Source organism: Streptomyces sp. NPDC015125 (assembly GCF_043080045.1).
Lineage (GTDB): Bacteria > Actinomycetota > Actinomycetes > Streptomycetales > Streptomycetaceae > Streptomyces.
Window position 1 is genome coordinate 112,672 of record NZ_JBIBVF010000015.1, and the last position, 98,142, is coordinate 210,813.

The window sequence follows — 98,142 nt, forward strand, 5'->3', positions numbered from 1 at the left end:
CGCCGGCCGCGGCTGCGCCCGTCGGACTCAGCTCGTCATGCGGCATCTGCCGAGGCGGGGGAAGCGGCACCCGCCGTTCGCCGTACGCCGGAAAATTGTTTTTCAAGGAGCCTCCCGGAACGATCCCAGAGGAGGAGCTGGACGCTGGCCCGCACCGGGCCGCAAATCGGAACCCAAAAGCCAAATCCTGCGTCTTAGTTCTTTTACGGGGAGTGTGGCGGCGTCGAACATCTCAGGCACCTTAGCCCCGCGGCGGGAATCACGTAAATCCCCGTCTCCGGCTGCCACACGCGCCGCATCCGCCCTCCACAGCTCCTTCACGCACCGCAGGTGGCAGCGCGACCCGGACCACCGTCCGACGCCCCGCGAGATCTGGACCGAGACCTGGACCGAGATCTGGACCGAGATCTGGACCGAGATCTGGCCAATGTCGCGCCAATCCCCGACCTTTGCCCATTATTCAATAACACCTTCGACCCCCCGGGCTCTCACCGCCCGGGCGCTGGTGTTCTTCGCCACGTCCCACACATAGACCTGCAGCCGGCGACCGTGCGGGCCGCGCAGCCGGTGCACGGCCCGCAGCCAACGTGAACTGAGCGCGGACGCACGGGGGTTGATCTGATCGGCGAACCGCGCATAGCCCGCCAGTTTGTCCATCCCGGGCGCCCCGAGAATCCCGGTACGGAGCTCGGGCGCCACCTCGTGCACGGCCTTGACGCACGGCACGGAGAAGCTCTGGACCACCAGCCGGCTCCGGACATGGGCCCGATCCAGCCACCCCTGCACCCGTAGTTCGCGGATGACCTGCGCCTCGATTCCCGGATACTTCTCCGGGGCCTTGATCTCCAGCAGAAGGCGCTGCCCATTGTGGTCCAGACGGCGTAGATAGTCGGCGAGCGTCGGCACCCGCTCGCCGGTGAACCGCGTGCCGAACCAACTGCCGGCATCCAGCCGCGCGAGCTCGGCGGCCGTGAAGTCCCCCACCCGCCACGGCGCCCGCCCGGGAAACACCTTCGCGGCGTCGGTCGTCCGCCGCAGCGTGGCGTCGTGCATCACCACCAGCCGGCCGTCCTTGCTGCGCTGCACATCGTTCTCGACCCATATGAGCCCGCGGCGGTGTGCGGCATCAACGGAGGCGAGCGTGTTCTCGGGCGCGTAACGGGAGGCGCCGCGGTGGGCGATCACCATCGTGGCCGCGGTGCCGGGGCCGGCCCGCGTCCCGCTGCTCACCGCAACATCCGCGTACTCCTGCGGACCGGAGGCCATCGCGGACGACGACACCGCGGCCGCCACCAGGTAGGCGACCCCGGCGGCGGGGATCCGCAGCGATCTTTGCAGCATGCGGGAGCCTCCTGGTCCGCTCACCCGCGGACGGCCCCGTCCGCGTCAGGTATGCCCCCTGAGGCCCTTCCTTCCGTCCAGGAATGCGGCTGTCTTCTCAACATGCCCGCAACCCTCGTCACCCGCCACGCGAGCATTCCTGCGACCGCCGTGCACCGCCTGTTCCCTCGGTCCCCTTTTCCCAGGTCAGCGAGGGTGGGCAGCCGGATGGAGCGGGCGGGCGGCGGCTCCCCGGACGGCCCTCCATCCGTGCGCACCACCGCCATGGTCTCCGCCGCCCTGGCCCCCACCGCCACGCCTTCCAGCGCCATGGCCTCCACCTCCATGGCCTCCACCGCCAACCCGCGGCTGATGACACTTCCCATGGGCATCCAGATGCTGCAGAGCTGTCTCGATCCCGACCACATGGTCACCGTCGCGACGGCTGGACTCGTCCTCGGCGTCCTGCCGGTCCTGCCGCCGTTTCGGCCGGTCCTGCCGGTCCTGCCGCCGTTTCGGCCGGTCCTCCGGTCCTGCCGCCGTCTCGGCCGGTCCTCCGGTCCTGCCGCCGTCTCGGCCGGTCCTGTTTCTGCTGCTGTTTCTGCCGCTGTAAAGCGCTGCATCCGGGCCGTGATGCCGAGTGGCCTCACGTGAGGTCCGTACCCGCGCACCCGCGCACCCGCCCCTCCGCACCCCGCGCCGCCTGAGCCGCCTGAGCCGCCTGAGCACCTGCTCCCTCTGACCTGCGCTTTCCCCCTGAACGATCGGCCCCGTCGTCTCCGTTACGGCCCTCCCCGCCCATGTATAGGTCACGTAACAGCCGTCGATGTACGGCTGTTACACAGCTGACAGCCCATCGAGAAACGTCACTCATAGCTTCATTCGTGCCGACCGATCCAACGAACTGGAGCGAGAACCATGAATCGCACCACGAACATGACCCGACGCCACAAGACGGCCATAGGCGCCGCGCTGTCCTGTGTCGCCGTCCTCGGCACCTTCGCCACCGCCAACGCGGCGAACGCCGCCACCGCCTCGGCGCCCACCGCTCACACTGCGAGTGCCACCCGCGCCGCCGACACCCCCTACGTGATGAACCACTCCGGCGAGGAGAACGCCGACCACGGCCGCGCCGACCGCAGCCCCAAGGACCTGGTGCTCTCCGAGTTCACCTCGGTCGGGGACCTCAACTGGAAGCAGTGGGACACGAAGAAGGCCGTCGCCACCGGCGAGGTCACCGGCAACTGGTGCCTGGAAACCTGCCTCGAGAAGCCGCTGAAGGGGACCCTCACGCTCTCGGACCCCAAGACCGTGAACGGCAAGAAGGTCTTCTCCTCCTTCACCCTGAAGCTGGCCGGGGGCTCGGGTGCGTACGACTCCGAGGACCTCCAGGGCAAGCACCCCCTCGCCACCACCTGACGGTAAAAGGCTCCCGATGCACAGGCCCACGGCCGCCGGCACCACCGTCTTCGCGCTGGTGCTGGCGGCCGTGGGCCTCACCGGGTGCGGCAACCCCGAAACGCCCCACGTCGAGGGCCCCGCGCCCAGCCCCAGCCAGATCCCCGGACCGGTCTACGTCTCCGACACCCTGGGCCATCCGCTGACCCGCCCCACGGGGTTCGCCCTCACCGAGTTCTCCTCGGTCTCCCGGCTCAGCTGGCGCGCGTGGGGAAAGCCGACGGCCGTCGCCACCGGGCGGCTGACCGGCATGTGGTGCATCCCCCACTGTCCCGCGAAGGGATATCGGGCCACCATCGAACTCGGCCGTCTGCAGCACCGAGAGAACGTCTCGTACTACACCCGCGCCGTCGTACGGACCTCCCACCACCTCCCGCCCGACCAGGCGGCCGAGCTGCGCGAGGTCAAGCTGCCCGTCCCCGAGCCCTAGGAACGCAAGCGATGACCGATGTGCTGCTCGTGGAGGACGACCCCCTGCTGCGGGAGGCCACCCAGCTGTCCCTGGAGCGCTACGGATACCAGGTGCGCACGGCCGCCGACGGCTACGCCGGGCTGGCGCAGTTCCGGGACCGTGTCCCCGATATCGCCCTCCTGGACGTGATGCTGCCCCGCCTCGACGGGGTCAGCGTGGTGCGCCGCATCCGTGAGGTGAGTCGGCTGCCGGTGCTGATGCTCTCCGCCCGCACCGACCCGGTGGATGTCGTCCTCGGCCTCGAAGCCGGCGCCGACGACTACCTCACCAAGCCGTACGACATACCGGTGCTCGTCGCCCGTATACGCGCGGCGCTGCGCCGCACCACGGACGTCACCGAGACCGGCCCGCCCGAGGACGAGACGCTGCTGCGGTTCGGCGATCTCACCGTGGACACCGCTTCCATGGACATCCACCGGGCCGGCCGGCTCCTCGACCTCACCCCCACCGAGCGCAAGTTGGTCCTCGAATTCGCGGCCGAGCCCGGCGTCGTGCTGTCGCGCACCACGCTGCTGGAACGCGTATGGGACTACGCGTGCGGTGGCGACCCCCGTGTCGTCGACGTCCATGTGCTGCGGCTGCGCGCCAAGATCGGCCACCGCCGCATCGTCACCGTCCGCGGCTTCGGCTACAAGCTCGCACCCTGACCATCATGGGACTGCGTACCAAGACCGCCCTGGTCATCGCCGGGACGGCCGGGATCGTCGCCACGCTCATCGGGCTGCTGGTGCACCAGCTCACCGCAGAGGACCAGCGCAAGAGCGCGGCCCATGTGATCGACGCCCGGCTCGTCGAGGCGGTCGGCGCCTATGCAGCGGGGATCGACAGCGGCGCCCTGGTCAATTCGCCGGACCTGCCCGCCGCGCTCCGCAAGACCGTCACCGACCGCCCCGTGCGGGCCACCTGCCTCCAGAGCAGCGGCGGATCCGGGACTCCGGTGCTGTGGGCCGCCACCCGCAGCGGCAGCGACATCCTCGCCGTCCGGCGCTCCTACGCCCCCCAGGCCCGCGCCCTTGCCGAACTCGACCGGGTACTGGTCGGCTCCGGCGCGTCCATCACCACGCTCGGCTGTGTGCTGGGCATCGTCGCGGCGGCCGGCACCGGACGGCGCATCACCGCTTCCGCGGACACCGCGCAGCGGATCGCGGACGGCGATCTGACGGACCGGGTCCGGCCGAAGGGCAAGGACGAGATCGCCCGGCTCGGCGCCGCCGTCAATACGATGGCCGATGCCCTGAGCGCCCGCCTGGAGGCGGAACGGCAGGTCACCGCCGACATCGCCCATGAGCTGCGCACGCCCGTGGCCGGCCTGGTGACCGCCGTCGGGCTCCTGCCGCCCGGCCGCCCGACCGAGCTGGTCAGCGGGGGTGTGGACACCCTGCGCACCCTGGTGGAGAACGTCCTGGAAGTCGCCCGGCTCGATGTCCCGGGCGCCGAGCAGGCCCAACACGAGAAGATCCTCCCGAGCACCCTGGCGCACCGGGCCGCCACCCTGACGGGCGGGGACGTCGGGGTCACGGTGCACCACGAAGCACCCGTGACGACCGACCCCCGCCGCGTCGAACGGATCCTTGCCAACCTGATCACCAACGCCCGAGTCCACGGCGCCCCACCCGTGACGCTGGAAGTCGACGCCACAGCAATCCGCATACGCGACCACGGCTCCGGCTTCCCCGCCGAACTCCTCGCCAACGGCCCCCAGCGCTTCCGCACCGGCGCACGCGAACGAGGCGCCGGCATCGGCCTGGGCCTCACCCTCGTCACCGGTCAGGCCCGCGTCCTGAACGCCCGGGTGACCTACGAAAACCCCCCGGACGGGGGCGCGCTGGCGATCCTGCACCTCGGCCCCGGGAGCTCGTGAAGAATCAGGGCGCCCCCGGGGCCTACGCGTGACGCTCCGCCGCTAAGGGCTGTCCCGTACGGAGACCGGATCGGCCTCGAAAGCCAAGAGAACCAGCCCGGTTACTTGAATGACGGCGTTCCATTCGTCCTGGGTCAGATCCGGGAATGCGTCGCGCACACAGCTGGGAACAGAGCAGCCCTCAGCGCTCAGCAGTACCTGTGTGAACGCGAACCCCGAGCGTCCGAGACACAAACGCGCCCCTTGCCACGGCTGTTCCGTGTGCCGCACGGCAATGTGCTGCACGGCAATGTGCTGCACGGCGTCCTTGTTGTCGGGAGTCTCCGACGCGAAATCCAGGAGCGTGGTCCGCAGCTGTGCAGTGATGTCGTCCGGATGCAGGTCATTGCCTTCCGCGATCGCGGCCAACGCTCGGTAGAAACGCTCCGTCGATATCGACCGGGCCGGGCGAGAGGCGTGCAGCCGGCGCTCTGCGCCATCGTCGGGCACAGGGCCGGGCACAGAGCCCACGGAGCCGGACACAGGGCCGGGCTCCGACGCAAGCACCGTGAGAACGAGCTTGGCGACCAGCAGTCCGGCTTCCCATTCCTCCTGGCTCAGACTCGGACACTTCTCCTGCACCTCGGGCGGGAGATCACTTTCGCCTGCGCACCAGAGCAGCTCCGGCAGCCCTGCGTCATAGTCCGCGAGACGAAGACCGACACTTCGCCCCCAGGGGTGGTCCCCCTCGCCGACGGTGACCAGCTCGACGCGGGAGCGCTCACCCAGCACGTCCACGGCCAGCTCACGCAGCGCGGTTCGGACTGCGGCACTGAGGTCGGCCTCGGGTATGTGTCCCTTCTCCCCGACGTGCATCAGCGCCTCACGCAGGCGTCCGCGGGGCGATGCGTATGCGTCGCCTGAATGGTTCGTATGCATCCCGCCCCACGGTGCCGTCCTGGAGGGCGACCGTGCCGAGGCGGTCGTCCACGTCCCAGGAATAGTGCCAGGTGCGGGCGCCGCCAGAGAGCCGCAGGTCAGAGGGTTGGCCCCGCAGAGTCGATCGATTGCTGCAGATCCGGCACAAGCGCCGGCGAGTACAGACATCCAGGCCAGCGGGCGCCGGTCGGCGGCGCCGGGCCTTGGGACCCGCGGCGCTTGTCGGCCGGACGGCCTGCTTCCGGCGTGCGGTCGCGGTTCCGGTGCGGGCGTGGGGGCGTGGGGGCGTTGGGGCAGCTCTTGCGCCACGCACGGTGTTGCGCGTATGTGCAATTATGGACACGCGTTCGGTCCGGCTGGTACTTCCTGACCACACGCGCCAGCCGGCGTGCGCTTGAGTTTGCGTATGTGCGCGGCATCGCCCGCGCCGGGCTGAGCGGGGGCAGACATGAGAAGTTGCAGTTGGGGGCACGATCGGGCCCCAAATCCGGCTCCATCGCATCCGGATCCGTAGGCTTCCCCGGGCGGTCGTGCCCGGCACCGCCCGGCACGACGGTACCCCCACCTGCGGGGGTACCAGTTCGTCCTGCCGCCCGACGGCGCTTCGACGGGGGCTTGTCCAAGGCCGGCCTCAACGGCTGGGCGGGCGCACCCTCATGGGTTTCTGATCACCGCCCTCAGAACCTGATTCGCTGAGTCGATCCTGTCTCGACACAGCTTGTACGGCCCAGCCGGAGAGAAAGCTGGCGCCGGGCCACTCATGTGCCATTTATCGGGAAACTCCTGGCATTCATCCGGATGTCAGCTCCCGCCGAGGGCTATGGTGCCGATCCTTGATCGCGATGCATGTACGGGGAGGGGCGAGTGGACGAAATAGTCCTTCGGCTGCTGGGGCCGGTTGAACTGGTCCACGAAGGCCGTTCGCTCGACCTCGGTGGGCCACGTCAGCGAGTGGTCCTGGCGATGCTGGGGCTGAACATCAACCGCACCGCATCCACGGAACAACTGATCGATGCAGTGTGGGGCGACTCGCCTCCCACCACCGCACGCGGCCAGATCCAGGTCGCCATCTCGACGCTCCGGAAGCAGTTCGCCCAGGCCGGCCGGCCCCACGCCATCAAAACCCGTGCCCCCGGCTACGTCCTCGAAATGGACACGGGCAGCGTGGACAGCCTGGAGTTCGACAGGCTGGTCGCCGGAGCGCGAGAAGACACCCGGGCGGACCGGATCGCGGAGGCGGCGGCAACCCTGCACAAGGCCCTGGAGCTCTGGCGCGGCCCGGCCCTGGATGGCGTACTGAACGACCCTGTGCAGCATGCGGCCACACATCTCAACGACACGCGCCTGTCCGTTCTTGAGGAGCGTGTCCGCCTCGACCTCATGCTCGCCAGGCACGATGAGGTCTGTGCCGAACTGACGGCTCTGATCGGTCAGCATCCCCTTCGGGAACGCCTTTATGAGCTTCTCGTTCTGGCGCTGTACCGCTCGGGGCGGCAGGCCGAGGCGCTGGAGGCGTTCCAGCGTGCGCGCAAGGCCCTCGCCGAAGAGCTGGGCATCGAGCCGGGGCAGGAGCTCCGCGACCTGGAGCAAGCGGTGCTGAGGCAGTCTCCGGCACTCGATCTTCCAGCCCCTTCCCCGGACAGAGGCGCCCCCGCTCTGTCCTCGGCCCGGTCCGACGCCCCGGAAGCCCACGAGAGCGGGTTTTGCCTCATTCCGCGTCAACTACCGGCGAGCATCGGCGACTTCACCGGGCGGCATGGTGAACTCGACAAGATCAAGGATCTGCTCGAACCCTGCTCCCGGACGGAGACCCCGGGTTACGCCGTTCCGATCGTGGACATCTCCGGCCCCGGGGGCGTGGGAAAGTCGGCCCTGGCCGTACGCGCCGCCTACGAGGTGAGCAAACACTTTCCCGACGGCCACCTCTACGCCGACCTGCACACCGCGTCCGGCGACGGACAGATCACGGCACTGCTGGCCCGGTTCCTCCGCGCTCTGACGATACCGGCCAAGGCAGTTCCGGACGATGCCCAGGAACGGGCCGAGATGTACCGCAGCAGGCTGGCGGACAGCCGCGTGCTCGTGGTCCTGGACGGAGTGACCAGTGCGGAGCAGGTGACACCGCTCCTGCCGGGAAGTGCGACCTGCGCGGTGATCATCACGAGCCGGGCCCGGCTGGCGGGCGTGCCCGGCGTCCGCAGCATCGATCTCACGGTGTTCGACATGGCCAACGCCCTCGAACTGCTGGCCGGCATCATCGGCCGTGAGCGGGTGCAGGCAGAACTCGGCACAGCTGTTGAACTGGTGAACCTGTGCGACGCACTGCCGCTGGCGCTGCGGATCGCCGGCGCCCGGCTGGCCTCCCACCCTCACTGGCGGGTCGAGTGGTTGGTCCAGCGCCTGCGGGACGAGCGTCGGCGCCTGGACGAGCTGAGCTACCGCGGTCTGGAACTGCGCTCCACCATCAGCCTGACGTACCGGGCGCTCTTGCCGTCGGCGCAGCGGCTGTTCCGGTTGTTCTCCCTGGTGCAGGCGCCCGCCTCACCGGCCTGGGTCGCGGCAGCCTTGCTGGACACCGACTTCGCGTCGGCGGAGGACATCCTTGACCTCCTGGTCGAGGCCCAGGTCATGGACACCGTTCAGTACCCCGGTTCGCTTCGGCCGTGCTACCGCTTCCACGATCTGGTGCGTGCCTATGCGCGCGAGGAACTGGTGGCGACCGAACCACCGGAGGAACAGGATGCCGCCCTGGCAAGGGTGCTGGGAGGCTGGCTCTCGCTGGTCGAGGAGGCCCACCGGGAAGAGTACGGCGGGGATTACACCATCATCCACGGCAGCGCGAAGCGCTGGAGGCTGCCCGAGAGCGCGGATGTGGAGCCCGTCCCGCGGCCGATGACATGGTTGAGCGGCGAGCGGCAGGCGCTGGTGACGGCTGTGCGGCAGGCAGCCGCCGCCGGGATGCACGAGTTGTGCTGGGACCTTGCCCTCTCCTCCGTCACGCTGTTCGAGGCGAAGGGGTATTTCGACGACTGGGAGGAGACCACGCGCCTGGCGCACGAGGCATCGGCCCGGGCCGGTAACCGTATCGGCCAGGCCGCGATGCTCTACTCCCTGGGGACCCTGCACATGTTCCAGACCCGTATGGAGCAGGCGGACGAGTGCTTCGGCAAGGCGCGGCAGCTGTTCGAGGCGGAAGGACACGATCACGGGCGCGCCCTGGTGCTGCGCAACGCCGCCCACCTGGACAGCGTGCGCGGCGACGACACCGCCATGCGGGAGAAGTACGACGAGGCACTGGCGATCACCAGGCTGGTCGGCGACCGGATCGGCGAAGCCCACATCATGCGCAGCCTGGCCGGCTGTTGGCTGGCCTCGGGAAACATCGAGCGGGCACGCACCCTCCTGGAACAGGCCCTCACCATCTCCCGGGAGGAAAACTGCCGTCGCGTCCAGGCCCAGGTGTTGCAGCGGTTCGCCGAACTGCACCTCGCGGTCGAACAGCCGCGACAGGCCCAGGAGGCGCTCCAGGAGGTTCTGCGGATCGTACGGGGCAGCGGGGACCGGATCGGCGAGGCGTATGCGCTGTACGGCCTCGGCTCGGTCCGCCGGCAGGAGAAGCGGCTTGACAGCGCCGCCGACACCCTGGCCCGTGCGCTGAACCTGTCACGGCGGGTGGGCGAGCGGGTCGTCGAGGCCAAATCGCGCTACGCGCTGGCCGAAATCGCACTGACGCGGGGCGACTACGAGCTGACCGCCACGCATCTTGAAGCGGCACGGGACCTGTTCGCCGAGCTCGGCTCCACGTCATGGCTGGAACGCACCGAGGACCTGATGGTCGAGGCCGGGGGCCCGAGCGCCGCTTGGAGCGACGGTCCTCAGCCCAATCGCTGCTGACCAGGCGGGTTCGGTCAGTGGTAGTGGCGCATGATGTCGGTGGCCCAGTCGGGCTGGGTGGTGGGGCCCTGGGGGCCGAATTCGGTCAGGTAGGGCTTGATGTCGAGGACGGGGGTGCCGTCGACGGCGTCCAGGCCTTGGACGTGGAGGTCGAGGCCGTCGGTCTTGATGAGGCGGCAGCGGGAGACGCCGAGCCGGTTGGGGCGGTTCTTGCCGCGCTGGGCGAAGATGCCGACCAGGGGCCAGTCGGTGTTGCCGCGTGGGTGCCGGGCCCCGGTCTGGATCTTGTCGGTGGGGACGCGGTCGAAGTGGTAGACGACTTCCAGGTGGGAGAAGGTGTCCAGGCCCGCCACCGCCTCCGGGCCGTACTGGCCGGCGTCCAGGCGGATGATCGCGGTCTCCTTGGCCCAGTCGTCGTCGCGGACCTCCGCCCGGCCGCCGACCACCCGGCCCACCGGCACCGAAACCACCGCGGCCGAGGCCGGCTCGTCCCCGGCCCACACATCGCCCCGGACCAGCAGCTCACCCGGCACCGCCCGGCGCACCACGAGATAGACCTCGTCCCCCGGCACTCCCAACAAGGTCCTCAACTCGTCGCGCAGCAGCCGCAGAAGTCGGCCCACCGTCTCCCGTGAGTAGGTGTCCTTGCAGGTGACGAAGCCGATCGGGGCACGCGGGCGGGCGGAGGTCTCGGGCCGCCCGGGCGCGGTCGCGGGTGTGGTGCGATCCCATTCGGGGCGGTGCGCCGCATCGGCATCGAGCTGCTGCCAGGTCATCCAGCAGTGCTGCGGAGGAATGCCCAGCAGTCCGGTGACTGCTTCGGCGAGGTGTGCCAGGGCGGGACTGCCGGGGCTCGGGTCGGGGGACAGCAGGGTGATGACGGGCATGGAAGGGTGCCTTTCTCGGCTTGGATACGGGGACCGGTGCGGCGGTCGGCCGGTGAGCGCGGCGGTCAGCCGGTGAGCGCGGCGGTCAGCCGGTGAGCGTGGCGAGCAGCTCCGATCGGTCGACCTTGCCGTTGGCCGTCACCGGCAGCCGGTGCACGCGCCGTACGACGTCCGGCACCGCGTGCGCGGGCAGTCGCAGGCCCAGGGAACGGCGCAGCAGCCCCGGGTCGTCGGCGGCCTCGCCGGAGGAGGTGTAGAACAGCGCGAGGCGGTCGTAGTTACCCAGTTGGCCGGGCACGGGGACGGCCACACAGTGCGTGATCCCGGGCAGCCGGGCCGCGTGCGCCTCGATCTCCTCCGGCTCGATGCGATAGCCGCGGATCTTGACCTGACGGTCGGTCCGCCCGGTGAAGTGGAAGACACCGTCGGCGTCCCTCAGGCCGTGGTCGCCGGTCCGGTAGAGACGGGTGCCGCCCGGCCCGCTCTCGTGGAAGCGGGCGGCCGTCAGGGCCGGGTCGCCGAGGTAGCCGTGTGCCAGGCCGGCGCCGCTGAGGCACAGCTCGCCCACGCCCCCGGGCGGGCATTCCCGCCCGCTCTCGTCCAGGACGTGCACTCCGGTACCGGGTACCGGGCGGCCGATGGGGACGCCGCGCTCCGCCCGGCAGTCCTGTGCGGTGACGGGGTGCACGGTGGCGAACACGCAGCTCTCCACCGGGCCGTAGCCGTTGACCAGCCGGACGCCGGGGTGGGCGGCGAGGAACCGGTCCACGTGCGCGGTCGACAGCCGCTCCCCGCCGATGTAGAGGGTCCCGAGGCCCCGGAAGCAGTCCGGGTCGATCTCGGTGAACAGATTGAACAGGGAGGCGGTGAGCCAGGCGTTGTCGACCGCGCAGGTATCGATCAGGTGTCGCAGGGTGTCCGGGAGGAGGTAGTCCTCCGAGGCGGTGACACAGGTACCGCCGGTGGTGAGCATCCCCCACAGTTCCAGGGAGAAGGCGTCCCAGGCCGACGGGGCCGCCTGCAGCATGACGGCGCCGGGGCCGAAGGCGAGGGGCCCGTCTGCGGTGAACAGGCGGGTGGTGGCCGCGTGCGGGGACACCACGCCTTTGGGTGTGCCGCTGGTGCCGGACGTGAAGAAGACCGTGGCAGGAGCGTCGGACGGCCCGTCGTACGCGCGGAACGCACCCGCGCCGCACCGGGCGGCGAAGTCGCCCGGGGGCCGCCACACGGGCCACCCGGACAGGCTGTCGGCGTCGGTCACCAGCACGGGGCCGCCCAGCTGCCGGAGCACGGAGTCGATCCGCTCCTGCGGCCACCTGGGGTCGAGGGCGGCATACCCGGCACCGCACTTGAGGACCGCGAGCAGCGCGACGTACAACCGGGCCGAGCGCGGCAGCAGGACGGGGACCAGCGTGCCCGGCGCCGCGCCGGCCGCTGCCAGCCGGGCCGCCCAGGCGTCCGCCGCTGCGTCGAGGGTGGCGTAGTCGAGCCGTACGGTGCCGTCCACCACCGCCGGTGCTTCCGGCTCCGTCCGGGCCCGGTGCGCGACGGCCTGGTGGATGAGTCCGACTCCCATGGAAATCCCTCCAGTTCTGCCGGCGGAACGACGACCGGGCCGACCGGCATTCCGGCCACCCACCACAGATATTCGATCTCCTTCACTCCTGTTGTCACGTACCAGAATCCGGGGACAGTGACCGGCATTGACCTTTCCCACGACCGAACCGGAATCTGGTGTGGCCGGGCAGCCACCTCGGCTTTCCTCAAGGGGGTTGATGTCCATGAGCTTTGCCGGACCGGAAGACCGCATTCTGCCCGCACCGGCCCTGGCGGGACACGGCAGCGGCGTCGAACTGCTGGACCACGACGCCGTTCCCGGGCTCTCCGGGGCCGGCGGAGCCCCGGGCAGCATGCTCCTGCTGCACGGATTCGGCGGCGACAAAAGCCAGTTGCGGCCGCTCGGTGACGCCCTGTGCCCGGCCGGTTCCGTCGCCGTCCACCCCTCGCTGCGAGCCCACGGCAAAAGCCACCAGCCGGACTGGGGCTACTCGGTACTCGACTTCTCCGCCGACCTCCATCGCATCGCCGACATCTTCCCGGACGAGTTGCACCTGGTCGGATACTCGTACGGCGGGCTGGTGGCGGCCGTCTCCGCGGTCACCTGGGGGGCGTCCCGGGTGCGCAGCCTGGTGGTGATCGACCAATCCTTCGACGCGCACCCCACTCTGCACGTGGCCGACGAATGGGCCGAGGGCAGCCTGCTGCGCTGGACCTACGACTTCGGGCACCTGCCGGACCTGCTGGAACGGCTCGGCATCCCGATGCTGGTGCTGGCCGGCACCGACAGCGGCAACATCCTGGCCGGTGAACGCGAGCGCCTCTCCGGCCGGAGCGGCGGAATGCTCCGGCTGGAAACCGTCCGAGGATCGCATGCCGACTGCTACCGCAATACGGAGGAGATCACGTCGGTGATGCGCGCATTCTATCGGGACCATTTCGCCGGGCTTTCCGGAAACGGAAACGGTGCGAAGGAAAAATCCGCATGACGTCCCGCCTCATCGAAGACGGCCCCGGCCGCACCCTCATTCTCGGAACACTCCTCAATTCCCTGGGAAACGGCGCCTTCCTGACCTGTTCTGCCCTTTACTTCACCCGGATCGTGGGCTTCAGCCCGTCCCAGCTCGGCCTCGGCCTGACCATCGCCGGCATCGCGGGCCTGTTCGCGGGCGTCCCCTTCGGCCACCTCGCCGACCGCAGGGGCCCGCGCGGCACCGCGGCAGCACTCCTCGCCCTCGCGGGCCTCGCCACCAGCGCCTACCTGACGACCGGCTCCTTCCCCGTGTTCGTCGTGATCGCCTTCCTGTACGCCCTGTTCGAACGCGGCGCCCACGCGGCGCGGCAGGCGCTGATCCCGGCCGTTCTGAACGCCGACAACCTCGTCCGCGTCCGCGCCAAGATCCGCGTCGTCACCAATGTGGGCGTCTCGGCCGGCGCCGGACTCGGCGGTCTGGCCCTGCTGTGGGACACCGGAACGGCGTACCGGCTCACCTTTCTTCTCGACGCGTTGAGCTTCCTGGGCTGCGGCCTGCTGTTCCTGCGGCTGCCCGCCGCACCGCCCGCCCCCCGGCGCACACCGGGCGAACCGCGGCTTGCGGTGCTGCGCGACACCCCGTACGCGCTGCTCGCCGCGCTGAACATGGTGATGCTGCTGCACATCCCGATCCTTGAAGTGATCCTCCCGCTGTGGATCGCGCTCCACACCGGCGCACCGCCCGCGCTCACCGCTGTACTGCTGCTCCTCAACACCCTCGCCGTCGTCGGCCTGCAGGTTCCCCTCACCAAGAAGATCGACGGACTGCGCTCCGCCGTCCGCGCCTTCCGCATCGCCGGAGTGGCCCTGCTCGGCTGCTGCGCGGCCTTCGCCCTGTCGGCCGGGCGCGGCCCGGTGGCGGCGACGGCGACGCTGGCGGTGGCCGCGGCACTCCATGTGTACGGCGAGATGGTCCAGTCGGCCGGTTCCTGGGTGATCGGCTACGAACTCGCCCCGGCGGACCAACAGGGCCAGTACCAGGGCCTGTTCAACACCGGGATCGCTGCTGTCCAGATGTTCGGCCCGGTCTCGCTGACCCTGCTCCTCATCGACTGGGGCACGCCCGGCTGGATGGTCCTGGGCGCGGTGTTCCTGGCCGGCGGGCTGGCGATGGCACCCGCGGTGCGCTGGGCCGAGGGCCGCATGGCCGGGGCCCGGGCAGCCGCCGCGACCGCCGCCTGAACGGTCCGTGCCGCACATCCCCTACGACATGTCAGACGAGGGAGACGATGACCCACCCCGACACCACCACCGTCCTCGGCCGGGACGGCGTGGAACTCCAACTGATCGATATGTGGCGCCGGTTGCTGGGCCGCGACGACGTCGGCATCCACGATGACTTCTTTTCGCTCGGTGGCCACTCGCTGCTCGCCATCAAGCTGACCGTGGAAGTGCGCAGGCTCTTCCAGGTCGACCTGACCGCCGCGGACCTGCTCTCCGCGGCCACGGTCGCCGAACTCGCGGAGATCGTCCGAGGTGGCGCGGCCGAACGGCAGGGCCAGCTGGTCCGCGTCCAGCAGGGCTCGGGCGGCAGCCCCGTATACGCCCTGCCGCCCGTGTCCGGAACCGTACTGCTCTACCCGCCCATCGCCCGTGCCATGGGCCTCGACCAGCCCTTCTGGGCCGTACAGTCGCTCGGTCTGCTGCCCGGCGAGGAACCTCTCTCCTCGCTTGAGGAGATCTCCGAGCACTTCATCGAGCAACTGCGGACCGTCCACCCCGACGGCGCCCCATGGAACCTGATCGGCTACTCGATGGGCGGACTGCTCGCCTACGAGATCGCCCGCCGCCTCAGGGAGCGCGGTGAGCGCGTCGGACTCGTCGGCCTGCTGGACACCCGCATCACGGTCGAGCCCAGCGGAGATCCGGACTTCGCGCTGCGCGCCCTGCTGTGGCGCGGGCTCAAACTGGAGCTGGACGTCGACTGGCTGCGCGGGCTGGACCCCGGCACCCGGGCGCAGGTCCTGGTGGAGCGGGCCGTCGCGGCCGGCACCATGCCCGCCGACTTCGACGCCGACCGGCTGCGCCGCATGGTCGACATGTATCAGTTCAACCTGGACGCCCTGACGGCCTACAAGATCAAGCCGTACGACGGCCCCGTCACCGTCTTCCGCGTCACCGACCGCTCCCTGGAGGGCGGCACGCTCCCCGACGACCTGGGCTGGAGCGAGGTCGCGGAGCAGGCCGTCGTCCTCGACGTCCCGGGCAACCACTTCTCGATGGTCGAACCCGGCCAGGTCGAGGTCCTGGGCCGCCGGCTGCGCGAGCAGCTCGACGTGAGGTCTGCGGCCGCCCTGGCCTCCTGACGGCCGCCCCATGGATGACCGCCGCCCCCCGGAACGGAGTACCCATGCAGGAGACCCACGGGACCTCGCCCTCGTACGTCGTCCACCCCATCGGCGTCGTCCGCTCGCCCCGCAGCGTGCCCGAACACGACCACTGGGGCGGTGTCAGCTCGATCATCGAGCTGGACCCCGAGCGGCTGCAGCCCGAGGCCGTGACCGGCCTGGAGGAGTTCTCGCACCTCGAAATCGTCTTTCACTTCCATCTGGTCCCCGAGACCGCGGCCGTCACCGGCGACTGCCACCCCCGGGGCCGCACCGACCTGCCCCGCCTCGGCATCCTCGCCCAACGGCTCAAGGAACGCCCCAACCGGCTCGGCGTCTCGCGCTGCGAGCTGGTCCGCGTCGACGGCCTGACCCTGCACGTACGGGCACTTGACGCGCTGGACGGCACGCCGGTCCTCGACATCAAGCCCTACCAGCGACTCTTCCGGCCGGAGGCCGAGACGGTCCGCGAGCCGACCTGGCTCCACGCGGCGATGTCCCGCTACTACAGCCTCTGACGACGCACCCAGTCCTCGTGCCACTCCTCACGCCCGGTCCGGCCACAAGCCACCCCGGGCCCTCCACCACCAAGGAGTCACATGTCCGTCCGCACCACCACCGGCGGCACCCCGGTCGATCTCGAACTCAACCTCGGCCGTCTCCTCGACCGCAACCCGCAGCTTCAGATCCCCCGCGACGAGTACAACATCAACGTCACCTCGAACGAGGGCGACCGGCTCGGCAGTGACGAACTCGCCGCGGAGTACGGCACGTTCCCCGGCGCGGGCCACCCGGCGCACCTGTACTTCCACCTCCCGCTCTGCAACTACATCTGTCATTTCTGCAACTACGTCAAACGGCTCGTGCCCCGCGGCAAGGAGGACGGCGCCCTGCGCCTGTGGTCCGACCTGCTGATCGAGGAGTCCCGCCGCTACCTGGACCGCTACGACTGGATCCCCCGAGCCCGCATCGAGTCCTTCTACATCGGCGGCGGCACCGCGGCCCTGCTGCTCAACAGCCCCGACTTCATCAGGCCGCTGGTCGAGCACGTCCGGGAGAACTACGAACTGTCGGACGGCATCGAGTTCAACATCGAGGGCAACCCGGAGAACTTCCAGCGCCACCACCTGGAGACCGCACGTGAGCTGGGCTTCAACCGGTTCAGTCTCGGTGTGCAGTCACTGCAGGACGAGGTGAACGACTTCACCAAGCGCCGCCATTCCGCGGCCCAGTCGATCGAGGCCGTCGAGAACCTGCTCGCCACCGGCTGCCCCTTCAATGTCGACATGATGTTCGGCCTGCCGTACCAGACCCCGGAGTCGGTACGCCGCGACATGGAGATCCTCACCGGCCTCGGTGTCCCCACCATCACCATCTACCGGCTGCGCAACGCCGACCGGGAGGAGATGGGCATCGGCAATCGCGCGGTCTGGAACAACCCCGCGGTGCGCGAACGGCTCATCCGCGAGGGCCGCTTCCCGGGCCTGGACTCGACGTACGCGATGCGCCAGGAGGCCGTCGAGGTCCTGCTGGAGCAGGGCTACCACCCCAGCCCCTGCGGCTGGTGGAGCCGCCCCGGCACCTACGAGGGCGGCAACATCCCGCAGACCTCGAAGAACAAGTGGGAGCACTACAACACCATGATCGCCTACGGTCCCGGGGCCTACGGCTGGCTCACCGGGGGCCAGGAGGAGTTCCTCCAGACGCACAACATCACCGACATCAGCAAGTACGTGTCGTTCATGCAGAACAACGAGGGCCTGCCGCTCAACTTCGGCCGCCGGCTCAGTGGCCACAAAGCCATCGGCACCGCGCTCGGCTTCAACTTCAAGGCCAATCAGCCGATCGTCCTGGCCCGCTACCAGGAGCGCTTCGGCGCCGACCTGCTGGAGATGGAGCCGTTCGCCTCCGCGTTCGCCGAACTGCTGGAGCGGGGACTGGTCGAGAAGGTCGATGGCGGCACCGCCCTCAGTCCGACCCTGGACGGCGAGGCCCTGCACGAGGAGATCATCTTCCACTACTTCCACCAGCGCATCGGCCTGTCCGACGCGCCCGTGTGCCGGCGGTGACCGTGCAGCAGACCGCACCCGCGACCGTCCCCGCGTCCCCGGCCCACGGGCCGGTCCGCCGGGTCGAGGACGCCTTCGCCGCCCTGCACCGCGCCGACTCCGCGCTGCTCGTGCCCTCAGTCGTGACCGCCACCACGGGCACGCTGCTCGCACTGACCAACCCGGGCGGTCACCTCATCGCCTCCCACCAGATCTGCGACCCGCTGCGCGGCGTCCTGACCCAGGAACTCACCGGCTCGGGACGCACGGTGACCTTCGTCGACTGCACCGACGTGGACGCCGTCATCGCCGCCGTACGGCCCGAAACCCAGGTGGTGTACACACAGTCCCTGAGCGACCCGCTGATGCGGCCGGCCCCGCTCAACGAGCTCGCCATCCACGCCCAGATGAACGACCTGCTGCTGGCCGTGGACAACACCGCACTGTCACCCGCCGAACTGCGGCCCCTGGAGACCGGCGCCGTGATCGTCATCGAGGACACGGCGCCCTGTCTCGACGGCTGGGGGGACGTCGGCGCCGCCCTGGTCACCGGCCTGGACCGGTATCTGCCACGAATCGCCGAACAGTGCGCGCGGCTCGGCGGCGAGGTGCACGGCTGGGCCGCCCACCTGCTGGAACGCTCCCTGTCCACCCTGCAACTGCGGGTGTCCGCCCAGCGGGAGGGCGCCGAGCGAGTCGCCGGGACGCTGCGTGCGCACCCCGCCGTACGGGTCGTACACCGACCGTCATTCGACGAGGCACCGTGGGCCCTGGAAACCCACCGGGGCTTCGGCGGACTGCTGTCCTTCGAGGTCGTACCGGAGATCCGCGACCTGTCCGGCATCCTGGCCGCCTGCGACGGCGACGGCACACCGCTCGCCGGCACCGCCCGGCTGCCCGCCCACACCAGCCACGCCCACCTGAGCGAGCGGATCCGCCGGGAAGCGGGCATCACGCGGCAACTGGTGCGCCTGGCGGTGGGCATCACCGGCAGCGACGCCCTGGCCGACCGGCTGGGGCGGGCCCTGGACACCGCCCTCAAGCAGAGCAACGGAGGTGACACGTGATGCTGAACGGCGTCGATCTACGCGCCCGGCAGACCCTGGCCGAGCAGATCGGGGAGGACTCCTGGGAGGCACAGCTGAGCGTCGGCGTGGCGGCCCGGCCCGCGGCGGCCGACCACTGCCGGGTACGCACCGAACCGATGCGGCTCGGATCCACCCGAGTGGCCCGGGCCTTCGGTATCGACCAGCGGTGCGGGCCCGGCACCGGCGACCACCTCGATCCGGTCGGGTCGCTGCTGGTGGCGCTGGGGGCGTCCGTGGCGGACAGCCTGGTCACCGAGCTGTCCGGTGAGGGGTGCGGCCCGGAGCTCCTGGAGGTGCTGCCCTGCGCCGAGTTCGCAGCGGACGGCTCCGCCAGGCTCTCGTACGGGATACGTCTCGACGGTGGGGCCTCCACCGGGCAGGCCCGGCGGGCGGTCGCGGCGGCCCGTGCGCGGGACAGCGCGCACCGCACCCTGGAAGAACCCAACGACGTCGAGGCCGTGGTGCAGACCGCCCAGGACGTGCACCTCACCAGCCGTCCCCTCCCGGCCGGCACGGAGCAGTTCACGGCCGTCGGGCGGCGTACCGCCCACGTGAGGTGGGAGGTCGGCACCCACGTCATCGCCGAGGTCGACGGCGTGCACGCCGAGTCCGACCAGCCCAAGCAGCTGTTCGGCGCCGACCTCGCGCCGAGTGCCCAGGAGTACGTCCTGGCCGCGCTGGCGGCGGAGGCTCTCGGCTTCGCCGACCCGCGGGCCGCCACCCCTGACGAGGCGTCCGCGTCCGTTCACGCCTCCGGCCGTATCGACCTGCGCGGCCCTTACTCCTCCTCCCCTGACGCACCCGCAGGACTGCGCAACCTCCTCGTCCAGTTGCTGCCCGCCGACCCGACGGAGGCGGGCGATGCGGCGGCCGGCGCCATACGCCGCTGGCTTGCCGAAGGACATGCCCTGCGGCTGGTCAGGGACGCACACCCGATCGAGGTCCGACTGGTCCTGGACGGCACCCCGGTCCCCGTACCGCACACCGAGAACGACCGCAGGAATGACACCAAGGAGCAGTGCCGTGCCTCGTGAATGGGATGCCAAGACGTACGACTCGCTTCCCCTGCCGCACCAGCAGTGGGGCAAGCGCACCCTCGGCCGGCTGCAGCTGAAGGGCGGCGAAACCGTCCTGGACGCCGGCTGCGGCACGGGACGCGACACCGCCGCGCTGCTCGACCTGGTACCGGACGGCCGGGTGATCGGCGTCGACGGCTCCCGTCGCATGCTCGACCAACTGCGCACCAAGCTGGCCGACCGGCTCGACCGGGTCGAGGTCGTCAACGCCGACCTGACCCGGCCCCTGCCGGTATCCGGCCGGGTCGACGCGATCACCAGCGTGGCCACCTTCCACTGGATCACCGATCACGCGGCGCTCTTCACCAACCTGGCCCGGCACCTGCGACCGGGCGGCCAGTTCGTCGCCGAGTGCGGCGGCAAGGGCAATGTCGCGCGGATCAACGCAGCCGTGGACGAGGTGCTCGGCAAGAAGACCGACGACACCGATGACAAGGACAGGGTCTGGTACTTCGCGGGTGTCGAGGAGACCACCGAGCGCCTGCAGGACGCCGGGTTCACCGGTATCGAGGTCAGCCTGCTGCCCGACCCGGCCCGGCTGGAGCCGGGCGAGCAGCTGTGGAGCTACCTGGCCACCGTGGTCCTCGGCTCCCACCTCGACAAGCTCCCCGCGTCCGACCACGAGCGCTTCGTCCGCGAGGTCGCCGCCCGCCTCCCCGAGCCGGTCGTCGACTATGTACGGCTCAACATCACCGCCCGCCGGGCCTGACGGAGGCTGCCGTGGCACACTCCGCTCTCCCCACCCTCCTGGTCGTCCACGACCGAGGCTCCGCCAGTCCGCTGCGCATCCTCTCGGCGGCGCGCGGACTGTGCCGGGTGGTCTTCCTGTACGAGGCGGAAGACCCGGCGTCCGCAGCCGAGTTGGGTCAGGTTGCGGGGCACGCCGAGGTCGCCGACGTGTCCGGACTCGGCGAGGCGGAGGTGTGCCGGCTGGCCGGGAGCCTGCACCCCGCGGGCGTCCTCACCTTCAGCGAGTACCGGCTGCGCCTGACCGCGGCGGTGGCCGCGCACTGCGGGGTGCGTTTCCACTCCCGGGCCACCGCGGAGGCCCTCACCGACAAGTACCGGCAACGACAGGCGCTGGGGGAGGCGGGCGTCCAGCGCACCGGTTGCGTCCCGCTCCGCCACCCGGACGAGGCCGCCGCCGCGCTCGCCCGAGTCGGGACACCGGCCGTGCTCAAGCCCCGGCACAGCGCGGGCAGCGTGGACACCTGCCTGGTCACCTCGGCCGACGAGTGCCGCTCGCGGCTGGCGGAGTTCGCCGGGGGTGACCACCGTGACTTCGTTCTGGAGGAGTTCCTGCCCGGCGACCCCGCGCAGACCGGCCCCGGCTGGGCCGACTACGTCTCCGTGGAGTCGCTGGTCGTCGACGGCGAGCCGCGGACCGCGGCGGTCAACGGAAAGCCGCCGCTGGTCCCGCCGTTCCGGGAGACCGGCCATGTGCTGCCGGCCCCCGTCCCACCTGCCCTCGCCGCCGAGATCGTACGCCTGGAACAGGCGGCGGTGCGGGCCCTCGGCATCCGGCACGGCATCACCCACACCGAGGTCAAGCTCACACCGGACGGGCCGAGGATCATCGAGGTCAACGGGCGGCTGGGTGGATTCATCGCCGAGATCGTGCAGCGCCGCACCGGCTACGACATGGTGGCGGCCGCTCTCCGAGTGGCTCTGGGCCTGCCCGTCACCTCCCCGGACCCCGCCCGGTTGTACGGGGACCGGGTGACCTTCCAGTACCTGCTTCTCCCGCCCCTCGGCCCGCTCCGGCCCGGCCCGCCCTCGCTCCTCGACCACCTCGGGGAACTGCCCGGCATCGACCTTGTCGACGTCTCCCCTCCCTCCCACTGGCACACCGACTGGCGCCGGGGCACGACCGGCGCGATCGGCACGGTCTACGGATCCGCCGCCGATCACACCGAGTTGAGCGTGCTGCTGGAGCAGCTCCGCGAGCGGCTGGACCGCTTCTGGCGCGGTACGCATGTGCCGTATACCGACGTACCGCAGGCCCTCGGTACGGTGGGCCAACTCGACTGACCGGCCGCCCCTTTGGCCGACCGCCCCTTTGAACGAAAGGCACTGCACATGCCCGAGAACAGCACTCCTGCCGCGGTGGTTTCGGTGCCGGTGGGCCGGGTGGTCGGCGGCCGGGCGGAGGTCCGCGACGACGACTGGGGCAAGGAGACCGCGATCATCCGCCTGGACGCCGGCCAGTACGGCCCGGAGGCGGTGGCGGGCCTGGACACCTTCTCCCACCTGGAAGTCGTCTACCACTTCGACCGCGTCCCCACCGACAAGATCCAGACCGGGGCCCGGCACCCACGCGGCAACACCGACTGGCCCCTGGTCGGCATCTTCGCCCAGCGCGGCAAGAACCGCCCCAACCGGCTCGGCGTCTCCCGCTGCCGCCTCATCAAGACCGACGGCCTCGACCTCCACGTCCAAGGCCTGGACGCCGTCGACGGCACCCCCGTCCTCGACATCAAGCCCTACCTGACCGAATTCGGCCCCCAGGGCCCCACCACCCAGCCCGACTGGGCCACCGACATCATGCGCCACTACCACTGACCGACCCCTTGCGCGGGCAGCCGCGGGCCGCCCCGGAAGATCTCGTGCCGGGGCGGGGGTACGGGCCCGGGTTTCACCGGGGCCGGAGGCCGAGAGCGACGCGGGTGAGTTCCGCCTTGTTGCCGATGCCGAACTTGGATCGCACCCGCTTGACGTACGTGTCGACGGTGTGCGGGCTGATTCCGATGCGCCGGGCCACCTGGCCGTGGGTCATCCCGGACGCGATGAACCGGAGCACCTGCTGCTCGCGCGGCGACAGCCCGGGCGCCGAACGGCCGGCCGCGGGCACCGGCGTACGGCGGTCCACGGCCTCGTACACCTGCCGCAGCACCTGGTCCGGGGTCGCCTCGGCCCGCACCACGACGACATCCGGCGCGCTCCCGCACCACGCCGGCCCCTCCGGCACGGCCGTTGCCAAGGTGTCCGCCACGAGCAGCACGTCGATCCCGGCCCCGGGGCCGGGAAAGGAATCGGCCGAGGTGAAGACGACCTCACAGGGGGACTGGGTGGTCAGCAGGTGCGTCAAACCCATCAATACGAGTGGCCGGCCGTCACAGATCGCCGTTCGCATCCCGCGAGCATCGGCGCGGGAGGCCGGCGGACCGGTTTCCGAGCGTTCGAGGGTGATCGTCTCCGTGCTCATCGATGCCTTCCCCGTAGATCGTGTTGATGCGTTCGATCGCCTCGGCCACCCGCTGCGATGGCGCGGCGGTGAAGCAGAGACGGGCCCAATTGCGGCAGTGCGCCCCGAAACCCCGGCCCGGGGCCAGGCCGACACCTAGCTCGGCGCACCGGTGAACGAACCGCTCGCCGTCCCCCCAGGCGCTCAGATCGAGGAAGGTGTACAGCCCGCCGGACGCCTTCGTGTGCGGAACCTCCAGCGTCGAATCGGCGAGCCACCCGGCCGCGGCAGCGTGGTCCCGGCGCCGGTCGAGCTCCTCGCGCGGCGTGCGCAGAGCCTCGTACACGGCGAACTGCGCCGGGGTGGAGACGGAGCGGGGCCTGTACTGCGACCACTTGGCCGGCGGCTCCGTCAGCCCCGGCGGGGAGATCAGGCAACCCACCCTGGCGCCCGGTATCGCATACGTCGTGCTGAAGCTGTGCACGGAGAAGGTGCGCGCCGCCGTCGCACCGACGGCCCCGATGTCGAGGAAGCCCTCCCTGGTGAAGTCGTAGTTCTCGTAGGTGTTGTCGGCGATCAGCCACAGGCCGTGCCGCTCGGCCAGGTCCGCAAGCGCACCGAGGCGGCAGCCGTCCAGCCGGTAACCCGTCGGGTTGTTGGGACTGTTGAAGTAGATCGCGCGGGTCCTGGGTGCCACTGCCCTCTCGACGACCCCGGCGAAGTCGAATCCGCGGCCCGCGCCGAGCTCCAGGAAGACCGGTACCTCGCGAGGCACGCCACCGGCCGCCCGAATCAGACCGTTGGTGAACAGCCACTGCGGTGAGAGCACCAGGACCTCATCGCCCTCCCGCAGGATCGCGTGCAGCGCGGCGGCGAGGGCCTGCGTGCCACCGCTGGTGACCAGGACCTGTTCGGGGGATACGGCACTCTGCCGCCGGGCGGTGGCGGCCTGGGCGAGTGCCGCACGCAGCGCCGGGACGCCGCCGGGAGGAGCGTGCTCGTCAGGGGCGAACCCGAACTCCCCGCTGCCCCAAGTGCGGGCACGGGCACAGGGTTCGAAGACGGTCTTGCCCTGGTGCAAGCCGATCGAAGCCGCGTGCCCGGAGCCGCGCAGCAGCTCTTCCACACGATCGAGAGGCGAGACAGGGACTTCACCGAGAGCTCGGCCGTGAGACGGCATGGCTGGGTGCTCCTGCTTGAGGAAACCTTCGGGGGCGAACGTGCGTTACGCCTGACTCCGCCATGCGACGGCACAGCGGGAGGGCGGGCGGCGCCGGGCCAGGGTTGCCGCACAGGGCTGCGGCCCCCCGGGAGATCGACGGGCAGAGCCGCTTGACGGGCAGGTCCCTGGCGCCGCGCCTTGGCGTACCCGATCTTCTGCCGGCAGTGCCGACCCGGGCCTCGGACAGGTCGGGCAGTCGTCGTCCGCGGGGAAGCCGGAGGTGTTGCCCGCGAGCAGTCGGGTGAGCAGGCCGGGCCCCACCGCAGCCCGTTGCCGCCCACAACCGGCTCTCTTCCTCACCAGTGCGTGTCGTCCGAGGCGACGGGCGTGCCCCCGTGGATGTCACCGGTGCCCGTGCCAGTGGCGGTGGCGGTGGCGGTGGCGGTCAGGGTCACGTCCCAGTGGGTGTCACCGGGAGCCGAGGTGGCGGCCTGGGCCGGCACGACCGCCGTCAGCACCGCCACCGCCCCGGCGGCCAGGCCGAGCACCGAGCGGGTCACGATCCGGGTCTTCCTCATCGCGCTCTCCTTCATCCACGGCTCTTCGCTTCGCCGGGGTTGCCCCCCGAGACAAGAACAGTTCAGACCCGGCCGCTTTCGAACGTCCTTCCGCCGACTCAGCGCGCACCCGCCGTGAGCCGAAAGCCGATCAGAAGGAGACGAGAAGGATTGCCCGCGAGCTTGCGTATGCATGCTGGTCACAGGCCCGACAGAGAGGTTCGTCCGGTCGCCCCCCTCATCGGGATCCGCGCGAGCACCCGCCCGATCCGGTCCGCCGGAACCGGCTGTTCCGTCGTACCAACCGGCTGTTCCGTCGTACCAACCGGGTGTTCCGTCGTACCAACCGGGTGGCCAGGGTACGAGCCCGACCGGACCGCACCCACTCCCTCACCGTCTCCTCCCAACTCGTGCAGCCCGGCCGGGAGATCGAGGCATCCGCCCCCAAGACCGACAGCGGGTACCGCGTGGTCGCGCTCGACGACGACACCGTCAACGTCCTGAAGCAGCACCGAGAGCGGCAGGGCGCGGACGGCGAGGAGTGGGGCTCGGCCCGGGTGGACACCGGCCATGTCTTCACGCAGGGGGCCGGCTCCTGGCTGCACCCAGCCAAGGTGACCGCCCCCTTCGAGCGGCTCCTCGCCGCCTCCGGCCTCCCGCCGCTCCGCCTGCATGACCTGCGCCACGGCCCGGCAACCCTCATGGCGGCAACTCTCATGGCGGCAACCCTCATGTTGGCAACCCTCATGTTGGCCGCCGACGGCGATCCGCAAGGCCGCGAAGGCCGCCAAGAAGGCCAGGGTCAGAAGGCCGGCAAGGGCAAGCCGGATGACCGGGCGAAAGCCCAGGCCGAGGCCGAGAAGAAGACCAAGCGGAGGAGGCCCGAGAAGTAGGCCGCCGGTCCGCTCCGCTTACGCATCGCTCACGCAGGCACTTCCACGGCATCCCCGTCGTGCGGCTCGACATGCCCCAGACATGAAAAAACCCCAGGTCACGGCGAGTGAGTCCTGGGGTTGATCCGAGCCGCCTTCGGGATTCGAACCCGAGACCTACGCATTACGAGTGCGTTGCTCTGGCCAACTGAGCTAAGGCGGCGTGGTGCGCGGCCCAGTCTACACATGGCAGAGGGGTGCTCTGTAACCGGTTTAGGAGCTGGTCAGGGGTGGGCGGGGAGCGGGATGCGGAGGTGTGAGGCGGGTCACTTGCAGTGCTTGTTCTTCGGGGGGACGGTGCCTTCGAGGAGGTAGGCGTCGATCGTGGAGTCGATGCACTTGCTGCCGCGGCCGTAGGCGGTGTGGCCGTCGCCCTCGTAGGTGAGGAGGGTGGCGCTGGAGAGCTGGGAGGCGAGGGCCTGGGCCCAGGCGTAGGGGGTGGCCGGGTCGCGGGTGGTGCCGACGACGAGGATCGGGGCGGCGCCCTTGGCCTCGATGCGATGGGCTGTGCCGGTGGGCTTGACCGGCCAGTATGCGCAGTTCAGGGCGGCCCAGGCGAAGGCGTCGCCGAAGACCGGGGAGGCCTTGCGGAAGCTGGGCAGGGCGGCGCGGACCTGGTCGGGGCCGGTGAAGGCGGGCGCGAGGTCGAGGCAGTTGACAGCAGGGTTGGCGTACATCTGGTTGCTGTAGGAGCCGTTCGAGTCGCGCTCGTAGTAGCTGTCGGAGAAGGCGAGCAGCCCTCGGCCGTTGCCGGCCTTGGCCTGGGCGAGATATTCGCGCAGGAGGGGCCAGGCACGCTGGTCGTACATGGCGGCGATGACGCCGGTGGTCGCGAGGGATTCGGTGAGCTTCCGGTCCTCGCCCGTGGCCACCGGGTGGGCGTCCAGCTTCTTGAAGAGGGCGGAGAGCTGCTTGGCTGCGTCCTCGGTGCTCTTGGTACCGAGGGGGCAGTTCTTGTGCTTGATGCACTCCACGGCGAACGCCGTGAAGGCGGTGTCGAAGCCGGCGGTCTGCTGGACGTTGGTGGCGCGGGCGTCGAGCTCGGGGTTCATCGCGCCGTCGAGGACCATACGGCCGACGCGGGAGGGGTAGAGGCCGGCGTACGTAGCGCCGAGGAAGGTGCCGTAGGAAGCACCGACGTAGTTGAGTTTCTTGTCACCCAGGACAGCGCGCAGCACGTCCATGTCGCGGGCGGCCTCGACGGTGGAGATATGCGAGAGCAGCTTGCCGGAGCGGGAGGCGCAGCCCTTGGCGAAGTCGCGGAAGGCGGTGGCGAGCTTGTTGACCTCGGCCGGTGAGTCCGGGGTCTGGTCAACCTGGGTGTAGCGGTCCATCTGCTTGTTGCCGAGGCACTCGACCGGCTGGCTACGGGCCACGCCGCGCGGGTCCATCGCCACCATGTCGTAGCGCGCACGGACCGCGGCGGGCTGTGGCGCGTACCGCTCGAGGTAGTCGATCGCCGCACCGCCGGGGCCGCCCGGATTGACCAGGAGAGAGCCGAGCCTGTTGCCGGAGCCGGAGGCCTTCTTGCGGGCGACCGCGAGCTTGATGTCACCCCCGCCGGGGTGGGAGTACTCCAGGGGCGCCTTCATCGTTGCGCATTCGAACCCGCTGCTCGCACAGGAATGCCAGCTCAGCTTCTGGTCGTAGTACGACCGGAGGCTTGCCGGGGTCGAGGCTGGGAGGGGCGCGAGGGTCGGCTCATCGGCGGGGCGCTGGGCGCCGGCCTCCGTGGTGCGGCCCGGGGACGCCTCGTCGTCGGGGGAAGAAGAACTCCCCGAGGAGCAGCCGGAGATCAGCAGAGCGGTGGCCGCGAGGAGAGCGGCGGAGGTGCGGAGCAGGCGGCTGGTGGCCATGGACGGTCCCTTGGTCTCGGTCCCTGAAATGTGGAGTGCGGTGGGTGCGGTGTCGGTCCTTGGAGGGTGGAGTGCGGGGGGGCGGTGCTAGGAGGGCGGTACGGGGGCGGTGCTGTGGGGGGCGCTAGTAGTGGTGGTGGGGATGGTGATGGCGCTGGTGGTGTGACGGATGTCGGGGGCGGGAAGCAGTGGCCGGACCGGACGGAGAGTATCCGGATGGGGACGTTGTGTGTGCGTCTCCTTGAAGGGGCGGGCCGGGTGAGCGGCAGGGGCGGGTGGGCTGCGGTGGGTGGTGGGTGGTGGTCAGCCGGCGCGGAGGGCGGCCGTCATGGCCTCGACCGCGAGGAGGGGGGCCACATTGCGGTCCAGGGCCTCGCGGCAGGCGATCACTGCTTCTATACGGCGGAGGGTTCGTTCGGGGGACGAGGCGGTGGCGATGCGGTGGATGCTGTCGCGTACCTCGTCGTTGGCGAGGGGTACCGAGGCGCCCATCTGGAGGGCGAGGACATCACGGTAGAAGCCGGTGAGATCGACCAGGGCCAGGTCGAGGCTGTCGCGCTGGGTACGCGTCGAGCGGCGCTTCTGCTTGTCCTGGAGCTCCTTCATGGCGCCGGCCGTGCCGCGCGGCAGGCGTCCGCCGGTGCCGGCGGCGGCGCCGAGCGCGGCGCGCAGCTCCTCGGTCTCCTTGGTGTCGACGTCCTCGGCGACCTGCTTGGCGTCCTCCCCCGCGGCATCGATCAGCTCCTGGGCGGCCTTGAGGCAGCCGCCGATGTCGTCGACACGGAGAGGGAGTGTGAGTACGGCTGCCCGGCGGGCCCGGGCGCGCTCGTCGGTGGCGAGGCGGCGGGCCCGGCCGATGTGGCCCTGGGTGGCGCGGGCGGCCCGGTCGGCGGCCGCCGGCTCGATGCCGTCCCGCCGGACGAGGACGTCGGCGACCGCGCTGACCGGCGGGGTCCGCAGCGAGAGATGGCGGCAGCGCGAACGGATGGTGGGGAGGACGTCCTCCACGGAGGGGGCGCACAGCAGCCAGACCGTACGGGGCGCGGGCTCCTCGACGGCCTTGAGCAGGACGTTTCCGGCACCTTCGGTGAGGCGGTCGGCGTCCTCCAGGACGATCACCTGCCAGCGGCCGCCGGCCGGGGAGAGGGAGGACCGGCGGACCAGGTCGCGGGTTTCCTTGACGCCGATGGAGAGCAGGTCCGTACGGACGATCTCGACGTCGGCGTGCGTGCCGACCAGGGACGTATGACAGCCGTCGCAGAAGCCGCAGCCGGGGGCGCCTCCGAGGGCGCGGTCCGGGCTGACGCACTGCAGGGCGGCGGCGAAGGCACGGGCCGCGGTGGAGCGGCCGGAACCGGGCGGGCCCGTGAACAGCCAGGCATGGGTCATCTGGGAGGCACCGCTGCGGTCGGCGGACGGCTCCGGCTGCTCACCGGGCCTGGCCCCTGCGCCTGCTCCCGCATGCTCCGCGGTGACGAGGGCGTCCGCATCGCGCGCGGCCGCGGCCAGCTGCGCCGTCACCCGGTCCTGGCCGACCACGTCGTCCCATACCGCCATCGTTGTCCGCCGTTCCTGTCCGTGCCGTCCTGCTCGTGCCGTGCGAGGTGCCCGTGCCGTGCGAGGTGGGTGCGTGCCCGGCCGCACACCGCGCATTGCTCCACGCCTGACCCATTGTGGTGCAACCCACTGACAAACGAATCCGGAAGCCGGGGCCGGTCGGCCGGACGGGGGCCGTCCGGCGGAACGGAACCGGCCGTGGCCGCAGCTGTTGCGCTGCGGCCACGGCCGGTTCGTCCGGGCTGCGGGAGGGGGCTAGCTGCGCCGCCCACGGCCGCCGCGACGGCTGTTGCCGTCCGCACCGCCGTCCGCACCGTCGTCCGCTTCTTCGTCGCCGCGCGTGCCGAGCAGTTCGTCGGCGAGCGTCGGCAGATCATCCAGCGGGGTCTCCTCCGCCCATTCGGGGCGGGGGCGGCTGCGTTGCGGGGTCTCCACGGGGCGGCCCGTCGCCGGATCGATCTGCGGGAGTTCGCGGGTGCGCTCGACGCGCGACTCGGCAGGGGCGGCGGGCCGGCCCGAGGCCGCACCGCTCTCGCCGTGCGCAGCGGGCGGCGTCTCCTTGCGGAACATCCACGGCGGCACCCGGTCGGCGGGGGCGTCGCCCCGGCCGTCCGCGCCGCGCGCGCCGTCGCCCTCGCCTCGTACGGACGGCAGCACGGCGGTCTCCTCCACGTCCGAGCCGGCGCCACGGCCGCCCCAGGCGTCGTGCCCGCCCGGCACCGAAGGCAGCACCGCCGTCTCGTCCGCCGCGCTGTCCTGCTGCATCCCGGGCTGCGGCGTGCCGCCCTGCTGCGTCCCGGGCTGCGGCAGCGACTCCTCGGTCCGCTCACCGTCCGAGCCGGAACCGGACGATCCGGAACCGGACGAGGCGCCACCTGACGAGGCGGAGTCGTCGGACGCGTCCTGCCCCAGCCGCTTCCGCAGATCCGCGACGTACGTCTCCGCGGTGGCCGCCTCGGCTGCCTCGGCCTTCTCGGCTGCCGCCCTGGCCTCCGCCGCGGCCGCCGCCTCGGCTGCCGCGACCCGGGCCTCTTCGGCCCGCAGCAGAGCGTCTTCGGCCTTGCGCTGCTTCTCCAGGCGGCGCTCCTCGGCCTCCTTGCGCAGCCGCGCCTCCTCCTCGTGCTGCTTGCGCAGCCGCTCCTGTTCGGCCTCGCGGGCCCGCTCCTCCGCCTCGCGCCGCTGCCGCTCCGCCTCCGCGGCCTGGCGGGCCTCCTCGGCACGCTTGCGGGCCTCCTCGGCCTGACGGGCCTCCTCGCGCGCCCTGGCCTCCTCGGCCTCGCGGCGCTTGCGCTCCTCTTCCTCGGCGCGCAGCTTGGCGAGCTGCTCCTGGCGCTCGCGCTCCAGGCGCTCCTCCTCCGCCTTGCGCGCGGCCTCTTCCTCGGCCTTGCGGCGGGCCTCTTCCTCGGCTGCCTTACGGGCCTCGGCCTGCGCCGTGATCTCGGCCTCGGACAGCGGGAGCACCTGGTCGAGGCGGTGCCGTACGACGGTGGTGACGGCCGCGGGCTCCTGCCCGGCGTCGACGACGAGATAGCGCGCGGGGTCGGCGGCGGCCAGCGTCAGGAAGCCGGCCCGTACCCGCTGGTGGAACTCGGCGGGCTCGGACTCCAGCCGGTCCGGTGCCTCGGTGAAGCGTTCCCGTGCGGTCTCCGGGGAGATGTCGAGCAGCACCGTCAGGTGAGGGACGAGGCCGTCCGTGGCCCAGCGCGAGATCCGGGCGATCTCCGTGGGCGCGAGGTTGCGCCCGGCGCCCTGGTAGGCGACCGAGGAGTCGATGTACCGGTCGGTGATGACGATCGCGCCGCGCTCCAGAGCGGGGCGGACGATGCTGTCGACGTGCTCGGCCCGGTCGGCGGCGAACATCAGCGCCTCCGCACGGTCCGAGAGCCCGGACGTGGAGACGTCGAGGATGATCGAGCGCAGTCGCTTGCCGATGGCGGTGGCGCCCGGCTCACGGGTCACCACGACCTCGTGGCCCTTGTTGCGGATCCACTCCGCGAGCGCCTCGACCTGGGTGGACTTGCCGGCGCCGTCACCGCCTTCCAGGGCGAGGAAGAAACCGGTGGCGGCGGGTGCCTGGGCCGGGGCGCCGCCGCGCAGCGCCTCGCGCAGATCATGCCGCAGCGGTACGCCCTGCCGGTCGTCGACCTTGCCGAGCACCAGGGCGGCGACCGGCAGCAGCAGGGCGCCGGCCAGCATCAGGGTGTAGGCGGCGCCGCCGTAGGCGAAGTTGAAGGTGCCGCTGCCGAGGTGGTGCGGGCCGATGATCGCCGCGAGCAGCGGCGCGAGGATGGCGGCCAGCGCGACGGTCAGTCGTACGACCGCGTGCAGATGCTCGGTCGTGCGGGCGCTGCGGGACTCCTCGGTCTCCTGCTCCAGCAGCACATGCCCGGTATTGGCGGCGATACCGGCGCTGACCCCGGACAGCAGCGCGAGCACCAGTACCGTCGTCGGGTCCGGGACCAGCCCCATGGCCAGCAGGCCCAGGCCGGTGGCGGCCACCGCAAGGGCGAGCAGCCGGCGCCGGGAGAGGGCGGGCAGCACCCGGTGGGCGCCACGGATGCCGACGGCCGTACCGCCGGTCAGCGCGAGCACCAGCAGCGCGAAGGCGGCCGGACCGCCGGCCAGGTCGTAGCCGTGCAGGACGGCGAGCGAGACCGCCGCGGCGATCGCTCCGGCCACCGCGGCGCAGGACGCCACCAGCAGCGGGAGTGCGCCCGTACGGCCCTTGTCGGCGCTCGCCCGGGCCGCGCCGTTCTCCGGCTTGTCGTCCGCTCCCGGCGCTCCGGTCTTCGCTCCCGTCGTCGCGGTCTTCGCTCCCGCGGCCTTCGGGCGGCGCAGCCCCTCCAGGGGGGAGCGCGGCCGCGGCGTCGGCACTCCGGGGAGCTCGATGAAGTAGAGGATCGACACGGAGGCGGCGAACAGACCGGCGGCGACATACGAGCCGAGCGCGGCCTGGTGAAGGTGGAACCAGTCGATGCCGGTGCCCAGCAGCTTGCTGATGAGCGTGACGACCACCAGGGCGGCGGCCGCGATCGGCAGCGAGACGAAGCTGGTGCGCAGCGAGAGGCGGCGCAGGGCGTCCATGTTGTCCGGGAGGGGCCTCACGGCGGCGCCCTCAGGCGGCGGGGTGGGCAGCAGCCCCGGTGCGGCGCTCTCCCGGGCGACGGTCCAGAAGCGTTCGGCGACACCGGTGACGAAGACCGTGACCAGCAGCCAGGCCAGTGCGTTGTCCGGCGCCCAGTCGATCCAGAGGGGGGCGATGACCAGCAGCGCCAGCCGCAGCACATCCGCACCGATCATCGTCCAGCGCCGGTCCAGCGGCCCGCCGGACGGGGGTCCCCCCGCGCGTGGCGCAGCGGGGGAGGTCATCGCCGACAGCGGGCCCAGCAGCACGGCCCCGAAGAGCAGCATCGCCACCATCCGGGCCGCGAAGACCACGGTGACCGCAAGGGCTGCCCCCCGATAGCCGCCGCCGAAGACGGGCTCGCCGCCCAGCGGGACGTACAACGCCGCCTGCAGGGCGAGGAGTACGAGGACAAGCATGGACAGGGCATCGCCGATGCCCCCGACAAACTGGGCGCTCCACAGTCGCTTCAGTGGGGGGAAGCGGAGCAGGGCTCGCACGGCGCGCTCGCGGGAATCCGCCGCTAGGGCGCCTGATGTGGGGGTCACGACCGTTGGCTGCTCGGCACGCGTCATCCCGCCAGCCTAGCGGGATGGTGCACGCCGTCGAGCGCCCACCCGAACAAATGGGCGGGCACAACGGAACGCATCCGCTGTACCCGCCCGTGTCCTGCGCTTTTACCGGCGCGGCCGTGCCGGAATCGGCGCGGTCCTCGGCCCTCCGCTCAACCGGCGCGGCCGGGTCGGCGCAGACCTCAGTCCTCCGCCGGCGCCGCCGTCTTCTTCGCTGCCGCCGTCTTGGCGGTCGTCTTCTTGGCGGTCGTCTTCTTCGCCGTGGTGGTCTTCGCCGCGGTGGTCTTCTTCGCCGCGGTCTTCTTGGCGGTCGTCTTCGTGGCGGTCGTCTTCTTCGCGGCCGTCTTCTTGGCCGGCGCCTTCTTGACCGCCTTCTTCGCGGTCTTCTTCGCCGGTCCCTTGGCGCGCTTCTCCGCCAGCAGTTCGTAGCCCCGCTCGGCGGTGACCGTCTCGACGTCGTCGTCCCGGCGCAGCGTCGCGTTGGTCTCGCCATCGGTGACATACGCACCGAACCGGCCGTCCTTGACCACCACCGGCTTGCCGCTCACCGGGTCCGTGCCCAGCTCCTTCAGCGGCGGCTTGGCGGCGGCCCGCCCGCGCTGCTTGGGCTGTGCGTAGATCGCCAGCGCCTCGTCGGTCGTGATCGTGAAGAGCTGCTCCTCGCCCTCCAGGGAGCGCGAGTCGGTGCCCTTCTTCAGATACGGGCCGTAGCGGCCGTTCTGCGCGGTGATCTCCACGCCCTCGGGGTCCTTGCCGACGACGCGCGGCAGCGACATCAGCTTGAGCGCGTCCGCCAGGGTCACGGTGTCCAGGGACATCGACTTGAAGAGCGAGGCGGTGCGCGGCTTGACCGCGTTCTTGCCGGTCTTCGGGGTGCCCTCGGGCAGGATCTCGGTGACGTACGGGCCGTAGCGGCCGTCCTTGGCGACGATCTGGTGGCCCGACTCCGGGTCCATACCCAGCTCGAAGTCGCCGCTCGGCTTGGCGAGCAGCTCCTCCGCGTACTCCACGGTCAGCTCGTCGGGCGCCAGGTCGTCGGGGACATCGGCGCGCTGATGGCCCTCGGCATCCTTCTCCCCGCGCTCGACGTACGGGCCGTAGCGGCCGACCCGCAGCTTGATGTCGTCGCTGACGGGGAAGGACGAGATCTCCCGGGCGTCGATGGCGCCCAGGTCCTCGACGAGCTCCTTCAGGCCGCCGAGGTGGTCGCCGTCGCCGTTTCCGGCGTCCGAAGCGGCTCCCGCGGCATCGCCCACGCCGAAGTAGAAGCGCCGCAGCCACGGCACGGACTGCGCCTCACCGCGTGCGATGCGGTCGAGGTCGTCCTCCATCTTGGCCGTGAAGCTGTAGTCGACCAGCCGGCCGAAGTGCTTCTCCAGGAGGTTGACCACCGCGAAGGAGAGGAAGGACGGGACGAGCGCGGTGCCCTTCTTGAAGACGTAGCCGCGGTCGAGGATGGTGCCGATGATCGACGCGTAGGTCGACGGGCGGCCGATCTCGCGCTCTTCCAGCTCCTTGACCAGCGTGGCCTCGGTGTAGCGGGCGGGCGGCTTGGTGGCGTGCCCGTCGGCGGTGATCTCCTGCGCGGCCAGCGCATCGCCCTCGGCGACCTGCGGCAGCCGGCGCTCGCGGTCGTCGAGCTCGGCGTTGGGGTCGTCGGCGCCTTCCACGTAGGCCTTGAGGAAGCCGTGGAAGGTGATGGTCTTGCCGGACGCGCTGAACTCGGCGTCGCGGCCGTCGGCGGCCCGGCCGCCGATCTTGACGGTGACGGAGTTACCGGTCGCGTCCTTCATCTGGGAGGCGACGGTCCGCTTCCAGATCAGCTCGTAGAGCCTGAACTGGTCGCCGGTCAGACCGGTCTCGGCCGGGGTGCGGAAGCGGTCCCCGGAGGGGCGGATCGCCTCGTGCGCCTCCTGGGCGTTCTTGACCTTGCCCGCGTAGGTGCGCGGCTTGTCCGGCAGGTAGTTCGCGCCGTACAGATGCGTCACCTGCGCCCGGGCCGCGGCGACCGCGGTGTCCGAGAGCGTGGTGGAGTCCGTACGCATATAGGTGATGAAGCCGTTCTCGTACAGCTTCTGCGCCACCTGCATCGTCGCCTTGGCGCCGAAGCCGAGCTTGCGGCTGGCCTCCTGCTGGAGGGTGGTCGTCCGGAACGGGGCGTACGGCGAGCGGCGGTAGGGCTTGGACTCGACCGAGCGCACCGCGAAGTCGGTGTTCTCCAGGGCGGTGGCGAGCGCGCGGGCGTTCGCCTCGTCCAGGTGGAGGACGTCGCTCTTGAGCTGCCCGTTGGGACCGAAGTCACGGCCCTGGGCAATACGGCGGCCGTCGACGGTGTTCAGGCGGGCGGTCAGCACCGACGGGTCACTGGCGTCGCCCGCCCGGCCGGTGGCAAACGTGCCGGTCAGGTCCCAGTACTCGGCGGAGCGGAACGCGATGCGCTCGCGCTCCCGCTCGACGACGAGACGGGTCGCGACGGACTGCACCCGGCCGGCCGACAGCCGGGGCATGACCTTCTTCCACAGGACCGGCGAGACCTCGTAGCCGTAGAGGCGGTCGAGGATCCGGCGGGTCTCCTGGGCGTCGACCAGCTTCTGGTTCAGATCGCGCGGATTGGCGACGGCCTCACGGATCGCGTCCTTGGTGATCTCGTGGAAGACCATCCGGTGGACGGGCACCTTGGGCTTGAGGATCTCCTGGAGGTGCCAGGCGATGGCCTCGCCCTCGCGGTCCTCATCTGTGGCGAGGTAGAGCTCGTCGGACTCGGCCAGCAGCTCCTTGAGCTTCTTGACCTGGTCCTTCTTGTCACTGTTGACGACATAGATCGGCTGGAAGTCGGCGTCGACATTCACGCCGAGGCGGGCCCAGGGCTCGCCCTTGTACTTCGCCGGGACCTCTGCGGCGCCGTTGGGCAGGTCGCGGATGTGTCCGACGCTCGCCTCGACCACGTAGCCAGGGCCGAGGTAGCCCTTGATCGTCTTCGCCTTGGCAGGCGACTCGACGATGACGAGTCGGCGGCCGCCGCCGTCTGTGGTCTCGCTGGTCGGGGACAACTTCGCTCTTCTCTCCGGTCGACGCTGGAAACGCTCCCCGGCCGGACGCCGAGGGGGGCAATGCGGTGACGCTTGACGCTGCGGAGTGTGACGGTACCTCCCGGCCCCGTGTCAAACGGAAAAACCCCGCAACGCCACTCGAACGGTAACCCGACTACATGCCTTCATGCCGCCCGGACCGCATCAGGCGCTCGCTACGGGCCCGGGGCGCGCCTTGTGGATCACGGCGGCGCCGTCCTGTTCCCCGGCGCCCACCTCGGACGTTCCCCGTGCGGCGCAGCTGCGGCACCTTCGGTGATGTCACACAGTGACGGATCCCGGCGGTTCGCCGCCCGCCCGCAGTCGCACACCGCACCGTCCGCGGACCGACGACTGTCACAGGGCGGCGCCGGTTGCCGTCATTGCCTTGATACAGCACGTAAGCGGGCTGGCAGGATGGAAACGGCACGGCTCGCCGTTCGAGTCGAGCACTGCCGTCATCACGCACTCTCGGGGGGACCTCACTTATGGCGAACCAGTACCCCGGACCGCCGCCGGATCAGCCGCCCGGCCGGCCCGGTCAGCCGGGTCAGCCCGCCCAGAACCCTTACGCCAAGCCGGACGGCCCTCGGCCCGCCGACACCGGCTACGGCGACCCGCAGGCCGGCCGCCCCGGGGAGCCCGGATACGGCTATCCGCAGGCCGGCTCGCCGCCGCCACAGCCGCAGCCGCAGCCGCAGCCGCAGCCCGGATACGGCTATCCGAACGACGCCCCGCAGCCGGCCGCGCCGGGATTCCCGCCGAGCGCTCCGCTGCAGCCGGCGCCCGGCGGGTTCCAGGCCGGGCCCGGTGGGTTCCAGGCCGGGCCCCAGCCCGGCGGGATGGTGCTGTCGCTCGGCGATATCGCGGTGACCGGCGACACGATCATGACGCCGGCCGGGCCGATGCCGCTCAGGGGCGCGGTGTGGACGGCGACCGATATGTCGCGCACGGAGGAGAAGATGCCGGCGCACGCGGTCGTGCTCGCCATCGTTTTCTTCTTCTTCTGCCTGCTCGGCCTGCTCTTCCTGCTGATGAAGGAGCGGGTGACCACCGGGTTCGTGCAGGTCACGGTGAACAGCGGAGGCCGGCACCACGCCACGATGATCCCGGTGCAGTCCCGCGAGCAGGTGATGTTCGTCCTCAACCAGGTCAACTACGCCAGGTCGCTGAGCGTGTGAGCCCCGGCACGTCGTGGGGTCCTGCCGAGCCTGCGGGACCCACCCGGAAGTCGGTCCGGGCGCGTACCGTCCGCCAGGCGTCGATCACCCTCGGCGCCGGGGCGGCGGCCGCCGTCTATCTCTGGCACACCGATCCGCACCAACCGGGGCAGCTGCTGCTCCCCTGCCCGTTCAAATGGGCCACCGGGCTGCTGTGCCCGGTGTGCGGCGGGACGCGGATGGCGTACGACCTGATGCACGGCGATGTCGTGAGGGCCTTCCATGACAACGCCGTGCTGCTCACGCTGGCCGGTCCGGCCGTGGCGTACGCCGTCGGACGCTGGCTGGTCGCGGGGATCGGCGGACGGGTGTACCGGCCACGCCTCCAGGCCCGCGGCAACGCCGTGGTGCTCGGCATCGCCGCGGTGTGGATGGTCGCCCGCAACCTTGTCGGTTAGGGGTTTCATCCCGGGACGTTTAGGGGTTTCGTCCCGGCACGTTACGGATGGCCCGGGAATGATCCGGACCATCCGGTGTCAGCGAACGGTGACCTTGACCACCGGGGAGACGGTGCTGCCGGCTCCCATACGGAGCTGGTTGACGCCCTTGATGCCGAGCTTGACCCGTACCGAGTACGTGCCGCTGGCGTTCACCGGCGTCTGTGCGGGCAGCGAGACCCACTTCGTGCCCTGCTTCTGCTGGACGGTGACCTTGGTGCCGGCCTTGATGCCCTTGGCGGTGCCGGAGATCCGGAACTCCTGCCAGGCCTTGACGGTGGACGCGCTGGCCTTGGCCGTCAGGGTGGCCGCGGCCGGGGCGGTGGCCACGACCGGCGTGGGCGAGTGGAGGTCCTGCGGCGCGGCGAAGGCCGCGGCCGAGCCGCCGGCGAGCAGGGAGACGGCGATGGTGCCGACGGCGACGTAGCGGAGTGCACGGTTCATTTGGGTTCCTCACTGAAGGGTCGTGAGCCTGCCGGTCGTTGATGACCTTCACTGAGGAACATGCCCGGCGGCCCGGAAAAGTTCCCGTGTACCACCACGCATCGGCCATCTGTCACAAAACTGGCGTGAAGTGAACGTAGCGCTACGCAATGGCAGTTGGAGCGGAGCCGCGTCCTGGCCGCAGAGAGCTGCCGTCAGGTGGCATTCCACGCGGCGCCCCGTGGGACGACGGCTCACAGGACGACTCTCGGAGCAACCGCTCCCGGCACACCGGCTCACGGCTCACGGCTCACGGCTCACGGCTCACGGCTCACGGCTCACGGCTCACGGCTCACGGCTCACGGCTACAACGCAACCAGCAACCAGCAGCCCGTGGCCAGGAACACCACCCCGGACAGCAGCGCCATCACGGCGGCGAACGGCCGGCTGACGCCATCGGCGACCGGCGCACCGGTCCGTACGCAGACACCCGTCCACACCAGCAGTCCGGCGCCGAACAGCGCGAACGCCGCACCGGCGAATGCCTCGGGTCCAGTCTCCATGCGGGCAGCGTGACACTCCGGGGCGGCATCCCGGCGAACGCCGGATGAACTACTGCCGCTCGCCTCTTACCTCTCCCGTCCCACTTCCCCCAGACCCCTTCCTGCTTTCCTGCTCCTCCTGTTTCCTGCTCCCCCGTTCCCCGTCCCCCGTTCCCCCGTTTCCCGTCACCTTTCCCTGTCAGCCGCCCGCGGCCACCGGCTCCAGGAACCCCTGCTCGACCAGCATCCGGATCGAGGCCGGCGTACGGTCCCGCAGCAGAACCGGATCCTCGCCGACGAGTTGGGCAATGGCGTCCAGAATCCGCCCGGCCGGGAGGGAGCCGTCACACACCCCGGCGAAGCCCGCGCCGACCGTGTCCACCTTCGTCGCCCGCCGCATACCGCGGTTCTGACGCAGCACCACATGCTCGGGATCCTCCGCCCCGGGCAGCCCGACCTGCTCCTGCACCACCTCGTCGGCGAGCCGGAAGCGGCCGGCGAGCAGCGCCGCATCGTCCGTTGCCCGCAGATAGTCCTGGCGGTCGAAGTGCCGTACGACCGACTCCCCCAGCGGCTGTTCCACCGGATGCGGCCATTCCTCGACCGTGACGGACGGGGAGTCCGACCCGGACTTGCGCAGCGTGATCCAGCCGAAGCCGATGGCCTTGGTCTTGCGTGCCTCGAACTCGTCGAGCCAGGCGTCGTACCGCGCGGCATACGCCTCGTCCCCGGCGCGGTGGTCGCCCGCGTCACGCAGCCACAGTTCGGCGTACTGGGTGATGTCCTGCACCTCGCGCTGCACGATCCAGGCGTCGCAGCCGGGCGGCACCCAGGAGCGCAGCCGGTCGTGCCACTCCTCGCCCGCCACATGCTGCCAATTGGCCAGCAGCTGGCAGTACCCGCCGTCGTTGAGATACCCGGCGGACTGCTGGACGAGTGTCCGGCACAGGTCGTCGCCGCCCATGCCGCCGTCGCGGTAGGTGAGCCGGGCGCCCGGCGAGATCACGAACGGCGGGTTGGACACGATCAGGTCGTACGTCTCGTCGCGCACGGGCTCGAACAGCGAGCCTTCCCGCAGATCTGCCGGCCCCGCCCCGGAGAGCGCCAGGGTCAGCGCGGCGATCCGCAGCGCCCGGGGGTTGAGGTCGGTGCCCGTGACGCGGGTGGCGTGCTGAGCGGCGTGCAGCGCCTGGATGCCGGAGCCCGTACCGAGATCGAGCGCCTTGGCGACCGGCCTGCGCACCGTGATCCCCGCGAGGGTCGTGGAGGCACCACCGACACCGAGCACCAGCTGTGAGCGGTCCACTTCCCCGGCGCCCCGGATGCCGCCGGCGCCACCGACCGCACAGCCCAGGTCGGAGACGATCCACCAGTCCTGCCCCTCGGGGCCGCCGTACGGGCGCACGTCCACACTGGCGCGCAGCTCGTCGCCGTCCTGCACCAGCCAGCCGTCGGCGAGGCAGTCCGCGACCGGCAGCGCGGCCTGCGCCCGCCGCAGCTCCACCGGACGCTGCAGCAGGAACACCCGCACCAGGGTCTCCAACGGGCTGTCGCCGCGCGTCGCCCGCAGGGCAGGGACGGTCTCGCTGCGTGCCAGCGCGGCATAGGCCGGCGCGCCGAGCAGATCCAGCAGCCCGTCGGCGGTGAAGGCGGCGGCCAGCAACGCCTCGCGCAGCCGGGCGGTGCGGGCGTTGCTCTCGGGGTCCTGGACATCGGCGGTGGGGAGGTGCGTACTCACATCCACCATTGTCGGCCCTGCCACTGACAATCGGCGACGGCCCGGCGCCACACCCTTCTCGGGCGCGTCGCCGGGCCGTAGGGACCGTTGCGGTGTGCATTCGCCGCAGGCTTCCCGCTACTCCCAGGACTCCTAGGTGTTCCGGGGTGGTCTTCCAGGACTCCTGCTCCTGGCCTTCTAAGCCTTCTGGTCCTTCTAGGACTTCTAGGACTTCTAGGACTTCTTGGACTGCGTGGGCGCCGGGGAGCCGGACGCGGCCGGGTTCTGGCAGCCCTTCTGGGCGGCCATCGCCGTGCCGACCTCGCCGGACTCCAGGTTCTTGAAGGCCGCCTCGCTCTGCTTGTTCAGCTTGTTGATGCCGCTGGAGAGGTCGCGCAGACCGTCCGCGAACTTCAGCTTGTCGGAGGTGTCGAGTTTGTTGACCTGCTTCTGAAGGTCCGCATAGCCCTTGGAGAGCGAGTTGAGCTCCTTGACGGCGTTCTGCTGTGCCTGCTTGCCCTGGTCGGTGGGCGGCGGCCCGGCCTTCTCCAGGGATGTGGCCAGCGAGGAGTAGGCCCGGGAAATCTTCTGGAAAGCCGCCGAGTCGGTCTGCTGGACCTTCTTGGAGTCGGTGCTGCCGTTGTCGGCCGTCTGCATGGCACCGTTGGCGTCCTGGATCTGCTTGAACTGAGCCTGCGCGGGGTCGCAGAAACTCTTCGCCCAGTCATTGAGCTTCTTGTTGCTGTCGTCGCTGCAGCCGGTCAGCGCGAGCACCAGTGCCGCACCGCCGGACAGTGCAGCCACAAGCTTCTTGTTCACCGGATTGGTCCCTTCCATGGCTCTCGGCCCCGGAACATACACGTCCAAACGGCCTGGGCCACCGGTCGGGCATCCCGCCCTGCCCTCATTGCAGCCATTTGCACCAAGGACCGCAGGGCCACCCGAGCACGCGGAAGGCGGGTGGCCGGCGTCTGCAAAATACGCCGTCCACCCGCCCAGTTGAGCGGTCCGCGGGCCCTTCCGGGGGTGCTTTCCGGCTAGGACGCCACTGCCGTCTCGGCCGACTTGGCGATGCCTTGCGGGTCTTCGGAGTTGTCTTCGTCACCTACGGCGATTCCGCGCCGCTTGGAGACGTACACCGCACCGACGATGACGGCGATCGCCAGTGCGGAGACGACGATGCGTACGCCGATGCTCTTGTCCTGGCCGTATGAGAACTTCACCACAGCGGGCGCGATCAGCAGCGCCACCAGGTTCATGACCTTCAGCAGCGGGTTGATCGCCGGGCCCGCGGTGTCCTTGAACGGGTCACCCACGGTGTCGCCGATGACCGTCGCGGCATGCGCCTCACTGCCCTTGCCGCCGTGGTGGCCGTCCTCGACGAGCTTCTTGGCGTTGTCCCACGCGCCACCGGAGTTGGCGAGGAAGACCGCCATCAGCGTGCCGGTGCCGATCGCACCCGCCAGGAACGAGCCGAGCGCGCCGACGCCGAGCGAGAAGCCGACGGCGATCGGGGTGAGCACGGCCAGCAGCCCGGGGGTGGCCAGCTCGCGCAGCGCGTCCTTGGTGCAGATGTCGACGACCCGCCCGTATTCGGGCTGCTCGGTGTAGTCCATGATCCCGGGGTGCTCGCGGAACTGCCGTCGCACCTCGAAGACCACCGCTCCCGCAGACCGCGACACCGCGTTGATCGCCAGCCCGGAGAACAGGAAGACGACCGAGGCGCCGAGGATCAGCCCGACCAGGTTGTTGGGCTGCGAGATGTCCAGGCTGAGCCCCATCCCGCTCGCGGCGTTGCCGATGTCCCGTACGGCGGTGGCGATCGCGTCCCGGTAGGAGCCGAAGAGCGCGGCCGCGGCCAGTACGGCGGTCGCGATGGCGATGCCCTTGGTGATGGCCTTGGTGGTGTTGCCGACCGCGTCCAGGTCGGTCAGCACCTGCGCGCCGTCACCGGTGACATCGCCGGACATCTCGGCGATGCCCTGCGCGTTGTCGGAGACCGGTCCGAAGGTGTCCATCGCCACGATCACGCCGACGGTGGTCAGCAGACCGGTGCCGGCCAGCGCCACCGCGAACAGCGCCAGGATGATGGAGGCGCCGCCCAGCAGGTACGCCCCGTAGACGGCCAGGCCGATCAGCACCGCCGAGTAGACCGCCGACTCCAGGCCGAGCGAGATGCCGGCGAGCACGACCGTGGCCGGTCCGGTCAGCGAGGTCTTGCCGATGTCCCGGACGGGCCGCCGGGTGGTCTCGGTGAAGTAGCCGGTCAGTTGCTGGATCAGCGCGGCCAGCACGATGCCGATGGCGACCGCCACCAGCGCGAGCATCCGCGGATCGCCGCTGCGGCCCAGCACCTCGGTGTCGGTGACACCCGTCAGGTCCTGATAGCTGGCCGGCAGGTAGGTGAACACCGCGACGGCCACCAGTACCAGCGAGATGCCCGCGGAGATGAAGAAGCCGCGGTTGATCGCCGTCATTCCGCTGCGGTCGCTGCGCCGGGGCGCGACGACGAAGATGCCGATCATCGCGGTGAGCACCCCGATGGCCGGGACCAGCAGCGGGAAGGCCAGTCCTGCGTCACCGAAGGCGGCCATCCCCAGGATGAGGGCGGCGACCAGGGTCACCGCGTACGACTCGAAGAGGTCGGCGGCCATACCGGCGCAGTCACCGACGTTGTCGCCCACGTTGTCCGCGATGGTCGCGGCGTTGCGCGGGTCGTCCTCGGGGATGCCCTGCTCGACCTTGCCGACGAGGTCGGCGCCGACGTCCGCGGCCTTGGTGAAGATGCCGCCGCCGACCCTCATGAACATCGCGATCAGCGCGGCGCCGAGACCGAAGCCCTCCAGCACCTTGGGCGCGTCGACCGCGTACACGAGCACCACGCAGGACGCGCCGAGCAGGCCCAGCCCCACGGTGAACATGCCGACGACGCCACCGGTACGGAAGGCAATCTTCATCGCCTTGTGCGAGACGGCCGTAAGATCCTTTTTCCCGGTACCCCCTTCGGCCGGAGTGGCTTCCCGGGCGGCCGCTGCGACGCGCACATTGCTGCGTACGGCGAGCCACATCCCGATATAGCCGGTGGCCGCCGAGAATCCGGCGCCGATCAAGAAGAAGGCGCTGCGTCCGGCGCGCTGCGTCCAATTGTCCGCGGGCAGCAGCATGAGCAGGAAGAACACCACGACGGCGAATACGCCGAGAGTCCGCAACTGCCGTGCCAGGTAGGCATTTGCGCCCTCCTGCACGGCCGCCGCGATCTTCTTCATACTGTCGGTTCCCTCACCGGCCGCGAGCACTTGGCGGACCAGCACCGCCGCGACAGCCAGCGCCGCCAGGGCGACCACAGCGATCACCAGCACGATGGCGCGGTTGCCCGCCGTGAGTGAAGGCCCGGCCAGAAAAGTGGGGGTGTCAAGCAACTGAGGGGTGTAAGGCCCCGCCATTCGTCCTCCTTGACGTTTGGCACATGGGCGCGCGGAAGCACGCTCAGGCGTCCTGAGCAAGATGTGGACGGATTGTAGGGAGCCACGGTTGATCAAAACAGTACGCGTCAAAGGGAATTCGCCGATAGCAGCGAAGATCAAAAGGCTGACGCCGCACAGAATTCGCCCGGACGAAGGAAAGTCGCAAATTCACTGACCACTGCCCGATGATCTCTCTGTCGTATTGATCGCCCATGGACGGCAAACTGATCGTCGCTGCTCACGGACGCCGCCCCGGAACCTGAGGCGACGGAGACCCGCGTGACCCCGGTGAGAATTGATCCGCCCGGCTGCGCCCGAACGGGTGACCCACGGCGCGCGGGACGCGTCCCGACGCCCGGTGAAGCCGCGTCAGATCGAGTCCGGATCGCAACGCACGAGGCCTGATCGAGGGACCACGGCGAGTGGCCGGAGCGACGGACTGGAGTGGCGAGCCGAGTGGCGGAACCGGACTGAGGGGCCGGAGGGGCAGCACCGGGCTGAGGGGCCGGGGCGACGGCACCGGGCTGAGGGCCCCGGGGCGAGTGGCTGCCGCGGGTCCACCCCGTCGGGCCCACTCGGGAAGGCCGACGAACAAGATCAAAAAATCTGGCAGGGCCGGATGCCGGACGAGGGACACGAAGCCCGCTCAGGCACGACCGATCAGCGCACGACCGCCCCGGAGGGCCGACAGGGGATGCGCAGGCGGCAGAGGGTGCACAAGCGGCAAGGGGTGCACAGACGGCAGGAGAGTGCGCAGGCAGCAGGCTGCGTGCCCCAGCGGCTACGGACGAAATCCGAGGTCAGGGCATTCCTCAGGCACTGGGCCCGGGCGCTACGGCACCACTACGGCCGTCGTGGTGGGCCAGGTCATCCGGATCAGGCCGCCGTCCTTGCCGGCGGTCACCTCGACGTCGTCGACCAGCCCGCTGATCACCGCGAGGCCCATTTCGTCCTCGCCCTCGGCGTCGCTCTCCGCGGCGCCCTCGGTCTCGTCGCCGCCTCGTGCACCGGCCGTACCGGAGTCGCCGGAGACGCCGTCGCCCACCTCGATCGAGAATTTCTTCTCGTCCTCGATCAGCAGGACGCGGACCGGCTCCTCGATGTCATGGCTCTCGTGCAGCCCCACAGCCCGGCTGCAGGCCTCACCGACGGCGAGCCGCACCTCGTCCAGCACGGCCTCGTCCACCCCCGCGCGCCGTGCCACGGCAGCCGCGACCAGACGCGCGGTGCGGACGTGCTCGGGAAGGGCGCTGAAGCGAAGTTCGACGGTGGCCATGCCATCCCCCTCGTTTTGCGGGCGTGCGACGTAGGGGGCCGGACACCGTGTCCGGAACCCCCCACTGCTTCCTCCCCCCGCACCTGATGGCGCGGGGGACCGGCAAAACCGTCAGTCAGTGGCTGCGACGGCTTCGTCGACCGAGGTGTGAATGGGAAACACCTTGGTCAGTCCGGTGATTCGGAAGATCTTCAGAATGCGCTCCTGGTTGCAGACCAGGCGCAGCGAGCCCTCATGGGCACGCACCCGCTTGAGTCCGCCGACCAGCACGCCGAGCCCAGTGGAGTCGAGGAAGTCGACACGTTCCATGTCCACCACGAGGTGGTAGCTTCCGTCGTTCACAAGCTCGACCAGCTGCTCCCGCAGCTTGGGCGCGGTGTATACATCAATCTCGCCACCGACCTCGACGACCGTACGGTCGCCAACGGTCCGGGTCGACAGGGACAGGTCCACGGATCCTCCAGCACCTTGCTATCGAGCGGTCGCCCCCCTGGGGCCTCCCCACCGAAGGTAGGGGCGGATCTGGCAGCCGCGATGGCATTCAATCACTTACCGGCAGGCGTGCACGACGCCCTTTGAGCATTGTCCGTCACTCCGGTGACACACTCGATGCCGATGGCCTCCAATCCAGTCCCGCCGGATGCGGGCGCGCGCCCTTCCCCAGGCATGATTCTGGAACGTCTCGCCCGGGGCGCGACCCGCGCTGCGCGCATCACTCATACGGAGCACTTGCCCCCGCGCATTGGCAGCCATGCCGACTGGCCGGAACAGATCCGGCCGGAAGTGATCGATGCCATCCGTTCGGCCGGAATCGATCGTCCCTGGGCCCACCAGGCACGGACATCCGAACACGCACTGCGCGGCGAGTCGGTCGTCGTCGCCACCGGCACCGCCTCGGGGAAGTCCCTGGCGTATCTCGCGCCGGTCCTCTCCACGCTCCTGGACGGCTCCGAGGCGCCGAACGGAAGGGGCGCCACGGCCCTGTATCTGGCCCCCACGAAGGCGCTGGCTGCCGATCAGCGGCGGGCCGTACGCGAGCTGGCCGCTCCACTGGGCACAGCCGTGCGACCCGCGGTCTACGACGGTGACACCCCCGTCGAGGAGCGCGAATGGGTCCGCCAGTACGGCAACTACGTCCTGACCAACCCCGACATGCTGCACCGCGGCATCCTGCCGGCCCACCCCCGCTGGTCCTCCTTTCTGCGCGCGCTGCGCTATGTCGTCATCGATGAATGCCACAGCTACCGCGGTGTCTTCGGCTCCCATGTCGCGCAGGTCATCCGGCGGCTGCGCCGTATCTGCGCCCGGTACGGCTCGGAGCCGGTCTTCCTGCTCGCCTCCGCCACGGCCGCGAAGCCGGCCCAGGCCGCGACCCGACTCACCGGTCTGCCCGTGGTGGAAATCACCGAGGACACCTCGCCGCGCGGCGAGTTGGTCTTCGCGCTGTGGGAGCCGCCGCTCACCGAACTCCATGGCGAGCAGGGTGCCCCGGTCCGCCGGACCGCGACCGCCGAGACAGCGGACCTGCTCACCGACCTAGCCGTCCAGGGCGTACGCACCGTCGCCTTCGTCCGCTCCCGGCGCGGCGCCGAGCTGATCGCCCTGATCGCCCAGGAGCGGCTCGCGGAGGTGGACCGCTCGCTGCCCGGGCGGGTCGCCGCGTACCGGGGTGGATATCTGCCCGAGGAGCGCCGCGCCCTGGAACGCGCGCTGCACAGCGGTGACCTCCTCGGTCTGGCCGCCACCACCGCGCTCGAACTGGGCGTGGACGTCTCCGGGCTGGATGCCGTGGTCATCGCCGGCTATCCGGGGACCCGGGCGTCGCTGTGGCAGCAGGCCGGCCGGGCGGGCCGCTCCGGGCAGGGCGCACTCGCCGTGCTCGTGGCCCGTGACGACCCGCTGGACACCTATCTCGTCCACCACCCCGAGGCGCTCTTCGACCAGCCCGTCGAGTCGACGGTCCTCGACCCCGACAACCCGTACGTGCTCGCCCCGCATCTGTGCGCGGCCGCCTCCGAACTTCCGCTCACCGAAGCCGATTTCGCGCTCTTCGGACCCGCGGCCGGCGGCCTGATGCCGCAGTTGGAGGCCGCGAACCTGCTGCGGCGGCGTGCCAGGGCGTGGCACTGGACGCGCCGCGAGCGGGCCGCCGACCTTACCGACATCCGCGGCCAGGGCGGCTCGCCGGTGCAGGTCGTGGAAGACGGCACCGGACGGCTGCTGGGCACCGTGGACGCCGCCGCCGCGCACACCGCCGTCCACGACGGCGCGGTCCACCTTCACCAGGGCCGTACCTATGTCGTCCGGCAGCTCGACCTTGCCGACAATGTGGCGCTCGTCGAAGAGGCCCACCCGCCCTATTCCACGACCGCCCGCGACACCACCGCCATCGCCGTCCTCGAGACCGACACCGAGATCCCGTGGGGGGACGGCCGGCTGTGCTTCGGATCCGTGGAGGTCACCAATCAGGTCGTCTCCTTCCTGCGCCGCAAACTGATCACCGGCGAGGTCCTGGGCGAGACCAAGCTCGATCTGCCGCCGCGTACGCTGCGCACCCGTGCGGTGTGGTGGACGGTCACCGAGGACCAGCTCGACGCTGCCCGCGTCAATCCCGAGCAGCTGGGCGGCGCGCTGCACGCCGCGGAACACGCCTCCATCGGCATGCTGCCGCTCTTCGCCACCTGTGACCGCTGGGACATCGGCGGCGTCTCCGTGCCGCTTCACCCGGACACCCTGCTGCCGACCGTTTTCGTGTACGACGGCCATCCCGGCGGCGCCGGATTCGCCGAGCGCGCCTTCCGCACGGCCGCCGAATGGCTCACCGCCACCCGTGATGCCATCGCCTCCTGCGAATGCGAGGCCGGCTGCCCTTCCTGCATCCAGTCCCCCAAGTGCGGCAACGGCAACGACCCGCTCCACAAGCGGGGAGCCATCCGGTTGCTGGGCGAGCTGTTGCGGGGCGTGCCGGAGCAGACCTAGCGGGCGGGCGCGGGCAGTGCCCCCGGCTCGGTCGCGCGCCGGGTCACTGCGCTCCGGCGGCCCGGCTCGGGCCCGTACCCGGGAGGTGAACGGGCTGCGGCCCGCCTCGGCAAAGACATCGGCGACCGGCCCGGCCAGCGCACAGCGCACCAGGCGGGTGTGCTGCGCGGCCGCCACCCGGCGGGCCGCCGCACAGGCGTCGGCCGGGCCCCGCCGGGCGTGATCCGCGGCGGCCAACGCCGCCAGGTCCGCGGCGCCGCCCGCTCGGTGCCGCGCCGTGACCGCTTGGCCCACGCCGATCAGGGCCACGAAGACCGCGCACAGCGCCGCCGCCGCGAACACCGTCCAGACCGTCGCCGAGCCCTCATCGCCGCACCGTCTCCTCCGCAAGAGCCACCGCCTCCCCTCGGACCTGCACCGTCAGTTGCCCCACGCCGGGCAGCTCGGCCTCGACCCGTACGCGCACCAGGTCGCCCTCCCGTGCCAGCGCGATCCGTGCGCCCCTCGGCGCCGCGCCCCGCGCCGCCGAGATCACCGCCGCCCGCGGTTCCGACCGCGCAGCGGCCCGCGCCCCGGCACGCGCGGCATCCACACACTCGATACGGGCGCAGACCGCCATCAGCCCCCAGATGAGCGCGGCCACCACCGCCACCAGCACGGGCATGACCACGGCGGTCTCCGCCGTCACAAATCCGCCGTCACGGACGCCGCCCGGGGCGCCCCGGGCCCGGGGCCCCGGGGACCGGCTGTCAGAACTGGACATTGATCGCCCGCTCCAGCACCGCCTGGAGCAGCGCCTTCACCGGCCCGCTCGTCACGACCTTGTAGAGCACCGCCGCCAAGGCGCACGCCGCGAGCGTCCCCACCGCGTACTCCGCCGTGGTCATCCCCCGGTCGTCGGCCCCGAGCGCACGCAGCTCCGCCCTCCACCGCTTGAACCGTCGAAACACTCCATCTCGAAACACTTCGCCTCGAAACGCTCCGCCTCGAAACATTCCGTCCCCCTTTCACAGCACCTGATGAATGGCCTCTGTTGAGTGGCTCTTGATGCACGGCCGCTGATGCATGGCCGCTGATGTATGGCCTCTGATGTATGGATTTCGCTGTACGGCTTCCGACCTGGCCGGTGAGCCGAGCCCGGCCGCCATGGACACCGTCGGCAGCGGCATGCGTCCACCGGTGGCTGTAGTGGTGGCGAAGGCGCCGTGGACGAGCCGGACTCTCCTCCGCCGGTGATCCGGTCCCGGCCGCCGCCTTCCTTCCGCCGACCTCGTCCCGCTCATCCCACTGCCGCCCCAACTCGCGTCTTCTACTGCTCAGTTATGTCCCAGCAGGCCGCCGGCCAGGCCGATCAGCACCGGCGCGACTCCGAGCGCCAGAAACGCGGGCAGGAAGCACGCCGACAGCGGCAGCGTGACCAGCACCCCCGCCCGCCGGGCCCCTGCGGTCGCCGCTCGGGCCTGCTCCGCCCGGAGTTCGGCGGCCACCCGGGATGCCGATTCGACGGCCGGCACCCCGGATATCCCGGCGCGCTCCATACAGCGCGCCAGACCTTCAGCACCGGGGAGGGCGGCCAGCCGTGCCCATACGACGGCGGGTTCACCGCCCAGGCGCAGTTCCGCCGCCACCTGGCGCAGCCGCTCGGCGACCGGCCCGTCGAGCGACCGGCCCACCGCCTCGGCCGACTCCCGCGGCCCGGCCCCCGCCGCGAGGCAGGCCGCCAGCAGGTCGCCCGCCGGTGCCAGCTGCGCTCGTACCACCGCGTCCGCCGACCGGGCCGCCTCCGCGCCCCGTTGGTGCACCAGCCGGCGATGCGCCCCATATCCCACGGCGAGTCCCGTCAGGACACCTGTGACGCCGCCGATGAGAATGACCATGAATGCGGCCGCTCCGAGAGGCCCGGCCCACTCCTTCAGCAGGCCGTTCCGTGGGGTGCCGTCCTCCGTGCTCGATGTTCGACTGCGGCGCCGGAGCCGGAGCCGGGCGAACCGCCCGTGCGGGGCGCCGGACCCGCCGTACCGGCCGGACCCGGCGGCCCACATCCCCGACACCCGCCTCCGTACGGCACGCCCACGGCGCGCCTCCCCCACCAGAGCCACCGCGCACAGCACCGCCGCCATGGCGGCAACCACCATCCCCACCCTGTGGATAACTTCCGCGCTCACTCCGATCCCCTCCCTACGCGTCTTCCGCGGCAGCGACGATCCGGGCTGTCCAAGCCACCCCGCACCACTCCAAGAGGCCACCGACCGCCAGGCAGCCCCACCCGGCCGGGGTGTGCAGCAGCACCCGCAGCGGGTCGGCGCCGAGTGCGCTGCCCATCAGGAGTCCACCTGCCGGCAGCAGGGCGAGCATCAGCGCGGTGGCCCGCGGGCCCGCCAACTGCGCCCGCAGTTCGTCGCGTTGGTCCCTCTGGGCTCTGAGTCCTGCCGCGATCCGCTCCAGACCCGAGGCCAGTCCTGCACCGCCCTCCACCGCCACCTGCCAGCACGCGGCCATCCCGGTCAGTCCCCCGGCCCCCGGCAGCCGGCCCGCCGCCCGCAGCGCCCGGGGCACGTCCCCGCCGTATCGCGCGGCTGCCATCACCGCCGAGCCGGCCACGCCGAGTCCCGGGGCCCCCGCGGCGAGCAGAGCTTGGGCGGGCTGCCGTCCGGCCCGCAGCTCACCCGCCACCGTGGCGCACAGCCCGATCACCGCGGCAGCGCGCCCCTCGCGTGCATGCACCGCTCCGCGGGCGGCCAGCCACCGTCGGACCAGGAAGAAAGCCACCACAGAGGCGAGTACCGGGAGCACGGACCCTCCCAGCACCGCCGGCACCAACCCCGTCGGCAGACACCAGATCTCCCGCCCGCAGTTCCCCCAGCGTCCGAAGCTCCAGCGCCGCCCCGCTTCGCCCTCGACCACCCGCCCCGCGTACCACTTCCGCACCCCCTGGCCCCGCAGCCAGGCCCGCCGCCCCACGTCCGGGGCCGCCTCTCCGACGCCCCCGAACAGCGCCTGGGCCCGCCGCTGCACGACGTCCCGGCTACCGCTGGCCAGCCGGCCCGCCCCCACCGCGCAGAGCACCGCGGCCACCAGCGTCATACCGACCGCGCTCATCGGGCTCCGCCCTCGCTTCGCTCGCACAGCCGCATCAACCGCCCCCAGCCCCGCGCCTCCTGAAAGCCGTCCGGGCTCCAGACGGCCGCCGGCACGGTCACCACGAACCCGTCACGGTCCCGCTCCAGGACATGGAGCTCGGCGATCCGGCGGCGGCCGGTCCGGTCGCGCACCAGATGCAGGACGACCGAGAGCGCGGCCGCCAGTTGGCTGTGCAGCGCGGCGCGATCCAGGCCCGCCGTCGAACCGAGGGCCTCCAGGCGCGCGGGTACATCGCATGCCGCATTGGCATGGACCGTGCCACAGCCCCCCTCATGGCCCGTATTGAGCGCCGCCAGCAGGTCCGTGACCTCGGCGCCGCGCACCTCTCCGACCACCAGCCGGTCCGGACGCATCCGCAGCGCCTGTCGCACGAGGTCGCGCAGCGTCACCCGGCCGACGCCTTCCTGGTTGGCCGGCCGGGTCTCCAGCCGCACCACATGGGGGTGGTCCGGCCGCAGCTCGGCCGAATCCTCGGCCAGGACGATCCGCTCGGCCGGGCCGACCAGTCCGAGCAGAGTGCTGAGCAAGGTGGTCTTTCCGGAGCCCGTACCGCCGCTGATCAGAAAAGACAGCCGCGCCGCCAGCACCGCCGCGAGCAGCCGGTCGCCGCCCGGCGGGACGGTGCCCGCCGACACCAGCTCCGTGAGGGAGAAGGCCCGCGGCCGCAGCACCCGTAACGACAGGCAGGTCCCGGCGACCGCCACCGGGGGCAGCACCGCATGCAGCCGGGTGCCGTCCGGCAGCCGGGCGTCCACCCATGGCCGGGCATCGTCCAGCCGCCGCCCGGCCACCGCCGCCAGCCGCTGGGCGAGCCTGCGCACCTCTGCCGCGTCCCGGAAGCGGACGCCGGTACGTTCCAGCCCGCCGCCGCGGTCCACCCACACCTCGTCCGGTGCGGTGACCAGGACGTCCGTGACATCGGGTGCGGCCAGCAGAGGTTCCAGCGGCCCACTGCCGACCATCTCGGACCGCAACGCGGCCACCACACCCAGCACTTCGGCATCGCCCAGGAGCCGCCCCTGCTCGCGAAGGGCCACCGCCACCCGGGCGGGCGTGGGCTCCGCACCGGCTTCGGCGAGGCGTCTACGCACCGCCTCCAGCAAGACCTGGCTCTGGCTCATGACCATCCGCCGTCCCGGCCGGCTGCACGGGAACCCATGGGGTGAGCCACCGGCCACGACACCGCACCGGGCGTCCATGCCGCCCCCGGTCCCGGACCGCCACCGGTCTCCGGTCCGGGCCCGCCGCCCGCCTCTGCTGCCGGACGCTGTTCCGGCCCGGCTCCCGGCCGCTCGGCGACTTCCCGCCCGCCGCCCTCGCTACCGCTCTCCGCCACGCGCCCCCAGAACCCCGCGCAGAACCTCGCCAGCGGTCCGCGCACCTGTGCCCCCGGTGGCACGCCACGCGACAGGTCCGCCCACAGACCTGCCTCCCAGGGAACTTCACCGGCGAGTGGCAGCTCCATGAGGCGGGCGATCTCGTCCGGCGGCAGTCCGTGCCCATGGCGTCCGGGAGTCCCGCGCGCCACCACCCGCAGATCGCCGAGAACCTTCTGCACCCCCGACACCACCCGTTGGGCCGCCGCTACCGCGCGCAGTTCCGTAGGGACGAGCAGCAGACCCATGTCCACTTGCGCGAGGGCTTCCGCCGCTGCCTCGTCGACCCTGCGGGGCAGGTCCACCACCACGACGCCGCCACGCCGCCGGGCCGCGGCCATGACCGCGCGCATGGCCGCGGGCGGGATGGTGACATCGGCCCCCCGGTCCCAGCTGAGGACCCGCAAGGCGTGCAGCCGCGGCAGCGACTCCGCCAGCGCGCCGCAGGCCACCCGGCCGCGCGATTCGGCGAAGGCGGGCCAGCGCAGGCCCTTTTCCTTCTCCCCGCCCAGCAGGACGTCCAGCCCGCCGCCCAGTGGATCTCCGTCGACGAGCAGGGTGCGCCGCCCCGTGCGGGCCGCGGTGACGGCCAGCGCGCCGGCCAAGGTGCTGGCTCCGGCGCCCCCGCAGCCGCCGATGACTCCGACCGTCAGGGCCGGGGGCCCGACGCCTTCGACAGCGTCGGCGATCCGGTCGGCCAGCCAGCGCTCGCCGTCGGGGAGAGCCAGGACGCGCTCGGCCCCGAGGGCGACGGCCTGGCGCCAGAGATCCGGGTCGTCCGCGTCCCCGCCCGTGAGGATGACCCCCGCGCGCCGTGCGCAGCCGAGCAACCGGGGCGCGCAGTCACCGCCGACGATCACCAGGGGCGGCGCTGCCCAGTCCGCTCTGCGGGCCGGCAGGCCATGCGCCACTTCGGGCAGCGCACCGGCCGCGGCGCACAGCCGCAGAAGATCGTCGAGGAGTCGTTCGTCCTCGGTGATGATCAGCGGTCCGCCCCCCTCTTCGCCGGCCCGGACCGATCCCTTCGATGGCGTGGTTTCAGCCACGTTCCGTCCCCCTGTCGCTACGCAACTCGCACATCCGCGAACTCGCGGCTTTTTACGATGCAGCGATCGGGAAAATCTTGTGGATCTTGAGCCGAAATTGTGGACAACTCCGGGGCTGTGAATATCCCCGTCACCTATTCCAGCGACGAACGGCTACTTCCGGGACTCACGGGACTCTCCCTCAGAGCAGCACGACGACTACGGTGCGTAATGGGGAGGTGGCATCGAGGGTGCCGGGGGCCCGCAGGCAAGGGCTGGAGCGGATCGGCGTCCGGCGGCGGAAAACGCATCCGGACATGCGACGACCCCCGCCGGGGGGGAGAGCGGGGGTCGTCCCCACGGCCGACTCGGGGGGGGGAGGAGCCGGACCGGGTTAGCACGGTCGCGAACGATCCGTGACTTCCATGGTGTACCCGAGAGCCTTCTCAGGCAAACCCACGCGCCACACCTTACGCCGAATGGTGGGCGCCTATGCTCGCCCCGTGGAAAACCACTCCGTGCCTCACTCGACTCCCCGTACTGCCGCGTTCTTCGACTTGGACAAGACCGTCATTGCAAAGTCGAGCACGCTGACCTTCAGCAAGTCGTTCTACCAAGGCGGCCTGATCAATCGGCGGGCCGTACTGCGCACTGCGTACGCCCAGTTCGTGTTCCTGGCAGGCGGCGCCGACCACGATCAGATGGAGCGTATGCGGGAATACCTCTCCTCACTGTGCCGCGGCTGGGACGTCGCCCAGGTGCGGGAGATCGTCGCCGAGACGCTGCACGATCTGATCGACCCCATCATTTACGACGAGGCGGCCTCGCTCATCGAGGAGCATCACGCCGCCGGACGGGACGTCGTGATCGTCTCCACCTCGGGCGCCGAAGTCGTCGAACCGATCGGTGAACTCCTGGGCGCGGACCGGGTGGTGGCCACCCGTATGGTCGTCGGTGAGGACGGCCGCTTCACCGGTGAGGTGGAGTATTACGCGTACGGCCCGACCAAGGAGGAGGCCGTCCGGGAACTCGCCGCATCCGAGGGCTACGACCTAGAGCGCTGCTATGCGTACAGCGATTCGGCGACCGATGTGCCGATGCTCTCGGCGGTCGGTCATCCGTACGCGGTCAATCCGGACCGGGCGCTGCGCCGTGAGGCGATCGCGCGCGGTTGGCCGGTTCTCTCCTTCAATCGTCCGGTCCCGCTCAAGCAGCGGCTCCCGGCGCTGTCGATGCCCTCCCGGCCGGTGCTCGCCGCCATGGCGGCGGTGGCTGCGGCCATGGCCACCGCGACGCTGGTCTGGTACACGAGCCGGCGGAAATCCACAAAGAAACGGCTCGGCCTTATCGGCCGGACCGGTCGCACCGCCCGCAATGCCCGCGTTTGACGTCAAACGTAAAGATCTGCAGGTGGGGGTTCCGCTTGTCCTGCCCGAGTAGTACAAAGGACTTAACGGCCCGCGAGACCAAGGACATCCGAGAGGAACACCTTTAACGCAGGAAGTGGCCCACGGACCGATGCATGAATGCCGAGCACCCACGCGACGCCGACCCGTCGATTACGGGCCAGCCGCACCAGGTAACCGGACGAAGATTCCGACCTGATGGGCATATATGTGAGCACGCATGGTAACCCGGCGGACATGCCAGCGGCGGTACCACCCATTGGTACCGCCGCAACCCTGTTCAGGGGTGAATGAAGCAATGCTTCCGGAATTCTTGAGCACCGCACGGAGCTTTCGCCCCGGCTCCTCTTATGCCGCGCCGCGCTGCAGCGCCTCACAGACTGCGGTGCTCTCCCGTACGCCCAGTTCCACCGCGCGTCCGCAGTGCGCGATCCATGCCGCGACGCCTTCCGGAGTGCCGGACACATAGCCGTCCAGAGCCGCGACATAGGCCGCGCGGCCCAGTTCGGCGTGCCCGACCTCGGCAGGACAGATCGACTTCGGGTCCAGCCCGCTGCCGATCAGCACGATCCGCTCCGCGGCCCGCGCGACCAGCCCGTTACACGTGGCGAACGGCCGCAGGGCGAGCAGCTCGCCGTGCACCACCGCCGCGGTCACCAGGGCCGGGGCCTCGGTGCCGGCGAGCAGCAGCCGCGACAGCCCGTCCAGCCGCCCGGCGACCTCGTCGGCATCCGGCAGCGGCAGCTCGATGAGCGGTTCGTCCACCGGCTCGGCGGCCAGCCGGGGCCGCCCCACCGTCTCGTCCGCCGCCTCGAAAGGCTCTCGCCCTCCGTCCGCCCCGTCGGAGCCCCGTCCGCCTCCTGATGCCGCCACCAGGTGGAGCCGCGCCAGCACCCGCAGCGGCGACTGCCGCCACACACTGAGCAGCTGTCCGGCCTCGGCCGTCAGCCGCAGGGCCGCGCCGACCGTCCGCGGTTCGCCCTCGACACCGAAGTCGGTGCGGCGCCGCACCTCTTCGAGCGCCCAGTCGGCCCCGGAAAGGGCCGCGGAACCGCGCGCTCCGCGCAGCGCCGCCTCGGATGTCACCTCATTGCTGCGGCGGCGCATGATCCGGTGCCCGTATACCCGGTCGACGCCCTTGCGTACGGAGTCCACGGAGTCGGCGACCCCCGGGAGCGAGGCCAGGGTCGCGAGCGGGTCGTCGCTCGCTTTCGGGGGTGCGGGGGACGTCCCCCGGGTGTTTCCAGCCATGGGTACGACCCTACGCACCACGGGGCCCGACCCCTCGAAGGAGTGGTCTTCCTCACGCAGAGCTCTCACTCAGAGCGATACTCCACTTACCCTTGGTGAACATGAAGATCGCTTTCGTAGGCAAGGGTGGCAGCGGCAAAACCACCCTGTCCTCCCTGTTCATCCGGCATCTCGCCGCGGCCCGGCTCCCCGTGATCGCCGTGGATGCCGACATCAACCAACATCTGGGCGCCGCCCTCGGCCTCGACGAGACGGAGGGCGCGGCGCTTCCCGCGATGGGCGCCCATCTCCCGCTGATCAAGGACTACTTGCGCGGCAGCAACCCACGGATCCCGTCCGCCGAATCAATGATCAAGACCACCCCGCCCGGCGAGGGTTCACGGCTGCTGCGGGTCGGCGAGGACAACCCCGTTTACCAGGCCTGCGCCACGGCGGTAACGCTCGATGACTGCGCCGTGCGGCTGATGGCGACCGGGCCGTTCACCGAGTCCGACCTGGGCGTGGCCTGCTACCACTCCAAGGTCGGCGCGGTGGAACTGTGCCTGAACCACCTCGTGGACGGCCGCGAGGAGTATGTCGTCGTCGACATGACGGCCGGCTCCGACTCCTTCGCGTCCGGGATGTTCACCCGCTTCGACATGACCTTCCTGGTCGCCGAGCCGACCCGTAAGGGCATCGCCGTCTACCGCCAGTACAAGGAGTACGCGCGGGACTTCGGCGTCCCCCTGAAGGTCGTCGGCAACAAGGTGCAGGGCCCCGAGGACCTGGCGTTCCTGCGCGACGAGGTGGGCGACGACCTGCTGGTGACCGTTGGCCACTCCGATTGGGTGCGTGCCATGGAGAAGGGCCGCCCGGCCCCCTTCAGCCGCCTGGAGGAGGGCAACCGCCACGCCTTGCAGACCCTGCACCACACGGCCGACGCCGCCTACGGGCGCCGCGACTGGGAGCGCTATACGCGCCAGATGGTCCACTTCCATCTGAAGAACGCGGAGAGCTGGGGCAATGCGAAGACCGGCGTCGACCTCGCGGCCCAGGTCGACCCGTCCTTCGTGCTCTTCGAGGGAAGGACTGCCCCCCAGCCCGCCTGACCTGCAGGCGGGCGCCGGCGGGCGCGGCCGGCCAGGCCGCTCGCCCGCCGGCACGGCGGGTGCCGGTTCGCACGGGCCGAGTGATTCATCGAAATAACCGCGCACCAGCTTCGTGCGCGAAGAACGCGAAGAACGCGAAGAGGGAGGGAAAGGGCAAGCCAAGAACCATCAGATTCATCCGATAGGGGAAGGATGATGGCATATGCCGGTAAAAGCTTCTCCTTTCCTTTACCTGTCATTACGGTTCATTTACCGATGCTTGAGAGTCGCCGGACCGTCGCCCCACCATGACGACCGCCGGTCGGCTCACGTCCCGCCGCAGTACACCGCCGCCCCACGATCGCGCCCCGCGCGACCGCGTCGCCCCGGAGGAGACGGGAATGCCGCAGATCGAGAAGTCACCGCCGCAGCCGCCGCGCACCTCGCACCCCACCGAGATCCCTCCCGAGCCCCCTCCCGAGCTCCCTACGTCCCGCGGGCCCGGCCCTCGCGCGCAGAAGCCCGGCCGGGCCGCTTTCCGAGGGGACCTCTCCGCCTCGGTCGTCGTCTTCCTGCTCGCCGTCCCGCTGTCGCTGGGCATCGCCCTGGCCACCGGCGCCCCGCTCCAGGCCGGACTGGTCGCCGCGGTCGTCGGCGGCATCGTCGCCGGTCTGCTGGGCGGCGCCCCGCTCCAGGTGAGCGGCGCGGCAACCGGCCTCCTGGTGGTCACCGCCGACCTGGTCCAGCGCTACGGCTGGCGCGCCACCTGCGCCATCACGGTCCTGGCCGGCCTCACCCAACTCGTCCTGGGCGCACTGCGCGTGGCGCGTGCGACGCTGGCCGTCAGCCCGGCGATCGTGCACGGCATGCTGGCCGGCATCGGGGTCACCATCGCCCTCGGGCAGCTCCATGTGGTGCTCGGCGGCAGCCCCGACGGCTCGGCGCTCGACAACGCGACCGCGCTGCCGGGCCAGTTGGCGCATCCGCACCCCACCGCGCTGCTGATCGGCGCCGTCACGGTCGCCGTCCTCATCGGCTGGGGACGACTGCCGGGCCGCGCCGGACGGTGGGCGCGAGCACTCCCGGCCCCACTGGCCGCCGTGCTCGCCGCGACGGCCGTCAGCACGGGGACGGCGGTATCGCGCGTGGAACTGCCGTCCTGGCGGCTGCCCGAGGCGCCCGCGCTGCCGGACGCATCCCTTCCGGCCCTCGCCGCCGCAGTGCTGACCGTCACCCTCGTCGCCAGTATGGAGTCGCTGCTGTCGGCGGTGGCCGTGGACCGGCTGGCGGCCGAGCGGCCGTGTCCTCCCACCGGGCGCGCGCGGCTCAACCGCGAGCTGGCCGGCCAGGGCGTGGCCAATGCCGTCTCCGGGCTGCTGGGCGGGCTGCCGGTCTCCGGAGGCGCGATGCGCGGCTCGGCCAATGTGCGGGCCGGTGCGGCCACCCGTCGCGCCACCGTGCTGCACGGCGTATGGGTGCTGGTGTGCGCGGGCCTGCTGGCCGGGGCACTGGAGCTGATCCCGTTGGCCGCGCTCGCCGCGCTGGTGATGGTCGTCGGCGTGCGGATGGTGAGCTTTGCGCACATCCGGCACGTACAGCGGCACCGCGAATTCCCGGTGTACGCCGCCACCCTGGGCGGCGTCGTGCTCCTCGGCGTACTCCAGGGCGTAGCAACGGGCATCGCGGTCGCGCTCTTCCTGGCACTGCGCCGGCTGACGCACACCCGTATCACCGTGACGGCGGAGGCCGACGGCTGCCGGGTACGCGTCAGCGGGCAGTTGACGTTTCTGGCGGTGCCACGGCTGACCCGGACACTGGCGCAGGTGCCTGCGCACACCGATGTCACCATCGAGCTGGCCGGCTCGTTCATGGATCATGCCGCCTACGAGGCGCTGCAGTCCTGGTCCAGCGCCCATCGGGCGCACGGCGGCTGGGTGACCCTCGGCGGCCGCTCGGGCCGGCCGCTCGCCGAGCCGGCCAGTGCGCACGCCTGCCGTCCGTGGACACCGTGGCGCAACCATCACTGCACCCGGCCCGCCGCGGACCCGGCAGCGGCCCCCGAGAGCAGCGGCAGCCAACTGCTGGGCGGCATCAGCGCGTTCCAGCGCCATACGGCTCCGCTCGTGCGCGAGGAGCTGGCCCGGCTGGCGCGCGAGGGCCAGCGGCCCCGTCAGCTGTTTCTGACCTGTGCGGACTCCCGGCTGGTCACCAGCATGATCACATCGAGCGGACCAGGTGATCTGTTCACCGTGCGCAACGTGGGCAACCTGATGCCGCCGCCCGGCTCGGATGCTTCCTGCGACTCCGTGGGGGCGGCGATCGAATACGCCGTGGAGGTGCTGCGGGTCGGCTCGATCACGGTGTGCGGCCATTCGGGGTGCGGTGCCATGGGGGCGCTGCTGGGCGCCGCCGCACCGGAGGAGGCCGAGCCGACCTCGCTCACCCGCTGGCTGCGGCACGGCCGGCCGAGCCTGGCCCGTATGAAGCGCATCGGACGGCTGGGTCGGGGCGAAGTCTCGCTGAGCGGACGGCCGGTGAGCGACGACCACGAGCGACTGGCGCTCGTCAACGTCATGCAGCAGCTCGACCACCTCAGGGAGCACGCCTGTGTGGCCCGCCGGGTGGCCGAGGGCACGCTCACCTTGCACGGCATGTATTTCCATGTCGGCGAGGCCCAGACCTACCTGCTCGACGAGGCGACCGGGCGGTTCTGCCCGGTCCGCGGCGAACCGGCACCGATGACGGCCTGACCTGCGCGGCGGCCCCACAACACCCTTGGCACAGCACCGAACCAACAGGTCTACACCAATATTTTTCCACAGGCCTTGTCAGGGCCAGGCGTGGGCTGATGAGCTATGACCTGGGGACACATCGAATGCCCTGGGAATGGGAGAAGTCGTGAGCAACGAAAGCCTGGCCAACCTGCTCAAGGAGGAGCGGCGGTTCGCGCCGCCCGCCGATCTGGCCGCGAACGCCAACGTCACGGCCGCCGCGTACGAACAGGCTGCGGCGGACCGGCTGGGCTTCTGGGCCGAGCAGGCCGAACGCCTGTCCTGGGAGACCGCTCCCACCCAGACCCTCGACTGGTCCAACGCACCCTTCGCGAAGTGGTTCGCCGACGGCAAGCTCAACGTCGCCTACAACTGCGTGGACCGTCATGTGGAGAACGGCCTGGGCGACCGGGTCGCCCTCCACTTCGAGGGCGAGCCGGGTGACACCCGCGCGATCACCTACGCCGAGTTGCAGCGCGAGGTCTCCAAGGCGGCCAACGCACTGAGCGAGCTGGGTGTGCGCAGCGGCGACCGGGTGGCCATCTACCTGCCGATGATCCCGGAAGCGGTCATCGCGATGCTGGCCTGCGCGCGCCTGGGCGCCCCGCACTCCGTCGTCTTCGGCGGCTTCTCCGCGGACGCGCTGGCCACCCGCATCAACGACGCCGACGCCCGGGTGGTGATCACCGCCGACGGCGGCTACCGCCGCGGCAAGCCGTCCGCCCTCAAGCCGGCCGTGGACGAGGCCCTGACCAGGCCCGGCACGGAGAACGTCCGCAGCGTCCTGGTCGTCCGCCGCACCGGCCAGGAGGACGTCGCCTGGCACGAGGGCCGGGACGTGTGGTGGCACGAGATCGTCGAGCGGCAGAGCGACCAGCACACCCCCGAGGCCTTCGACGCCGAGCACCCGCTGTTCATCCTCTACACCTCCGGCACGACGGGTAAGCCCAAGGGCATCCTGCACACCACCGGCGGCTACCTCACCCAGGTCTCGTACACCCACCACGCGGTCTTCGACCTCAAGCCGGAGACCGACGTCTTCTGGTGCACCGCCGACGTCGGCTGGGTGACCGGCCACTCCTACATCACCTACGGCCCGCTCTCCAACGGCGCGACCCAGGTGCTCTACGAAGGCACGCCGGACACCCCGCACCAGGGCCGCTGGTGGGAGATCGTGCAGAAGTACGGCGTGACGATCCTCTACACCGCGCCGACCGCGATCCGCGCCTGCATGAAGTGGGGCGACGACATCCCGGCGAAGTTCGATCTGTCGTCGCTGCGTGTCCTCGGGTCGGTGGGCGAACCGATCAACCCCGAGGCATGGATGTGGTACCGCAAGCACATCGGGGCCGATGCGACGCCGATCGTCGACACCTGGTGGCAGACCGAGACCGGCGCGATGATGCTCAGCCCGCTGCCGGGCGTCACGGCCACCAAGCCCGGCTCGGCCCAGGTGGCACTGCCCGGTATCGCCGCGACCGTGGTGGACGACGAGGCCCGCGAGGTCCCCGACGGCGCGGGCGGCTACCTCGTGCTGACCGAGCCCTGGCCGTCCATGCTCCGCACGATCTGGGGCGACGACCAGCGCTACCTCGACACGTACTGGTCGCGCTTCGAGGGCAAGTACTTCGCCGGCGACGGCGCCAAGAAGGACGACGACGGCGACATCTGGCTGCTCGGCCGGGTGGACGACGTGATGCTGGTGTCCGGCCACAACATCTCCACGACCGAGGTCGAGTCGGCGCTGGTCTCGCACCCCAAGGTGGCCGAGGCCGCGGTCGTCGGCGCCGCCGACCCGCAGACCACCCAGGCCATCTGCGCCTTTGTCATCCTGCGCGGCGGCGCCACCGCCGAGGACGAGGGCCTGGTCGAGGAGCTGCGCGCCCATGTCGCCCAGCAGCTCGGCCCGATCGCCAAGCCCAGGCGGATCCTGCCGGTCGCGGAGCTGCCCAAGACCCGCTCCGGCAAGATCATGCGGAGGCTGCTGCGCGATGTGGCCGAGAACCGTGACCTCGGGGATGTCACGACCCTCACCGATTCCTCGGTCATGGACCTGATCCAGGCGAAGCTGCCGAGCGCGGCCTCCGAGGACTGAACGGACGGATGACAGACGGGGCACCCGGCCGACGCACGGCCGTGTGCCCCGTCGTCATCTCCTGCGCTCCGGCCTCTCCTGCGCTCCGACCCCTCCGGCCCCTCCGGCCCCTCCGGCCCCTCCGGCTCCCCCGGCGCTCCGGCTCCCACGGCTCCTCCGACCCCTCCGGCCCCTCCGGCTCCCCCGGCGCTCCGGCTCCTCCGGCTCCTCCGACCCCTCCGGCTCCCCCGGCGCTCCGGCTCCTCCGGCAGCCCGGCGTCTCCGGTCGGCCCGGCCCAGCCGAGGGAGCAACCCGGCCCGCTCCGGCCCCCCGGCGACAACCAGCCAGCCCCCCAGGGTCCCGGCGGCGACCCGCCCCTCCAGCGGCCCGAGGTGCGAATTGCCCGTAAAGTGAGGCCACCGGATAGCCGCTTGCCCCTCCCCGGTAAAGTGGGAGCCGCGTCAATGACACGCTAAGAAACTCAGGGTGCGCCGGGAAGTCTGGTCGGCAACTGCAACAGCCGTACGCAGCTACCGAGAGGCCCGGAGGTCACCGCGTGAGCACCCCCACATACCGCCGCTCCCCCTTCCTGGGGCGGATGCCCCTGCCCGAGCGGAATTTCGTCGCGGACGCGCTGCGCGCCGAAACCGTTGGTGGCATCCTTCTGCTCGCCGCCGCCGTAGCGGCCCTGATCTGGGCAAACACCCTTGGCGGGAGCTACGAAGCGGTCCGCGGCTTCCATCTGGGACCGGCCACACTGGGCCTGGACCTGTCCCTTCAGCACTGGGCCGCCAACGGGCTGCTCGCGGTCTTCTTCTTCGTCGCCGGCATCGAGCTCAAGCGCGAACTGGTGGCCGGCGAGCTGCGCGAGCCGAAGGCCGCCGCGCTGCCCGTGATCGCCGCACTCTGCGGCATGGCGGTGCCGGCGGTGGTCTACTTCGCCGTCAACAGCATCGGCGGCGGCTCACTGCAGGGCTGGGCGGTCCCCACCGCCACCGATATCGCCTTCGCGCTCGCCGTACTCGCCGTCATCGGCACCTCCCTGCCCGCCGCGCTGCGCGCCTTCCTGCTCACCCTCGCCGTCGTCGACGACCTCTTCGCGATCCTGATCATCGCGGTCTTCTTCACGTCGACGATCGATTTCCTGGCGCTCGGCCTGGCCGTCGCCGGCCTGGTGCTCTTCTACCTGCTGCTGCGCAAGGGCGTCCGGGGCTGGTACGTCTACGTCCCGCTCGCCCTGGTCATCTGGGCCTTGATGGAGAACAGCGGGGTGCACGCCACCATCGCCGGCGTCGCCATGGGGCTGATGCTGCGCTGCACCCGGCGCGACGGCGAGAAACAGTCCCCGGGCGAGCACATCGAGCACCTGGTCCGCCCGCTCTCGGCCGGCCTCGCCGTGCCGCTGTTCGCCCTCTTCTCCGCGGGCGTCTCCCTGTCCGGCGGCGCGGTCCACGACGTCTTCACCCGGCCGGAGACGCTGGGCGTCGTGCTCGGCCTGGTGGTGGGCAAGACGCTCGGCATATTCGGCGGCACCTGGCTCGCCGCCCGCTTCACCAAGGCCGAACTCAACCCCGACCTCAAGTGGCCGGATGTCTTCGCCCTCGCGTCGCTGGCCGGCATCGGCTTCACCGTCTCGCTGCTCATCGGCGAACTCGCCTTCTCCGCGAACCCGGTACTGACCGACGAGATCAAGGCATCGGTGCTGATCGGCTCACTGCTGGCGGCCCTCTTCGCCGGCATCCTCCTCAAGCTCCGTAACACCAAGTACAAGAAACTGTGCGAGGAAGAGGAGCGGGACGAGGACCAGGACGGCATCCCCGACATCTACGAACTCGACAAGCCGGAATACCACCTGCGGATGGCGGCAATTCACGAAGCCAAGGCCGCGGAACACCGGCGGCTTGCCGAAGTGGCCTCCAGCAGGCATGCCGGAGACGATGGTCCGGCATGATCTGAGAGGCTTTGCATCCGGGTGAAGAAAAGAAGGAGACGGCGATGAGCGCAGCCGACGACGGCACGGACCGCAGCCTCGGACACCTGGTGGCCACGGCCACCGCAGAGATGTCCGCGCTGGTGCACGACGAGATCGCGCTGGCCAAGGCGGAGTTCCGCCAGGACGCCAAGCGGGCGGGCATCGGCAGTGCCGCGTTCATGGTCGCGGGCGCGCTGGCGCTGTTCGCGCTGCCGGTGCTGAGCTTCGCTGCGGCCTACGGCATCCACAACCTCGGACTCGGGCTCGCCTGGTCCTTCCTGATTGTCGGCGGCGCCTTCCTGGTCCTCGCCGGGCTGCTGGCCCTCATCGCGATGGCCAAGATCAAGAAGATCAAGAAGCCGGAGAAGTCCATCAGCTCGGCCAAGGAGACCGCGGCCGTGCTCCAGAAGGCCAAGCCGCACCCGCGCCTGGCCCCGGTGGAACACCCGGTGCTGGAGTCTGTGACACGCTCATCGGTATGACAGCCCCTGACAGCACCGCCTCGGTCGTACGGCTCGGCATCCCCGGCGGGAAAGAGGTGTCGCACCGCGACGTCGCGGCCAACGGCGCCCGCTTCCACATCGCGGAGATGGGCGACGGCCCGCTGGTGCTGCTGCTGCACGGCTTTCCGCAGTTCTGGTGGACCTGGCGGCAGCAGCTCCCGGCGCTGGCCGACGCGGGCTTCCGCGCGGTGGCGATGGACCTGCGGGGCGTCGGCGGCAGCGACCGCACCCCCCGCGGCTACGACCCGGCGAATCTCGCGCTGGACGTCACGGGCGTCATACGGTCCCTGGGCGAGCCGGACGCCGCGCTCGTCGGCCACGACCTGGGCGGCTACCTCGCCTGGACGGCCGCGGTGATGCGGCCCAAACTGGTGCGCCGGCTGGCCGTGTCCTCGATGCCGCACCCGCGGCGCTGGCGCTCGGCGATGCTCGCCGACGTCCGGCAGAGTGCCCAGAGTTCGCACATCTGGAACTTCCAGCGGCCCTGGCTGCCCGAGCGCCGGCTGACGGCGGACGGCGCGGCGCTGGTGGGCCGGATGATCCGCGACTGGTCCGGGCCCCGGCAGCCGGAGGACGAGGCGATCGCGGTCTACCAGCGGGCGATGAGCATCCCTTCGACGGCGCACTGCTCGATCGAGCCGTACCGCTGGATGGTGCGGTCGATGGCGCGCCCCGACGGAATCCAGTTCAACCGCCGGATGAAGATGCCCGTACGGGTCCCCACGCTGCATCTGCACGGCTCGCTCGACCCCGTGATGCGCACCCGCAGCGCGGCCGGCTCCGGCGAGTACGTCGAGGCGCCGTACCGCTGGCGGCTGTTCGACGGCCTGGGCCACTTCCCGCACGAGGAGGACCCGGTGGCGTTCTCCACGGAGCTGATCAACTGGCTCAAGGACCCGGAACCGGATCGCTGAGCTGCCGCGCGCGCCGACGGGCCCGCGGTCCCGCGGGCCCGCGGCAACAGGGGCCCCGGGCCCGACCGTTGAGGGGGCCGTGCCACCTGCCGTACCCACCTGCCGTGCGCACGGTTCCGTCATGGGTCCGCACCCCGCTGAGCGGGCGGCTGGAACCGCCCGGCGGGGTTCGCCTGCCCGATCCTCGAACGCTCGTCTGACGAACAGCCACTTGCCTGGCGCATAGGCCAATTGGCGGCCCCCGAGGCGGTTACGGACCTTGGGCCACGGGCAGAGTCGAGGGTATGGGCTGGACGCACGACTACCGTGACGTGGCACGCAACCGCCGCAGCAGTGCCGCTGTAGTGGGTACTCAGGACAGGGGAGCCCCGGACCTCGGGTCCGGTCAATCCCCCGACCCGGCGCACCCCATGGGCATCCCGCGCATCCTGCGCCGCAGAGCGCGCTGGATGAGCGCGCGACTACGCCATCCCCGTACCTGAAACCACGGCGTACCTGAAACCACGGCGTACCTGAATCCGCGGCCGCGCCGTCGGCAGGGCGCGGGGAAGCACTTCCCCCCGTGCTGACGCGCCCCATGGGCGGGTGTCCGGCCGTGGCCGACCGCCGGACACGCCCGTGAGGGGCTTGCGGGACACCGTCCAGATGCGTCCAGCTGCGTCCAGTGCTGTGACCGAATGGGTTCGCCGGGTTGCTCTTGATATGAAGTGCTCGATGCAGCGGATGTGCTGGTGTGCTGGTGTGCTGGTGTGCCTCAGCGGTAGTCGGCCAGACCGTCTGCGAGTTCTTCTTCGTCGCCGTCGCGGATTGCGTAGAGGGCTTGCTGCAGGGCGAATGTGCCGTGGATCGCGGCGATCCGGGTAAGGAGTCCGTGATGGTTCGACCAGCTGCCCAGGGCGAGCACCCGGTCCAGGAGCTCACGGCCGTTGCCGGCACCGATGGCTGCGAGGTCCTCGGCCGGGTCGCTGAGTGCGACATCGTCCCAATCGAGCACTCCGGAGAGATGCGGCAGGCCGTGCCTCCACTCCCACAGGACATTTTCGGCACCGAGGTCGCCATGCACCACTGCTCGGGTGACGTGGGGAAGGGTGTCGAGGGCTGCGAGTTCCCGCTCGGCCCGGAGGCGCCCGTTGTCGGACATGAGCTGGAACAGCTCCACGCGCACGTTCTCCGCGAACCGCCGCCACCGGCCTTCTGCTGCCTGAGGGAGTACTGCTCGTACCGTCTCGTCGGTGCCGGCACGGGCCAGACCGGACAGCAGCGTGGCATACAGCGCCGCCGCGGTGTCGGCCACTTGGGAATCGTTGAGTGCGTCGGTCTCCAGCGGTTCCCCGGGAATGCGGCTGAGTACCAGGAACGGCGCCTCGTCGGTGCCGGGGGCGCCGCCCTGGCGTAGTGGCTCAGGTGTGCGGAAGCCGAGGTCGAGGCCGGCGAGTGCGTGTAGTGCGGCCACGCGCTCAGGCAACCGGGCAGCCGCTGCCCGGGTGCGAGGCAGGCACACGACGCGGTCTGAGCCAATGACCACTGTGTGGAATTGCCCCTGCCGTACTGCAAGGTCGCCCAGTTTGTCGTCGGGCAGCAGACGGCTCAGCAGAGCGCGATGCGTCGTATGGATACTCACGAGTGTGACCTTCGGATCCTTCGCCGGGTCGGAGGCGGTGTGCACGAAGTGCTGTCAGGCCGCGCCAGCGAGCGGGCGTTCGCCCCAGCGCAGTCTGCGCACCCGCACTGGCTCGGCCACCACACCTCCAGCGATCGGAACGGACCTCACTGCCCATCCAACCGCTCCATCGACCAACCCGGCGAACCTATTTGGTCACAGCTCTAGATGGCGCAGCCCTGGCTGTCGGCCTGCTGCCGGGCCGTCCGCCCGTTGAGGACGTCCTGGCGGACCTCGTCGGCGGTCAGCGCATAGCCGGTGTGCGAGTCGTCCAGCGACTTCGCGAAGACGACGCCGTAGACCTTGCCCTGCGGGGTGAGCAGCGGGCCGCCGGAGTTGCCCTGCCGGACCGTGGCAAAGAGGGAGTAGACATCGCGGCCGACCGTGCCGCGGTGGTAGATGTCCGGGCCGTTGGCCTGGATGCGACCGCGGATGCGGGCGGAGCGGACGTCATAGCCGCCGTTCTCCGGGAAGCCGGCGACGATGGCGCTGTTGCCGCTGCCGGCGTCCCCGTCGGCGAACTGCAGCGCCGGCGCCTCCAGGGAGGGCACTTCCAGGACCGCGATATCGCGCCGCCAGTCGTAGATCACGACCTTGGCGTCGTAGGTACGGCCCTCGCCGCCCACCTGGACGGTCGGCTCGCGCACGCCGCCGACCACATGGGCGTTGGTCATCACACGGTGCCGGCCGAAGACGAAGCCGCTGCCTTCGAGGACCTTGCCGCAGCCGGGGGCGGTGCCGACGACCTTGACGATGCTGCGCCTGGCCTGCGCCGCCACCGGGCTGGAGGCCAGCCGGGGGTCGGGCGCCGGCACGTCGTGGATCGGCTCGTTGGAGAACGGCGTGAAGACCTGCGGGAAGCCGTTCTGCGCGAGGACCGAGGAGAAGTCCGCGAACCAGGTGCCGGCCTGCTGGGGCATCACCCGGGACACACCGAGCAGCACCTTGGAGTTACGGACCTCCTTGCCGAGCGTCGGCAGGGACGTACCGGCCAGCGCCGAGCCGATCAGCCAGGCGACCAGCAGCATCGCCAGGACGTTGACCAGCGCGCCGCCGGTCGCGTCCAGGGCTCTCGCCGGTGACCAGGTGATGTGGCGGCGCAGCTTGTTGCCCCAATGGGTGGTGAGCGCCTGGCCCACGGATGCGCACACGATCACGATGGCAACCGCCGCGATGGCCGCGAAGCTGCCGGGTGTCGCATCTCCGGTGATCTCGTTCCAGATCACGGGCAGCAGATAGACCGCGATCAGACCGCCTCCGAGGAAGCCGATCACGGACAGGATGCCGACGACAAAGCCTTGCCGGTAGCCGATGATCGCGAACCACACGGCCGCGACCAGGAGCAAGATGTCCAGGACGTTCACGCCGGACACCGTCTCATGAGCGCCAGTCCAGTGGGACCGCCTTGTCACGGTCCCACGGAATCTCCCAGCCGGCGTAGTGCAGGATCCGGTCGATCACTCCGGCCGTAAATCCCCAGACCAGGGCATTCTCGACAAGGAACGCAGCTCCGGTGTGGCCGCTGGGATGGCGGGTTGTCACACGATGGGCCGGGTCCGTGAGATCCGCCACGGGAACCGTGAAGACCCGGGCGGTCTCCGCCTGGTCGACCGCGCCGACCGGGCTCGGCCGGCGCCACCACCCCAGGACCGGCGTCACCACGAAGCCGCTGACGGGGATGTAGAGCCGCGGCAGCACCCCGAAGACCTGCACACCGGACGGATCGAGGCCGGTCTCCTCCTGGGCCTCGCGCAGCGCCGCCCGCACGGGACCGGGGCCGTCGGGGTCGCCGTCCTCCGGATCGAGGGCGCCACCGGGGAAGGAGGGCTGGCCGGCATGCGAGCGCAGGGTCCCGGCGCGCTCCATCAGGAGCAGCTCGGGGCCGCGGGCGCCATGACCGAAGAGGATGAGCACCGCGGACTGCCGGCCTCCGCTCTCCGGCGGCAGGAAGCGGCTGAGCTGGCGTGGCTCGATGGTGGCGGCCGCGCGGGCCACCGGGGCCAGCCACTCGGGCAGGCCGTCGGAGGTGACCGTGGTGTCCCGGCCGGACGCCGCGCCGGACGCCACCTCGGACGCCGCGCCGGACGCCACCTCGGACGCCACCTCGCGGACGTCCGCCTCCTCGCCGTACCGCTGCTCCCGTGCGCTCCTCATACGCGCCCCCTCAGGCCTGGCATCGATCGTCGGTCACCTCTGGCGGGCGCCGTCATGAGGCGGCCACGGGAGGCGCCATCGGGGGCGCGGGCTGTCCCGGATAGCCGGCCGGCGGCTTCAACCGCTGCCCCGGCTGACCGCCCAGCTCGTACTTCAGCAGCTTCTTCGCCTTCTCCGGGTCCGTCTCGCCCTCGCCGTAGGCGGGGCACAGGGGGGCGATCGGGCAGGCGCCGCAGGCGGGCTTACGGGAGTGGCAGACGCGGCGGCCGTGGAAGACCACCCGGTGCGAGAGCATTGTCCACTCGCTCTTGGGGAAGATCTCGGCAACATCCGCCTCGACCTTCTCGGCGTCCTCCGCGGTGGTCCAGCCGAAACGGCGGGCGAGTCGGCCGAAGTGGGTGTCGACGGTGATGCCCGGGACGCCGAAGGCGTTGCCCAGCACCACGTTGGCGGTCTTGCGGCCGACCCCGGGGAGGGTGACGAGGTCCTCCAGGCGGCCCGGCACCTCACCGCCGAAGCGGTCGCGCAGCGCGGCCGACAGACCGAGCAGCGACTTCGTCTTGGCCCGGAAGAAGCCGGTCGGCCGGATCAGCTCCTCCAGCCGCTCCGGGTCCATTGCGGCCATGTCCTCGGGCGTCGGGCAGACCGCGAAGAGGCGCGGGGTGGTCTGGTTGACCCTCAGGTCGGTGGTCTGCGCGGACAGGACCGTGGCGACCAGCAGCTCGAAGGGGTTGGTGAAGTCCAGCTCGGGGTGGGCGTACGGATACAGCTCGGCCAGCTCACGGTTGATCCGGCGGGCCCGCCGCACCATGGCGACACGCGACTCGGGCTTGCGCGCGGGGGCCTTCTTGGCGGGGGCCTTCGGGGCGGCCTGCTTGGCCGCCGTCTTCTTGGGGGCGGTCTTCTTGGCGGCCGTCTGCCTTGCGGCGGTCTGCTTGGCCGCCGTCTGCTTTGTGGCGGTCTGCTTGGCCGCCGTCGTCCTCGCCGCCGTCTTCTTGGCCGTCGTGGCCGCCGTCTTCTTTGCCGGGGCCGCCTCCTTGGCTGCCGCCTTCTTGGCCACCGTCTTCTTCGTGGCGGCCTTCTTGGCGACGGCCTTCTGCGCGGTGACCTTCTTCGTGACAGCCTTCTTCGCCGCGGCCTTCGTGGCCGCCGCCGGCTGCTCTGGAGTTTCGTTCACGGCGGCCTTCTTCCCTGCCGAGGTCCTGCCTACCGAGGTCTTCTTCACGGAGGTCTGCGAGGTGGTGTCCTGCGCCGCCGGTCGCGACGCGCCAGACTTGCGGGCGCCCGGCGTCCTGCCGGACGTCACCCCGGAGGGCGATTTGTTACTTTTATCGGAATTCGAGGTGCGGCCGGACGGCTGTTCGCCCACAGCGGAATCACGCCCTGCACTCACTCTTCCGGCCCCCCACTCCTCTGCTCTCACCGGCGTATTGGACACTCGGCCAGACTAAGGCCAGCCACTGACATCCGGCTTGATCGCTATGATTCCTGACCCCAATCGGCCCCCTGCCTTATGGCTCGGGGCACCGGTCCGGCAAACTTGTGATTGATCGCACTGTTTTGCATTCCGGCATGATGGGGACCACAGTCCCCCGGAGCATGTCGACAAGGAGAGATCTCGTGGACGACGTTCTGCGGCGCGCACCGCTCTTCGCGGCGCTCGATGACGAGCAGGCGGCCGAGCTGCGCGCCTCAATGGGAGAGGTCACGCTCGCCCGCGGCGACGCCCTGTTCCACGAAGGGGACCCCGGCGACCGCCTGTACGTGGTCACCGAGGGCAAGGTGAAGCTGCACCGCACTTCCCCGGACGGCCGGGAGAACATGCTGGCCGTTCTCGGCCCCGGAGAGCTGATCGGTGAACTTTCGCTCTTCGACCCGGGCCCGCGTACGGCCACGGCCTCGGCCCTCACCGAGGTCAAGCTCCTCGGCCTGGGCCACGGCGACCTTCAGCCCTGGCTGAACGCCCGCCCCGAGGTGGCCACGGCCCTGCTGCGTGCAGTTGCCCGCCGACTGCGCAAGACCAACGACCAGATGTCCGATCTGGTCTTCTCGGACGTACCGGGCCGGGTGGCCCGCGCCCTGCTCGACCTGTCGCGCCGCTTCGGCGTGCAGTCCGAGGAAGGCATCCATGTCGTCCACGACCTCACACAGGAGGAGCTGGCCCAGCTGGTCGGCGCCTCCCGCGAGACGGTCAACAAGGCACTCGCGGACTTCGCGGGCCGCGGCTGGCTGCGTCTGGAGGCGCGCGCCGTGATCCTGCTGGATGTCGAGCGGCTGGCCAAGCGCTCGCGCTGACCCGGCTCGCACCCAGCCTTGGAAGGGCCCCGCTCCGGCGGGGCCCTTCGTCATGGGGTCACGGTGCCGCCGCTTCTTTCGTCAGGGGCCGCCGCTTCCGTCGTGAGGCGCCCGCCGCTTCCTTCGCCAGGGGCCCGCGGAATCACCGGCTCCGCCCGTAACGCGGCCGCGGGACCACCGGCCGCCTCCTCCTGGCCCACCGGCCCCCGGCCGTCGTCCCGTGTCCCGTGGTGCGCTCCCCGTAAACAGGTCGCCGCACCACCGCCCACCTGGCCATAGTGGCGCCATGACCAACGGCACGGGGCTGGACCGGGACGGCTACTTCCTGCGGGAAGGCTCCCTGGACCGCGTATCCGCGCCGTTCGCGCCCGTCGTGGCGGAGCTCGGGGCCCGGATCGGCGCGCACTTCGGCCCCGGCCGCCTGCACAGCAGCTATCTCTTCGGCAGCATCCCGCGCGGCACCGCCGTCCCCGGGGTCTCCGATCTCGACGCGCTGATCGCCCTGCAGGACGAGCCCACCGATGCCGACCGCGCTGCCGTCCGCGCCGTCGAGCATGCCCTGGATGCCGCGTTTGCGCAGATCAACGGCGTGGGAATCCTGCTGTTCGGAGTGCACCGCCTGCGCAGCGAGCGGGAGCGGTACGACCTCGCGTGGTTCGTGGCCTGTCTGTGCACCCCGGTCAGCGGTCCGGATCTCGCCGCCGAACTGCCCCGTTACCGCCCCACCTCGCTCCTCGCCCGCGAAACCAACGGCGACCTCTTCCGCAGCCTGCCCGGTCTGCGCGAGAAGGCCGCGGCGGCCACTACGGAAGCCGAGCGCACCCGGCTGACCCGGGGTGTGGCGCGCCGGCTGGTGCGGACCGGATTCACCCTGGTCATGCCCCGCTGGGGCGGCTGGACGAGCGATCTCACCGAGTCCGCCGAGGTGTTCGGCCGCTACTACCCGGCGCACGCCGAGCAGATGCACGCCGCGGCGCGCGCCGCCCGGGCACCCGCCGCGTACCCGGAGCTGCTGGACCAGTTGCTCACCGGCCTCGCCCCCTGGCTGGCCGCCGAATACCTGTCCGTCCACGGGGCGAAGGCGCCCCCGCCCCGGACGGGCTGACGGCGCCTCGCAACCCGCCCCGGGGCCGGTCCTCGCCCCGGCCCCGCCCCGGCCCCGGGCCAATGGCCCCGCCCGGTGGGCCCCCGCCGCCGGTCCCCGTCCCCGCTGGGCGCCATCGGCTCGTCAACTCTCGCTCAGCTCGGTCAGCTCGGTCAGCTCCCGGTCAGCTCGGTCAACAACTCTCGGTCAGCTCGGTCGGCGCGATCAGCTCTCGATCAGCCCGTGTTCGCCCAGGTAGTCCAGCTGTGCCCGCACGGACAGCTCGGCGGCCGGCCACAGCGAGCGGTCGACATCGGCATAGACGTTCGCGACGACCTCGGCGGGTGAGCGGTGGCCGGCCTCGACCGCGGTCTCCACCTGGGCGAGCCGGTGCGCGCGGTGCGCCAGATAGAACTCCACCGCCCCCTGGGCGTCGTTCAGCACCGGCCCGTGGCCCGGGAGGACCGTCGCCACCCCGTCGTCGACCGCCAGGGAGCGCAGCCGGCGCAGCGAGTCCAGGTAGTCGCCCAGCCGCCCGTCGGGGTGTGCCACCACGGTGGTGCCGCGCCCCAGGATCGTGTCGCCGGTGAGTACCGCGCGGTCGGCCGGGAGGTGGAAGGAGAGCGAGTCCGCGGTGTGGCCCGGTGTGGGCACCACGCGCAGTTCCAGGCCTCCGGTGGTGATGACATCGCCCGCGTCGAGCCCCTCGTCGCCCAGGCGCAGCGCCGGATCCAGCGCCCGTACGGCCGAACGGGTCAGTTCGGCGAAGCGGGCGGCGCCATCGGAGTGGTCGGGGTGACCGTGGGTCAGCAGGGTCAGCGCGATGCGCTTGCCGGCCCGCTCGGCGGTGTCGATGACGGCCTGCAGGTGGCTCTCGTCGAGCGGCCCGGGATCGATGACCACGGCGAGATCGGAGTCCGGCTCGGCGACGATCCAGGTGTTGGTGCCGTCCAGCGTCATCGGCGACGGGTTCGGGGCCAGTACGCACCGGGCCCGCGCGGTCGCCGGCCCGGCGATCACTCCGCCACGGGGCTGACCGGGGAGGGCGGCTGCTTCGGTCATGCGGGGGTCCCTCCCGAGGGGCTGGGGCGGTCGGAGGGGCTGGGGCGGTCCGAGGGGCCGTCATCGTCCCCGGGGGCACCGCTGTCGGTATGAGCGCCGGCGCCGGCATCGGCCTCGGCACGGGTGATGTGCTTGGTGAACTCGTCGTGCCCCGGCCAGCTCAACTCGATCTCGCCGCCCACGAGGCGCGCCCGCGCCAGCACCGGCGTCAGGTTCTGGGCCTCCGCCGCGGCCAGCACCTCCGCGGAGGTGGCGTACGGCTGGAGCGAGCGCAGGGTCGCGATGGTCGGCGGCATCATCAGCAGCTCACCACGGTCGTAGCCGGCCGCCGCCTCCTCTGGCCGGATCCATACCGTACGGTCCGCCTCCGTGGAAGCGTTCCAGGTGCGCTGGCCCTCGGGGAGCGCCGCGACGAAGAACCAGGTGTCGTAGCGCCGCGGCTCGAACTCGGGGGTGATCCAGCGGGCCCAGGCACCGAGCAGATCGGAGCGCAGGACCAGGCCGTGGCGGCCCAGGAAGTCGGCGAAGGACAGCTCGTGGGCGACGAGGGCGGCGCGGTCGGCCTCCCAGTCCTCGCCGGTGGTGTCCGCGACGACCGTGTCGGCCGAGGCGCCCGCGAGCAGCACGCCCGCCTCCTCGAACGTCTCGCGGACCGCCGCGCAGACGATGGCCTGCGCGGTCGCCGGGTCGACGCCCATACGGACCGCCCACTGGGCGCGCGACGGGCCGGCCCAGGCCACCGGGCGCTCGTCGCGTGGATCGACGGAGCCGCCCGGATAGGCGTACGCGCCTCCGGCGAAGGCCATGGAGGCGCGTCTGCGCAGCATGTGGACGGTGGGCCCGCCGGAGGCGGAGTCCCGCAGCAGCAGGACGGTGGCGGCCCGCCGGGGCTCGGCAGGGGTCAGCTCACCGTTCGCGAGTGCCCGGATGCGGTCCGGCCACTCCGGTGGGTACCACTGGCCGTTGGTCGTGGACGACATGGCCGGATGCTATGCGCTCGCGCGCGGATGTTCGAGGGCGTCTTTCGCGCCGGAGGGCCCCTGCTGGCGAGGGGCCCTCCGGCACATGGCGCACGCTCCGGGCGTCGGAGCCCTTACGGGTGTCTGCCCGGCGCCCTTACGGGGTGTCTACTCGGCGATCTCGACCTGGATCTCGACCTCGACCGGGGCGTCCAGCGGCAGCACCGCCACACCCACCGCGGACCGGGCGTGCACGCCCTTGTCGCCGAGGATCTCGCCCAGCAGCTCGCTGGCGCCGTTGAGGACACCCGGCTGGCCGGTGAAGTCCGGCGCGGAGGCCACGAACCCGACGACCTTCACGACCCGCTGGATCTTGTCCAGGTCGCCGATGACGGACTGCACGGCGGCCAGCGCGTTGAGTGCACAGGTCGCGGCGAGTTCCTTGGCCTGCTCCGCGCTGACCTCGGCACCGACCTTGCCGGTGACCGGCAGTGCGCCGTCCACCATCGGCAGCTGGCCGGAGGTGTACACATAGGCGCCGGAGCGCACCGCGGGCTGGTAGGTGGCCAGCGGCGGCACGACCTGCGGCAGCTTGAGCCCGAGCGCCGCGATCTTGTCCTCCGCCGCGCTCACGCCTTCTCCCGCTTCAGGTAGGCCACCAACTGCTCAGGGTTGTTCGGGCCGGGCACGACCTGGACGAGCTCCCAGCCGTCCTCGCCCCAGGTGTCCAGAATCTGCTTCGTCGCGTGCACCAGCAGCGGCACGGTTGCGTATTCCCACTTGGTCATGGGCCGAGCGTAATGCCTGTCCACGACAGCGGTGGACCCCGTCCACCGCGGGCCGCCCACACCCCTCCCGTGCGGCGTTCCGGCGGCGTGGTCGCCGACCCCTACGGAGCATCCCCGACCCGCCCCGGAGAAGCGGCGGGCAGATTCTCCGGGACTTCCCAGGCGTATCCCGTGCGTAGCCGGGACGCGGACTGGTTAGGCTCCTTGGCGTGAGCAGGCTCCATGTCGTCAGTGGCAAGGGCGGTACCGGCAAGACCACGGTCGCCGCTGCCCTCGCCCTCGCCCTGGCCACCGAGGGACGACGCACCCTCCTGGTCGAGGTCGAGGGCCGGCAGGGCATTGCCCAATTGTTCGAAACAGAAGCGCTCCCTTACGAGGAGCGCAAGATCGCGGTGGGTCCGGCATCGGAAGGTGCGTCGCCGTGGGGCTCCCCCCGGACGGAGTCCGCGGGAGAGTCCGCCCGGGGCGGCGGCGGAAGACGGTCGGGCGGGGAGGTCCACGCCCTGGCCATCGACGCCGAACGCGCCCTTCTGGACTACCTCCAGATGTTCTACAAGCTCGGCAGCGCGGGCCGGGCCCTGAAGAAGCTCGGCGCGATCGACTTCGCCACGACCATCGCGCCGGGCCTGCGGGACGTCCTGCTGACCGGCAAGGCGTGCGAAGCGGTGCGCCGCAAGGACAAGAGCGGAAAGTTCGTCTACGACGCGGTCGTGATGGACGCCCCGCCGACCGGCCGGATCACCCGCTTCCTGAACGTCAACGACGAGGTCGCCGGCCTTGCGAAGATCGGCCCGATCCACAATCAGGCGCAGGCCGTGATGCGGGTGCTCAAATCGCCCGAGACCGCGGTGCATCTGGTGACGCTCCTGGAGGAGATGCCGGTCCAGGAGACCGCGGACGGCGTCGCCGAGCTGCGCGCCGCCGGCATCCCCGTGGGCGGCGTCGTCATCAACATGACCCGCCCGGCACTGCTGGACAACGGCGCCCTCGACAGCGCCGCCCGCGGGGCGCGTACGGGCGTCGCCAAGGCGCTCTCCGAGGTCGGTCTGGGCGGCGCCCGCCGCGGCGGCCTGGCGGACCGGTTGATCGACCCCCTGTTGGAGCAGGCGCGCGAACACGCCGAGCGGGTCGAGCTGGAGCGCGCCGAACACGCCGAACTGACCGCAATCGGCCTGCCCACCTACGAGTTGGAGCTGCTCCCCGAGGGAGTGGACCTCGCCGGGCTCTACCACCTGGCGAGAGACCTGCGGAAACAGGGGCCCATATGACCTCGGACACCACGACGCTGGACGCCTCGGCCCCGCGGCTCGAGGTCGATGCGCTGATCGACGACCCGCACACCCGCATCGTGGTGTGCTGCGGCTCGGGCGGCGTCGGCAAGACCACGACCGCCGCGGCCCTGGGCGTACGCGCCGCCGAGCGCGGCCGCAAGGTCGTCGTGCTGACCATCGACCCGGCCAGACGACTGGCCCAGTCCATGGGCATCTCCGAGCTCGACAACGTCCCCCGCCAGGTCAAGGACGTCGACGAGAGCGCGGGCGGCGAACTGCACGCGATGATGCTGGACATGAAGCGCACCTTCGACGAGATCGTCGAGGGCCATGCGGATGCCGACCGGGCCCACGCCATCCTGGAGAACCCCTTCTACCAATCCCTGTCGGCCGGTTTCGCGGGCACACAGGAGTACATGGCCATGGAGAAGCTCGGCCAGCTCCGCGCGAACGACGAGTGGGACCTGATCATCGTCGACACCCCGCCGAGCCGCTCCGCACTGGACTTCCTGGACGCGCCCAAGCGCCTCGGCTCCTTCCTGGACGGCAAGTTCATCCGGGTGCTGATGGCGCCGGCGAAGGTCGGCGGCCGGGCCGGCATGAAGTTCCTCAACGTCGGCATGTCGATGATGACCGGCACCCTCAGCAAGCTCATGGGCGGTCAGCTGCTGCGCGATGTGCAGACCTTCGTGGCCGCCATGGACACCATGTTCGGCGGTTTCCGCACCCGCGCTGACGCCACCTACCGCCTGCTGCAGGCGCCCGGCACGGCGTTCCTCGTGGTGGCCGCGCCGGAGCGGGACGCGCTGCGCGAGGCGGCGTACTTCGTCGAGCGGTTGGCCGCCGAGCAGATGCCGCTGGCCGGTCTCGTGCTGAACCGGGTGCACGGCAGCGGGGCCGCCCAACTGAGCGCCGAGCGCGCCCTGGCCGCCGCGGAGGCCCTGACCGACCGCATGGCGGAGGACACCCACGCGGACACGACTTCGGACACGGCCGCGGAAACGGCTTCGGACACCGCCACGGACGCCGAGGCGGCCCCGACCGCAGCGGCCGGCCCCGACCGCGGCTCCGCCATGGACACCGACCCTGCTCCCGGCCACGTAGAAAATAATCTTGAAGCCACCGGCATTGTGGATCTCGACGGCGGGAAGGCTGGATCACGTACCGCCGGCGGCCTCTCCCCCGCCGCGGCGGATCATGTGGCACCCACGTCAGTCTCAGCGGCGCAACTGGCCGCCGGACTGCTACGGCTGCACGCGGAACGTATGCAGGTCCTCGCGCGCGAACGTCGCACGCGGGACCGCTTCACCGCGCTGCATCCCGAGGTTCCGGTGACAGAGGTTGCCGCGCTGCCCGGCGATGTCCATGACCTCGCAGGCCTGCGTGCCATCGGCGACCGCCTGGCACTGAACCCCACGGACACCGACGGCTGAGCCGTACGCACGGCCGACTCAGCCACCCAGCACAAAGCGCCCGTCACCACCGCGCGAAGCGCCTCTCACCGGCACGCACACAGGCACAGGTAGGCACGCCACCAGGCACGTCCACACACAGGCACATGTCACACACAGCCAAGTGTCACACCGCACAGTCTGTGCACGCCCCGGGCGTCAAACTCCTGAACGCCCGACTCCCGAACGCCCAACTCCCGGGCGCCCTCACGACACTGATGGCACGTCACCACACAGCAATCAGAACGCGCCACCAGCCCAAACTTCTCGGCCAAATCTCCCGGCCGCAGTCTGCGAGCTACGGGCCACAGCCCGCAGTTGCCCGCCTACCCGACCGCGGCGAACTCGTCGAAGATCTCGTCCTCGCAGTCCAGCGGCAGGATGCCCGTGCTGCGCTCGTACTCCGTGCGCGCCGTCTCCAACAGCCGACGCCATGACGTCACGGTCGGGCGGCGACGCAGCAGCGCCCTCCGCTCGCGCTCGGTCATCCCGCCCCACACGCCGAACTCCACCCGGTTGTCCAGGGCATCGGCCAGGCATTCCGTGCGTACCGGACACCCGGTGCACACTGCCTTGGCGCGGTTCTGCGCTGCCCCTTGTACGAACAGTTCATCCGGATCGGTAGTGCGGCAGGCTGCCTGTGCACTCCAGTCGGTTACCCAGCTCATGCTGGCGCCGTCCTCTCCCGAATCGAGGCTCCCCCACGGCGGCAATCGGCATATTCACCGTTGCCAGTTGAGGACGTTACGGAAGGCAGGCAGGGCGCAACACCCCCTTCGGGCCCAATCTTGAATGGCCCGAACGGACTATGCGTACGCGGCAGATCACCCAACGGAGTGACCGAACGGCATACGTCACGTTGCGCACAAGACAGGACAGTTCACCGTCCTGACACGGGGTTTCTCTCGACACACACAGGCACGTGGGGGCGCGGCCCGCGGGAGGAGGGGGTTGACGAACCGATGCGTAACCGTTCAGCTGTGGTAGCTGAGAACAGGCTAAACGAACAGGTGCGCCCCTGTCCGGCGATTGAGAACGTAGGGTGCCCTCATGCCTAAGAAGCGCGATGGCGGGGGTCTGCCCAAGACTCAGCAGGCCGCCAAGTTCCTCGGTGTCAGCGTCCTGGCCGGAGCGGTGCTCGCCGGCCTCGCGCTCCCGGCGGCCGGGGCGCTGGGCCTGACCGCCAAGGGGTCGGTCGAGGGCTTCGACGACATCCCGGCGAACCTCAAGACGCCGCCGCTCAGCCAGCGGACCAGGATTCTGGACGCCAAGGGCGGCGAGATCGCCAAGGTCTACTCCCGTGACCGTACGGTCGTCGACCTCAAGGACATGTCGCCGTATATCCAGAAGGCGATCGTCGCGATCGAGGACGCGCGTTTCTACCAGCACGGTGCCATCGATCTGAAGGGCATCCTGCGGGCGCTCAACAAGAACGCCCAGTCCGGCGGCGTCTCCCAGGGCGCCTCGACACTGACCCAGCAGTATGTGAAGAACGTCTTCGTCGAGGAGGCGGGCGACAACCCGGACAAGGTCGCGCAGGCCACCCAGCAGACCCTCGGCCGCAAGGTCAAGGAGCTCAAGTACGCGATCCAGGTCGAGAAAGAGCTCGGCAAGCGGAAGATCCTGCAGAACTACCTCAACATCACGTTCTTCGGGCAGCAGGCCTATGGCATCGAGGCGGCCGCCCAGCGCTACTTCAGCAAGCAAGCCAAGGACCTGAACCTCGGGGAGTCGGCGCTGCTGGCCGGCATCGTCCAGTCCCCCAGCCGTTACGACCCGGTCAATGACCCGCAGGAGGCCACCCGGCGGCGCAACACCGTGCTGCAGCGGATGGCCGATATGAAGGACGTCACCCAGGCGGAGGCCGACGCGGCAGCCAAGAAGCCGATCAAGCTGGCGGTCAGCCGCCCCAAGAACGGCTGCATCACCGCCACCCACGGCGCCGGCTTCTTCTGCGACTACATCCGCACGGTCTTCCTCCGCGACAAGTCGTTCGGCAAGAGCCGGAAGGTCCGTCTGCAGCGCTGGAACGAGGGCGGGATGACCATCCGCACCACCCTCGATCCGCAGACCCAGAAGTCGGTGCAGGCGTCGATCAAGGATCACGTCTACGAGGACGACCCGGTCGCCTCGGCCGCCACCATCGTCGAACCGGGCACCGGCAAGATCCTCGGCATGGGCCAGTCGCGCCCGTACGGATTCGGCGAGAACGAGACCGTGATCAACCTCTCGGTGAACCACGACATGGGCGGCGGCGCCGGTTACCTGCCCGGGTCGACCTTCAAGCCGGTGGTCGCGGCGGCCGCGCTGGAGCAGGGGACGAATCCGGAGCAGGAGTACCCGGCGCCGTACCGGATGCCCTATCCCAGCCCCGTCCAGACCTGCGACGGCGAATGGCAGGGCAACGGCTCCGAGACCGTCGAGAACGAGAACAAGGAAGAGGTCGGCCCGTACGCCATGAAGGAGGCGACCGCGAAGTCGGTCAACACCTACTTCGTGCAGCTGATCAGCGATATCGGTGTCTGCCCCGCGGTCAAGATGGCACAGAAAATGGGCATCGAGCGGGCGGACGGCAAGCCGCTGCAGCAGGTTCCGTCGATGACACTCGGCACCCAGGAGATGTCACCGCTCACGATGGCGGCCGGGTACGCCGCTTTCGCCGGCGGCGGCCGGTACTGCTCACCGGTGGCCATCGAATCGATCACCGACGCGCGCGGCCGCGCGATGAAGGTCCCGCAGACCAGCTGCCGCACCGCCATGTCCAAGAAGACCGCGGACACCATCAACACGCTGCTCAAGGGCGTCGTCGAGGACGGCACCGGCAAGGAGGCCGGGCTCAAGGGCCGCGACAGCGCCGGCAAGACCGGCACCACCGACAGCCGCTACGCCGCCTGGTTCGTCGGCTACACCCCCAACGCGGCCGGCGCGGTCTGGGTCGGCGACCCGCAGCACAAGCGCAAGATGTACGACATCACCATCGGCGGCGTGCCCCACGACAAGGTCTACGGCGCCGACACCCCCGGCCCCATCTGGCGGGACGCCATGTCCGGCGCGCTGGCCGACCGGCCCGCACCCACCCTGCCCACCGTCGCGATCGACGATCCCGCCAGGGACAAGAACCAGGGCGACGAGGGCGACAAGGGCCGCGGCAAGCACAAGCCCGGCCGGGGCGGCCGCGGCGGCGACAACAAGCCGGGCGGCGGCTGGCACATCCCCGGCTTCCCCGACATCCTGGGCGGCGGCAACGGCGGCTGGTGAACGGCCGCTGGTGAACAGCCGCTTGCCGCGAACGGCCAAGAAGGATGCCCGCCCCGTACGACGCGGTGGATGCCGGCCCGTACGACGGAAGGGTCTCGGCCCCTACGGCGAAGGACGCCGACCCGTAGAACAAAAGAGGAAGGGGCGCCCCACACCATGGGGGGCGCCCCTCCTCTTTCCCGGAAAAGCTCCGTCCGGCCGCTCAGCCGGCGAGCAGCTTCTTCACCACCGCGGCGACCCGGCCGCCCTCGGCGCGGCCCGCCACCTGCGGGTTGACGATCTTCATGACGGCCCCCATCGCCCGCGGCCCCTCGGCACCGGCGCCCTTGGCCTCCGCCACGGCCGCCGCGACCAGCTGCTCCAGCTCCTCGTCGGTCAGCTGCTTGGGCAGATAGTCGGCGAGCACCTCGCCCTCGGCGCGCTCCCGCTCGGCCGACTCCCCCCGGCCGCCCTTCTCGAAGGCCTCCGCGGCTTCCCGGCGCTTCTTCGCCTCCCGCGCGATGATCTTCTCGACCTCGTCGTCGGACAGCTCGCGCGCCTCGGTGCCCGCAACCTCCTCCTTCTGGATCGCGGTCAGCGTGAGACGGAGGGTGGAGGAACGCAGTTCATCGCGCGCCTTGATCGCGGTGGTGAGGTCGTCCTGCAGCTTGGACTTGAGCGTGGTCATGCCGTTGAGTATGCCCCCACCCGCCGACAACCACCGCGCCTTTTCCTCCCGGCCCACCGCGCCCACCACCCGGCGGGGCGGCTCCCTCCCGCTGCACTTACCCCCCGCACTCTGCGACGATGGTGACCATGCGCGCGCGATACGGAGTACCCCTGACCCTGACCGCAGTCGGCGCGGCCGGCCTGGCCTACGCCGCAGGCTTCGAAGTCCGCTCCTTCCGCCTCCGGCGCGTCACCGTGCCCGTACTGCCCCGCGGCATGCGGCCGTTGCGCGTCCTGCAGGTCTCCGACATCCACATGGTCAGCGGCCAGCGCAAGAAACAGCGCTGGCTGCAGTCGCTCGCCGGGCTGCGCCCCGACTTCGTCGTCAACACGGGCGACAACCTCTCCGACCCGGAGGGCGTCCCCGAGGCGCTGGACGCGCTCGGCCCGCTGATGGAATTCCCCGGCGCCTACGTCTTCGGCTCCAACGACTACTACGGCCCCAAGCTGCGCAATCCTGCCCGCTACCTCATCGAGCGGGCCCAGGGCCGGCACGGCCTCAACGGCAATGCACCCGCCGTGGGCGCCGTCCACAACCCGTGGGAAGAGCTGCGTGACGCCTTCGACGCGGCCGGCTGGGTCGGCCTGTCCAATTCCCGCGGCCGCCTCAAGCTGGAGGGCATCGAGATCGCCCTGACCGGCCTGGACGACCCGCACATCAAGCGTGACCGCTACGCCGAGGTCGCCGGCGGCCCGGAATCCGGCGCCGATCTCTCGCTGGCCGTCGTACACGCCCCCTACCTGCGCTCCCTGGACGCCTTCACCGCCGACGGCTATCCGCTGATCCTGGCCGGCCACACCCACGGCGGCCAGCTCTGCATCCCCTTCTACGGGGCCCTGGTCACCAACTGCGACATCGACACCGACCGTGTGAAGGGCCTGTCCAGCCACACCGCCGCCGGCCACACCTCCTACCTCCACGTCTCCGCCGGCTGCGGCACCAACCGCTACACCCCGGTCCGCTTCGCCTGCCCCCCGGAGGCGACCCTGCTGACCCTGACGGCGCGGGGCTGAGACGGTCCGGGGCCCGGTCCGGACCCAGGTCTCGGACCCAGGTCTCCGGACCAGGACCGGGGGCCTGCCGGACGGGCGGCCGTCTCTTACCGGGCGGCCGTCATGCCCGACGGCCATCTCGCCGGGCGGCCGTCTCGCCCAACGGCCATCCCGCCGGGCGTCCCTCTTGCCGGGGGTCCGTCGTAACAGGATGGGCGTTTTGCCCGACGAGGTCTCCCGAACCCGTTGATCATCCCTCTACCGTGGGGGGATGTCCGACCCCACCCGGACCTCGCAGTCCACGCGCCACGCCACCGGCCCGGCCGGCGCCGCCGCCCGCACCCCGGCAGCAGCCGTCGCCCCTCCCGGCCGCCACCCCCTGGCAGCCGCCTTCCGCCTCCTGATCACCGCGGCGGCCCTGGCGGGACTCGTCCTGGCGGCCCTCGGCACCGCCGGCCCGGCCCAGCTCCTCACCCGCTTCACCGTGCAGGCCAACATCGCCGCGGCGCTGGTCTCCGCCTGCTCCGCTCACCGCGCCTGGACCGGCCGCCGCCCCGTGAGCCCCCGCATCGCCGGAGCGCTCGTCCCCTTCCTCTCCCTCCCCGCCCTCCTCCACTACGCCGTCCCGGCCGCCGACACCACCGCCTTCACCTTGCCGGGCGCCACCACCCCCGGCGTCGCCCATGCCCTCTCCGCTCAGCTCCTCTACTCCCTCACCCCGCTCGCCGCCCTCGCCGACTGGCTCCTGCTCACCACCCCCCGTGGTTTCCGCCTCTCCTACGCCTGGCAGTGGCCGGCCTACCCCCTGCTCTACCTCGCCTTCACCCTTGCCCTCCCCACCCTCACCGGCGCCCCCTCCCCCAGCGGCACCTCTGCCCTCACCCTCGGCCTGGCCGGCTGTGCCCTCCCCCTGATCACCATCGGGATCGACCAGGTCAGGCCCGCTCCCCGGCTCCACAACAACCGGATTTCACCTATGGGGATCAGTCCGCTAAAGTAGAGCTCGTTGCTTCGGGGTGTAGCGCAGCTTGGCAGCGCGCTTCGTTCGGGACGAAGAGGTCGTGGGTTCAAATCCCGCCACCCCGACTGAGAAGTAGCAGATCAGGGCCGGTTTCCTGCAAAGGAAACCGGCCCTGACTCGTGGTGCGTGACTAACTGCGTGACCAGCGCTGTGGGTTGGCCTTGAAGATGCCATCCATGGCGACCGCTCCCGTCTGGATCACGGGCCGGATCTGCTTCCGGTCGACCTCCCCGGTGAAGCTCTCGACCCGGGGGCACGCGGTCTTGATCTGCGTCTTCCCGTGGCGGTTCACGAGCACGCCGGAGCCTGGTGAGCCCGTTCAGAACTGAGCATTTCCGATCGTGGCGAACCAGTCGCGGATACGGACCTGATCCGATGTCACAGCCCGTGCCAGCATCAGCAAGATTCGCGCCTTGTTCGGCGCGAGGTCGCCGGCGCTGATGACATCCACCTGTTTCGACTGGACACGCATGGCGCCCGCGCCGTAGCCGTTGGCCGCCACGAACGTGACGTCGCGCCCGGCCGCCCGGGCGGCCGCGAGCTGACGTGGCGAGGGCACTCCCGCGAACACGATGCCGCTGGCGCCCGCACCCACGCTCGCGGTGATGGCCTCGCCGCCCGCGTCCACGTACGACCCCGCGATCTCTATCCGGGGCAAGCCGTCCCGTGGGATGGTCGCCAGGCTGAATGGCGTCCGCGCTCCCGCCTCGGGACGTGCCGGAGCACGCTGGAGCCGGATCTCCTTCTCGTCCACGGTGCCCAGTGCGCCGTATTCGCTGGTGCTGAACGTGTGCAGCCGAAGGGCGTCGGTCTTGGTGGCGTCGCGCGCCGGCAGTATCTGGTCGTTCAGCAGGACCGTGGTCCCCAGTCGGCGGGTCCGCCCGCTCGCGGCGAGCCGGACGGCGTTGTAGAGATTGGGCGGGCCGTCGCTCCCCAGCACCGTCCATGGGCGCATGGCGCCGGTGAGCACCACGGGCTTGGTGCTGCGGACGGTCAGGTCGAGGAAGTACGCGAGCTCGGCGAGGGCGGCGGTTCCGCTGCAGATCACCACTGCGTCCGCCCGCCGCAGGTACTCGTCCACGCGCCGGGAGAGGTCGTAGTAGTCGAGGAGCGTGTACTCCCCGGAACTCTTGGCTCCGAATTCCTCGCTGCCGACGTCCGCGATCTCATCGATCTCCGGCCGTAATGCGTTCACTAATTCGGCGACAGGCAGCCGGCCCGGCTCATATGTCTCGAATCCGGTCCGCCCTTCGGAGACTCCAGAAATAGTTCCCCCCATTCCAATGACGACGACGTTCATTCTCGCGCTGAACACAGGATGCATCTGGATAACCTCAACGACTCGGTCGATCGGGACACTTTCCTTCGACCCTAGGACGCCGCAATGACCGCATGAATGCCGGAAAGAGCTCTTTACCACTTCCTGACCTTGAGCCATGCGGGTGACCGCTTTTCCGTTCGTGTCGCGGGAGCGCTTGTCGTCCACGATGACCGGTGCCCCGTTCTCGCCCAGGCCCGGCGGGTCGGTCCGGCACCGGTCACGACGAGACCCTGCTCGGCCGCCCGACAGCGGATACCGAGCATCGGCTCCGTATTTGTTCGCGCGGTGTCTGCGACTGATATTTCCGGCGCGATGGGCGAGCCCGGAATATCCATGGCCTGCCCGTTGGCCCTGCCCGTTGGGCCTGTCCGTTGGGCCTGTCCGTTGCTCACCCTGAACGCCTTCAGGTTTCCCATAGGCCTCCCCCCCGGGACTCCGTCTCGATCGCTGGGGGCGAATTGTTGAGGCAGGGAGGTATTTCAGGCGGAGGCACCTCCGGGCGCGCTGGAACACAGCTTCGTGACATGGGCCAAGACACGCCACGGTGAATCTGACCAGGAAAGCAGGATCGGCTACGGCCGGTCGGCGCCCCCTTCACGCTCTTGCCGGCCCGCGCGATGCTCAGGGAGGGGTGGGGAGTGCTGCCTGGACGATGTCCGCGGCCTGGCGGGTGCCGCCCTCGTGGGCCAAGTGCTGCTGGAGCCGGGAGACGTGGAGTGGGACGTCCGGGTCGTCGAGGAGGGAGAGCACCGCCTCCCGCAGGTTTCGCGGTGTCGTCCGGTCCTTGGGCAGGTAGCGGGCGACGCCCAGCGCATCGAGCATTTCCGCGTTGGCGAATTGATCGACTGCTTGCGGGACGGCCACCATCGGCACACCACAGGCGAGGCCCTCCTGCGCGCTGCTCGCGCCCGCGTGCGTGATGAAGGCGTCGGCCTGCTCCAGGATCGCCAGCTGGGGGACCCAGGTGCGCACCTCGATGTTGGCGGGGACCTCGCCGAGTTCGGCGGGGTCGATGCCTGAGCCGATCTGCAGTACGACGTGCCATCCCGGCAGGTCACCGAAGGCGGCGGCGCAGGCGCGGTAGAAGTCGGGGGCTTTGGTGAAGACCGTGCCGAGTGATACCAGGAGAACCTTCTCGGCGCCGGCCGGGCGCGACCAGCCGCCCTGGCGGCTGCGGTCGGCCCGGCAGGGGCCGGTGAAGGTGTAGACAGAGCTGTCGACCCGGTCGGCGTGCGGCTGCAGGACTTTCGAGATCAGCGCGATACAGCGCTCGGGGCGGCGGGCGATGCGGCCCGGGCCGATCGCTGTGCCGTTGTTGGCGAGCCAGGCGTGTGCCTGCCGGCCCCCGCGTCCCGACGCCGCCGCGCCGTGGACCGGTGACCCCGACAGCTCGGCGGCCATATCGTCCTCGTAGCCCTCCCAGGCGACCGCGTGCGGGGAGAGCTGGATGGCCCGGATCTTCCAGCGGTCGGCGAGGGCCCGGGCGGCGTAGGCCATCGGGTCGTACAGGATCAGGTCGGGGCGGTCGTCCTGGTACGCCTTGAGCAGCTGTGGAAGTGCCCGGCCGGCATCGGCGAGGAAAAGCCGGAGGTGGTCGATCAGTTCGCCTCCCCAGGCATCCGGGTCCTCGCTCGTGGGCAGCGTCGACGTGATGATTCTGGGTTCGGCGCCGGTGGCGGCGACGGTGGCGGCGAAGGACTCGGGGATGGCATAGGTGACCCGGTGGCCACGGCGGACGAGTTCACGGATCAGTTCGAGGCTCGGATTGACATGACCGTGAGCCGCGACGCTGAACATGGCGATATGGGCGGCGGGCGGGACTCCGGAGAGCGAAGAGTTCATGGTGTGAGGGAGGAGGGGTCGAGGGGCGGAAGGGGGGCGTTCTGGTGCCGGTGGACCGCATGCTGAATTCAGTTGCGGCGGAGCCGGTTCCGGAGGTCTGCGCAGGTGTCGTAGGAGGGCAGCAGTCCCTGCCGGTGCACCTCGGCGAAGGCGGGGGCCTGTGCGTCCTTCGGAGACAGCACGGGCGTGATGCCGGTGGGCCAGCCGATGGCGAGGTCCGGGTCCAGTGGGTGAATGCCGTGTTCACGCTCGGGGGCGTAGCCCTCGGAGCACAGGTAGACCACGGTCGCCTCATCGGTGAGCGCGATGAAGGCGTGGCCCAGTCCCTCGGAGATATACACGGCACGGTTGTTGCTGTCGTCGAGGCGTGCCGTCTCCCACTGCCGGAACGTCGGAGAGCCCGTCCGGACGTCGACGACGACATCAAGGATGGCACCGCGTACACACGTGATGTACTTCGCCTGCCCCGGAGGGGCCTGCGCGAAATGAATGCCGCGCAGGGCGCCGTGGCGGGATACGGAGAGATTGGCCTGGGCCAGGGGGAGTTCCTGTCCGGTGGCCGTGCGGAAGGCATCTTTCCTGAACCACTCGTGAAAGCTTCCCCGGTCGTCGGCGAAGACTTCGGGTTCGTGGATCCAGGCGCCTTCTATGGACAGCGGTCGCATGTAATCTCGGCTTCCTCGCGCATGGTCTCGGATGTCTCGGCCGGAGCTGCTGGTCCTCCGGCCGGTCCTGCGGGTTCTTCTGCCGGACGGTGCCGCATCGCGGGGAGTGCCTCGGCCAGTGCCGCGGGCCAGTGCCTGAGTGGTGCCATGCCCGCCGCATGCCAGCGGCCGTGGCCGAGCACGCTGTAGGCAGGCCGGGGCGCCGGGCGGGCGTAGCGGTCGCTGGAGAGGGGGCGCACCCGCTCGGGGTCCGCGCCGAGCAGACGGAAGATCTCCCGGCAGAAGGCGAACCACGTGGTCGCACCGCCGTTGCTGCCGTGGTACACCCCCGCCGGAGCGGTGCCGGCGAGCGCCCCCTGCCCCAACTGGACCAACTGCGCGGCGAGATCGACCGTCCAGGTCGGCTGGCCCCACTGATCGTCGACCACCTCAAGGGTTTCCCGCTCGCGCTCCAGCCCGATCACGGTGCGTACGAAACTGTTCCCGCCCATCCCGTACAGCCAGGACGTTCGCACGACATAGCCGGTGTCCGGCAGCGTGTGCAGCACCGCCCGTTCACCCGCCAGCTTGGTGCGGCCGTATGCGCTTCGGGGGCCGGTCGGGGCGTGCTCCGGGTACGGCTCGCGGGCGCACCCGTCGAATACGTAGTCCGTCGATATCTGCAGCAGGACACTCCCCGACGCGCGGCACACCTCGGCCAGCAGGCGCGCGCCGGTCCCATTGACCGCGAGAGCCCCGGCCTCTTGTTCCTCGGCGGCGTCCACCGCGGTCCACGCGGCGCAGTTGATCACCACGGCGGGCGGATGCACGGCGAAGGCCCCCTGCAAGGCCTTTCGGTCGGTGATGTCCAGGTCACCGCGACCGGCCGCGACGGCGGTGATGCCGGCGCCGGCCAGGTGGCCGAGGAGGGCCCGGGCAAGCATGCCCTGGGCGCCGGTCACCATCCAGGGCCGCGCTTCGGGTGCCGTCACAGTGCCGCTCGCGCCTTCAAGGGCTCCCACCAGGCACGGTTGTCGCGGTACCACTGCACGGTCTCGGCGAGTCCCTTGTCGAACGGCACACGCGGGGTGTAGCCCAGCTCTTCACTGATCTTGGTGCAGTCGACGGAGTAACGGCGGTCATGGCCCTTGCGGTCCGCCACCTGCTGCACATCGGTGTCCCAGTCCGCGCCCAGTTCCCCGAGCAGCATCTCGGTGAGCTCCCTGTTGGACAGCTCGGTGCCGCCCCCGATGTTGTAGATCTCCCCGGCCCGGCCCCGGGTGCGCACGAGCTCGATGCCCTGTACGTGATCGTCGATGTGCAGCCAGTCCCGGATGTGGGAGCCGTCCCCGTAGAGCGGGATCCTCTTGCCGTCGAGCAGGTGGGTGATGAAGAGCGGGATGGCCTTTTCGGGGAAGTGGTGGTGCCCGTAGTTGTTCGAACACCGGGTGACGCGCACGTCCAGGCCATGGGTGTGGTGGTACGACAGCGCCACCAGGTCCCCGGCCGCTTTGGCCGAGGAGTACGGCGAGCTGGGGCGCAGCGGGTGGGTCTCGGGCCAGGAACCCTGGTCGATCGAGCCGTACACCTCGTCGGTGGAGATCTGGACGAAGGTGCCGACCCCGGCCGAGTGGGCGGCGTGGACAAGGGTGTGGGTGCCGAGGACGTTCGTGTGGATGAACTCGTCGCCGCCGTCGATCGACCGGTCCACATGCGACTCCGCGGCGAAGTGCACCACCTGGTCGTGTTCCGCCATCAGCTCGCGCACGGTCGCGATGTCGCAGATGTCGCCTTGGCGAAAGGTGAAACGCGGATGCCCGCGTACCTCGTCGAGGTTGGCGGGGTTGCCCGCGTAGGTGAGCTTGTCGAGCACGGTGACGGACACGTCGCCGGGCCCCTGCGGGCCGAGCAGCGTGCGTACGTAGTGGGAGCCGATGAAGCCGGCTCCCCCGGTCACGAGTATCCGGGTCGCCATAAGGAATTCGCACCTTGCTGTGATCGCCGGCACGGGCCGGTGTGCTGGTGGGCTGGAGTTACGGGGTGGCTGGGTTACGGGGTACGACAATCGCGGCGAGCAGCAGTTGGCGGTTGGCGAGCCACCTTCCTCGGAGCACCGTCGGGACCTCGCCGTCGGCCCCCTCCGGCACGGCCCGGAGCACGCGCACGCGGAACGTGCCCGCCCCGGTGCCGCCGTCCGGCACGATGCTGATCGAGGCCTCGTGGAAGCCCAGCCACGCGCGGGTCAGCGGTGACCACACCTTGTAGACGGCCTCCTTGGCGCAGAACAGCAGTCGGTCCCAGCACACGCTGCCGTTCAGCCGCCGCAGCTCACGCTGCTGCTCCTGCTCCCCGGGCAGTGCGATGCGGTCCAACATGCCCTCCGGCAGCGCCTGATGGGGCTCGGCGTCGATGCCCACGCCCCGCACGTGGTCGCCACGGGCCAGGGCGGCGGCGCGGTAGCCGCGGCAGTGCGTCATGCTGCCGACGACGCCGTGGGGCCACTGCGGCGCGCCCCTCGGCCCCGGCAGCAAAGGAGCCGGCGGAACGCCGAGGCGCAGTGCCGCGCGCCGGGCGCAGTGCCGCACGGTGGCGAACTCGCGGCGGCGTACGTCGGACATGGTGGCCGTCAGCCGGCTCTCCTCGGGGAACAATGCGGCGGCCGGTTCGTCGCCGTAGGACTCCGCCGCCGCGACGCAGCCCGGCAGTATCCGCGCGATCACGCCGTCAGTCCTGGCACGGCGCGAGGGCTTCGACCTGCCCGACGGGGTCACCGCCGTCGGTGGGCAGCAAGGCGATCACGGGGGTGTCGAGCCCGTTGGCCGTGTAGGCGCGGATCCGTGCGCGGCATTCCTCCGCGCTGCCGTGCACGACCAGTTCGTCGACCACCTCGTCCGGAACGGCCATGAGCGCGCGCCAGCGGTCGCCCGCGTCCCAGGCCCGGTGCATCGCGGCGAGCGGTTCGGTACGGCCGAGCCAGTCCTGGAACGCCCGGTACGCAGGCACGGTGAGATAGCTGCTGATCATCATCCGGCCCAGGCGGCGGGCTTCCCTGGCGTCGTCGGTGAGGCACACGAAGACCGGGGCGACGAGTTCGGTCCCGGGGCCGACCTCGGCCCTGATCTTCGGCACATCGGCGGGAGCCAGCCAGTTGGTGATGGCACCATCCGCCTCGGCGGCGGCGAGGTGCAGCATACGGGGGCGCAGCGCGGCCAGCAGGAGGGGCGGGGGCGAAGCCGGCGGCCGCTCCAGCCGGAATCCGCGGACCGAGAAGGTGGGGTACTGCGCGTTCACCACCTTCCCTTCGAAGGCGGAGCGCAGGAACCGCAGGGTGTCGCGAGTACGCGCGTAGGGGCGGGTGTGCTCCATGCCGTTCCAGTCCCGTACGACACCGGGGGAGGAAGCGCCGATGCCCAGCGCGAACCGGCCGGGCGCGCAGTCGGCGGCGGCCGCGGCGGTCATCGCCAGAAGGGCCGGGCCGCGGGTGAACACCGGGGCGATGGCGGTACCCAGCCGCAGGCCGGACGACCACTGCGAGGCCAGCACCAGGGGTGAGAACGCGTCGGTGCCCGAGGTCTCGGCCGTCCACACGTCGGTGTAGCCGAGGTCGGGAAGCCGCTCGACAAGCTCGCGGTGCGCCGGCAGGGGCACACCGGTCAGCGGGAGGGTGATCCCCCATCGGGTCATCGCGTGGTCTCCAGTCTCCTCGGCGGTATCCAAAACGAAGCGGGCGCCCTGGGCGGGCCGGCCGGGGCCACGGCGCCCGCTGTGTCCGTCAGCCGACGTCGGCCAGCAGGGCGTGCGCATGGCTGCGGAACAGCTCGGCGGCCGCCCGCACTTCGACCGCCATCGGCCGGTCGGCTTCCAGTGCCGGGGAGACTCCGGCAAGTTCCGCCCACACCCCGGCGGGCTCCGGAGCGTCCTCGGTCATCACGGCCAGCTGGGCCGCGCCCAGGGCGAGCGAACCCACGGCGAGCCAGCCCAGGTCCAGGGCCTCGCCGACACCGTTCGCGCCGTTGAGCGCCATCGGTACGTGGTCCTGGTTCCATCCGTTGGTCGGCAGCGTCGTCAGCGACGCGGGGGTGACCAACTGCCGGATCCGCGAGATGAAGGAGGTGGCACTGATCTGCACCCCGGCCAGTCCGCAACCGCGGCCGGCCCGGGGCGTGAGCATGATCGGCAGGTCGCCGTTGGTGGTGGGATTGACCACCAGGCCGAGCTGCCGCTCCGCCAGATATGCGGCCATGTGCAGGGCGAGCCCGGTCTGCTCCGATGCGAAGCCGACCGGCATGGCGTGGAAGTTGCCGGCGTGCAGCACCCGGCCCTCGTGGGTGAGGGGGTTGTCGGTGACACCGTTCGCCTCGCGCAGCAGGATCTCTCCGGCCATGGTGAGCTGGTCCAGCACGGCGCCCAGGACCTGCGGGGCGCAGCGCAGGCTGTAGGGCTCCTGCAGCGGCCGGCGCTCGTCTCGCCTGTGGTCCTCGGGCACGTCCTGCCGGATCCAGCGTGCCACGAGCAGCTGTCCCGCCTGGTTCCGCGCCTGGCCGACCCCTTCGTCGTAGTGCTCCGCGTTGCCGCCGAGCAGCACCGTCAGCCGGGCGGTGAGCGTCGCGACGGCTCGTGTGAGCCGGACGGCGGAGCGCTGGTTGAGGATGGCGACGGCGAGGCTGACACCGGTCCCGTTGACAAAGGCCAATGCCTCGCGGACCGGCCATTCCAGCGGTTCGGTGCCCAGCTCGGCGAGGGCCTGGGAAGCCGGACGCGGGGACCACGTGCCCTGCGCGTCGCGCACCCACGCCTCGCCGTAGCCCGCACACGCCAGCGCCACGTGCGCCAGCGGCTGCAGATCGCCGCTCGCACTGACCGTGCCGTCCCGCGGGATCACCGGGGTGAAGCCGGCGTTCCACAGATCGGCCAGGCGCTGCCAGAAGCTCGGCGAGACGGCGGAGAAGCCCTTGCGCATGCTGTTGAGCCGGAGCCAGAAGACCAGCCGGGAGGCTTCGGGGCCGAGCGGTTGGCCCTGTGCGGTACCCAGGTGGGAGATGAGCGAACTTCCCTGCTCCATCTCGGAGGTGGAGGAGTACGTGACCAGCGGCCCGAATCCCTGTGTCAGCCCGTACACGGGCTTGCCCTCGGCCAGATACGTGTCGACGGTGGCGCCGCTCTCGCGCATGCGGGCCACGTCCGCGTCAGCGAGCGGGCCGAGCTTCGCGGTCCAGGAGGCGGCTTCGACTATGGCATCGAGGCTGGGCATGTCCGTGGTGGCGCCGTCAGCCGTCGTGGGGGTTCGTGTCACGTTGCTATCCCTGAGTCGGTGTGTGAGGTCGAAAGGTGCTGCAACTTGCCCGTCGCGGACCGGCTGAGGCTGGGCACCATGTGCACTCTCCGGGGGCGGACGCCCAGGATCGCGCGCACCGGAGCCAGATCGATGCCGTCCGGTCCGGTCCCGGGCCGGGGCACGACGTAGAGGTCGATATGCTCGCCGATCATGGGGGCGTTCACGGCCATGAGCCCCAGGTCGGCGCAGTCGAGCGTGGCGCGCAGCGCATGCTCCGCCTCGTCGAGGTTGATCCGCCGCCCGTTCACCTTCACGAGGCGGCCGATGCGGCCGAGGAGCCTGAAGGTGCGCTCGTCCAGCGGTTCCACAAGATCTCCCGTACGCCATTCCTGCGGCACGGGCTCGCCGGGACGGTGGGCGAGGCGCGGACTGCGGATCACCAGCGGCACCGCCGTACCGTCCTCGGAACCGTCGACGTCGGCGGCGGCGAGACTGACGTCCGGGAAGAGGGTCCACGCGGGCGGCTCGCCCTCGCGCCAGCGGCGCATGGCGATGCCGCCGGTCTCCGTCGAGCCGAGCAGTTCCACGATGGCCGCGCGTCGGGGACCGGCCGCTTCGAGGAAGGCACCCGCATCGGCCGGGAGCATCGCGCTGCTGTACAGGACGGTGAGGTGCTCGAAGGAGCGGACCCAGTCCAGGTGCCGCAGCAGGAGGGAGAAGATCCACGGCGTGGCGACGACGACGATCCGGCGCTGCCCGGTGTCCGGCATCGCGCCGATGTAGGCCGGCCGGTACCAGACCGGGACGCCGAGCTTGGCGGGTAGCAGCAGGGTGGCCAGCGTGCCGTACACGTGGACCGGCGGGGCGAAGGAGACCACCGCCCCCGGCTCGTCCTGCCGGACGAAGTCGGCGAGCATGCCCGCCTCCCGCCAGGCGTCGTCGCGGCGGTGCTGCCAGCGGCGGGCCGGGCCGGTGCTCCCCGAGGTGTGGAAGCCCAGGGCCGGCGGCAGGGCGCCGAGCACCAGCTCGTCGGCGCCCGGTGCGGTGTCCCAGCGCACGCACCAGGCGCGGTCGGTGACCTCCGCCGCACCGATCCCCGGTGACAGCAACTGCTCCGGGGTCAGCTCTTGGTAAGCCACTCAAACTCCCTGTGGGGACATCATCAGGCGGCCAACTCGGCGACCTGTATGAGGTACTGGCCGTATTCCGAGTTCTGCATCCGCGTGCCGAGGCGGTGGCAGTGCTCCGCGTCGATGTACCCCATGCGCAGCGCGATTTCCTCGACGCAGGCCACCCGGACGCCCTGACGCGTTTCGATGACGTGGACGTACTGGCTGGCCGCCAGGAGCGAATCGTGGGTGCCCGCGTCGAGCCAGGTGAAACCGCGTCCCAACCGGATGAGCCGGGCCCGGCCCTGCTTCAGGTAGGCGAGATTGACGTCCGTGATCTCCAGTTCGCCGCGCACCGAGGGGGTGAGCTGCCGGGCGATCTCCACCGCGTCCGGAGAGTAGAAGTAGAGACCGGTGATGGCGTTGCTGGAACGCGGGTTGACCGGCTTCTCCTCCAGCGAGACCAGGTTTCCCTCGGCGTCGGTCTCACCGATGCCATAGCGCTCGGGGTCGGAGACCGGATACCCGAAGAGCGCGCAGCCGTCCAGTCCGTCACGAGCCGCTCGCAGAATCCTGGGGAATCCGGCGCCGTGGAAGACATTGTCACCGAGGATCAGCGCGAAGGGGTCGTTGCCGATGTGCTTCTCGCCGATGATGAGTGCTTCCGCGATGCCCCGGGGGGCCTGCTGCTCGGCATAGGTGATGGTGAGTCCCAGGTGCGAACCGTCCCCCAGCAGCGACTGCAGCGCGGGAATGCTGGACGGCGTCGAGATCACCAATATTTCCCGGATTCCGGCCAGCATCAGCACGGACAGCGGGTGATAGACCAAGGGCTTGTCATAGACCGCGAGCAACTGCTTGGACGTCGCCAGGGTAGAGGGGTACAGCCGAGTTCCGCTGCCGCCGGCTAGAAGAATTCCCTTCAACACACTCCCCATTCATCAAGGCCGATGCGCCAGAAAGGCGATCACAGGACATGTACCTCGGGCACGTAGAGAATCCACTTCCCTCCGGCGTCACGGAATTCCCGTTCCTTCTCCATGATTTCCTGCGCGTGATTCCAGGCGAAGAGCAGGGCGTAGTCCGGGTACGCGGTGGAGAACGCTTCCGGCGCCTTGACGGGAATGTGGGTACCCGGGCTGAGCCGGCCCTGTTTGGCGGGGGTGGTGTCGCAGATGAACGGGACGAGGTCGGGCCCGATACCGCAGAGGTTCGTCACCGTGGCGCTCTTGGCCGTCGCGCCGTAGCCGGCCACCGTCTTGCCCTCGTCGCGCAGTTGCTTCAGCAGCGCCGTCAGGTCCTCGCGGATCTTTTGGACGCTCTCGCCGAACTTCCGCAGGGTGACCGGGTCGGCGAGCTTGCGCCGCTCCTCCTCGGCGACCAGCTCGGCCACCGCCTCGGACGGCTCGCGCTGCCCGGCGGGGGCCAGGGTGTAGCGCACCTCGCCGCCGTGCACGGTGAGCCGTTCGACGTCCACCAGCTCCAGCCCGTTGCGCCGTGCCATCTCCTGCACGGACCGCGCGGTGAAAAAGTAGAAGTGCTCGTCGTAGATCTGGTCGAACGAGGTGCGCTCGACGATGTCGCCGAGGTAAGGATCCTCGAAGACGAACACGCCGGACGGCTTCAGCAGCGTGCGCACACCCGTCAGGATCGAGCTCATGTACGGGATGTGGCACAGGGTGTTGGCGGCGTAAATCACATCCGCCCGGCCGTCCGAGGCAACGATCTCCTGCGCCGTGGACTCCTCGAAGAACGACTTACGGACCCGCACGCCCTTGGCCGCGGCGACGTCCGCCACGCCTCCGGACGGCTCGACGCCCAGGTGCCGCACACCGTTGTCGGCGATCGCCTTGAGCATCACACCGTCGTTGCAGCCCAGTTCGACGAGGAACGGGTCGTCCGCGGTGAGTTCCGTGGACAACAGCCGCTTGGCGAGATTTTCGAAGTGCTCCCGCATATAAGCCGAACCGGAGGAGTGATACGGGTACGCCTCATGGAACATGCGGTCCCGCGGGACCTCTTCCACCAGCTGCACCATGGTGCACGACTCGCACACGCCGACGGCCAGCCGGAAGAAGAACTCCTTGGTGAGATCCGTGTCCGGGGCAAGGAATGCGTCCGACAGAGGCTGGCGGCCGAAGTCGAAGAATTCCTGTACCGGAGCGGCACAGATACGGCATTGGAACTTGCTCGACATACATGCTCCTGGAAGGCCGACCGACGGCCAAATACTGGAATACGGACACTTCGGCGTGAACACCGGTCACCGTTCGAAGCGGTTGCCGGTGAGTCTGCCTCAGAAACCGGCACGGACGGAAGAGTTCGGATTGTCCGCTGTCTCGCTGGCGGGACAGAAACCGCGGCCGTCCCATGACTTTCCGGCGGCGTCGGACGCGCCTGCGCGCAGTTTGCAATTTCCCTCTGTTCTGCCGGATCGGAAGTGATTAGCCTTGCCGCGTCCCAGTACATCTGTGCGGACCGCAAGAGGCGTCCCGCGGAAATCGCGGGCATGCCCAAGAAATCCTGTGCAAGGCCACCGCCGGCCGCGCCGGCGGCCCTCTCGCGCGGCTTCAGCGATAAGGCATGTGACCATGACAGAGACAAGCTCTCCCCCTGCCCTGACCGACACGGCGGTGGTGCTCACCGACCCGGAGCGCGAAGAGGTCGCCCTCCTGGCCGGGGAACTCGGCCGCAGGGCGTCCGGTGTGGTGGACAGCGCCGAGTGGCTCGCGGCGGCCCGTGACGTCTCCGTGCGGTTGCCCCGTCAACTGTTGTCCGCGACACGGGAGTTCCGGCACAACGCCGGGCCCGAAGGCGTACTGCTGGTCCGTAACCTGCCCGTCCCCGAAGGACTGCCCGCCACCCCCACCAGGCCGGGCTCCGTGCAGCGGACCGCGTCCACGGCCGCAGCGGCGATGGCCGCGGTCATGCTCCAGCTCGGCGAGGTGATCGCCTATCGGAGCGAGAAGTCCGGCGCCCTCGTCCAGGACGTCGTGCCGGTGCCGGGCCGGGAGCGGCAGCAGAGCAACGCCGGCTCGGTGCGCCTGCAGCTGCACACCGAGAACGCCTTTCACCACAACCGCCCCGACTACGTCGGCCTGTTGTGTGTGCGCGAGGACCCGACGGGCGACGCCAGGCTGTGCACCGCATCCATCCGCCGGGCGCTGCCGATGCTGTCTCGGGAGGCCAGGCAGGCCTTGTCCGAGCAGCGCTTCATGACCGAGCCGCCGCCGTCGTTCGGCGGTTCCGGGAGCGTCCCCCCTCCGGTCCACCCGATCCTGCGGGGCGCCCCCGAAGACCCCGATGTGCTGGTCGATTTCGCGAGTACCCACCCGCTCGACGACGGGGCCCGGCGGGCCATGGAGGAACTGCGCACCGCTTTCGAGCGGACCACCCACGCCCTCGCCCTCTCCGCCGGCGATCTGGCCGTGGTCGACAACCGCCTCACGGTGCACGGCCGGACGTCCTTCGCTCCCCGCTACGACGGCACGGATCGCTGGTTGCACCGGGTCTACGCCGTTGCGGACCACCGTCGCTCCCGTGCCTGCCGGCCGGGCGGGGGAAGTGTCCTGGACTGATCGTCCCGCTTTGTCACGGGCCTCGCCGACGTCAAGTGATCGGCGAGGCCCGTGGGCTGTCAGCGCCTAGGCAGTTTCGTTTGGATCATCGGGCTGACCAGAGGAAGATGCCTGCGATGTGGAGGCCGGCCAGGTAGATGGTTGCGGTCTTCTCGTAGC

The 98,142-nt window shown here is 70.7% G+C and carries 82 protein-coding genes, 2 tRNA genes and 3 pseudogenes (1 of these 87 only partly in view); 37 read left to right on the plus strand and 50 right to left on the minus strand.

Annotated features, from left to right (window positions below):
* A protein-coding gene (locus ACF088_RS27305; RefSeq protein ID WP_392378481.1) for an acyltransferase family protein crosses the window boundary here: on the minus strand, positions 1-46 show its 5' portion. The gene continues 1,235 nt to the left of window position 1, outside the view; only the first 46 of its 1,281 coding nucleotides appear in the window; its start codon is at positions 44-46; the stop codon falls past the left edge of the window.
* A 410-nt stretch (positions 47-456) separates the two neighbouring features.
* Entirely contained in the window at positions 457-1,341 is an 885-nt protein-coding gene (locus ACF088_RS27310) for a glycerophosphodiester phosphodiesterase (RefSeq protein WP_392378482.1), read from the minus strand.
* A 249-nt stretch (positions 1,342-1,590) separates the two neighbouring features.
* Here ACF088_RS27310 and ACF088_RS27315 point away from each other — a divergent pair, with 249 nt between their 5' ends.
* From ACF088_RS27315 to ACF088_RS27335, 5 genes are all read left to right on the plus strand, one after another.
* Positions 1,591-1,974: a hypothetical protein gene (locus tag ACF088_RS27315; protein ID WP_392378484.1), complete on the plus strand. Its 384-nt coding sequence runs from the start codon at positions 1,591-1,593 to the stop codon at positions 1,972-1,974.
* Between the two features lie 264 nt (positions 1,975-2,238).
* The gene (locus tag ACF088_RS27320) at positions 2,239-2,739 is read left to right on the plus strand and encodes a hypothetical protein (RefSeq protein WP_392378485.1); all 501 of its coding nucleotides are present in this window, start codon (positions 2,239-2,241) and stop codon (positions 2,737-2,739) included.
* A gap of 16 nt (positions 2,740-2,755) precedes the next feature.
* On the plus strand, positions 2,756-3,208 hold the full coding sequence (locus ACF088_RS27325; protein WP_392378487.1) for a hypothetical protein: 453 nt from the start codon (positions 2,756-2,758) through the stop codon (positions 3,206-3,208).
* An 11-nt stretch (positions 3,209-3,219) separates the two neighbouring features.
* The gene (gene cseB / locus ACF088_RS27330; protein WP_392378489.1) at positions 3,220-3,897 is read left to right on the plus strand and encodes a two-component system response regulator CseB; all 678 of its coding nucleotides are present in this window, start codon (positions 3,220-3,222) and stop codon (positions 3,895-3,897) included.
* Positions 3,898-3,902: 5 nt separating this feature from the next.
* Positions 3,903-5,111: an ATP-binding protein gene (locus tag ACF088_RS27335; RefSeq protein WP_392378491.1), complete on the plus strand. Its 1,209-nt coding sequence runs from the start codon at positions 3,903-3,905 to the stop codon at positions 5,109-5,111.
* Positions 5,112-5,153: 42 nt separating this feature from the next.
* Here the strand turns inward: ACF088_RS27335 and ACF088_RS27340 are convergent, their stop codons facing one another.
* Positions 5,154-6,029 (minus strand): hypothetical protein, encoded by an 876-nt coding sequence (locus ACF088_RS27340; RefSeq protein ID WP_392378492.1) that lies wholly within the window; start codon positions 6,027-6,029, stop codon positions 5,154-5,156.
* Between the two features lie 864 nt (positions 6,030-6,893).
* On the opposite strand from ACF088_RS27340, the gene ACF088_RS27345 reads away from it, so the two are divergent.
* Positions 6,894-9,923, plus strand: a complete 3,030-nt coding sequence (locus ACF088_RS27345) for a BTAD domain-containing putative transcriptional regulator (RefSeq protein ID WP_392378493.1) — start codon at positions 6,894-6,896, stop codon at positions 9,921-9,923.
* Positions 9,924-9,937: 14 nt separating this feature from the next.
* On the opposite strand, the gene ACF088_RS27350 is transcribed toward ACF088_RS27345, so the two are convergent.
* Both ACF088_RS27350 and ACF088_RS27355 read right to left on the minus strand, forming a co-directional pair.
* Positions 9,938-10,384, minus strand: a complete 447-nt coding sequence (locus tag ACF088_RS27350) for an SAM-dependent methyltransferase (protein WP_392378570.1) — start codon at positions 10,382-10,384, stop codon at positions 9,938-9,940.
* A 511-nt stretch (positions 10,385-10,895) separates the two neighbouring features.
* Positions 10,896-12,386 carry an amino acid adenylation domain-containing protein gene (locus ACF088_RS27355; protein WP_392378494.1) on the minus strand — a complete coding sequence of 497 codons (1,491 nt, stop codon included), beginning with the start codon at positions 12,384-12,386 and terminating at the stop codon, positions 10,896-10,898.
* Positions 12,387-12,591: 205 nt separating this feature from the next.
* Between ACF088_RS27355 and ACF088_RS27360 the strand changes: the two genes are divergently transcribed.
* From ACF088_RS27360 to ACF088_RS27405, 10 genes are all read left to right on the plus strand, one after another.
* Positions 12,592-13,356 carry an alpha/beta fold hydrolase gene (locus tag ACF088_RS27360; protein ID WP_392378495.1) on the plus strand — a complete coding sequence of 255 codons (765 nt, stop codon included), beginning with the start codon at positions 12,592-12,594 and terminating at the stop codon, positions 13,354-13,356.
* Complete coding sequence (locus tag ACF088_RS27365) at positions 13,353-14,582, plus strand: MFS transporter (protein ID WP_392378496.1); 1,230 nt, start codon at positions 13,353-13,355, stop codon at positions 14,580-14,582. The genes ACF088_RS27360 and ACF088_RS27365 overlap by 4 nt, the downstream gene beginning before the upstream one ends.
* 47 nt (positions 14,583-14,629) lie before the next feature.
* Positions 14,630-15,706, plus strand: a complete 1,077-nt coding sequence (locus ACF088_RS27370; RefSeq protein ID WP_392378497.1) for a thioesterase domain-containing protein — start codon at positions 14,630-14,632, stop codon at positions 15,704-15,706.
* 44 nt (positions 15,707-15,750) lie between these two features.
* Positions 15,751-16,245 carry an SAM-dependent methyltransferase gene (locus ACF088_RS27375; RefSeq protein ID WP_392378498.1) on the plus strand — a complete coding sequence of 165 codons (495 nt, stop codon included), beginning with the start codon at positions 15,751-15,753 and terminating at the stop codon, positions 16,243-16,245.
* Positions 16,246-16,326: 81 nt separating this feature from the next.
* On the plus strand, positions 16,327-17,796 hold the full coding sequence (locus tag ACF088_RS27380) for a radical SAM protein (protein ID WP_392378499.1): 1,470 nt from the start codon (positions 16,327-16,329) through the stop codon (positions 17,794-17,796).
* On the plus strand, positions 17,793-18,842 hold the full coding sequence (locus ACF088_RS27385) for a PLP-dependent transferase (protein WP_392378500.1): 1,050 nt from the start codon (positions 17,793-17,795) through the stop codon (positions 18,840-18,842). Before ACF088_RS27380 ends, ACF088_RS27385 begins: the two co-directional genes overlap by 4 nt.
* Positions 18,842-19,897 carry a hypothetical protein gene (locus ACF088_RS27390; RefSeq protein ID WP_392378501.1) on the plus strand — a complete coding sequence of 352 codons (1,056 nt, stop codon included), beginning with the start codon at positions 18,842-18,844 and terminating at the stop codon, positions 19,895-19,897. The genes ACF088_RS27385 and ACF088_RS27390 overlap by 1 nt, the downstream gene beginning before the upstream one ends.
* A complete protein-coding gene (locus ACF088_RS27395) occupies positions 19,887-20,648 on the plus strand; it encodes a class I SAM-dependent methyltransferase (protein WP_392378503.1) in 762 nt (253 codons plus the stop codon). Before ACF088_RS27390 ends, ACF088_RS27395 begins: the two co-directional genes overlap by 11 nt.
* Before the next feature lie 11 nt (positions 20,649-20,659).
* Entirely contained in the window at positions 20,660-21,970 is a 1,311-nt protein-coding gene (locus ACF088_RS27400; protein ID WP_392378504.1) for an acetyl-CoA carboxylase biotin carboxylase subunit family protein, read from the plus strand.
* Between the two features lie 48 nt (positions 21,971-22,018).
* Positions 22,019-22,501 carry an SAM-dependent methyltransferase gene (locus ACF088_RS27405; RefSeq protein WP_392378505.1) on the plus strand — a complete coding sequence of 161 codons (483 nt, stop codon included), beginning with the start codon at positions 22,019-22,021 and terminating at the stop codon, positions 22,499-22,501.
* Positions 22,502-22,574: 73 nt separating this feature from the next.
* Here the strand turns inward: ACF088_RS27405 and ACF088_RS27410 are convergent, their stop codons facing one another.
* The 3 genes from ACF088_RS27410 to ACF088_RS27420 all read right to left on the minus strand — a co-directional run bounded on the left by ACF088_RS27410 (position 22,575) and on the right by ACF088_RS27420 (position 24,863).
* Positions 22,575-23,033, minus strand: coding sequence for a response regulator transcription factor (locus tag ACF088_RS27410; protein WP_392378506.1), 459 nt, complete (start codon positions 23,031-23,033; stop codon positions 22,575-22,577).
* Positions 23,034-23,052: 19 nt separating this feature from the next.
* A complete protein-coding gene (locus ACF088_RS27415) occupies positions 23,053-24,249 on the minus strand; it encodes a pyridoxal phosphate-dependent aminotransferase (protein WP_392378507.1) in 1,197 nt (398 codons plus the stop codon).
* A gap of 392 nt (positions 24,250-24,641) precedes the next feature.
* Entirely contained in the window at positions 24,642-24,863 is a 222-nt protein-coding gene (locus ACF088_RS27420) for a hypothetical protein (protein WP_392378509.1), read from the minus strand.
* A 359-nt stretch (positions 24,864-25,222) separates the two neighbouring features.
* On the opposite strand from ACF088_RS27420, the pseudogene ACF088_RS27425 reads away from it, so the two are divergent.
* Positions 25,223-25,552 (plus strand): annotated as a pseudogene (locus ACF088_RS27425) (site-specific integrase); the annotation flags it as partial.
* 311 nt (positions 25,553-25,863) lie between these two features.
* Here ACF088_RS27425 and ACF088_RS27430 read toward each other — a convergent pair.
* The 5 genes from ACF088_RS27430 to topA all read right to left on the minus strand — a co-directional run bounded on the left by ACF088_RS27430 (position 25,864) and on the right by topA (position 35,933).
* Positions 25,864-25,937: transfer RNA gene (locus ACF088_RS27430), tRNA-Thr, on the minus strand.
* Between the two features lie 103 nt (positions 25,938-26,040).
* Positions 26,041-27,630 (minus strand): alpha/beta hydrolase, encoded by a 1,590-nt coding sequence (locus ACF088_RS27435; protein ID WP_392378510.1) that lies wholly within the window; start codon positions 27,628-27,630, stop codon positions 26,041-26,043.
* A 303-nt stretch (positions 27,631-27,933) separates the two neighbouring features.
* Positions 27,934-29,187 carry a DNA polymerase III subunit delta' gene (locus ACF088_RS27440; RefSeq protein ID WP_392378512.1) on the minus strand — a complete coding sequence of 418 codons (1,254 nt, stop codon included), beginning with the start codon at positions 29,185-29,187 and terminating at the stop codon, positions 27,934-27,936.
* A gap of 255 nt (positions 29,188-29,442) precedes the next feature.
* Complete coding sequence (gene tmk / locus ACF088_RS27445) at positions 29,443-32,886, minus strand: dTMP kinase (RefSeq protein ID WP_392378514.1); 3,444 nt, start codon at positions 32,884-32,886, stop codon at positions 29,443-29,445.
* 179 nt (positions 32,887-33,065) lie between these two features.
* Positions 33,066-35,933, minus strand: coding sequence for a type I DNA topoisomerase (topA, locus tag ACF088_RS27450; protein WP_392378516.1), 2,868 nt, complete (start codon positions 35,931-35,933; stop codon positions 33,066-33,068).
* Between the two features lie 506 nt (positions 35,934-36,439).
* On the opposite strand from topA, the gene ACF088_RS27455 reads away from it, so the two are divergent.
* The gene (locus ACF088_RS27455) at positions 36,440-37,132 is read left to right on the plus strand and encodes a hypothetical protein (protein WP_392378517.1); all 693 of its coding nucleotides are present in this window, start codon (positions 36,440-36,442) and stop codon (positions 37,130-37,132) included.
* A complete protein-coding gene (locus ACF088_RS27460) occupies positions 37,129-37,569 on the plus strand; it encodes a DUF2752 domain-containing protein (protein ID WP_392378518.1) in 441 nt (146 codons plus the stop codon). Before ACF088_RS27455 ends, ACF088_RS27460 begins: the two co-directional genes overlap by 4 nt.
* Before the next feature lie 78 nt (positions 37,570-37,647).
* On the opposite strand, the gene ACF088_RS27465 is transcribed toward ACF088_RS27460, so the two are convergent.
* The 7 genes from ACF088_RS27465 to bldG form a co-directional block, all read right to left on the minus strand.
* Positions 37,648-38,052 (minus strand): hypothetical protein, encoded by a 405-nt coding sequence (locus ACF088_RS27465; RefSeq protein WP_392378520.1) that lies wholly within the window; start codon positions 38,050-38,052, stop codon positions 37,648-37,650.
* A gap of 344 nt (positions 38,053-38,396) precedes the next feature.
* Positions 38,397-38,594, minus strand: a complete 198-nt coding sequence (locus ACF088_RS27470) for a hypothetical protein (RefSeq protein ID WP_392378521.1) — start codon at positions 38,592-38,594, stop codon at positions 38,397-38,399.
* Between the two features lie 178 nt (positions 38,595-38,772).
* A complete protein-coding gene (locus ACF088_RS27475) occupies positions 38,773-40,320 on the minus strand; it encodes a methyltransferase (RefSeq protein ID WP_392378522.1) in 1,548 nt (515 codons plus the stop codon).
* Between the two features lie 204 nt (positions 40,321-40,524).
* Positions 40,525-41,109, minus strand: coding sequence for a small secreted protein (locus tag ACF088_RS27480; protein ID WP_392378523.1), 585 nt, complete (start codon positions 41,107-41,109; stop codon positions 40,525-40,527).
* Positions 41,110-41,327: 218 nt separating this feature from the next.
* Entirely contained in the window at positions 41,328-43,733 is a 2,406-nt protein-coding gene (locus ACF088_RS27485) for a sodium-translocating pyrophosphatase (protein WP_392378524.1), read from the minus strand.
* Positions 43,734-44,586: 853 nt separating this feature from the next.
* Positions 44,587-45,030: an ATP-binding protein gene (locus tag ACF088_RS27490; protein ID WP_392378525.1), complete on the minus strand. Its 444-nt coding sequence runs from the start codon at positions 45,028-45,030 to the stop codon at positions 44,587-44,589.
* A gap of 111 nt (positions 45,031-45,141) precedes the next feature.
* The gene (bldG, locus tag ACF088_RS27495; protein WP_004571875.1) at positions 45,142-45,483 is read right to left on the minus strand and encodes an anti-sigma factor antagonist BldG; all 342 of its coding nucleotides are present in this window, start codon (positions 45,481-45,483) and stop codon (positions 45,142-45,144) included.
* Positions 45,484-45,639: 156 nt separating this feature from the next.
* Between bldG and ACF088_RS27500 the strand changes: the two genes are divergently transcribed.
* Positions 45,640-48,009 carry a DEAD/DEAH box helicase gene (locus ACF088_RS27500; protein WP_392378571.1) on the plus strand — a complete coding sequence of 790 codons (2,370 nt, stop codon included), beginning with the start codon at positions 45,640-45,642 and terminating at the stop codon, positions 48,007-48,009.
* 117 nt (positions 48,010-48,126) lie between these two features.
* Here the strand turns inward: ACF088_RS27500 and ACF088_RS27505 are convergent.
* The 7 genes and pseudogenes from ACF088_RS27505 to ssd all read right to left on the minus strand — a co-directional run.
* Positions 48,127-48,351, minus strand: a pseudogene (locus tag ACF088_RS27505) (Rv3654c family TadE-like protein); the annotation flags it as partial.
* Between the two features lie 22 nt (positions 48,352-48,373).
* Positions 48,374-48,772 (minus strand): TadE family type IV pilus minor pilin, encoded by a 399-nt coding sequence (locus ACF088_RS27510; protein WP_392378526.1) that lies wholly within the window; start codon positions 48,770-48,772, stop codon positions 48,374-48,376.
* Entirely contained in the window at positions 48,759-48,896 is a 138-nt protein-coding gene (locus ACF088_RS27515; RefSeq protein WP_392378527.1) for a DUF4244 domain-containing protein, read from the minus strand. Before ACF088_RS27515 ends, ACF088_RS27510 begins: the two co-directional genes overlap by 14 nt.
* A gap of 429 nt (positions 48,897-49,325) precedes the next feature.
* Entirely contained in the window at positions 49,326-50,174 is an 849-nt protein-coding gene (locus tag ACF088_RS27520) for a type II secretion system F family protein (protein WP_392378528.1), read from the minus strand.
* Between the two features lie 13 nt (positions 50,175-50,187).
* The gene (locus ACF088_RS27525) at positions 50,188-51,108 is read right to left on the minus strand and encodes a type II secretion system F family protein (RefSeq protein ID WP_392378529.1); all 921 of its coding nucleotides are present in this window, start codon (positions 51,106-51,108) and stop codon (positions 50,188-50,190) included.
* Positions 51,105-52,271: a TadA family conjugal transfer-associated ATPase gene (locus ACF088_RS27530; protein ID WP_392378530.1), complete on the minus strand. Its 1,167-nt coding sequence runs from the start codon at positions 52,269-52,271 to the stop codon at positions 51,105-51,107. Before ACF088_RS27530 ends, ACF088_RS27525 begins: the two co-directional genes overlap by 4 nt.
* Before the next feature lie 194 nt (positions 52,272-52,465).
* Positions 52,466-53,572, minus strand: a pseudogene (gene ssd / locus ACF088_RS27535) (septum site-determining protein Ssd); the annotation flags it as partial.
* Between the two features lie 458 nt (positions 53,573-54,030).
* On the opposite strand from ssd, the gene ACF088_RS27540 reads away from it, so the two are divergent.
* Positions 54,031-54,939, plus strand: a complete 909-nt coding sequence (locus ACF088_RS27540; RefSeq protein WP_392378531.1) for an HAD family hydrolase — start codon at positions 54,031-54,033, stop codon at positions 54,937-54,939.
* Positions 54,940-55,305: 366 nt separating this feature from the next.
* On the opposite strand, the gene ACF088_RS27545 is transcribed toward ACF088_RS27540, so the two are convergent.
* Complete coding sequence (locus tag ACF088_RS27545; RefSeq protein ID WP_392378532.1) at positions 55,306-56,208, minus strand: oxidoreductase; 903 nt, start codon at positions 56,206-56,208, stop codon at positions 55,306-55,308.
* A gap of 101 nt (positions 56,209-56,309) precedes the next feature.
* Between ACF088_RS27545 and ACF088_RS27550 the strand changes: the two genes are divergently transcribed.
* From ACF088_RS27550 to ACF088_RS27580, 7 genes are all read left to right on the plus strand, one after another.
* A complete protein-coding gene (locus tag ACF088_RS27550) occupies positions 56,310-57,296 on the plus strand; it encodes an ATP-binding protein (RefSeq protein ID WP_392378533.1) in 987 nt (328 codons plus the stop codon).
* 380 nt (positions 57,297-57,676) lie between these two features.
* Positions 57,677-60,025, plus strand: coding sequence for a SulP family inorganic anion transporter (locus tag ACF088_RS27555; protein ID WP_392378534.1), 2,349 nt, complete (start codon positions 57,677-57,679; stop codon positions 60,023-60,025).
* Between the two features lie 148 nt (positions 60,026-60,173).
* On the plus strand, positions 60,174-62,141 hold the full coding sequence (gene acs / locus ACF088_RS27560; protein WP_392378535.1) for an acetate--CoA ligase: 1,968 nt from the start codon (positions 60,174-60,176) through the stop codon (positions 62,139-62,141).
* A 578-nt stretch (positions 62,142-62,719) separates the two neighbouring features.
* Entirely contained in the window at positions 62,720-64,072 is a 1,353-nt protein-coding gene (gene nhaA / locus ACF088_RS27565) for a Na+/H+ antiporter NhaA (RefSeq protein WP_392378572.1), read from the plus strand.
* Between the two features lie 44 nt (positions 64,073-64,116).
* On the plus strand, positions 64,117-64,575 hold the full coding sequence (locus ACF088_RS27570; RefSeq protein ID WP_392378536.1) for a phage holin family protein: 459 nt from the start codon (positions 64,117-64,119) through the stop codon (positions 64,573-64,575).
* Positions 64,572-65,510 carry an alpha/beta fold hydrolase gene (locus ACF088_RS27575; protein WP_392378537.1) on the plus strand — a complete coding sequence of 313 codons (939 nt, stop codon included), beginning with the start codon at positions 64,572-64,574 and terminating at the stop codon, positions 65,508-65,510. The genes ACF088_RS27570 and ACF088_RS27575 overlap by 4 nt, the downstream gene beginning before the upstream one ends.
* Before the next feature lie 284 nt (positions 65,511-65,794).
* Positions 65,795-65,992: a hypothetical protein gene (locus ACF088_RS27580; RefSeq protein ID WP_392378538.1), complete on the plus strand. Its 198-nt coding sequence runs from the start codon at positions 65,795-65,797 to the stop codon at positions 65,990-65,992.
* A 272-nt stretch (positions 65,993-66,264) separates the two neighbouring features.
* Here ACF088_RS27580 and vph read toward each other — a convergent pair whose 3' ends face one another.
* The 4 genes from vph to nth form a co-directional block, all read right to left on the minus strand.
* Positions 66,265-67,131, minus strand: a complete 867-nt coding sequence (gene vph / locus ACF088_RS27585) for a viomycin phosphotransferase (protein WP_392378539.1) — start codon at positions 67,129-67,131, stop codon at positions 66,265-66,267.
* A gap of 203 nt (positions 67,132-67,334) precedes the next feature.
* Positions 67,335-68,534 (minus strand): MarP family serine protease, encoded by a 1,200-nt coding sequence (locus tag ACF088_RS27590; RefSeq protein ID WP_392378540.1) that lies wholly within the window; start codon positions 68,532-68,534, stop codon positions 67,335-67,337.
* A 13-nt stretch (positions 68,535-68,547) separates the two neighbouring features.
* On the minus strand, positions 68,548-69,324 hold the full coding sequence (locus ACF088_RS27595) for an NUDIX hydrolase (RefSeq protein WP_392378541.1): 777 nt from the start codon (positions 69,322-69,324) through the stop codon (positions 68,548-68,550).
* 52 nt (positions 69,325-69,376) lie between these two features.
* Positions 69,377-70,501 (minus strand): endonuclease III, encoded by a 1,125-nt coding sequence (gene nth / locus ACF088_RS27600; protein ID WP_392378542.1) that lies wholly within the window; start codon positions 70,499-70,501, stop codon positions 69,377-69,379.
* A 443-nt stretch (positions 70,502-70,944) separates the two neighbouring features.
* Here nth and ACF088_RS27605 point away from each other — a divergent pair, with 443 nt between their 5' ends.
* Both ACF088_RS27605 and ACF088_RS27610 read left to right on the plus strand, forming a co-directional pair.
* Positions 70,945-71,619 (plus strand): Crp/Fnr family transcriptional regulator, encoded by a 675-nt coding sequence (locus ACF088_RS27605; RefSeq protein ID WP_006604164.1) that lies wholly within the window; start codon positions 70,945-70,947, stop codon positions 71,617-71,619.
* A 286-nt stretch (positions 71,620-71,905) separates the two neighbouring features.
* A complete protein-coding gene (locus ACF088_RS27610; RefSeq protein ID WP_392378543.1) occupies positions 71,906-72,724 on the plus strand; it encodes a nucleotidyltransferase in 819 nt (272 codons plus the stop codon).
* 204 nt (positions 72,725-72,928) lie between these two features.
* Here ACF088_RS27610 and ACF088_RS27615 read toward each other — a convergent pair whose 3' ends face one another.
* The 4 genes from ACF088_RS27615 to ACF088_RS27630 all read right to left on the minus strand — a co-directional run bounded on the left by ACF088_RS27615 (position 72,929) and on the right by ACF088_RS27630 (position 75,512).
* A complete protein-coding gene (locus ACF088_RS27615; RefSeq protein ID WP_392378544.1) occupies positions 72,929-73,765 on the minus strand; it encodes an MBL fold metallo-hydrolase in 837 nt (278 codons plus the stop codon).
* On the minus strand, positions 73,762-74,745 hold the full coding sequence (locus tag ACF088_RS27620; protein ID WP_392378545.1) for an NUDIX hydrolase: 984 nt from the start codon (positions 74,743-74,745) through the stop codon (positions 73,762-73,764). The genes ACF088_RS27615 and ACF088_RS27620 overlap by 4 nt, the downstream gene beginning before the upstream one ends.
* Before the next feature lie 147 nt (positions 74,746-74,892).
* Entirely contained in the window at positions 74,893-75,357 is a 465-nt protein-coding gene (locus ACF088_RS27625; RefSeq protein ID WP_392378546.1) for a RidA family protein, read from the minus strand.
* Positions 75,354-75,512: a DUF4177 domain-containing protein gene (locus tag ACF088_RS27630; protein WP_003967454.1), complete on the minus strand. Its 159-nt coding sequence runs from the start codon at positions 75,510-75,512 to the stop codon at positions 75,354-75,356. Before ACF088_RS27630 ends, ACF088_RS27625 begins: the two co-directional genes overlap by 4 nt.
* Positions 75,513-75,721: 209 nt before the next feature.
* Between ACF088_RS27630 and ACF088_RS27635 the strand changes: the two genes are divergently transcribed.
* Together ACF088_RS27635 and ACF088_RS27640 are read left to right on the plus strand one after the other, a co-directional pair.
* Positions 75,722-76,780: an ArsA-related P-loop ATPase gene (locus tag ACF088_RS27635; RefSeq protein WP_392378547.1), complete on the plus strand. Its 1,059-nt coding sequence runs from the start codon at positions 75,722-75,724 to the stop codon at positions 76,778-76,780.
* Positions 76,777-78,216, plus strand: a complete 1,440-nt coding sequence (locus ACF088_RS27640) for an ArsA family ATPase (protein ID WP_392378548.1) — start codon at positions 76,777-76,779, stop codon at positions 78,214-78,216. The genes ACF088_RS27635 and ACF088_RS27640 overlap by 4 nt, the downstream gene beginning before the upstream one ends.
* 344 nt (positions 78,217-78,560) lie before the next feature.
* Here the strand turns inward: ACF088_RS27640 and ACF088_RS27645 are convergent, their stop codons facing one another.
* Positions 78,561-78,902 (minus strand): WhiB family transcriptional regulator, encoded by a 342-nt coding sequence (locus ACF088_RS27645; protein WP_088799104.1) that lies wholly within the window; start codon positions 78,900-78,902, stop codon positions 78,561-78,563.
* A gap of 382 nt (positions 78,903-79,284) precedes the next feature.
* Here ACF088_RS27645 and ACF088_RS27650 point away from each other — a divergent pair, with 382 nt between their 5' ends.
* A complete protein-coding gene (locus ACF088_RS27650) occupies positions 79,285-81,492 on the plus strand; it encodes a transglycosylase domain-containing protein (protein WP_392378549.1) in 2,208 nt (735 codons plus the stop codon).
* Positions 81,493-81,694: 202 nt separating this feature from the next.
* Here ACF088_RS27650 and ACF088_RS27655 read toward each other — a convergent pair whose 3' ends face one another.
* A complete protein-coding gene (locus ACF088_RS27655; protein ID WP_392378550.1) occupies positions 81,695-82,159 on the minus strand; it encodes a GatB/YqeY domain-containing protein in 465 nt (154 codons plus the stop codon).
* Positions 82,160-82,287: 128 nt separating this feature from the next.
* Between ACF088_RS27655 and ACF088_RS27660 the strand changes: the two genes are divergently transcribed.
* From ACF088_RS27660 to ACF088_RS27670, 3 genes are all read left to right on the plus strand, one after another.
* Positions 82,288-83,214: a metallophosphoesterase gene (locus ACF088_RS27660; protein ID WP_392378551.1), complete on the plus strand. Its 927-nt coding sequence runs from the start codon at positions 82,288-82,290 to the stop codon at positions 83,212-83,214.
* A 250-nt stretch (positions 83,215-83,464) separates the two neighbouring features.
* A complete protein-coding gene (locus ACF088_RS27665; RefSeq protein WP_392378552.1) occupies positions 83,465-84,193 on the plus strand; it encodes an integral membrane regulator in 729 nt (242 codons plus the stop codon).
* A 12-nt stretch (positions 84,194-84,205) separates the two neighbouring features.
* Positions 84,206-84,279, plus strand: a tRNA-Pro gene (locus ACF088_RS27670).
* Positions 84,280-84,344: 65 nt separating this feature from the next.
* Here ACF088_RS27670 and ACF088_RS27675 read toward each other — a convergent pair.
* From ACF088_RS27675 to ACF088_RS27730, 12 genes are all read right to left on the minus strand, one after another.
* Positions 84,345-84,506, minus strand: coding sequence for a hypothetical protein (locus tag ACF088_RS27675; RefSeq protein WP_392378553.1), 162 nt, complete (start codon positions 84,504-84,506; stop codon positions 84,345-84,347).
* Positions 84,507-84,533: 27 nt separating this feature from the next.
* Positions 84,534-85,700 carry an asparaginase gene (locus tag ACF088_RS27680; protein WP_392378554.1) on the minus strand — a complete coding sequence of 389 codons (1,167 nt, stop codon included), beginning with the start codon at positions 85,698-85,700 and terminating at the stop codon, positions 84,534-84,536.
* A 456-nt stretch (positions 85,701-86,156) separates the two neighbouring features.
* Positions 86,157-87,377: a macrolide family glycosyltransferase gene (locus ACF088_RS27685; protein WP_392378555.1), complete on the minus strand. Its 1,221-nt coding sequence runs from the start codon at positions 87,375-87,377 to the stop codon at positions 86,157-86,159.
* Between the two features lie 68 nt (positions 87,378-87,445).
* The gene (rfbC, locus tag ACF088_RS27690; RefSeq protein WP_392378556.1) at positions 87,446-88,042 is read right to left on the minus strand and encodes a dTDP-4-dehydrorhamnose 3,5-epimerase; all 597 of its coding nucleotides are present in this window, start codon (positions 88,040-88,042) and stop codon (positions 87,446-87,448) included.
* Positions 88,024-88,986: a dTDP-4-dehydrorhamnose reductase gene (gene rfbD / locus ACF088_RS27695; protein ID WP_392378573.1), complete on the minus strand. Its 963-nt coding sequence runs from the start codon at positions 88,984-88,986 to the stop codon at positions 88,024-88,026. Before rfbD ends, rfbC begins: the two co-directional genes overlap by 19 nt.
* 23 nt (positions 88,987-89,009) lie before the next feature.
* On the minus strand, positions 89,010-89,996 hold the full coding sequence (gene rfbB / locus ACF088_RS27700; RefSeq protein WP_392378557.1) for a dTDP-glucose 4,6-dehydratase: 987 nt from the start codon (positions 89,994-89,996) through the stop codon (positions 89,010-89,012).
* A 58-nt stretch (positions 89,997-90,054) separates the two neighbouring features.
* Positions 90,055-90,741, minus strand: a complete 687-nt coding sequence (locus ACF088_RS27705; protein WP_392378558.1) for a 4'-phosphopantetheinyl transferase — start codon at positions 90,739-90,741, stop codon at positions 90,055-90,057.
* 4 nt (positions 90,742-90,745) lie between these two features.
* On the minus strand, positions 90,746-91,705 hold the full coding sequence (locus ACF088_RS27710; protein ID WP_392378559.1) for an LLM class F420-dependent oxidoreductase: 960 nt from the start codon (positions 91,703-91,705) through the stop codon (positions 90,746-90,748).
* An 88-nt stretch (positions 91,706-91,793) separates the two neighbouring features.
* Positions 91,794-93,314 carry a histidine ammonia-lyase gene (hutH, locus tag ACF088_RS27715; RefSeq protein ID WP_392378560.1) on the minus strand — a complete coding sequence of 507 codons (1,521 nt, stop codon included), beginning with the start codon at positions 93,312-93,314 and terminating at the stop codon, positions 91,794-91,796.
* On the minus strand, positions 93,311-94,435 hold the full coding sequence (locus ACF088_RS27720) for an AMP-binding protein (RefSeq protein WP_392378561.1): 1,125 nt from the start codon (positions 94,433-94,435) through the stop codon (positions 93,311-93,313). Before ACF088_RS27720 ends, hutH begins: the two co-directional genes overlap by 4 nt.
* Before the next feature lie 23 nt (positions 94,436-94,458).
* Positions 94,459-95,331 carry a glucose-1-phosphate thymidylyltransferase RfbA gene (gene rfbA / locus ACF088_RS27725; RefSeq protein WP_392378574.1) on the minus strand — a complete coding sequence of 291 codons (873 nt, stop codon included), beginning with the start codon at positions 95,329-95,331 and terminating at the stop codon, positions 94,459-94,461.
* A gap of 41 nt (positions 95,332-95,372) precedes the next feature.
* Positions 95,373-96,602, minus strand: a complete 1,230-nt coding sequence (locus tag ACF088_RS27730; RefSeq protein WP_392378562.1) for a methyltransferase domain-containing protein — start codon at positions 96,600-96,602, stop codon at positions 95,373-95,375.
* A 394-nt stretch (positions 96,603-96,996) separates the two neighbouring features.
* Here ACF088_RS27730 and ACF088_RS27735 point away from each other — a divergent pair, with 394 nt between their 5' ends.
* Positions 96,997-97,983, plus strand: a complete 987-nt coding sequence (locus ACF088_RS27735; protein WP_392378563.1) for a TauD/TfdA family dioxygenase — start codon at positions 96,997-96,999, stop codon at positions 97,981-97,983.
* Positions 97,984-98,142: the final 159 nt, after the last annotated feature.

Bases quoted from the DNA above. Each gene is read 5' to 3' on its own strand.
- ACF088_RS27570 (WP_392378536.1), top strand. From the start codon at position 64,117: ATGAGCGCAGCCGACGACGGCACGGACCGCAGCCTCGGACACCTGGTG.
- ACF088_RS27370 (WP_392378497.1), top strand. From the start codon at position 14,630: ATGACCCACCCCGACACCACCACCGTCCTCGGCCGGGACGGCGTGGAA.
- ACF088_RS27665 (WP_392378552.1), top strand. From the start codon at position 83,465: ATGTCCGACCCCACCCGGACCTCGCAGTCCACGCGCCACGCCACCGGC.
- ACF088_RS27550 (WP_392378533.1), top strand. From the start codon at position 56,310: ATGAAGATCGCTTTCGTAGGCAAGGGTGGCAGCGGCAAAACCACCCTG.
- ACF088_RS27645 (WP_088799104.1), bottom strand. From the start codon at position 78,902: ATGAGCTGGGTAACCGACTGGAGTGCACAGGCAGCCTGCCGCACTACC.
- tmk (WP_392378514.1), bottom strand. From the start codon at position 32,886: ATGACGCGTGCCGAGCAGCCAACGGTCGTGACCCCCACATCAGGCGCC.
- ACF088_RS27610 (WP_392378543.1), top strand. From the start codon at position 71,906: ATGACCAACGGCACGGGGCTGGACCGGGACGGCTACTTCCTGCGGGAA.
- ACF088_RS27575 (WP_392378537.1), top strand. From the start codon at position 64,572: ATGACAGCCCCTGACAGCACCGCCTCGGTCGTACGGCTCGGCATCCCC.
- ACF088_RS27390 (WP_392378501.1), top strand. From the start codon at position 18,842: ATGCTGAACGGCGTCGATCTACGCGCCCGGCAGACCCTGGCCGAGCAG.
- ACF088_RS27335 (WP_392378491.1), top strand. From the start codon at position 3,903: ATGGGACTGCGTACCAAGACCGCCCTGGTCATCGCCGGGACGGCCGGG.
- rfbB (WP_392378557.1), bottom strand. From the start codon at position 89,996: ATGGCGACCCGGATACTCGTGACCGGGGGAGCCGGCTTCATCGGCTCC.
- ACF088_RS27435 (WP_392378510.1), bottom strand. From the start codon at position 27,630: ATGGCCACCAGCCGCCTGCTCCGCACCTCCGCCGCTCTCCTCGCGGCC.
- ACF088_RS27405 (WP_392378505.1), top strand. From the start codon at position 22,019: ATGCCCGAGAACAGCACTCCTGCCGCGGTGGTTTCGGTGCCGGTGGGC.
- ACF088_RS27440 (WP_392378512.1), bottom strand. From the start codon at position 29,187: ATGGCGGTATGGGACGACGTGGTCGGCCAGGACCGGGTGACGGCGCAG.
- ACF088_RS27475 (WP_392378522.1), bottom strand. From the start codon at position 40,320: ATGGTGGATGTGAGTACGCACCTCCCCACCGCCGATGTCCAGGACCCC.
- rfbD (WP_392378573.1), bottom strand. From the start codon at position 88,986: ATGGTGACCGGCGCCCAGGGCATGCTTGCCCGGGCCCTCCTCGGCCAC.
- ACF088_RS27320 (WP_392378485.1), top strand. From the start codon at position 2,239: ATGAATCGCACCACGAACATGACCCGACGCCACAAGACGGCCATAGGC.
- ACF088_RS27580 (WP_392378538.1), top strand. From the start codon at position 65,795: ATGGGCTGGACGCACGACTACCGTGACGTGGCACGCAACCGCCGCAGC.
- ACF088_RS27455 (WP_392378517.1), top strand. From the start codon at position 36,440: ATGGCGAACCAGTACCCCGGACCGCCGCCGGATCAGCCGCCCGGCCGG.
- ACF088_RS27365 (WP_392378496.1), top strand. From the start codon at position 13,353: ATGACGTCCCGCCTCATCGAAGACGGCCCCGGCCGCACCCTCATTCTC.
- ACF088_RS27485 (WP_392378524.1), bottom strand. From the start codon at position 43,733: ATGGCGGGGCCTTACACCCCTCAGTTGCTTGACACCCCCACTTTTCTG.
- ACF088_RS27615 (WP_392378544.1), bottom strand. From the start codon at position 73,765: ATGACCGAAGCAGCCGCCCTCCCCGGTCAGCCCCGTGGCGGAGTGATC.
- ACF088_RS27640 (WP_392378548.1), top strand. From the start codon at position 76,777: ATGACCTCGGACACCACGACGCTGGACGCCTCGGCCCCGCGGCTCGAG.
- ACF088_RS27380 (WP_392378499.1), top strand. From the start codon at position 16,327: ATGTCCGTCCGCACCACCACCGGCGGCACCCCGGTCGATCTCGAACTC.
- ACF088_RS27555 (WP_392378534.1), top strand. From the start codon at position 57,677: ATGCCGCAGATCGAGAAGTCACCGCCGCAGCCGCCGCGCACCTCGCAC.
- ACF088_RS27530 (WP_392378530.1), bottom strand. From the start codon at position 52,271: ATGAGCCAGAGCCAGGTCTTGCTGGAGGCGGTGCGTAGACGCCTCGCC.
- cseB (WP_392378489.1), top strand. From the start codon at position 3,220: ATGACCGATGTGCTGCTCGTGGAGGACGACCCCCTGCTGCGGGAGGCC.
- ACF088_RS27355 (WP_392378494.1), bottom strand. From the start codon at position 12,386: ATGGGAGTCGGACTCATCCACCAGGCCGTCGCGCACCGGGCCCGGACG.
- ACF088_RS27515 (WP_392378527.1), bottom strand. From the start codon at position 48,896: ATGACCACGGCGGAGTACGCGGTGGGGACGCTCGCGGCGTGCGCCTTG.
- ACF088_RS27470 (WP_392378521.1), bottom strand. From the start codon at position 38,594: ATGGAGACTGGACCCGAGGCATTCGCCGGTGCGGCGTTCGCGCTGTTC.
- ACF088_RS27685 (WP_392378555.1), bottom strand. From the start codon at position 87,377: ATGAACTCTTCGCTCTCCGGAGTCCCGCCCGCCGCCCATATCGCCATG.
- ACF088_RS27735 (WP_392378563.1), top strand. From the start codon at position 96,997: ATGACAGAGACAAGCTCTCCCCCTGCCCTGACCGACACGGCGGTGGTG.
- ACF088_RS27730 (WP_392378562.1), bottom strand. From the start codon at position 96,602: ATGTCGAGCAAGTTCCAATGCCGTATCTGTGCCGCTCCGGTACAGGAA.
- rfbC (WP_392378556.1), bottom strand. From the start codon at position 88,042: ATGCGACCGCTGTCCATAGAAGGCGCCTGGATCCACGAACCCGAAGTC.
- ACF088_RS27525 (WP_392378529.1), bottom strand. From the start codon at position 51,108: ATGAGCGCGGTCGGTATGACGCTGGTGGCCGCGGTGCTCTGCGCGGTG.
- ACF088_RS27410 (WP_392378506.1), bottom strand. From the start codon at position 23,033: ATGGGTTTGACGCACCTGCTGACCACCCAGTCCCCCTGTGAGGTCGTC.
- ACF088_RS27340 (WP_392378492.1), bottom strand. From the start codon at position 6,029: ATGCATACGAACCATTCAGGCGACGCATACGCATCGCCCCGCGGACGC.
- nhaA (WP_392378572.1), top strand. From the start codon at position 62,720: ATGCCCCTGCCCGAGCGGAATTTCGTCGCGGACGCGCTGCGCGCCGAA.
- ACF088_RS27630 (WP_003967454.1), bottom strand. From the start codon at position 75,512: ATGACCAAGTGGGAATACGCAACCGTGCCGCTGCTGGTGCACGCGACG.
- ACF088_RS27620 (WP_392378545.1), bottom strand. From the start codon at position 74,745: ATGTCGTCCACGACCAACGGCCAGTGGTACCCACCGGAGTGGCCGGAC.
- ACF088_RS27660 (WP_392378551.1), top strand. From the start codon at position 82,288: ATGCGCGCGCGATACGGAGTACCCCTGACCCTGACCGCAGTCGGCGCG.
- ACF088_RS27510 (WP_392378526.1), bottom strand. From the start codon at position 48,772: ATGTCCAGTTCTGACAGCCGGTCCCCGGGGCCCCGGGCCCGGGGCGCC.
- ACF088_RS27710 (WP_392378559.1), bottom strand. From the start codon at position 91,705: ATGACCCGATGGGGGATCACCCTCCCGCTGACCGGTGTGCCCCTGCCG.
- ACF088_RS27420 (WP_392378509.1), bottom strand. From the start codon at position 24,863: ATGAGGAAGACCCGGATCGTGACCCGCTCGGTGCTCGGCCTGGCCGCC.
- ACF088_RS27655 (WP_392378550.1), bottom strand. From the start codon at position 82,159: ATGACCACGCTCAAGTCCAAGCTGCAGGACGACCTCACCACCGCGATC.
- ACF088_RS27375 (WP_392378498.1), top strand. From the start codon at position 15,751: ATGCAGGAGACCCACGGGACCTCGCCCTCGTACGTCGTCCACCCCATC.
- ACF088_RS27325 (WP_392378487.1), top strand. From the start codon at position 2,756: ATGCACAGGCCCACGGCCGCCGGCACCACCGTCTTCGCGCTGGTGCTG.
- ACF088_RS27545 (WP_392378532.1), bottom strand. From the start codon at position 56,208: ATGGCTGGAAACACCCGGGGGACGTCCCCCGCACCCCCGAAAGCGAGC.
- ACF088_RS27465 (WP_392378520.1), bottom strand. From the start codon at position 38,052: ATGAACCGTGCACTCCGCTACGTCGCCGTCGGCACCATCGCCGTCTCC.
- ACF088_RS27490 (WP_392378525.1), bottom strand. From the start codon at position 45,030: ATGGCCACCGTCGAACTTCGCTTCAGCGCCCTTCCCGAGCACGTCCGC.
- ACF088_RS27540 (WP_392378531.1), top strand. From the start codon at position 54,031: ATGGTGGGCGCCTATGCTCGCCCCGTGGAAAACCACTCCGTGCCTCAC.
- ACF088_RS27360 (WP_392378495.1), top strand. From the start codon at position 12,592: ATGAGCTTTGCCGGACCGGAAGACCGCATTCTGCCCGCACCGGCCCTG.
- ACF088_RS27310 (WP_392378482.1), bottom strand. From the start codon at position 1,341: ATGCTGCAAAGATCGCTGCGGATCCCCGCCGCCGGGGTCGCCTACCTG.
- ACF088_RS27500 (WP_392378571.1), top strand. From the start codon at position 45,640: ATGCCGATGGCCTCCAATCCAGTCCCGCCGGATGCGGGCGCGCGCCCT.
- ACF088_RS27650 (WP_392378549.1), top strand. From the start codon at position 79,285: ATGCCTAAGAAGCGCGATGGCGGGGGTCTGCCCAAGACTCAGCAGGCC.
- ACF088_RS27595 (WP_392378541.1), bottom strand. From the start codon at position 69,324: ATGAGGAGCGCACGGGAGCAGCGGTACGGCGAGGAGGCGGACGTCCGC.